General features: G+C 59.9%; 107 protein-coding genes and 1 riboswitch (1 of these 108 only partly in view). Of the genes, 46 read left to right on the top strand and 61 right to left on the bottom strand.

The features are described from left to right. Window positions 1-44: 44 nt before the first annotated feature. Window positions 45-1583, top strand: a complete 1539-nt coding sequence (locus tag ACI5GA_RS23430; RefSeq protein WP_421424433.1) for a sensor domain-containing diguanylate cyclase — start codon at window positions 45-47, stop codon at window positions 1581-1583. Window positions 1584-1586: 3 nt separating this feature from the next. On the opposite strand, the gene ACI5GA_RS23425 is transcribed toward ACI5GA_RS23430, so the two are convergent. After that, window positions 1587-2369, bottom strand: coding sequence for a DeoR/GlpR family DNA-binding transcription regulator (locus ACI5GA_RS23425; protein WP_404640048.1), 783 nt, complete (start codon window positions 2367-2369; stop codon window positions 1587-1589). Window positions 2370-3085: 716 nt separating this feature from the next. Continuing rightward, the gene (locus ACI5GA_RS23420; protein ID WP_421424432.1) at window positions 3086-4027 is read right to left on the bottom strand and encodes a sensor domain-containing diguanylate cyclase; all 942 of its coding nucleotides are present in this window, start codon (window positions 4025-4027) and stop codon (window positions 3086-3088) included. A gap of 39 nt (window positions 4028-4066) precedes the next feature. Here ACI5GA_RS23420 and ACI5GA_RS23415 point away from each other — a divergent pair, with 39 nt between their 5' ends. Beyond that, window positions 4067-4387, top strand: a complete 321-nt coding sequence (locus ACI5GA_RS23415) for a hypothetical protein (RefSeq protein WP_421424431.1) — start codon at window positions 4067-4069, stop codon at window positions 4385-4387. A 34-nt stretch (window positions 4388-4421) separates the two neighbouring features. Here ACI5GA_RS23415 and ACI5GA_RS23410 read toward each other — a convergent pair whose 3' ends face one another. After that, window positions 4422-5711 (bottom strand): serine/threonine transporter, encoded by a 1290-nt coding sequence (locus ACI5GA_RS23410; RefSeq protein ID WP_421424429.1) that lies wholly within the window; start codon window positions 5709-5711, stop codon window positions 4422-4424. Window positions 5712-5839: 128 nt separating this feature from the next. Beyond that, window positions 5840-6286, bottom strand: coding sequence for a hypothetical protein (locus ACI5GA_RS23405; protein ID WP_421424426.1), 447 nt, complete (start codon window positions 6284-6286; stop codon window positions 5840-5842). A 92-nt stretch (window positions 6287-6378) separates the two neighbouring features. Here ACI5GA_RS23405 and ACI5GA_RS23400 point away from each other — a divergent pair, with 92 nt between their 5' ends. Together ACI5GA_RS23400 and ACI5GA_RS23395 are read left to right on the top strand one after the other, a co-directional pair. After that, window positions 6379-6969, top strand: a complete 591-nt coding sequence (locus tag ACI5GA_RS23400) for a hypothetical protein (RefSeq protein ID WP_421424425.1) — start codon at window positions 6379-6381, stop codon at window positions 6967-6969. Between the two features lie 449 nt (window positions 6970-7418). Continuing rightward, on the top strand, window positions 7419-8981 hold the full coding sequence (locus ACI5GA_RS23395) for an AlkA N-terminal domain-containing protein (RefSeq protein WP_421424422.1): 1563 nt from the start codon (window positions 7419-7421) through the stop codon (window positions 8979-8981). Window positions 8982-9207: 226 nt separating this feature from the next. On the opposite strand, the gene ACI5GA_RS23390 is transcribed toward ACI5GA_RS23395, so the two are convergent. Both ACI5GA_RS23390 and ACI5GA_RS23385 read right to left on the bottom strand, forming a co-directional pair. Next, a complete protein-coding gene (locus ACI5GA_RS23390) occupies window positions 9208-10545 on the bottom strand; it encodes an ATP-binding protein (RefSeq protein WP_404640032.1) in 1338 nt (445 codons plus the stop codon). Then, window positions 10542-11225: a response regulator gene (locus tag ACI5GA_RS23385; RefSeq protein ID WP_421424421.1), complete on the bottom strand. Its 684-nt coding sequence runs from the start codon at window positions 11223-11225 to the stop codon at window positions 10542-10544. The genes ACI5GA_RS23390 and ACI5GA_RS23385 overlap by 4 nt, the downstream gene beginning before the upstream one ends. A 151-nt stretch (window positions 11226-11376) precedes the next feature. Here ACI5GA_RS23385 and dsbD point away from each other — a divergent pair, with 151 nt between their 5' ends. The 4 genes from dsbD to ACI5GA_RS23365 all read left to right on the top strand — a co-directional run bounded on the left by dsbD (window position 11377) and on the right by ACI5GA_RS23365 (window position 15470). Beyond that, a complete protein-coding gene (dsbD, locus tag ACI5GA_RS23380; protein WP_421424419.1) occupies window positions 11377-13110 on the top strand; it encodes a protein-disulfide reductase DsbD in 1734 nt (577 codons plus the stop codon). Continuing rightward, window positions 13110-13946 (top strand): TlpA family protein disulfide reductase, encoded by an 837-nt coding sequence (locus ACI5GA_RS23375; protein WP_404640026.1) that lies wholly within the window; start codon window positions 13110-13112, stop codon window positions 13944-13946. The genes dsbD and ACI5GA_RS23375 overlap by 1 nt, the downstream gene beginning before the upstream one ends. A 5-nt stretch (window positions 13947-13951) precedes the next feature. After that, on the top strand, window positions 13952-14710 hold the full coding sequence (gene dsbG / locus ACI5GA_RS23370; RefSeq protein WP_404640124.1) for a thiol:disulfide interchange protein DsbG: 759 nt from the start codon (window positions 13952-13954) through the stop codon (window positions 14708-14710). 193 nt (window positions 14711-14903) lie between these two features. Continuing rightward, a complete protein-coding gene (locus ACI5GA_RS23365; protein ID WP_404640024.1) occupies window positions 14904-15470 on the top strand; it encodes a TetR/AcrR family transcriptional regulator in 567 nt (188 codons plus the stop codon). Between the two features lie 51 nt (window positions 15471-15521). Here the strand turns inward: ACI5GA_RS23365 and fabF are convergent, their stop codons facing one another. The 18 genes from fabF to mtnA form a co-directional block, all read right to left on the bottom strand. Continuing rightward, a complete protein-coding gene (gene fabF / locus ACI5GA_RS23360) occupies window positions 15522-16796 on the bottom strand; it encodes a beta-ketoacyl-ACP synthase II (RefSeq protein ID WP_404640022.1) in 1275 nt (424 codons plus the stop codon). A 40-nt stretch (window positions 16797-16836) separates the two neighbouring features. Further along, window positions 16837-17643 (bottom strand): SDR family NAD(P)-dependent oxidoreductase, encoded by an 807-nt coding sequence (locus ACI5GA_RS23355; protein ID WP_421424417.1) that lies wholly within the window; start codon window positions 17641-17643, stop codon window positions 16837-16839. A 185-nt stretch (window positions 17644-17828) separates the two neighbouring features. Next, on the bottom strand, window positions 17829-18164 hold the full coding sequence (locus tag ACI5GA_RS23350; protein ID WP_404640018.1) for a ComEA family DNA-binding protein: 336 nt from the start codon (window positions 18162-18164) through the stop codon (window positions 17829-17831). 202 nt (window positions 18165-18366) lie between these two features. After that, window positions 18367-20361, bottom strand: a complete 1995-nt coding sequence (locus ACI5GA_RS23345) for a polysaccharide biosynthesis protein (RefSeq protein ID WP_421424416.1) — start codon at window positions 20359-20361, stop codon at window positions 18367-18369. Window positions 20362-20463: 102 nt separating this feature from the next. Further along, window positions 20464-21486 (bottom strand): MraY family glycosyltransferase, encoded by a 1023-nt coding sequence (locus ACI5GA_RS23340; RefSeq protein ID WP_404640014.1) that lies wholly within the window; start codon window positions 21484-21486, stop codon window positions 20464-20466. Continuing rightward, a complete protein-coding gene (locus ACI5GA_RS23335) occupies window positions 21483-22451 on the bottom strand; it encodes a UDP-glucose 4-epimerase family protein (protein WP_421424414.1) in 969 nt (322 codons plus the stop codon). Before ACI5GA_RS23335 ends, ACI5GA_RS23340 begins: the two co-directional genes overlap by 4 nt. 69 nt (window positions 22452-22520) lie before the next feature. Beyond that, window positions 22521-23894, bottom strand: a complete 1374-nt coding sequence (locus tag ACI5GA_RS23330) for a phosphomannomutase (protein ID WP_404640010.1) — start codon at window positions 23892-23894, stop codon at window positions 22521-22523. Between the two features lie 292 nt (window positions 23895-24186). Continuing rightward, window positions 24187-25626 carry an MBL fold metallo-hydrolase gene (locus ACI5GA_RS23325; protein ID WP_421424412.1) on the bottom strand — a complete coding sequence of 480 codons (1440 nt, stop codon included), beginning with the start codon at window positions 25624-25626 and terminating at the stop codon, window positions 24187-24189. A 155-nt stretch (window positions 25627-25781) separates the two neighbouring features. Next, window positions 25782-26021, bottom strand: a complete 240-nt coding sequence (locus ACI5GA_RS23320) for a lipopolysaccharide assembly protein LapA domain-containing protein (RefSeq protein WP_404640006.1) — start codon at window positions 26019-26021, stop codon at window positions 25782-25784. Between the two features lie 19 nt (window positions 26022-26040). Next, the gene (gene ihfB, locus ACI5GA_RS23315) at window positions 26041-26340 is read right to left on the bottom strand and encodes an integration host factor subunit beta (protein WP_108237235.1); all 300 of its coding nucleotides are present in this window, start codon (window positions 26338-26340) and stop codon (window positions 26041-26043) included. Window positions 26341-26585: 245 nt separating this feature from the next. Next, window positions 26586-28271: a 30S ribosomal protein S1 gene (gene rpsA / locus ACI5GA_RS23310; RefSeq protein WP_093460660.1), complete on the bottom strand. Its 1686-nt coding sequence runs from the start codon at window positions 28269-28271 to the stop codon at window positions 26586-26588. Between the two features lie 122 nt (window positions 28272-28393). Beyond that, the gene (cmk, locus tag ACI5GA_RS23305) at window positions 28394-29083 is read right to left on the bottom strand and encodes a (d)CMP kinase (RefSeq protein ID WP_404638681.1); all 690 of its coding nucleotides are present in this window, start codon (window positions 29081-29083) and stop codon (window positions 28394-28396) included. Further along, entirely contained in the window at window positions 29080-31287 is a 2208-nt protein-coding gene (locus ACI5GA_RS23300; RefSeq protein WP_421425524.1) for a bifunctional prephenate dehydrogenase/3-phosphoshikimate 1-carboxyvinyltransferase, read from the bottom strand. The genes cmk and ACI5GA_RS23300 overlap by 4 nt, the downstream gene beginning before the upstream one ends. 28 nt (window positions 31288-31315) lie before the next feature. Further along, window positions 31316-32428, bottom strand: coding sequence for a histidinol-phosphate transaminase (gene hisC / locus ACI5GA_RS23295; protein WP_421424409.1), 1113 nt, complete (start codon window positions 32426-32428; stop codon window positions 31316-31318). 170 nt (window positions 32429-32598) lie between these two features. Then, window positions 32599-33693: a prephenate dehydratase gene (gene pheA, locus ACI5GA_RS23290; protein ID WP_404638677.1), complete on the bottom strand. Its 1095-nt coding sequence runs from the start codon at window positions 33691-33693 to the stop codon at window positions 32599-32601. After that, on the bottom strand, window positions 33693-34778 hold the full coding sequence (serC, locus tag ACI5GA_RS23285) for a 3-phosphoserine/phosphohydroxythreonine transaminase (protein ID WP_404638675.1): 1086 nt from the start codon (window positions 34776-34778) through the stop codon (window positions 33693-33695). The genes pheA and serC overlap by 1 nt, the downstream gene beginning before the upstream one ends. A 118-nt stretch (window positions 34779-34896) precedes the next feature. Further along, a complete protein-coding gene (gyrA, locus tag ACI5GA_RS23280; RefSeq protein ID WP_404638673.1) occupies window positions 34897-37692 on the bottom strand; it encodes a DNA gyrase subunit A in 2796 nt (931 codons plus the stop codon). A 304-nt stretch (window positions 37693-37996) separates the two neighbouring features. Beyond that, entirely contained in the window at window positions 37997-39073 is a 1077-nt protein-coding gene (mtnA, locus tag ACI5GA_RS23275; protein WP_404638671.1) for an S-methyl-5-thioribose-1-phosphate isomerase, read from the bottom strand. 148 nt (window positions 39074-39221) lie between these two features. Here mtnA and ACI5GA_RS23270 point away from each other — a divergent pair, with 148 nt between their 5' ends. The 5 genes from ACI5GA_RS23270 to ACI5GA_RS23250 all read left to right on the top strand — a co-directional run bounded on the left by ACI5GA_RS23270 (window position 39222) and on the right by ACI5GA_RS23250 (window position 44115). Then, window positions 39222-40550: a TRZ/ATZ family hydrolase gene (locus tag ACI5GA_RS23270; RefSeq protein WP_404638669.1), complete on the top strand. Its 1329-nt coding sequence runs from the start codon at window positions 39222-39224 to the stop codon at window positions 40548-40550. A 67-nt stretch (window positions 40551-40617) separates the two neighbouring features. Next, on the top strand, window positions 40618-41316 hold the full coding sequence (ubiG, locus tag ACI5GA_RS23265; protein ID WP_404638667.1) for a bifunctional 2-polyprenyl-6-hydroxyphenol methylase/3-demethylubiquinol 3-O-methyltransferase UbiG: 699 nt from the start codon (window positions 40618-40620) through the stop codon (window positions 41314-41316). 3 nt (window positions 41317-41319) lie between these two features. Beyond that, the gene (gene mupP / locus ACI5GA_RS23260) at window positions 41320-41991 is read left to right on the top strand and encodes an N-acetylmuramic acid 6-phosphate phosphatase MupP (RefSeq protein WP_404638665.1); all 672 of its coding nucleotides are present in this window, start codon (window positions 41320-41322) and stop codon (window positions 41989-41991) included. 197 nt (window positions 41992-42188) lie between these two features. Beyond that, entirely contained in the window at window positions 42189-42938 is a 750-nt protein-coding gene (locus ACI5GA_RS23255; RefSeq protein WP_421424406.1) for a YciK family oxidoreductase, read from the top strand. A gap of 250 nt (window positions 42939-43188) precedes the next feature. Further along, window positions 43189-44115, top strand: a complete 927-nt coding sequence (locus ACI5GA_RS23250; protein ID WP_421424403.1) for a GGDEF domain-containing protein — start codon at window positions 43189-43191, stop codon at window positions 44113-44115. Window positions 44116-44121: 6 nt separating this feature from the next. Here ACI5GA_RS23250 and ACI5GA_RS23245 read toward each other — a convergent pair whose 3' ends face one another. From ACI5GA_RS23245 to ACI5GA_RS23215, 7 genes are all read right to left on the bottom strand, one after another. Beyond that, window positions 44122-44904 carry a TenA family transcriptional regulator gene (locus tag ACI5GA_RS23245; RefSeq protein WP_404638659.1) on the bottom strand — a complete coding sequence of 261 codons (783 nt, stop codon included), beginning with the start codon at window positions 44902-44904 and terminating at the stop codon, window positions 44122-44124. 35 nt (window positions 44905-44939) lie between these two features. Continuing rightward, complete coding sequence (locus tag ACI5GA_RS23240; protein ID WP_421424401.1) at window positions 44940-47411, bottom strand: EAL domain-containing protein; 2472 nt, start codon at window positions 47409-47411, stop codon at window positions 44940-44942. A 287-nt stretch (window positions 47412-47698) separates the two neighbouring features. Continuing rightward, window positions 47699-49522, bottom strand: coding sequence for an ABC transporter ATP-binding protein (locus ACI5GA_RS23235; protein ID WP_421425523.1), 1824 nt, complete (start codon window positions 49520-49522; stop codon window positions 47699-47701). 10 nt (window positions 49523-49532) lie between these two features. Further along, window positions 49533-50135 carry a DsbA family protein gene (locus tag ACI5GA_RS23230; protein ID WP_421425522.1) on the bottom strand — a complete coding sequence of 201 codons (603 nt, stop codon included), beginning with the start codon at window positions 50133-50135 and terminating at the stop codon, window positions 49533-49535. A gap of 36 nt (window positions 50136-50171) precedes the next feature. Next, entirely contained in the window at window positions 50172-51155 is a 984-nt protein-coding gene (locus tag ACI5GA_RS23225; RefSeq protein ID WP_421424400.1) for a rhodanese-related sulfurtransferase, read from the bottom strand. 345 nt (window positions 51156-51500) lie between these two features. Continuing rightward, a complete protein-coding gene (locus ACI5GA_RS23220; protein ID WP_404638653.1) occupies window positions 51501-51797 on the bottom strand; it encodes a BolA family protein in 297 nt (98 codons plus the stop codon). Window positions 51798-51809: 12 nt separating this feature from the next. Beyond that, complete coding sequence (locus ACI5GA_RS23215; RefSeq protein WP_404638651.1) at window positions 51810-52334, bottom strand: DUF2059 domain-containing protein; 525 nt, start codon at window positions 52332-52334, stop codon at window positions 51810-51812. Between the two features lie 238 nt (window positions 52335-52572). Between ACI5GA_RS23215 and ACI5GA_RS23210 the strand changes: the two genes are divergently transcribed. The 3 genes from ACI5GA_RS23210 to ACI5GA_RS23200 all read left to right on the top strand — a co-directional run bounded on the left by ACI5GA_RS23210 (window position 52573) and on the right by ACI5GA_RS23200 (window position 55093). Further along, window positions 52573-53967, top strand: a complete 1395-nt coding sequence (locus ACI5GA_RS23210) for a class II fumarate hydratase (RefSeq protein WP_404638649.1) — start codon at window positions 52573-52575, stop codon at window positions 53965-53967. Continuing rightward, window positions 53960-54574, top strand: coding sequence for an NAD(P)H-dependent oxidoreductase (locus ACI5GA_RS23205; RefSeq protein WP_421424398.1), 615 nt, complete (start codon window positions 53960-53962; stop codon window positions 54572-54574). The genes ACI5GA_RS23210 and ACI5GA_RS23205 overlap by 8 nt, the downstream gene beginning before the upstream one ends. Before the next feature lie 297 nt (window positions 54575-54871). Further along, a complete protein-coding gene (locus ACI5GA_RS23200) occupies window positions 54872-55093 on the top strand; it encodes a DUF6316 family protein (RefSeq protein ID WP_404638645.1) in 222 nt (73 codons plus the stop codon). Between the two features lie 3 nt (window positions 55094-55096). Here the strand turns inward: ACI5GA_RS23200 and ACI5GA_RS23195 are convergent, their stop codons facing one another. Together ACI5GA_RS23195 and ACI5GA_RS23190 are read right to left on the bottom strand one after the other, a co-directional pair. Continuing rightward, entirely contained in the window at window positions 55097-55687 is a 591-nt protein-coding gene (locus ACI5GA_RS23195) for a tRNA-uridine aminocarboxypropyltransferase (protein WP_421424396.1), read from the bottom strand. Window positions 55688-55700: 13 nt separating this feature from the next. After that, complete coding sequence (locus ACI5GA_RS23190) at window positions 55701-56594, bottom strand: LysR family transcriptional regulator (RefSeq protein ID WP_404638641.1); 894 nt, start codon at window positions 56592-56594, stop codon at window positions 55701-55703. 154 nt (window positions 56595-56748) lie between these two features. Between ACI5GA_RS23190 and speB the strand changes: the two genes are divergently transcribed. The 3 genes from speB (at window position 56749) to ACI5GA_RS23175 (ending at window position 59720) form a co-directional block, all read left to right on the top strand. Continuing rightward, a complete protein-coding gene (gene speB / locus ACI5GA_RS23185) occupies window positions 56749-57699 on the top strand; it encodes an agmatinase (RefSeq protein WP_421424394.1) in 951 nt (316 codons plus the stop codon). A gap of 116 nt (window positions 57700-57815) precedes the next feature. Then, entirely contained in the window at window positions 57816-59195 is a 1380-nt protein-coding gene (locus tag ACI5GA_RS23180; RefSeq protein WP_421424392.1) for a sodium:solute symporter, read from the top strand. A 240-nt stretch (window positions 59196-59435) separates the two neighbouring features. Then, window positions 59436-59720 carry a hypothetical protein gene (locus ACI5GA_RS23175; RefSeq protein WP_404638635.1) on the top strand — a complete coding sequence of 95 codons (285 nt, stop codon included), beginning with the start codon at window positions 59436-59438 and terminating at the stop codon, window positions 59718-59720. A 162-nt stretch (window positions 59721-59882) separates the two neighbouring features. On the opposite strand, the gene ACI5GA_RS23170 is transcribed toward ACI5GA_RS23175, so the two are convergent. The 3 genes from ACI5GA_RS23170 to rmuC form a co-directional block, all read right to left on the bottom strand. Continuing rightward, on the bottom strand, window positions 59883-60008 hold the full coding sequence (locus tag ACI5GA_RS23170; protein ID WP_256601618.1) for a PA1414 family protein: 126 nt from the start codon (window positions 60006-60008) through the stop codon (window positions 59883-59885). A gap of 204 nt (window positions 60009-60212) precedes the next feature. Beyond that, on the bottom strand, window positions 60213-61664 hold the full coding sequence (locus ACI5GA_RS23165) for an NCS1 family nucleobase:cation symporter-1 (protein ID WP_421424390.1): 1452 nt from the start codon (window positions 61662-61664) through the stop codon (window positions 60213-60215). 396 nt (window positions 61665-62060) lie between these two features. After that, the gene (rmuC, locus tag ACI5GA_RS23160; RefSeq protein WP_421425521.1) at window positions 62061-63425 is read right to left on the bottom strand and encodes a DNA recombination protein RmuC; all 1365 of its coding nucleotides are present in this window, start codon (window positions 63423-63425) and stop codon (window positions 62061-62063) included. Window positions 63426-64517: 1092 nt separating this feature from the next. Between rmuC and ACI5GA_RS23155 the strand changes: the two genes are divergently transcribed. The 3 genes from ACI5GA_RS23155 to ACI5GA_RS23145 all read left to right on the top strand — a co-directional run bounded on the left by ACI5GA_RS23155 (window position 64518) and on the right by ACI5GA_RS23145 (window position 66939). Further along, entirely contained in the window at window positions 64518-64742 is a 225-nt protein-coding gene (locus tag ACI5GA_RS23155; protein WP_404638631.1) for a hypothetical protein, read from the top strand. Window positions 64743-65019: 277 nt separating this feature from the next. Further along, complete coding sequence (locus tag ACI5GA_RS23150; protein WP_421424389.1) at window positions 65020-65529, top strand: hypothetical protein; 510 nt, start codon at window positions 65020-65022, stop codon at window positions 65527-65529. 123 nt (window positions 65530-65652) lie between these two features. Beyond that, on the top strand, window positions 65653-66939 hold the full coding sequence (locus tag ACI5GA_RS23145) for an OmpP1/FadL family transporter (RefSeq protein ID WP_404638627.1): 1287 nt from the start codon (window positions 65653-65655) through the stop codon (window positions 66937-66939). 212 nt (window positions 66940-67151) lie between these two features. Here the strand turns inward: ACI5GA_RS23145 and ACI5GA_RS23140 are convergent, their stop codons facing one another. The 17 genes from ACI5GA_RS23140 to ACI5GA_RS23060 form a co-directional block, all read right to left on the bottom strand. Continuing rightward, window positions 67152-68360: an MFS transporter gene (locus tag ACI5GA_RS23140; protein ID WP_421424388.1), complete on the bottom strand. Its 1209-nt coding sequence runs from the start codon at window positions 68358-68360 to the stop codon at window positions 67152-67154. Between the two features lie 105 nt (window positions 68361-68465). Continuing rightward, the gene (locus ACI5GA_RS23135) at window positions 68466-69197 is read right to left on the bottom strand and encodes an adenosylcobinamide-GDP ribazoletransferase (protein WP_421424387.1); all 732 of its coding nucleotides are present in this window, start codon (window positions 69195-69197) and stop codon (window positions 68466-68468) included. Further along, on the bottom strand, window positions 69198-69770 hold the full coding sequence (gene cobC / locus ACI5GA_RS23130; protein ID WP_421424386.1) for an alpha-ribazole phosphatase family protein: 573 nt from the start codon (window positions 69768-69770) through the stop codon (window positions 69198-69200). Next, the gene (gene cobT / locus ACI5GA_RS23125; protein ID WP_421424385.1) at window positions 69767-70819 is read right to left on the bottom strand and encodes a nicotinate-nucleotide--dimethylbenzimidazole phosphoribosyltransferase; all 1053 of its coding nucleotides are present in this window, start codon (window positions 70817-70819) and stop codon (window positions 69767-69769) included. Before cobT ends, cobC begins: the two co-directional genes overlap by 4 nt. Further along, window positions 70816-71337 (bottom strand): bifunctional adenosylcobinamide kinase/adenosylcobinamide-phosphate guanylyltransferase, encoded by a 522-nt coding sequence (cobU, locus tag ACI5GA_RS23120; RefSeq protein WP_421424383.1) that lies wholly within the window; start codon window positions 71335-71337, stop codon window positions 70816-70818. Before cobU ends, cobT begins: the two co-directional genes overlap by 4 nt. Further along, window positions 71337-72809, bottom strand: a complete 1473-nt coding sequence (locus ACI5GA_RS23115) for a cobyric acid synthase (protein WP_421425520.1) — start codon at window positions 72807-72809, stop codon at window positions 71337-71339. Before ACI5GA_RS23115 ends, cobU begins: the two co-directional genes overlap by 1 nt. 23 nt (window positions 72810-72832) lie before the next feature. Next, on the bottom strand, window positions 72833-73837 hold the full coding sequence (gene cobD / locus ACI5GA_RS23110) for a threonine-phosphate decarboxylase CobD (protein WP_421424381.1): 1005 nt from the start codon (window positions 73835-73837) through the stop codon (window positions 72833-72835). Further along, window positions 73830-74738 carry an adenosylcobinamide-phosphate synthase CbiB gene (gene cbiB / locus ACI5GA_RS23105; RefSeq protein WP_404638613.1) on the bottom strand — a complete coding sequence of 303 codons (909 nt, stop codon included), beginning with the start codon at window positions 74736-74738 and terminating at the stop codon, window positions 73830-73832. Before cbiB ends, cobD begins: the two co-directional genes overlap by 8 nt. Continuing rightward, window positions 74735-75385 (bottom strand): 5,6-dimethylbenzimidazole synthase, encoded by a 651-nt coding sequence (gene bluB / locus ACI5GA_RS23100; RefSeq protein ID WP_421424379.1) that lies wholly within the window; start codon window positions 75383-75385, stop codon window positions 74735-74737. Before bluB ends, cbiB begins: the two co-directional genes overlap by 4 nt. A 97-nt stretch (window positions 75386-75482) precedes the next feature. Further along, window positions 75483-76781, bottom strand: a complete 1299-nt coding sequence (locus tag ACI5GA_RS23095) for a cobyrinate a,c-diamide synthase (protein WP_404638609.1) — start codon at window positions 76779-76781, stop codon at window positions 75483-75485. Window positions 76782-76790: 9 nt separating this feature from the next. Continuing rightward, on the bottom strand, window positions 76791-77402 hold the full coding sequence (gene cobO / locus ACI5GA_RS23090) for a cob(I)yrinic acid a,c-diamide adenosyltransferase (protein ID WP_404638607.1): 612 nt from the start codon (window positions 77400-77402) through the stop codon (window positions 76791-76793). A 106-nt stretch (window positions 77403-77508) separates the two neighbouring features. Beyond that, a riboswitch (cobalamin riboswitch) is annotated at window positions 77509-77702 on the bottom strand. 92 nt (window positions 77703-77794) lie between these two features. Continuing rightward, complete coding sequence (locus ACI5GA_RS23085) at window positions 77795-78334, bottom strand: C40 family peptidase (RefSeq protein ID WP_404638605.1); 540 nt, start codon at window positions 78332-78334, stop codon at window positions 77795-77797. A 95-nt stretch (window positions 78335-78429) separates the two neighbouring features. Then, window positions 78430-79119, bottom strand: coding sequence for a C40 family peptidase (locus tag ACI5GA_RS23080; RefSeq protein ID WP_404638603.1), 690 nt, complete (start codon window positions 79117-79119; stop codon window positions 78430-78432). A gap of 66 nt (window positions 79120-79185) precedes the next feature. Then, complete coding sequence (locus tag ACI5GA_RS23075) at window positions 79186-79965, bottom strand: NAD-dependent deacylase (protein ID WP_404638697.1); 780 nt, start codon at window positions 79963-79965, stop codon at window positions 79186-79188. A 2-nt stretch (window positions 79966-79967) separates the two neighbouring features. Continuing rightward, complete coding sequence (gene hda, locus ACI5GA_RS23070; protein ID WP_108237280.1) at window positions 79968-80672, bottom strand: DnaA regulatory inactivator Hda; 705 nt, start codon at window positions 80670-80672, stop codon at window positions 79968-79970. 303 nt (window positions 80673-80975) lie between these two features. After that, window positions 80976-82049 carry an AI-2E family transporter gene (locus tag ACI5GA_RS23065; protein ID WP_421424378.1) on the bottom strand — a complete coding sequence of 358 codons (1074 nt, stop codon included), beginning with the start codon at window positions 82047-82049 and terminating at the stop codon, window positions 80976-80978. A 44-nt stretch (window positions 82050-82093) separates the two neighbouring features. Further along, window positions 82094-83155: a DUF2066 domain-containing protein gene (locus ACI5GA_RS23060; RefSeq protein WP_421424376.1), complete on the bottom strand. Its 1062-nt coding sequence runs from the start codon at window positions 83153-83155 to the stop codon at window positions 82094-82096. Between the two features lie 315 nt (window positions 83156-83470). Here ACI5GA_RS23060 and purM point away from each other — a divergent pair, with 315 nt between their 5' ends. The 6 genes from purM to ACI5GA_RS23030 all read left to right on the top strand — a co-directional run bounded on the left by purM (window position 83471) and on the right by ACI5GA_RS23030 (window position 89471). Further along, window positions 83471-84529 (top strand): phosphoribosylformylglycinamidine cyclo-ligase, encoded by a 1059-nt coding sequence (purM, locus tag ACI5GA_RS23055; RefSeq protein WP_404638597.1) that lies wholly within the window; start codon window positions 83471-83473, stop codon window positions 84527-84529. Window positions 84530-84552: 23 nt separating this feature from the next. Further along, the gene (gene purN / locus ACI5GA_RS23050) at window positions 84553-85206 is read left to right on the top strand and encodes a phosphoribosylglycinamide formyltransferase (RefSeq protein ID WP_421425519.1); all 654 of its coding nucleotides are present in this window, start codon (window positions 84553-84555) and stop codon (window positions 85204-85206) included. 32 nt (window positions 85207-85238) lie between these two features. Next, window positions 85239-85955: a DUF3108 domain-containing protein gene (locus ACI5GA_RS23045; protein WP_404638595.1), complete on the top strand. Its 717-nt coding sequence runs from the start codon at window positions 85239-85241 to the stop codon at window positions 85953-85955. 141 nt (window positions 85956-86096) lie between these two features. Further along, window positions 86097-87908 carry a di-heme-cytochrome C peroxidase gene (locus ACI5GA_RS23040; RefSeq protein WP_404638593.1) on the top strand — a complete coding sequence of 604 codons (1812 nt, stop codon included), beginning with the start codon at window positions 86097-86099 and terminating at the stop codon, window positions 87906-87908. Next, on the top strand, window positions 87905-89065 hold the full coding sequence (locus ACI5GA_RS23035) for a catalase family protein (RefSeq protein ID WP_404638591.1): 1161 nt from the start codon (window positions 87905-87907) through the stop codon (window positions 89063-89065). Before ACI5GA_RS23040 ends, ACI5GA_RS23035 begins: the two co-directional genes overlap by 4 nt. Before the next feature lie 214 nt (window positions 89066-89279). After that, window positions 89280-89471 (top strand): hypothetical protein, encoded by a 192-nt coding sequence (locus tag ACI5GA_RS23030; RefSeq protein ID WP_404638589.1) that lies wholly within the window; start codon window positions 89280-89282, stop codon window positions 89469-89471. Window positions 89472-89673: 202 nt separating this feature from the next. On the opposite strand, the gene ACI5GA_RS23025 is transcribed toward ACI5GA_RS23030, so the two are convergent. From ACI5GA_RS23025 to ACI5GA_RS22995, 7 genes are all read right to left on the bottom strand, one after another. Then, on the bottom strand, window positions 89674-90216 hold the full coding sequence (locus ACI5GA_RS23025) for a DUF2058 domain-containing protein (protein WP_404638587.1): 543 nt from the start codon (window positions 90214-90216) through the stop codon (window positions 89674-89676). A 39-nt stretch (window positions 90217-90255) separates the two neighbouring features. Then, window positions 90256-91089: a nucleoside triphosphate pyrophosphohydrolase gene (gene mazG, locus ACI5GA_RS23020; protein ID WP_421424373.1), complete on the bottom strand. Its 834-nt coding sequence runs from the start codon at window positions 91087-91089 to the stop codon at window positions 90256-90258. 130 nt (window positions 91090-91219) lie between these two features. Then, a complete protein-coding gene (gene relA, locus ACI5GA_RS23015; RefSeq protein ID WP_404638583.1) occupies window positions 91220-93463 on the bottom strand; it encodes a GTP diphosphokinase in 2244 nt (747 codons plus the stop codon). A gap of 161 nt (window positions 93464-93624) precedes the next feature. Beyond that, window positions 93625-94980, bottom strand: coding sequence for a 23S rRNA (uracil(1939)-C(5))-methyltransferase RlmD (gene rlmD, locus ACI5GA_RS23010; protein ID WP_421424371.1), 1356 nt, complete (start codon window positions 94978-94980; stop codon window positions 93625-93627). Further along, window positions 94980-95882: a cysteine synthase CysM gene (gene cysM, locus ACI5GA_RS23005; protein WP_404638579.1), complete on the bottom strand. Its 903-nt coding sequence runs from the start codon at window positions 95880-95882 to the stop codon at window positions 94980-94982. Before cysM ends, rlmD begins: the two co-directional genes overlap by 1 nt. Before the next feature lie 169 nt (window positions 95883-96051). Further along, on the bottom strand, window positions 96052-97479 hold the full coding sequence (locus tag ACI5GA_RS23000) for a histidine kinase sensor domain-containing protein (RefSeq protein ID WP_421424369.1): 1428 nt from the start codon (window positions 97477-97479) through the stop codon (window positions 96052-96054). After that, window positions 97472-98212, bottom strand: a complete 741-nt coding sequence (locus ACI5GA_RS22995) for a response regulator transcription factor (RefSeq protein WP_404638575.1) — start codon at window positions 98210-98212, stop codon at window positions 97472-97474. The genes ACI5GA_RS23000 and ACI5GA_RS22995 overlap by 8 nt, the downstream gene beginning before the upstream one ends. Before the next feature lie 239 nt (window positions 98213-98451). Between ACI5GA_RS22995 and ACI5GA_RS22990 the strand changes: the two genes are divergently transcribed. From ACI5GA_RS22990 to ACI5GA_RS22975, 4 genes are all read left to right on the top strand, one after another. Further along, on the top strand, window positions 98452-101205 hold the full coding sequence (locus ACI5GA_RS22990) for a response regulator (protein ID WP_404638573.1): 2754 nt from the start codon (window positions 98452-98454) through the stop codon (window positions 101203-101205). Between the two features lie 78 nt (window positions 101206-101283). Next, window positions 101284-102267 (top strand): 2-hydroxyacid dehydrogenase, encoded by a 984-nt coding sequence (locus tag ACI5GA_RS22985; protein ID WP_421424368.1) that lies wholly within the window; start codon window positions 101284-101286, stop codon window positions 102265-102267. A gap of 116 nt (window positions 102268-102383) precedes the next feature. After that, window positions 102384-102821 carry a hypothetical protein gene (locus tag ACI5GA_RS22980; RefSeq protein ID WP_404638693.1) on the top strand — a complete coding sequence of 146 codons (438 nt, stop codon included), beginning with the start codon at window positions 102384-102386 and terminating at the stop codon, window positions 102819-102821. Next, window positions 102818-103222, top strand: coding sequence for an META domain-containing protein (locus ACI5GA_RS22975; RefSeq protein ID WP_421424367.1), 405 nt, complete (start codon window positions 102818-102820; stop codon window positions 103220-103222). Before ACI5GA_RS22980 ends, ACI5GA_RS22975 begins: the two co-directional genes overlap by 4 nt. A 116-nt stretch (window positions 103223-103338) precedes the next feature. On the opposite strand, the gene ACI5GA_RS22970 is transcribed toward ACI5GA_RS22975, so the two are convergent. Beyond that, window positions 103339-103806, bottom strand: coding sequence for a TlpA family protein disulfide reductase (locus ACI5GA_RS22970; protein ID WP_421424365.1), 468 nt, complete (start codon window positions 103804-103806; stop codon window positions 103339-103341). A gap of 102 nt (window positions 103807-103908) precedes the next feature. Between ACI5GA_RS22970 and arsC the strand changes: the two genes are divergently transcribed. The 14 genes from arsC to ACI5GA_RS22900 form a co-directional block, all read left to right on the top strand. Then, the gene (gene arsC / locus ACI5GA_RS22965; protein ID WP_421424362.1) at window positions 103909-104262 is read left to right on the top strand and encodes an arsenate reductase (glutaredoxin); all 354 of its coding nucleotides are present in this window, start codon (window positions 103909-103911) and stop codon (window positions 104260-104262) included. Further along, a complete protein-coding gene (gene wrbA / locus ACI5GA_RS22960; protein WP_404638563.1) occupies window positions 104259-104864 on the top strand; it encodes an NAD(P)H:quinone oxidoreductase in 606 nt (201 codons plus the stop codon). The genes arsC and wrbA overlap by 4 nt, the downstream gene beginning before the upstream one ends. Continuing rightward, complete coding sequence (locus ACI5GA_RS22955; protein WP_421424360.1) at window positions 104857-105267, top strand: DUF2069 domain-containing protein; 411 nt, start codon at window positions 104857-104859, stop codon at window positions 105265-105267. Before wrbA ends, ACI5GA_RS22955 begins: the two co-directional genes overlap by 8 nt. 253 nt (window positions 105268-105520) lie before the next feature. Continuing rightward, entirely contained in the window at window positions 105521-106192 is a 672-nt protein-coding gene (locus ACI5GA_RS22950) for a DNA-3-methyladenine glycosylase I (protein WP_404638559.1), read from the top strand. A gap of 93 nt (window positions 106193-106285) precedes the next feature. Then, window positions 106286-106969 (top strand): GntR family transcriptional regulator, encoded by a 684-nt coding sequence (locus tag ACI5GA_RS22945; RefSeq protein ID WP_404638557.1) that lies wholly within the window; start codon window positions 106286-106288, stop codon window positions 106967-106969. Window positions 106970-107140: 171 nt separating this feature from the next. Further along, window positions 107141-108091 (top strand): 4-hydroxyproline epimerase, encoded by a 951-nt coding sequence (locus ACI5GA_RS22940; protein WP_404638555.1) that lies wholly within the window; start codon window positions 107141-107143, stop codon window positions 108089-108091. Then, the gene (locus ACI5GA_RS22935; RefSeq protein ID WP_421424359.1) at window positions 108088-109221 is read left to right on the top strand and encodes an NAD(P)/FAD-dependent oxidoreductase; all 1134 of its coding nucleotides are present in this window, start codon (window positions 108088-108090) and stop codon (window positions 109219-109221) included. Before ACI5GA_RS22940 ends, ACI5GA_RS22935 begins: the two co-directional genes overlap by 4 nt. Further along, complete coding sequence (locus ACI5GA_RS22930) at window positions 109214-109450, top strand: (2Fe-2S)-binding protein (RefSeq protein ID WP_404638551.1); 237 nt, start codon at window positions 109214-109216, stop codon at window positions 109448-109450. The genes ACI5GA_RS22935 and ACI5GA_RS22930 overlap by 8 nt, the downstream gene beginning before the upstream one ends. Next, window positions 109447-110709: an FAD-dependent oxidoreductase gene (locus ACI5GA_RS22925; RefSeq protein WP_421424356.1), complete on the top strand. Its 1263-nt coding sequence runs from the start codon at window positions 109447-109449 to the stop codon at window positions 110707-110709. The genes ACI5GA_RS22930 and ACI5GA_RS22925 overlap by 4 nt, the downstream gene beginning before the upstream one ends. Before the next feature lie 72 nt (window positions 110710-110781). Further along, window positions 110782-111531 (top strand): helix-turn-helix domain-containing protein, encoded by a 750-nt coding sequence (locus ACI5GA_RS22920; RefSeq protein ID WP_421425518.1) that lies wholly within the window; start codon window positions 110782-110784, stop codon window positions 111529-111531. 367 nt (window positions 111532-111898) lie between these two features. Next, window positions 111899-112678: a transporter substrate-binding domain-containing protein gene (locus ACI5GA_RS22915; protein ID WP_421425517.1), complete on the top strand. Its 780-nt coding sequence runs from the start codon at window positions 111899-111901 to the stop codon at window positions 112676-112678. Window positions 112679-112824: 146 nt separating this feature from the next. Beyond that, the gene (locus ACI5GA_RS22910; RefSeq protein ID WP_421424355.1) at window positions 112825-114594 is read left to right on the top strand and encodes an aconitase X; all 1770 of its coding nucleotides are present in this window, start codon (window positions 112825-112827) and stop codon (window positions 114592-114594) included. Next, window positions 114587-115252, top strand: a complete 666-nt coding sequence (locus ACI5GA_RS22905; protein ID WP_404638543.1) for an amino acid ABC transporter permease — start codon at window positions 114587-114589, stop codon at window positions 115250-115252. The genes ACI5GA_RS22910 and ACI5GA_RS22905 overlap by 8 nt, the downstream gene beginning before the upstream one ends. A gap of 25 nt (window positions 115253-115277) precedes the next feature. Further along, window positions 115278-115343: the 5' end (the start) of an amino acid ABC transporter permease gene (locus ACI5GA_RS22900; RefSeq protein ID WP_404638541.1), read on the top strand. The gene runs 585 nt beyond the window's last position; only the first 66 of its 651 coding nucleotides appear in the window; the start codon lies at window positions 115278-115280; its stop codon lies beyond the right edge, outside the window.

Below are 115343 nucleotides of genomic sequence, written 5' to 3'. Positions count from 1 at the left end.
TCCCCACGGCGGGTCTGAATCGTAGACGTCAGCGAGGGTTGGGCTTGAGACAAGTAGAAGCGACGGACTTCGACGCCAGGCATCGGCGCCTGAAGCGCATGCCTGTGCTGTGGCTGACGGGATTTTTTACCGTATTGGTGTGTTTTTCCATCACCAGCATCACCCTGTGGCAGTTGCGCCAGACACGCACCCACGAACTGGAAATTGCCGAAACCACTGCCGCCAACCTTTCGCGCTCGATGGCGCAGCAGGCCGACGACACCTTTGATCAGGCGGACATCCCCGTGGCAGGCATCGTCGAGCGGCTGTCTTATGACGGCTTCGGCGCGGCCCGCAGTTCGCGCATGCACGAATACCTGCGCGTCACGGCGGCCAGCGTCGAGCAGATTCAGGGCCTGTTCATTTATGACAAGGACGGCAATTGGGCCGCCACCTCGTTGAGCCATGCGCCGAGCAACGCCAACAACGCCGACCGCGAGTATTTTCAGTTTCACAAAGCCATCGACAGCACACTCCCCCACATTGGCCAGGCCATTCGCAGCCGCTCCACGGGTGACTGGATCATCCCCCTTTCACGACGGGTCAACGATTCGGCCGGTCATTTCGCAGGGGTCGTGCTGGCGACCATCGAACTGGCGTATTTCGACCGTTTTTTCGACCGCTTCGACATCGGTCAGCGAGGTGTCATCACTCTGGCCATGGCCGACGGCATCGTTCTCGCCCGCCGCCCCGCGCTGGAGAACGTCAGAGGTGCGTCGATTGCCGATGGCGAGCTGTTTCGCAAATACCTGAAAGAGCGTTACGAGGGCACCGCGACCGTGCGCTCCATTCTCGATCAGGAAATGCGTATTTATGGTTACAAGCGTCTGGACCGCTATCCTCTGGTGGTGCTGGCCGGGTTGTCAGAGCAGGAAGTGCTCGATGAATGGCGGCAATATGCGTGGCGCTCACTGGCCATTATTGTGTGCGTGGTGGTCGCCAATCTGCTGTTTGGGGTGCTGCTTTTTCAGCAGATCCGCTTCGGTCTGAACGCCGAATCCCAATTGCGCATCGCCAGCCATTCTCTGGAAAAACTCGCGTTGCAGGACGGCCTGACCGGGCTGGCCAACCGCCGTCATTTTCAGGAAATTCTGGGGCTGGAGTTTCCCAACGGCCTGCCCAACCTACACCCGTTGAGCCTGATCATGATCGATATCGACTTTTTCAAAAGCTACAACGACAACTATGGCCATGTAGCGGGCGACAAATGCATCGTTGCGGTGGCCGAATGCATTCGCGGCAATCTCAATCGCACGGGAGACCTGGCCGTCCGTTACGGTGGCGAGGAGATGGCGGTGTTCCTGCCCTACAGCGATGCCCAAGGGGCCTTTGCATTAGCTGAACGCATTCGCGTGGCGGTGCTGACGCGGGGCCTGGAGCATCAGGGCAACCCCAACGGCATCGTCAGCATCAGCCTGGGGGTTTATGGCTGTTCGGCGCAGGAGTGCCCGACCATGGAAGAGTTCGTCGAGCGGGCGGACGCCGCGCTCTACATGGCCAAACACGACGGCCGTAACCGCACGGCGCTCTGGCAAAGCGCCTGATGATCAGAGTCCGGCCTGAGCCTTGACGATCTGCGCCACTTTGCCCCTGAACAGCTCCAGCCGGTCCTGCGGCGCGTCGTGCTCCACCACCAGCGCGCCCACCTCCTCGCATGATGCCACCTGATAGTGGGCGATGCTCGCCAGCTTTTCATTGATCACCGCCACCACCACTTGCCCGCTGCGCGCTACCACCGCGCGCTTGAACTCGGCCACGTCCATGTCAAAAGCCGTCACCCCTTTGATGGCATCCAGCGCACAGGCGCCGAGAAAACACAGGTCGAAGTTGAAATGGGTCAGTTGCTGGATCGTGGTGAAACCGTAGGTGCTGCCCGCCACCGGGCTGAGTCGCCCGCCCAGCAGAATCACCTCCACCAAGGGCAACTTCATCAGCTCCACGGCAATGACAGGGGCGTTGGTGGTCACCGTCAACGCCATCTGCGGATCGATGGCCCGCGCAATGGCAAGGTTGGTCGAACCGCCGTCGATGAACACATGCTGCCCTGCGCTGATCAACCCCGCTCCCGCCACACCCAGCGTACGTTTGCGATTGGGTTCATGCTCGATACGGGCCGTGATCGGCCCGTCGGACGCCAGTGAAATCGCCCCGCCATACACCCGCTTGCACAGCCCGGCAGCGGCCAGCGCGCCAAGGTCGCGGCGAATGGAATGCTCGGAGACATTGAATTCGGCGGCCAGATCAGCCGCAATCACACGGCCATGGGCGGCCAGACGCTCGGTAATCAGACGCTGGCGCTCACCGGGAAACGCTTCGGGGTTGGCAGACATACAGCCCTCGACATCAAGCGGAGTCGATCAAAAACGAGCAGGATGATGGAGGCTGCGGTTGAACGATGTCAAACGGAACGTCGGTGACCAGGGGCCACACGCGTGACACCCCTGGCCTTTCTCGGCGGTATCAAGGTGCCTATTCCTCCTCTTCTTCCTCGTCGTCCACTAAGGTAAACCAGGGTTTCAGTTCGCTCAGCTCGAAATTGTCTGACTCCGCTCTGAATCTCCCGATGCGGGGAAAGTCAGTGGGTTTCTGTGACACGGACGAGTCCATGATGTCAGCGCTCGTCAATACAACGGATTTGTCAGCCATGTTTGAGCCTCCCTGTCCAAAGATGCGCGTCGCGATTCAACGCCGGTTCACTATAGACCAGCCCTGTGAACCGCTCGTCGATTCGAGACCCGTTGGTCATCTCCAGTTTTATCGAAGCCCGTTGCGTTTCAGACAGAAGGCCCACGGTTGGCTCGCGAGGGTCTGTGGGAGATTCTATGTTGTCTGGTCAACTGCATTCGTCGGAACGCCGCCCGCACCAAGGCGGCTTCCACAATAACCGCGCCGGACCCAGGCCGTTTGTTCGACGCCGAATCTGTGGGAGCCGGCTTGCTGGCGAATGCGACACATCAGTCACCTCATTCGGCAACTGACCCACTGCTTTCGCCAGCAAGCCGGCTCCCACAAGATCTGCGTCCTGCCGCCGGATAGCGAGCACACATCAGAACTCCCCATACTCCGCACGCATGCGCCCGTTGCGCTTGACGTGATAGAGCAGCCCGTCGACTTTCTCGATAAACGACACCGCGCTCTCCCCCACAGAGGGCACGAGGGTACCGACGCCCAGACTTAACGTCAGCAGCGGCGACACTTCGGATTTTTCATGGGGAATCTGCTGTTGACGCACCAGTTGCATGCACTTTTCCGCCACCCTGCGGGCCTTGTCCTGAGAGGTCTCGGGCAATAGCCAGACGAACTCCTCGCCGCCGATCCGCGCGATGAAATCAGCCGGATCGTTCGCCGCCTGAGACAGCGTCTTGGCCACCGTGCGCAACGCTTCGTCACCCTTGATGTGGCCGTAGTGGTCGTTGTACTGCTTGAAATAGTCGATATCCATCATGATCAACGACAACGGCTGGCGCGTCTCCTGTGCGCGGGCCCATTCACGATCCAGCACGGTGTCGAACATCCGCCGGTTGGCAATACCGGTCAGGCCATCCTGATAGGAGAACGCTTCGAGCTGCTTTTGCAGACGAACGAGGTGTTCTTCGGTCTTCTTGCGCTCGCTGATGTCGAACATGAAGCCGACCAGCGCCTCGACTTCGCCCTGCTTGCGCACCACGTGCACCACATCGCGAATCCAGACGTACTCACCATCCCTAGTCAGCGCGCGGTAGTCCGCTTCGTGGTCGACCCCGGCCTTGGACTGGGACACACAAAAATTGACCACGTAATCCCGGTCGTCGGGGTGCATCCGTTCGACCCAGTCATTGATCCCCACCCAACTGCCCTGCTCCCACCCCAGCAGTTCTTCAATCTGCGGCCCGATATAGCTGAACGTCATGGTCTGCCAGTCGATACGCCATGGAATGGCTTTGGTCGACTCGAGAAGCGTCTTGTACACATCGCTGTCAGTGCCGGACGGCAGAGATTCATCACTCATGGGCGACCACTTCTTACAGGAAAAGGAGGTGGCGACAGCATGTTGCCACTATCGACAGGGCGCAATGGTCAGACTCAGGAGAAAGGGGACTTTTCGGACGGTTGGTTGCCTGAAATACCTCAGCGCACCGCCCATTGGGTGCTGCAGCGCCCTGATCATGCGTTCAATCGTCTGGAGCGCTGGCTGCTCGCCTGCCCGATGTATCCGGCCCTGAATCGGGCCAACGTCACCCCACACACCGAACCGATCGCTCATCTGGACGAAACCGGTATTGTCGCCGCACGCGGGCAACATGACGGTGATCTTTCAGCGGTTCAGCTTCAATTACTACTGGCTGACCCGGTCACTGAAGCGCGGTGATCACGAACTGCGACCGTGATCACCGCCGCCAGGCTTACGCCAACAACGAATAGATCAGCGCCGAAATCGACACCAGCCCAACCACGACAACGAACACGTTGGACAGCTTGCCTGCGTACTGACGCATCGCAGGCACTTTACGCACGGCGTACATCGGCATGAGGAACAACAATGCCGCGATGACCGGGCCACCCAAGGTTTCGATCATGCCCAGAATGCTCGGGTTGAGCGTTGCCACCAGCCAGCAGACCACCAGCATGAAACCTGCGGTCAAACGGTCCAGCGCACGGGGCGACGGGCGTCGGCCGCTCTTGATCACCAGGCCTTTCAAGCCCTCGCTGGCGCCGATGTAGTGGCCAAGGAACGACTTGGTGATCGCCACAAAGGCAATCAGCGGTGCCGCGAACGCGATGGTCGGGTTGCTGAAATGGTTGGCCAGGTAGGACAGGATCGACAGGTTCTGCGACTTGGCTTCGGCCAGTTGTTCAGGCGACAGCGTCAACACGCAACTGAACACGAAGAAAAGCACCATCACGACCATCAGCAGGTGGGCGCGCGACAGAATCTGCGAGCTGCGCGCATCGGCCTGTTCGCCGTACTGGCGCTTTTGATCCACGGCGAACGCGGAAATGATCGGCGAATGGTTGAACGAGAACACCATCACCGGGATCGCCAGCCACAGGGTGTGCACCAATGCCGAAGGCGCGGGCACGCTGGTCGCGGTGATCAGGATGCCGCCGGTCCAGTGCGGAATCAGAAACACTGCCAGAAACAACAGCGCGGCAATGAACGGGTAAACCATCAGGCTCATCGCCTTGACGATCATCTGCTCGCCGCAACGCACCACGGTCAGCAGGCCGATGATCAGCACGAAGGCCAATAGGGCGCGCGGAGGTGGCTGTACGTGCAACTGGTGCTCAAGGAAGCTGCTCACGGTATTGGTCAGCGCCACGCTATAGATCAGCAGGATCGGAAACACTGCGAAGAAATACAGCAGGGTGATCAACGCACCGGCCTTCTTGCCGAAATGTTGCTCGACCACGTCGGTGATGTCGGCGCCTTCGCGACCGGACAGCACGAAACGGGTCAGCCCCCGGTGTGCATAGAACGTCATGGGGAACGCCAGCAATGCCAGAATCAGCAGCGGCCAGAAGCCGCCAATGCCTGCGTTGATCGGCAGAAACAGCGTGCCTGCGCCGATGGCGGTGCCAAAAAGGCCAAGCATCCAGGTGGTGTCCTGGCGCTGCCATTGGGTGATGTTCGGGGTCACGCTCGCGGGCGCGGCGTCGATGGGTTGCTCGACGCTGTTGGCCTGATCATTCATCCGGTCGATTTCTCCGTTGCCGGTGATAGCTACAAGGTCAAAAGCGCGTCGAAAAGCTCGGCAGTCAGCGCCCCTGACCGGTTCTCTACAGGGAAAGGGGCGCGATTGTCCGGGATTGGCGAGCAGAATCAAAGGGTTGTCGGAGAGATGGTCGTCGAATCAGCATTTTCCGACGAGCGAGTGCGGCACCAGATCGTGTAAGGAGGCGCTGGATTTGGCACAGCCGAGCGGTCTGTTTGACACCGACTCAAGCATAAAAAAGACCCCGAGATGCGAACCAAACAACGCATGGCCTGGATAAGGATTCGATCTTCAATGCGAGGCAGAGCCTGAGCCAAGATAGCAAGGTTAACGCCCTCATGTTTGAGCGCAAAAATGATGTGGGCGAGAAAATCGCCGGCCTCTGGGGCGACCGCCCGTGGCACTGCAAGCGCGCCGTTGAGCCGTTCAATGCGGGTAACCGGTTGAACGCGTGCGGGCTTCTTTACCCCAATCACCTTCAGCCCCATGGCATCGATCAAATGGGCATAACCCGCCAGGGTCGCGAGTTGATGTCCATCAGTAAACCCAGACATGTCAGCTGTCAGCAACGTCGTCTACGGAATGTCCTGGGAACCCAATCCAAGCCTGAGCCCACTCAAGGAAAAACATCTATAGGAGAAATACAATGCAAGCGTTATCCAAAATTACCGGCGGGATGATCCCATCGTCTTCTACCTACCGTCTTAATCATAAAGTCTCCGACGGTCCAGTGAGCGGGCAAGAGTTCAAAGCCAACTTACAGCCTCGCTTCGATAAACTTGCGGGCCGTGATCAGCAGCCTGACATCTGCTACCGCGCCGCGGTTCATGCCGCACGTGCCGGAAACGCGATCACTAAAGATGCGGAGAAAGCGCTTAATGAAGGGAAAAACTATCCCCCCAGTTACCTTAAGCTTATGGGGATAAGCGACCAGTCGAAGCGACTGGACTTTAATTCCACAGACATCCCGGAATCAGGCTTCTTAAACTTTCACAGCGCAACGGAAGGACGCTTGGTGCACACTGCATACGTTCATAGGGATCAGGACGGTCGTCTGTTATTAGCTCACAATAACGGGCTGTCGCTGGATCTAGAGCTCGGCATGCCTGAGAGAACTGGCGGTGTTAACGTGCACGACATTACAACAGGGCATGATGGCGACATCAACCGCTATCTCACCACAAACAAACTAAGTTTTCATTATTCTCCGGCGTCTGAGGTCAATGGAAGAGCTTAGTCTCAGCTTCACTCTGACGGCTCAAAACTCCCCCGACCTGATAAGTCCTCGTCTCCCCCACTCAGCATTAATTCCCTTGGATACTATCGGAGAGAATGTCTGAGTTATCGAATCTCAACTGGCTTGACCGACGCGTCGCCTGGGACAATTGACCGGTTCCCTAAGTCAATCAATGTCTGCACCGGAAGGATGTCCCGAACGCCTGTAATAGGGCCGTCAACTGAAGACGCTCAGGCGACGCACATCGTGCAGCTCAGAAACCTCTGACGCTGTCAGCTATCGGGCCAGAAGCGCACTGTGAACAGCTACCCATTCAGCGCCATACCCTGGCTACGGTAGCGCTATCTGTCCCCTGATATCATGAGTGTCGTTCCACGCAATAATGAAAACCTACGCAGATGTCCGAAAATGGCCAGTCGCAATGATCGGTCACCGGTATGATGCCTTTCATGCAAAACATCATCGCCTCCCCTGAAAGTGACGCCTGCTACCTGGCATTGAAAGCGCACGATGCGCGATTCGATGGGTCATTCTTTGCGGCCGTCACAAGCACTGGCATTTACTGCCGACCGGTGTGCCGCGTGAAAACCCCGCGGCGCGAGAACATTCATTTCTATCGTCATGCCGCCCAGGCAGAGGCGGCAGGGTTCAGGCCCTGTCTGCGATGCCGCCCGGAGCTGGCGCCGCACGCGGTGTCCTGGAGCACCGAGGATGCCTCCCGCATACTCGCGTTGCAGGCGGCCCGCATGATGGACGAGCCACAGGTCTGGAGCAGCACGTCATCCCCTGCGGATGGCGTTTCGATGCCCACAAGAGGCGGCCTGATGGCCCGCGTGGCGCAACGGCTCGGGGTAAGCGATCGGCATTTGCGCCGCATTTTCGAGGCCCACTTCGGTGTCTCGCCGCTTCAATATTTGCAGACTCGTCGCTTGCTGGCGGCCAAACAGCTGATTGCCGACACCCGCTTGCCCATGGCCCAGGTGGCCTTGTCTAGTGGCTTCTCCAGTGTGCGGCGCTTCAACGATGCGTTTTCGCAGCATTACGGCCTGAACCCCAGCGCCCTTCGACGTGCCAAGCAAGCACCTGACGGTCAAGGCGTCAGCGTCAAGCTGGGGTGGCGCCCCCCCTATGACGTGGCCGCGATGCTGAATTTCCTCCACTTTCGCGGCCTTGCCGGTGTCGAGTACGTAGAGGGTCAGGACTATTGGCGCACGCTGCACGTGATTCAGGATGGAAAAACCCGCCAAGGCTGGATACGTGTCCGCTTCGATGAGGCGTGTGCAATAGCGGTGGTCACCCTCAGCGACTCATTGGCGGCTGCCCTGCCTGCGCTGATCAACCGCGTGCGGGCCGCATTCGATCTGGACGCCGATCCGATTGCGATCAATGCCACGCTACATGACGACTTTCCCCTCTGTGACGGCTTGCGCGTGCCCGGCACACTGGACGGCTTCGAACTGGCGGTACGCGCGGTGCTGGGGCAACAAATCACGGTGGCCGCGGCCCGCACGCTCGGCGCGCGTCTGGTGTGCGCGTTCGGAGAACCTGTCGAGACGCCCGTTGCAGGGCTGAATCGGCTGTTTCCGACACCCGCCGCGCTGGCAGCGGCAAGCCCGGACGCATTGGGTCGACTGGGCATCACCCGGCAACGTCAGGCTGCACTGCATGGACTATCGGAAGCGGTACTCAGTGGACAACTGGTGTTGAGCCCCGGGGGCGATGTCGCGATGACGTGTGCCGATTTGCGCAAGCTGCCCGGCATCGGCGACTGGACGGCGCAATACATCGCCATGCGCGCTCTGCGCTGGCCCGATGCATTTCCCGCAGGCGACGTGGCGCTGCAAAAAGCTCTTAAGGTCGGCACGGCCAAAGCGGCCGAACAGGCTGCGCAACGCTGGCGCCCATGGCGAAGTTATGCGGTGCTGCGTGCCTGGCACAGCCTAGCCGACAGTCAACCACGTTCCACATCACATCACATCACAGCCCAGCACAGCTCATCCCGAGCACCGTGATCGGACGGGGTCATCTTTATTGAACGGAGCTTGCACCGCCCCATGAACTCACTGACTCACCCCCTTGGGCAGTTGCACGGCCAGAGCGACCCGTTTGGCGACAGCAAACCCGAGTTTGCCCTCGACACCTCTTTCCGCACGGCCAAACGTGTCGAGCTGGATGAGCACTCCTGGGTCGAAAATCGTGCCCGGCCAAGGTCAGTGGCAGCTTTCGGACGACACGGGGCTAGGCTTCAATCTGCGTTTGTCGCAACGGCACACTCAGCTCTACCCGCAAGCCGTCGCTGCGGCTGTCGAATTTCAGTGAGCAGGAGCAGCGCTGAACGATGGCCTGCACGATCGCCAGCCCCAACCCTGCGCCCGGACTCTTGCCATTGCGCCAGAAACGCTGGGTGAGTTTGTCCAGATCCGGCTCGGGAATCCCCGGCCCATAGTCCCGCACCCGAAAATGCGCCTGACCGTCGAATGTTTCCAGGCTCAATTCGACCCGCGCGCCTACTTGCGTGTGGCGCAACGCGTTGTCCAGCAAGTTGCGCAGCGCCGCCACTGCCAGCGCCGCAGGCATCTCGACGGGCGCGGTGGACAACTGCGACGGCAGGATCAACTCGATACGCTCATCGTCGCCGTGATTGGCATCGTGAATCGCCAACCGGGCCACCTTTTCGGCATCACATTGCACACCATCATCGAACGAAAGGCTGCCCTCGACTCGCGCCAGTAATAGCAACTGTTCAAGGGTCCGGTGCATCCGGTCGGCGCCCTCTTCCGCATGAGCCAGTGCCCTGTCGCGCTTGTCACCCTCGGTCATGCGCGCCACTTGCAGGTGAGTCTTGATGGCGGTCAGCGGGCTGCGCAACTCATGGGCCGCGTCGCCGGTGAGCCTGCGCTCGCGCTCAAGGGTCTGGGCAATGCGCTGGAATAGCTGGTTCTGGCTCTTTAACAATGGTTGCAATTCGCTGGGCAGGTTCGGAACGTCCAGCGGCTCGACCGAATCGGCGCTGTGTCTATTGAGCGCGTCACGCATTCGATTCAGCGGCGCCAGCCCTCGCCCAATGCCGAACCACACCAGAATCAAACTGCCGAACAACGCCACAAGTACCGGCACCGAGGCTGCCAGCAACACCGAGTGGCCCAGCACGTCCCGCTCAATCTGGCGGTCGGCCGTACTGACCCGCACACTGCCGTGCATCATGGTGTACACCCGCCAGTGCTCGCCGTTGATCATCTGGTCGACAAACCCGCTGGAATCCGCCTTCAAGGGTTCGGCGGGCGAGCTTTCGGTGCGCGCGAGTACTTGGCCGCGCAACGAACTGAGCTGGCAGGCCATGCCATTGGGAATGCCCAGATCTCCAGCACGCAGCGACTTGCCGTCACTGTCATTGGCAGGCATCTGCATTTGTTCAAGCAATCCGGCCACCATCCGCGCCGAAGCCTCCAGACGCTGGTCGAGGGATTGCATCATCTGTGTGCGCAGGTCACGCAGCATCCACGCAGCGGCCAACACCCAGATCACGATGAATGCCGAGCCCAGGGTCAGGCTCAAGCGGGTTCTGAGGCTCATCATCCCTGTGACTCCGACAGGTCACCCGCAGGCCCGAGCCGATAACCAAGGCCACGCACCGTTTCGATGATGCCGCCGCCGAGCTTGCGCCGCAGATGATGGATGTGAACGTTGAGGGCGTTGCTCTCCACTTCGTCGCCGAACCCGTACACGCAGTCCTTGAGTTGCTCGCTGGACAGCACCCGGCCGTGGTTATTGAGCAACGCTTGCAGCAGGGCCTGCTCACGTCGCGATAAATCAACCGGCTGCCCGCCAAGACGGGTTTCACGGCTGCTGGGGTCGTACGTCAGCGGACCGTGCTCGATCACATTAACGCTGCGCCCGGCCATGCGTCGCACCAGCGTGTGCAGACGCGCGCTGAGTTCGCGCAGGTCGAAGGGTTTGAGCAGATAATCATCAGCCCCGGCCTGCAGGCCGTCGACGCGATCAGTGACGGTGTCTCGCGCCGTCAGAATCAACACGGGAATGTCGCTGCCCTGCTGACGCAACTGACGCAGCAGCTTGAGTCCGTCCTCATCGGGCAATCCAAGGTCGAGCACCATGACGTCGAAATGTGCCGCCGACAGCATCGCTCGTGCGGCCGACGCCGTCGCCACCCGGTCCACGGTCAGCCCCTGGGCGTCCAGCCCGGCCACAATGCCACTGGCGATCAGGTCGTCGTCTTCACAAAGCAATACGTGCATGGGCGGCCTCGATAAAAAAGGCGATTGAATCAGGGCGGGATTAAGGGTGGATTATGCATGGACTCGGAACGCGGAGGTATTCGCAGGCCGTTAATAGCCCCTTAATCACCGCTCATCATCCTTGCGCCATTGATGTTGGGCCGAGGTTGGCATGCGTAAGTTGTGGGTGCTGTTATTGCTGTTTTTTCCGCTGTGGGCACAGGCGTTTACGGGCGGGGACTTGTTCAAAAAGCCCGACTTTCTGCCTGTCGAACAGGCCTTCATGTTCAGCTCGGAACGCTTGCCGACAGGCGAAACCCGCCTGTACTGGCAAATCGCGGATGGCTATTACCTGTATCAGAAGCGCCTCAAATTCGAAGGGCTTGGCGCCGACCGGCAACCTGTCTTGCCGGCTGGCGAAGACCACAACGACGAATATTTCGGCCAGCAGCAGGTGTATCGCCAAGGTCTGGAACTGGTGATTCCAGCCTCGGCCGGTGGCCAGGTCAAAGTCGGTTGGCAGGGCTGCGCTGACGCCGGCCTGTGCTATCCGCCCCAGAGCCAGATTGTTGACCTGGGCGGTGCCCACCCCACGATCATCGACGGTCAGGCGCAGGATCAGGCGTTGGCCAGCACGCTACAGGAGCGTTCGCTGGTCTGGAGCCTGCTGATCTTCTTCGGTTTGGGCCTGTTGCTGGCGTTCACCCCTTGCTCACTGCCGATGCTGCCGATCCTCGCAGGGGTCGTCGTCGGCAGCGGAGCGCGTCCACGACGAGGTTTCGCTCTGGCCAGCGCCTATGTGCTGAGCATGGCCTTGATCTATGCCGGGCTTGGTGTCGTCGCGGCCTTACTGGGCGGCAATCTGCAATCGACCCTGCAACAACCGTGGCTGCTGGGCAGTTTCGCCGGATTGTTCGTGCTGCTTTCGCTGCCGATGTTCGGTTTCTTCGAGCTGCAACTGCCAACGTTTGTAAGGGATCGTCTCGAAAGCGCCGGACGTCAGCGCCAGGGCGGCAGCCTGTTGAGCGCAAGTATTCTCGGTGCCCTGTCGGGACTGATGGTCGGCCCGTGCATGACCGCTCCGCTGGCAGGCGCGCTGCTTTATATCGCGCAGAGCGGGAACGCACTGCAGGGTGGCCTTGTACTGTTCGCGCTCGGCCTGGGGATCGGCCTTCCCCTGCTGCTGTTGGTGACGGTCGGCAACCGCTTTCTTCCCAAGCCTGGCGCGTGGATGGACATGGTCAAAGGCGTGTTTGGCTTTCTGCTGTTGGGCACCGCGCTGATCATGATCAGACCTTTGTTGGCTGAACCGCTGTGGCTGGCGCTGTTCGGTAGCCTGCTGTTGATCGTGGCGTTCAGCGTCGCACTGCAAACACGGGCAATGAAGCGCGTGGCATTGATTGGCGCGCCAGCCGGACTGATTCTCGGTTTGTGGGGCTCGATGATGCTGATAGGTGCGGCGGGTGGCGCGGACGATCCGTGGCAACCGCTGAAGGTCTACAGCGGCGCACGCTCTGGAACAAGCACCGAGCATTCAGATGCCTTCACCACGATCAAGGACCCCGCCGCGCTGGATCGAGAACTGGCGACCGCACAAGCAGCAGGCCAATGGGTGCTGATCGACTACTACGCTGACTGGTGCGTGTCCTGCAAGATCATGGAAAAAACCGTTTTCGGTAAACCCGACGTGATCCAGGCCTTGAACGGCGTGCGTTTGCTGCGCCTGGATGTCACCGCTGATAGAGACCTCAGCCGCGCGTTGCTGAAACGCTATCAAGTGCCCGGCCCTCCCACACTGCTCTGGCTGGGACCTGACGGCAGCGAACGCCGGGAGCGGCGGATCACAGGCGAAGTCGACGACGCAGGCTTTCTCCGGCAGTGGCAAACGACCCGGGAGCGAGGCTGATGCTGAGCGTTTCGGTCGGTCCGTTCGTGTTGGCGTTGAACCACGTGCTGTTGTTCGTCGCGCTGGCACTGGCCACGCTGGTGGGCTGGCTCAGCGGACGGCGGCGGAAGGTCAATCCCGAGCGGGCGCTGTTTGGTCTGTTCCTGTTGGGGCTGCTGTTCGCCAGACTCGCTTTCGTGCTCGCGTACTGGACGCAATATCAGCCTGCCCCCTTGAGCATCGCTGATATTCGCGACGGCGGATTTCTCATCTGGCCCGGTGTGATTGCGATATTGATCGGCGCCGTGACATACGGCTGGAACCACCCTGCGCAGCGAATGCCCATGGGCTTGGCGGTCGCCAGTGGACTGGTGTTCTGGGGCCTGAGCAATATCGGGCTGAACGCCCGGCAAGACGCCACTCAACTGCCGGACCTGATCCTGCGCAACGCCAACGGCGAGGCCGTTCACCTGCGCGATTATCGGGGCAAGCCACTGGTGATCAACCTCTGGGCAGCATGGTGTCCGCCGTGTCGTCGTGAAATGCCCGTTTTGGCAGCGGCTCAACAGGGCCATCCCGACGTGACGTTCCTGTTTGTGAATCAGGCTGAAAGTCCTCGGGAGGTCGCGACTTTTCTCGCCGGGCAAGGTCTGCATCTGGACAACGTTCTGTTCGACAGCAGCGCAACGCTGGCGCGACAGGTGGGGTCGTCCGGCCTGCCCACAACGCTTTTTTATGCCTCGAACGCTCGTCTGACCGGTAGCCACGTGGGCGAGCTGTCCGACGCCAGCCTGAAGCACGCGCTGAGCACATTCAGTGCCACAGAGGCGCCTTTACCTTCCAGGAGTACTCAATGAGTTTCATGCGTTTTTCCACCCTCGCGGTCGCGAGTTTGCTCGCCATGAACAGCAGCTTGTCACTGGCCGAAGAACTGCCCGAGCCGATCAAGGCACTGCAAGCCAAGGGCGCGACGATCAAAGGCGCATTCGATGCCCCCGGTGGACTCAAGGGTTATGCCGCCGAATACCAGCGTCAAGGCATGGCGCTGTATCTGACACCGGATGGCAAACATGTGCTGGCAGGCAACCTGTTCGATGAGAAGGGCGTGGACCTCAGCGAAGCGCCGCTGCAAAAACTCGTCTACGACCCGATGACCAAGGCCATGTGGAGCCAGATGGAAAACAGCACCTGGATCGCCGACGGTGCCAAGACCGCGCCCAAAGTGATCTACCTGTTCAGCGACGCCAACTGTCCCTACTGCAATATGTTCTGGGAACAGGCGCGCCCTTGGGTCAAATCCGGCAAAGTGCAATTGCGCCACATCATGGTCGGCGTCATTCGCGAAGACAGCGCCGCCAAGGCCGCGACATTGCTGGCCGACGCTAACCCCGAAGTGGCCCTGCAAAAGCATGAGCAGGCCGGCAAGAGCAGCACACTCAAGGCGATGGCAACGATCCCGAAAGATATTCAGGCCAAACTCGACGCCAACATGAAACTCATGGATGACATGGGGCTTTCGGCGACACCGTCGATTTTCTACAAGGACGAGAACGGCCAGGTGCAGCAACAACAGGGCGCGCCAAGGCCGGAGGTGCTGGCAAAGATGATGGGACCCAGATAACGCTGCCGGGCTGTGACGCTGAACTGTGAACCTGAGCTGTGACCCTGAGCTGTGACCTTCTGAGCTGTGACCTTCTGAGCTGTGACCTTCTGACCAATGGCAACCTGGCTCGAAAAGTGGATACTGCATCGGCATGCCAACCATGTAAAAATGTCGATCACCATTTCAAGAGCCAAGTCGGGAGGCTCGTTCAATGCGTTACGCCGAAGATCACAAAGCCCAGACCCATCAGCGCATCCTTCACGAAGCAGCCGCACGCTTTCGTCGTGACGGTATCGGCGCGACCGGTTTGCAGCCACTGATGAAGGCACTGGGCCTGACCCATGGCGGGTTCTATGCCCATTTCAAATCCAAGGATGACCTGGTCGAAAAGGCACTGCGTTGCGCAGTGGACCAACTGACTGAAGCCCAGACTGCTGCCGCGCCTGTGGCTCCGTCGGCTGAAGCATTCATTGAAAATTACCTGTCGGCGGAACATCGCTCGGCCCCTGAAAGTGGCTGCCCGTTGCCGACCATGTCGTCGGAACTGGGCCAGCGTGGCCAGCCGAGCGAAATCACCGACGAGTTGATTCAAAAGATGCTGGCGACACTGGAGGCGGGTCTGCCCGCCGATCAGCAAGACAGCGACAAGTGCGTGATGATCATGTCCAGTCTGGTGGGTGCTATCGTCCTTGCGCGCGGTGCCAAAGATCCACAACTGGCCGAACGCATCCTGAAAACCACCTGCGCACAACTCAAGCAGCAAGTGGCCTCTGCCTGAGTCGCTACCGCCTGAAATGAAAAAGCCCCTGACCTCAGGGGCTTTTCTGCATCAGGGCTGCCAGCGGCGGAACAACACGCTGGCGTTAACGCCACCAAATCCAAATCCGTTCGACAACGCGTAATCGATCTTCATGGGCCGGGCTTCACCCCGGATAAGGTCGATACCCTCTGCCGCTTCGTCCGGGTTCTCCAGATTGAGTGTCATCGGTGCGATCTGATCGCGAATCGCCAGGGCGGTGAAAATCGCCTCGATCCCGCCCGCTGCGCCCAGCAAATGCCCGGTCGCCGATTTGGTCGAGGTCACCGCAACGCCGTTCTGATCACCGAATACCGTTTTGATCGCTGCCATCTCCCCTTTGTCCCCTACCGGGGTGGAGGTGGCATGGGCATTGAGGTGCTGAATGTCCGACGGTTTGATGCCGGCCTGGCGAATAGCAGCCTGCATGGCCCGGCGAGCACCGCTGCCATCCTCCGGTCCGGCCGTGAGGTGGTAGGCATCAGCACTGGTGCCGTAACCCACCAGTTCGACGATGGGGGTCGCGCCTCGCGCCAACGCATGCTCCAGGGTTTCGATCACCACTATTCCGGCGCCCTCTCCCATGACAAAGCCGTCGCGGTCGCGATCAAACGGACGAGAGGCCCGCTCAGGGTTGTCATTGAAGCCACTGGACAACGCCCGGGCGGCCGCAAAACCGCCCAATGACACACGATCGACGCAGGCCTCGGCACCACCGCAAACGGCGATATCCACTTCGCCCGCAAGGATCATGCGGGCGGCGTCACCGATGGCCTGCACCCCGGCGGCACAAGCCGTGACCGGAGCGCCAAGCGGGCCCTTGAAACCATGCTGGATCGACACATGCCCGGCAGCCAGATTGACCAGAAAAGCGGGGACCGTAAACGGTGACAGCTTGCGAGGGCCACGGCTGTCAGTGGTGCGTACCGCTTCGGCGATGGTGACAAACCCACCGATCCCCGAACCAATGACGGTCGCCGTACGCTCACGCTCTTCATCGGTCGACGGCGCCCAACCCGCTTGCGTGATCGCCTGCTGAGCCGCCGCCAGCGCGAACAGAATGAAGCGGTCCATTTTCTTCTGCTCTTTCGGCGGTGCGGCCAAATCCGCATCGAAGCCCGCTTCAGCATCGTCGGCCAACAGCGGCACCAACCCGCCGACCTTCCCAGGCAGATCCGCCACGGTCTCTTCAGGCAACCGCACGATGCCGGAGCGGCCCTGCAACAAACGTTGCCAGACCGCTTCGACGCCAGTACCCAATGGCGTCACCAACCCCATCCCCGTCACTACGATGCGACGTTCGCTCATGCCTTCACCTTTTCACTTTCAGAACGGTCACGGACGCGAATCAAGCGCCAGTGGTCTTGTAACGGTCTGCCGCATGCTTCAAAGAAAGATTTGGCCCCAACGCCAGGCGCGCATTGACGAACGTCTGCCAATCGGCGGCGTTGGGCAGCGACGGGATGGTCACCAGTTCTTTCTGATCGAAACCGCTCAGCGCAGCGTCCACCATCTCGTTGACATCCATCACCATCTCGGCCGGAAAAGCATTGATGTCCAGACCCGAACGCTCCCAGATCTCGGTGCGCGTCGCTCCCGGCATCACCGCCTGAATCTGGACACCTTTCTCGCCAATCTCAGCGTTGAGCGATTGAGTCAGGCTCAACACATAGGCCTTGCTGGCCGCATACACCGCGTTGAAGCGCTCAGGGATCATGGGGACCACCGACGCAATATTGATGATCGCCCCCGCCCCTTTCGCAGCAAAAGCCCCCGCCGCCGCAGAGGACAGGTGGGTCAAGGCTACGATGTTCAACTGGATCAGACGATCCACCTCCCCCAGATTCGCTTGCGACAGCGGCGTGCTCAACGCCACACCCGCGTTGTTCAACAGTAGGGTGATCGATGCATCCTCGCGCAAGCGCTGCTCAAGCCCTGCAACGTCTGTGGCATCCGTCAAATCGGCCTTCAGCACCTCAACCTTGACCGAGGCCTTGGCGCGCAAATCGGACGCGATCGTTTCCAGACGTGCCTGATCGCGAGCAACCAGCAGCAAGTCAAAACCGCGTTTGGCCAGGCGGTCCGCGTATGTGGCGCCGATACCTGACGAGGCGCCAGTGATGAGGGCTGTACCGAGGGTGCTGTTGGTGCTCATGGGGCATTTCTCCGTGGGGATTGAGAGTAGCAACGGGCTGATATTACGCTCGTAATTTTGCGAATTATATGTCGCCCGACATTTTTTATGTCAAGAGCAGAAAACACAGAAGGAACACGCTTGACTGTAGACGTGCAAAAAAAAGACCGATCAGTTGATCGGTCTTTTTCGTGCTCGGCGCTACGTCAATCGAGGGAAAGCTTGTCCCGGTTTTTGTCCAGCAGCGCCTTGCCGATTCCCTTTACCTCAATCAGTTCATCTACGGACGTGAAGGCTCCATTCTCCTCACGATAGGCGACGATCGCCGATGCTTTAGCAGAACCAATGCCCGACAGCTCCTTCTGTAAGGTTTCTGCAGTCGCGTTGTTGATGTTGACCTTGTGCGACGATTCGGGCGATGGGACTTGAACGGAAATGGTTGAGGAAGGCGAAGGCGCGGAGGTTCCCGGCGCGGCATTGACGGCTACAGACGTACTGGCGAACAGGGCGAAGATGAGGGACGAGAGATAGGAAGTGCGCATTGAGTCATGCTCCATGTCATCGTTGGGTTGGAAAGCAGCATTCCTGAGCTGCTTTCCAAACGTAGATGACGAGGAGATCACGTCAACGCGGTGATCGGTTACCGATTATGTAGGACCGCGATCACGCAGTGATACGGGGCAGATCCCGACACAGACATCGCAAGAAACAGCGTAAACAAACATTTCACGAAGGATGAAGCGCCTAGGGCTCACGACGGCGCTGCTGATAAATCCAGTCAACGATGTCACCGTCTGGCGCATATCCGCTCACCGTGTCTCGAAGGATCTGACGAACTTTGTTGTAATCATCCTCATCCAGCGCCTTCAACAATAACGACAGGTTTTGTTTGAAAACATCCCACGACAGGTAGTCTTCTTGAGCGCTCATGATCATCGGGTGACGAGTCTCGGAAACGTTGTCACCGATCAGCAACTCTTCATAGAGTTTTTCACCCGGACGCAGCCCCGTGAACTCGATGGCAATGTCCCCTAGTGGGTTCTTTTCGGAGCGAATGCTCAAACCCGACAAGTGAACCATCTTTTCCGCCAGCTCGATAATCCGCACCGGTTCGCCCATATCGAGCACGAACACGTCGCCACCCTGCCCCATCGAACCCGCCTGAATGACCAGTTGCGCGGCCTCGGGGATGGTCATGAAATACCGGGTGATCTTGGGGTGCGTGACCGTCAACGGTCCGCCCGATTTGATCTGCTGGTGAAACAGCGGAATGACCGAGCCGGACGACCCCAGCACGTTACCGAAACGCACCATAATGAATCGGGTCTTGTTGACCTGATGCACATTGGCGCGGTCACCGAACATGACCGGTGCCGTTTCCCGACTCAGTGCTTGAAGCACCAATTCTGCGAGACGCTTGGTGCTGCCCATGACATTCGTGGGGCGTACGGCCTTGTCGGTGGAAATCAGCACAAAGTTAGCCACCCCCGCCTGTAGGGCCGCTTGCGCCGCATTCAGGGTCCCCACCACGTTATTGAGCACACCCTCCTCGATATTGTGCTCAACCATCGGCACATGCTTATACGCCGCAGCGTGATAAACCGTATCGACCTTCCAGGTTTTCATCAAGTCCAGCAACTTGCCGTGATTGCGCACCGAGCCGAGTATCGGCACAAGCGTGACCTTCAACGACTCGCGCTCGATCCGCCGCTCCAGCTCGGTCAAGATGGAGTAGAGATTGAATTCACTGTGATCGAGCAACAACAACGTCGTGGGTTTGAGCGCGATGATCTGCCGACACAGCTCAGAACCGATCGAACCGCCCGCTCCCGTCACCAACACGCACTGATTCTTGATGCAATGCTCCAACAGCTCATCTTGCGCCGGAACCGCATCGCGCCCTAGCAGATCCGCAATGTCCACTTCCTGAAGATCATCGACTCTCACCCGACCGGTGGCAAGATCGGAAAAATTCGGCACGCTGCGCACGTGCAGCGGAAAACCTTCGAGAAAACCCAGGATCTCCCGGCGACGCGCCCTGGCAGACGAGGGAATCGCCAAGAGAATTTCCTGTGCGCCCGTCACGTCGATCATCTGCTGAATATGCTTGGGTTTATAGACCTGAAGGCCCGAAATCACCCGATTCGAGATGGAGTCATCGTCATCGATAAAGGCGACCGGACGCATCGAGCGGCCCATTCGAAGCGCGGCCACCAGTTGGTTACCTGCGGCTCCTGCGCCATACACCGCCACCTTCGGCAGCCCGTCATCACGGGTGGTGAACGGCACGTGCTGGGCCGCCGAAAACCAGTCCCCGAGAAAATACTGGCGCATCGCAAGGCGCAGGCCACCGATCATCACCAGACTCAACCACCAATAGTTGAACATCACAGATCGGGGCACGACGTGCTGATGGTTACTGTACAGATAGACGACGACGCCCAGAATCAAAGCAGAAAGGCTGACGGCCTTGATAATGGCAATGAGCGCATCATTACCGAAGTAGCGCATGACCGCGCGGTACATACCAATCCGAATGAACAACGGAATCGCGACGATGGGGGCGCTGATGAACAGCCAGGTGTGGATTTGCAACGGATTGATGAGGTCGTCGATTCCAAGACGAACCACGAACGCCATCCACAAGGCGAACCACACCAGACATATGTCGGTGGCGACTTGTATGACACGTTTTCTGCGCCGGGGCAGCCCCAATAACGATGCGCGTAATCTATCCATGCTTCCCTCAAACACGCGTTCAAAACTCCCTCTTATCGACCCTTAAAGCGACTCTTGATTCCTGCTGGCCGCCTAAAACCGATTAGTCGCCCCAACTGACATTCACACGTCATGTCTTTCCAGCTTTCCTGCATTAAAACGTATGGCGAGAATCACAAGCGGGACATATGCAATCCCCACGCCTACAACGCCATCCAGCCCAAAACGGGTAACGCAGATGGCAACAGGCAAAAGCCAACACAGGTTGATTACACCGACTGCGGACGTCACTGGAAGATGCCGACCGAACCTGCGAGAGGCGTATTGGTAAGCATGGCTTCGGTGAGCCTCATAGACCTTGTCGCCTCGAACGAGTCGACGAATGAGGGTAACTGTAGCGTCTACGATGAAAACCCCTAGGAGAATAAGCCATGCCCAGAAGAACTGCGAGGAAATCCATGCAGCCTGAAGCGACAACCCCCCAAGGATGATGCCCAAGAAGCCACTGCCTGCATCCCCCATGAAGATCTTCGCAGGTGGAAAGTTCCAGATAAGAAAGCCTGCAACCGAACTGCCGAGCATCACCAGCAGCCAAACTGGCCCGAAGACTCCGCTCATTGCATACATCAACGCAGCGCCCGCGCAAACGCTGATGGCCTCGACACTGGCAATGCCATCAATGCCATCCATGAAGTTATAAAGATTGAGCAACCAAACGAGATAAAACGCCGCCAGCACATGGCCCGGGACGCCCAGGTCGAGCGATGCGCCCAGCACCGTAATCGCCGGAAACCCTCCCAGCCACAACAACACCCAGCCTGCAGCAAAAAAATGCCCCAACAGGCGCCAACGCGCGGCGATATGACCGTGATCATCCAGAAAACCCAGCGCCGCAATGAACGAGCCTGCGCCAAACAATGCCAGAAATTCGGGAAAGGCAAGAGTCCCAACTCCCAGCGACCCTGCCAGCGCCAGCAGAAAGACGATGACAATCGCTACTCCACCTCCCCGGGGCGTCGGGATCGTGTGTGAACTCCTGTCATTGGGGATATCAAGCAAACTTCTTTGCAACGCATACCGCCGGAGGTAATACGTGAGAACGAATGAAAACCCGACCAACGCTAAAACTAACGACCCATGATTCATTTTTGATCCGATGCTAGAAAGTGCTCTACGGTTTTTCTCAGGCCCTGATCGACGGATACCGGAGGTGACCACTGCAATAGCTCACGACTTTTCGCGATGTCCACGCGCAATGACCCCAATACCCGTTGCGCGGCAGCCCGCCGCCCAAACAACGTAGCCCCTAAATACAGTAAGGATTGCGGGACCGGTACCAACCAGCCCGATGTCGGCATGTGCGCTCTCAGCCCTTGGATCAATCCGGCGGTGGACAAATCATGTCCATCGCTGACCAGAAATATCTGGTTGGTCGCCGCGGGATGATCAATGCATACACGAATGAAGTCCACGAGATTGTCCAGTCCGACCAGGCTGCGCGCATTATTTATGCTGCCTAACGGAAGAGGAATACCTTTGTACACAAGCCGCATGAGATGCAGGAAATTGGCTTTGACTCCCGGCCCGTAAACGAGCACGGGACGAATGATCACGACGTCCATCTCACACTGTTCGGCAAGTGCCAGAAGCCCCTGCTCTGCTTCGTACTTGGAAATGGCGTAAGGATCGGAAGGTTTGGGGTTATCATCTGGGCGAAACGCCACGTCTTTCTCGGTGGACTCTCCGTTCACCTTGACCGAACTGATGAAGATGAAGCGCCGTACACCCGCTTGCGCCGCCTGCCTTGCAAGGTTGAGCGTCCCTGCTGTGTTAACCTCCCGAAAGAGCACAAGCGGGTCAGCAGCAGTATCGCGCATAACATGCACACGAGCGGCAGCGTGAATCACGCAGTCCACGTCCGCCAGGTGAGACTCCCATGGAGTTTGAGCGTCGATATTGCCGACATTCCGGTACTCCACGCCCGGCACGGCAGGGTGCTCACCGCCCCTCGAAACGGCGACGACGCCAGCTTCGGGAAGGCTCGCAAGCGTGCTGACCAACGCACGACCGACCAGCCCGGCGCTTCCTGTCACCAGGACCTTTCTGATCATATTCAATCATTCCGTTAAAACGCACACGAGCCTGGCGCAAGACTGCCCAGGCCCGTGGCTTGCAAACGATTACTTACTGCTAAGCAACGCCTCGATTTCCCTCACCTTCGACGCGACCAGTTCAGCGTTACGTCGACTCTCGACATTCAAACGTAACAACGGCTCAGTGTTTGAACCGCGCAAGTTAAAGCGCCAGTCGGCAAACTCAAGGCTGATGCCATCGGTCTTGTCGATGTGGGAGCACGAAGGCGAATAATGCTCCAGCACCTTGTTCAAGACGGTCTTGACGTCGTCGACTTTATAGTTGATTTCGCCACTGCAAGGGTAAGCGGCCATACGCTCATCCACTAGTTGGGAGAACGACTTGCCGGACACCGACATCAACGCGGTTACCAAAAGCCAAGGGATCATGCCACTGTCACAGTAGGCAAAATCACGGAAGTAATGGTGAGCACTCATCTCGCCGCCGTACACCGCATCTTCTTTGCGCATACGCTCTTTAATGAATGCGTGTCCGGTTTTGCACAATACCGGCGTACCGCCTGCCAGTTTGACTTGGTCGATCGTGTTCCAGGTCAGGCGCGGATCATGGATGATCCTTGAGCCCGGATGCTGCTTGAGAAGCATCTCGGCCAAAAGACCGACCAGATAATAGCCTTCGACAAACCGGCCCTTTTCATCAAAAAAGAAACAACGGTCAAAGTCGCCATCCCACGCCAGCCCCAGATCACAACCATGTTTGATTAGCGCATCCCGAGTGATGTTGCGATTTTCGGGCAACAGGGGGTTCGGAACACCATTAGGGAAGTTGCCATCAGGCACAGCATTAATTATGACCCATTCAAACGGCAGTCGCGATCTGATCGTATCCAAGGCAGGGCCGACAGCACCGTTTCCGGGATCGGCCAGAATTTTCAAAGGACGGAGGTCAGCATCTTTGACGTACCCCAGCAAGTGCTCGATGTACGCCGACTTGTCCGGAGCGTGCGTGACACCACCCTTCTGCGCAGCAACGCTGCCGAAATTCCCCGCATCGACGCGCTGCCTGATGGCATCCAACCCGGTGTCTCCACTGATCGGACGCGACTCGCGCTGAACCAGCTTCATGCCGTTATACCCTTTAGGGTTATGACTGGCGGTAACCATCACCCCACCGTCGGCGACATAGTGACTGGTGGCGAAATAAACTTCTTCGGTGCCACACAAGCCGATGTCGATGACATCGGCACCAGCATCCTGAATACCTCTGGTCAGCGCTAGAGCCAACGAAGGACTTTCAAGACGCATGTCCCGACCGACCACGATATTTTTGGCGCTCAGTTCAACAACCATCGCCCGACCAATGCGGTACGCGATGTCGGCATCCAGATCATTGGGGACCTGGCCACGGATATCGTAAGCCTTGAAGCAGCGTGTCTGAATAGCGGGATAGACGGAATTCATGTGTAAAAACCTATGCGACAAAAGAAGCCCATCGGCTTCTTGGCTCAGTATAAAACGGCCCGATCCTCAGGCCGCGCGCACCCTCGCTCAATGCTGAGGCGAGGGGTTAGGCACTTAAAACGAAGATTTGTTATCCACGCGACCATAAATTTCTTTGTAGCTGAGCGGAAGGAGATCCCTTTACCCTTGAATCACAGGGGCTGGATGATAGCAAAAAGGTAGTTCAATCTCTCAGCCGCCCGTTGAAATAGAGCGCTGCGGACTTTATCGCAAGACGACGGATTCATCCCGACTACCGAATCACAACCTGCCTGGATCGGGATGCATATTGCCGCTGCAGAACCTGTTCAAGCTTCTTCTTCGCCAGATCCTGCCCATGAACCAGGCGAATCTCGGAGGGCCAATCACTCATCCCCGTCACAAAGTCCACCAGTTCCCTCTGATCCGCGTGAGCGGAGTACCCGCCAAGAGATTCAACGCCAGCCTTGATTGCATAGCGCTCTTTATCGAGCGTCACGTAACCACCCACCGGGCCATGTTTCTGGATGGCAGCACCCGGAGTGCCTTTGGCCTGATACCCCACGAACACGACATTGTGTCGAGAATCCCCCAGCATGGCTTTCAGGTAATTGACGATGCGCCCACCTGCACACATGCCGTGACCTGCGATGACAATTGCGGGACGTCCCGTGCTTGCCAGGTAATTGACCGTCTGCAAATGCCTGGCGTGGGTATCGATCGTGATCAGTTGCTTGAAGCCCAAAGGTCTGCGCCCTTCCTTCAGTCGCTCGGTCGCCTCGTCGTCCCAAATGTCATCGAATGATCGATAGACCTGAGTCAAAAGCTCGGCCAGCGGCGAGTCCAGCAATACTGGTAGCTGCGGCCAGTTAACAGGAAGAGCTGCGTCACGTCCCTCATCAATCGCACAAGACAGCGACTTGCGATGGAGAATGTCTTCGATCTCGTACAACAACTCCTGGGCCCGGCCGATGCTGAATGCAGGAATGAGCACCGTGCCATGGTCAGCCAGGGCCTTATCGATGACCGCTTCAAGACGCGCCTGTCGCGTAGCGCGATCTTCATGCAACCGGTCCCCGTACGTACTTTCCAATACTAGAAGATCGGCTTTTTCGGGAGATTTTGGTTCAGGAAGAATGGGCACATGGGACGAGCCCAGGTCGCCGGAAAACACGATCCGCTGATTTTTTTGCGCTTGCGGATAGCCAACATCGCACTCGACATAAGCAGAACCCAGCACATGGCCAGCACGCTGCAAACGAATTCGACAGGAAGCTGTCGGCGTATCGAGCACACCCAGCCATGCGTCAAATGGAGCCGCGATGATTCTCTGCTGCACCTGCTTGAGGCATCGTTCGATCTGATGCTCATCGTACCCCGGCCCGACGCGGAGTGAGTCTTCAAGCATCAACGGCAACAGTTGGGCCGACGGCTCGCTGCACAGGATCGGCCCCTTGAACCCGGCCGATAGCAACTCAGGAATACGCCCGATGTGATCGGCATGGACGTGAGTAACGATCAACAACTTGAGATGGGAAACTTCAAAATCAATGCTGGAGGCTGTTTCGCCGAAACGCGCCATCAGCTCAGCTTCATCGCCCTGAAACAGTCCGCAGTCAACTAGAAGACCGAAGCCAGCGTCGACCCGCAGTTCGTGGCAAGACCCTGTTACACCCTCTCCAGCGCCGTGATGGATGATTTCTGGGTATTTCATGAGGCTCCCTCTCGCTTCACTACCTTGGAAAGCGGAGCAGCTTAACGGGACTGAACACCTTCTTCAGTCGTTAAGTTTTTCGAGAGTTTTCGGAAATACTCAGGAACACTTCCCTCAGGACACGAGAGGGAATTCGTGCCTTGAGAGCAGCTTGATCATGCGAAACGAGACGGTTTGGGCTTTTTGCGAAAGCGGGTCATCCAGGCCAGAACCGGTCCGATCGACATACCCACCAACAACGCCAGAATCACTGGCACCGCAACCGAAAGCTCAGGAGCAGACCAGCCAAAAAACACCAACGCCACAGGCTGCTGATTTTCCAGCATGAAGACCACCGTTGCCGCAACGATCAGCACGACAACGACGAAGAAAATCAGGCGTTTGAGATTTCGCATTCAGCGCTCCTTCAGAAAATCATTGGAGCCCGTGCTCCTCCTCTTCGTTCACTCGATCGCGCAGTTCTTTTCCGGGCTTGAAGTGAGGAACGAATTTTCCGTCGAGACTGACGGATTGACCGGTTTTTGGATTACGACCCACGCGTGGCGCGCGGTAGTGCAGCGAAAAGCTGCCAAAGCCCCGTATTTCAATACGGTCGCCTGTTGCGAGGCATTGCGACATCTGTTCAAGCATGGTCTTGATGGCCAGCTCCACATCCTTTGATGAGAGCAGTCCTTGATGGGTGACAATTCGTTCGATCAACTCCGACTTCGTCATATTTTTCCCTTCTTTTTCAAGCAGCTAGGTTAAGCGCTTTGAAGGTTTTAGCACGATCGAAAGTATTTGAACAGCCCGCACATGCACATATGTGAACCAAGAGTCCAGGCAGTAGGCCATTATTTTTTACAACCCTTGTCCACCGGGCCTTGTGGCGACTGAAAGACTCCCTCCAAGCTTGCGGAAAAACCAGCGCCCACAAAAAAGGGCGACCGAAGTCGCCCTTTTCAATGGTCAGACAGAACTCAGTTCTGCTTTTCCATTTGAGCACGCAGCAGGTCGCCCAGAGTGGTAGGACCTGTGTTCTCAGCGGTGTCAGGCTTGCTACGCAGGCTCTGAATCGCTTCTTTCTCGTCTTCAACGTCTTTCGACTTGATGGACAAGCTGATTACGCGGCTCTTACGGTCAACGCTGATGATCTTCGCTTCGATCTCTTCGCCTTCTTTCAGAACGTTACGCGCGTCTTCAACGCGGTCACGGCTGATTTCGGAAGCTTTCAGAGTCGCTTCGATGTCGTCTGCCAGCGTGATGATGGCGCCTTTGGCGTCAACTTCTTTAACGGTACCGCGAACGATAGCGCCTTTGTCATTGACAGTGACGTACTCGGAGAACGGATCGCTTTCCAGTTGCTTGATACCCAGCGAGATGCGCTCACGCTCTGGGTCAACCGACAGGATTACAGTGTCCAGCTCGTCGCCTTTCTTGAAGCGACGCACGGCTTCTTCGCCGACTTCGTTCCAGGAGATGTCCGACAGGTGAACCAGACCGTCGATGCCGCCGTCCAGACCAATGAAGATACCGAAATCGGTGATCGACTTAATGGTGCCGGAGATCTTGTCGCCCTTGTTGAACTGGCCAGAAAAGTCTTCCCATGGGTTCGACTTGCACTGTTTGATGCCCAAGGAGATACGACGACGCTCTTCGTCGATGTCCAGAACCATGACTTCCACTTCATCGCCAACCTGAACGACTTTCGATGGGTGGATGTTCTTGTTGGTCCAGTCCATTTCGGAAACGTGCACCAGACCTTCAACGCCTTCTTCCAGCTCAGCGAAGCAGCCGTAGTCGGTCAGGTTGGTAACGCGTGCAGTCACGCGAGTACCTTCTGGGTAACGTGCCTTGATAGCAACCCATGGGTCTTCGCCCAGTTGCTTCAGACCCAGGGAAACACGATTGCGCTCGCGATCGTACTTCAGAACCTTGACGTCGATTTCGTCACCAACGTTGACGATCTCGGAAGGATGCTTGATGCGCTTCCAGGCCATGTCGGTGATGTGCAGCAGGCCGTCTACGCCGCCCAGGTCCACGAATGCACCGTAGTCGGTGAGGTTCTTGACGATACCTTTGACTTGTTGGCCTTCCTGCAGGGATTCCAGCAGAGCTTCGCGCTCGGCGCTGTTCTCGGCTTCCAGGACGCTGCGACGGGAAACGACAACGTTGTTGCGCTTCTGGTCCAGTTTGATGACCTTGAATTCCAGCTCTTTGCCTTCCAGGTGCGTGGTGTCGCGCACTGGACGGACGTCAACCAGAGAACCTGGCAGGAACGCACGGATGCCGTTAACGTCGACAGTGAAGCCGCCTTTAACCTTACCGTTGATAACGCCCTTAACCACTTCTTCGGCTGCGAAGGCTGCTTCCAGAACGATCCAGCACTCGGCGCGCTTGGCTTTTTCGCGGGACAGTTTGGTTTCGCCAAAGCCGTCTTCGACCGCGTCCAGCGCAACGTGAACTTCGTCACCGACCTTGATGGTCAGCTCGCCAGCGTCGTTGTAGAACTGCTCGAGCGGGATGACGCCCTCGGACTTCAGGCCAGCGTGTACGGTAACCCAGTCGCCGTCGATGTCGACAACGATACCGGTGATGATGGCACCCGGCTGAAGATTGAGGGTTTTCAGGCTTTCTTCAAAGAGTTCTGCAAAGCTTTCGCTCATTTTAATTCCTGTTGATAAAGGCGAAGAATCCGCCTATCTGCCACGCTCCAGACAACGTGGGTTTCGTTCATATGAAAGAAAGCCTGCGGGACTTGGACTGGGTCTCCCACATGGCTTTCAGATCACCCAGCGAGATCGCGCAGTGCGACTTCACTCAGGATGCGTTCCAGCACCTGCTCGATGGACAATTCGGTGGAATCCAGCTGGATGGCGTCTTGCGCCGGTTTGAGCGGGGCTACCGCTCGCTGGGTGTCGCGTTCATCACGGACACGTATCTCATCTAGCAGACTCGACAGACTAACATCGTCACCCTTGGCCTTCAACTGCAAATATCGGCGACGCGCACGCTCTTCGGCGCTGGCGGTCAGAAAGATCTTCAACGGCGCGGATGGAAACACCACCGTTCCCATGTCACGGCCGTCGGCGATCAAGCCGGGAAACTCCTGAAACGCCCGCTGACGCTGCAACAGCGCTTCGCGCACGGCAGGCAACGAGGCGACTTGCGATGCGCCGCTGCCGATCCGCTCATTGCGGATGGCCATGGTCACTTCCTCGCCTTCGAGAATGATGCGCTGGCCGTGATCATCGGTTGCGGCTTCGAATTGCACATCCAGATGCGCGGCCAACAGCTTCAACGATTCTTCGTTGGTCAGGTCGACCCCATGATTACCCGCCGCGAATGCCAGCAGACGGTACAGCGCGCCGGAATCCAGCAGGCACCACCCCAGACGCTTGGCCAGCAAACCGGCTACCGTCCCCTTCCCGGAACCGCTTGGTCCGTCGATCGTAATGACCGGAGCTTGAACTTTCACGATTGCCCCTCTTGCGCTACACGAATACCCACCTGGCTGCACAGCGCCAGGAAATTGGGGAAAGAAGTCGCCACGTTGGCGCAGTCCCGAATGCGAATCGGGGCCGCCGCACGCAGCGACGCGATACTGAAAGCCATGGCAATGCGATGATCGCCGTGACCGTTGACTTCACCACCGCCGAGATTTCCGCCCTCAATAATGAGGCCATCAGCGGTCGGTTCAACCTTGATACCCAGGGTTGTCAGACCATCGGCCATGACCTGGATACGGTCGGACTCCTTGACCCGCAGCTCTTGCGCCCCACGCAGCACTGTCCGCCCTTCGGCGCACGCCGCAGCCACGAACAACACCGGGAACTCGTCTATGGCCAACGGCACCAGCGCCTCCGGGATGACGATGCCTTTAAGCTTCGCGTGACGAACACGCAAGTCTGCCACCGGCTCGCCTCCCACTTCGCGCAGGTTCTGCACCGAAATGTCCGCGCCCATCAAGCGCAGGATGTCGATCACCCCTGTGCGCGTCGGATTGACACCCACGTGCTCCAGCAACAGGTCCGAACCTTCGGCAATGGACGCGGCAACCAGAAAGAACGCCGCCGACGAGATGTCCGCCGGGACTTCGATGCGAGTGGCCTTCAATACACCTCCCGACTCAACCGACGCTGTCGCACCGTTGCCGGACACCGGATAACCAAACCCCCGCAGCATACGCTCGGTGTGATCGCGAGTCGGCGCAAGCTCGGTCACCGTCGTCGCACCGTGAGCATACATTCCCGCCAGCAGCAGACAGGATTTCACCTGAGCGCTGGCCACCGGCATGACATAACTGATGCCATGTAGCGGCTTGCCGCCGCGAATGGTGAGCGGCGGTCGACCGTCAGCGGCCGTTTCGATGACCGCGCCCATTTCCCGAAGCGGTTCGGCGACTCGCCCCATCGGGCGTTTTGACAGCGACGCATCCCCCGTCAGGACACTGTCGAAGCGCTGCGCCGCCAGCAAACCGGCCAGCAAACGCATGGAGGTCCCGGAGTTGCCGAGGTAAATCGGCCCAGGCGCAGGCTTCAACCCGTTAATGCCCACACCGTGAATGGTCAGACGGCCATGATGCGGGCCTTCAATGACCACGCCCATGTCACGAAACGCCTGCAAGGTCGCCAGCGCGTCTTCGCCTTCCAAAAAGCCTTCGACTTCGGTCGTGCCTTCTGCCAGTGAGCCCAGCATGATTGCCCGGTGCGAAATGGACTTGTCGCCGGGCACGCGAATCTGCCCGCCAACTCGGCCACCCGGCTGGGCAACAAACGTCAAATCGTCCGTCGCGGCCTTTTCGACGTAAGCGCGGCGGGCAAGGATTTTGCCGAAATGCTCACGGGCCACCCGTGCACGAGTGAAGACGCCCAGCAATTGGTGACCATCCCCCGCATCGACAGCGTCACGCAACGCATCAAGATCACTGCGGAACGTATCAAGGGTGCGCAACACCGCTTCGCGGTTGGCGAGGAAGATGTCGTGCCACATCACCGGGTCACTGCCTGCGATACGAGTGAAATCCCGGAAACCACCCGCTGCATAGCGGAAGATGTCCAGGTTTTCGTTGCGCTTGGCCAGCGAATCCACAAGACCGAATGCCAGCAAGTGCGGTAAATGGCTGGTCGCCGCCAGCACCTCGTCATGACGTTCGACCTCCATGTGTTCAACGTCAGCCCCCAACGCCGACCACATGCGATCAACCACTACCAGCGCATTCGGATCAGTCTCCGGCAACGGCGTGAGGATGACCTTATGGCGACGGAACAACTGAGCGTTGGACGCCTCGACGCCGCTTTGCTCGGAACCGGCAATGGGATGCCCGGGCACGAAGCGCGCAGGCATCGCACCGAAGACGTCCCGCGCGGCGCGCACAACGTTGCCTTTGGCGCTGCCCACGTCGGTCAGCACGGCATCACCGAGGTCGAGCTTCGCAAGCACGCCCAGCAGTTTTTCCATGGCCAGAATCGGCACGGCCAACTGAATGACGTCAGCACCGATGCAGGCTGCAGCAAGGTCTTCTTCACAACGGTCGACGACACCCAGTTCGACGGCCAGCTTGCGCGATTGCGGGTCGAGATCGACACCGATCACTTCACGACACAGGCCGCTTTCTTTCAAACCTTTGGCGAACGAGCCTCCGATCAAACCGAGACCGACCACCACCAGGCGGCCGATCATAGGCGCAACGGGTTGCACTGCTGTGACATCAACCACGCGCCAGAACCTTGCTCAAGGCTTCGAGGAAGCGAGTGTTTTCCGCAGGCAAGCCAATGCTGACACGCAGGTGACGAGGCATGCCGTAACCACCGACCGGGCGCACGATCACACCTTCGCGCAACAAGGCCTCGTAAACCGGTGCGGCGTCACCTCCGACGTCGACCGCGATGAAGTTGGCCTTCGACGGAATCCAGCTCAGCCCGAACGCACGCAAACCCTCTTCCAGTTGCTGCATGCCCGCTTCATTCAGACGGCGGCTCTCAGCCACGTAATCGGTATCGCTCAGCGCGGCGCACGCGGCTGCCAGTGCGAGGCTGTTGACGTTGAATGGCTGGCGCACGCGGTTCAGGACATCGGCCACCACAGGCGACGACAGCGCATACCCCACACGCAACGACGCCAGGCCGTAGGCCTTGGAGAACGTGCGCGAGACCAGCAGGTTCGGGTAATCGGCGAGGAAATTCAGACCATCTGGCAGCTCGACGCCTTCGGCGTACTCGATGTAAGCCTCGTCCAGCACGACCAGCACGTCTTTCGGCACATCGGCGAGGAAATCAGCCAGTGCCTGTGGGCCGAACCAGGTACCGGTCGGGTTGTTCGGGTTGGCGATGAATACCACACGGGTATTGCTGTCGATGGCCGCCAGCATCGCGGGCAGGTCATGCCCCCAATCCTTCGCTTTGGCCACTCGCGCATTGGCGCCAACGGCTTGAGTGACGATCGGGTAAATGGCGAACGCGTGCTCGCTAAAAACGGCATTCAGCCCCGGCGCCAGGTAGGCCCGAGCGACGATCTCCAAAATATCGTTGGAGCCGTTGCCCAGCGTCACCTGACTGGCTTGCACGCCACACCGCTCGGCCAGCGCCTGCTTGAGGTCGAAGCCATTGCCGTCGGGGTAGCGCGTCAGCTCAGCCAAGGCATCGCGAATGGCTTGCAAGGCCTTGGGGCTTGCGCCCATCGGGTTTTCGTTGCTAGCCAGTTTGATGATGTTCGCTGGGTCGATATTCAGCTCACGCGCCAATTCGTCCACGGGTTTGCCGGGAACGTAAGGCGAAAGTTTTTGCACGCCAGGCTGCGCCAGTGCGAGGAAGTCGCCGCTCATTTACCGCTTTACCTCTTATCAAACATGAAGTAGGCCACTCATCTAATTGCCGCCGCAAACCCTGTGGGAGCGAATTTATTCGCGAAAGCGTCGGATCAGGCGGCAAATCTCTGTCGACTAAAAGAACGCCTTCACGAATAAATTCGCTCCCACAGGGTCCATACTTGCTGCTACAACACGGCCTTCGGATAGGAACCCAACACCTTGAGGGCCACGGCTTCCTGGCTAATCCGCTCCAGCACCGCCTTGATCAGCGGGTCACGGTGATGGCCTACGAAATCGATGAAGAATACGTAGGTCCATTTACCGCTGCGCGAAGGACGCGTCTCGATGCGGGTCAGATCGATGCCATTTTCATGGAACGGCACCAGCAGTTCGTGCAGAGCACCCGGCTTGTTGCTCATCGATACGATGATCGATGTCTTGTCGTCACCGGTCGGAGGGACTTCCTGGTTGCCAATCATCAGGAAGCGCGTCGAGTTGTCCGGACGGTCTTCGATCTTCTCGGCAATGCGGGTCAGGCCGTAAAGGCTGGCCGACATGTCGCCCGCGATCGCCGCAGAGTTCCACTCGCCCTTGACCCGCTTGGCCGCCTCGGCATTGCTGGCCACCGCCACGCGCTCGACGTTCGGGTAGTGCGCGTCCAGCCATTTGCGGCACTGAGCCAGCGACTGAGCATGGGAGTAGATGCGCGTGATGCTGTCAGTCTTGGTGTTTTCGCCCACCAGCAGATGGTGGTGAATACGCAGCTCGACCTCGCCACAAATGACCATGTCGTGTTCGAGGAAGCTGTCCAGCGTGTGGTTGACCGCACCTTCGGTGGAGTTTTCCACCGGCACCACGCCGAAATTGACCGCGCCCGCAGCCACTTCGCGGAACACTTCGTCGATGGCCGCCATCGGCTTGCTGATCACTGCATGACCGAAGTGTTTCAGCGCGGCGGCCTGGGTGAAGGTGCCTTCAGGGCCGAGATAGGCAACCTTGAGCGGCTGCTCCAGCGCCAGGCACGAAGACATGATTTCGCGGAACAGACGCGCCATTTCCTCGTTGCTCAGCGGACCGCGGTTACGCTCCATGACACGCTTGAGCACCGCAGCTTCGCGCTCAGGGCGGTAGAACACTGGCTCCTCGCCTTCAGCAAGACCGGCCATCTTGACCCGCGCCACTTCCTGCGCACAGCGTGCACGTTCGCTGATCAGCTCCAGAACCTTTTCGTCCAGGCTGTCGATGCGTACGCGCAGCGCCTTGAGTTCTTGCTCGGACATCAACCGTGCTCCTTCTCGAATTCGGCCATGTAAGCCACCAGCGCCTCAACGGCATCCAGACCCAGCGCGTTGTAGATCGAGGCGCGCATGCCGCCCACCGAGCGGTGGCCTTTGAGGTTGAGCAAATCGCGGGCCTCGGCACCGGCCAGGAAGGCCTTGTCCAGACGCTCGTCCGCCAGACGGAACGGCACGTTCATCCACGAACGGGCATTGTGGCTGATCGGGTTGGTGTAGAACTCGCTGCTGTCGATGAAGCCGTACAGACGGTCTTTCTTCGCGCGGTTACGCTTTTCCATGGCGTCGACACCGCCCTGCTCCTTGAGCCACTCGAACACGAGACCCGAGAGGTACCAGGAATAGGTCGCCGGGGTGTTGTACATCGAGCCGTTGTCTGCCGAAACCTTGTAGTCCAGCATGGTCGGGCAACTGCTGCGCGCACGGCCCAACAGGTCTTCACGAACAATGACCACCACCAGGCCGCTTGGGCCGATGTTTTTTTGCGCACCGGCGTAGATCAGGCCGTACTGCGAAACGTCGATCGGGCGCGACAGAATGTCCGACGACATGTCGACGACCAGAGGGACGTCGCCCGTTTCAGGGACCCAGTCAAACTGCAGGCCGCCGATGGTTTCGTTGGACGCGTAATGAACATACGCAGCGTTCTTGGTCAGTTTCCATTCGTTCTGACCCGGAATCGCCAGGTAGTCGTAAGGCTTGGCGCTAGCCGCGACATTGATGTTGCCGAAGCGGCGACCTTCCTCGATGGCCTTCTTGGACCAGATACCGGTCTCGATGTAATCCGCCGTGCCGTTTTCCGGTAACAGGTTCAGCGGGATTTCAGCGAACTGCTGACTGGCGCCGCCTTGCAGAAACAGAATCTTGTAGTTGGACGGAACGGACAGCAGCTCGCGCAGATCCTGCTCGGCCTTCTCTGCGATGGCCGTGTAATCGTCGCTGCGATGACTCATCTCCATCACCGACAAGCCTTTGCCGTGCCAGTCCATGATCTCGGCCTGGGCGCGTTGCAGAACAGCGTCGGGAAGCGCGGCAGGACCGGCGCAGAAGTTAAAGGCTCGCTTGCTCATATCCACTCTCGTCAAATCGTTGAATTCGAAACAGCCGCAACCGGGCGTCCAAAGACGCGGTTGCAGTTCTGGCCAAAGCCAAGAGGGCCCACGAATGGGCCCTCAAATACAACGTCTATCAGTCCTGCGCTTCGTCTTCGTCGACGGCGCCATCGGCTTGCAGATCCCCGCCCGCCTCATCGGCATTGGACAGGTTGACCCCTTCGCCTTCCAGCGCGTCGTCGTCGACCCCTTCGCCATCCAGCTCGTCACCTTCGACTTCGGAAGGCTCCTGAACACGCTCCAGACCGACCAGCGTCTCGTCCTTGGCCAGTTTGATCAGGGTCACACCCTGAGTGTTACGGCCCAGGCTCGACACTTCGTCGACACGGGTCCGAACCAGAGTGCCCTGATCGGAAATCAGCATGATTTCCTCACCGTCCTGCACCTGAACCGCACCGACCAGACGGCCGTTACGCTCGTTGCTGACCATGGCGATAACGCCCTGACCGCCACGTTTGTATTCAGGGAATTCGGTGATCGAAGTGCGCTTGCCGTAGCCACGCTCAGACGCTGTAAGAATCTGGCTGCCTTCTTCCGGGATCAGCATGGAGATCAGTTTCTGACCCTCCTGCAGACGCATGCCACGCACACCGCGAGCGGTACGGCCCATGGCACGCACTTCGGATTCCTTGAAGCGCGTCACTTTGCCGCCGTCCGAGAACAGCATGATTTCCTGCTCGCCGTCAGTGATGGCAGCGGAAATCAGGATGTCGCCTTCGTCCAGTTCCAACGCAATCAGACCCGAGCTGCGCTGACGGCTGAAGGCCACCAGCGGGGTCTTCTTGACGGTGCCATTGGCAGTGGACATGAAGATGAACGGTGCCTTCTTCTTGTCAGCAGCCTTCAGACGCGCCTTGCGCTCTTCTTCGGTTTCGTTGGCGTTCTCGATGTCTTCGACATCGACTTCCACGCCTTCGGCTTCTTCCTCGTCAGCCCGCTTGCTCATGGCTTCGAGGTCGACCGGCAGCATGGTGGTGATGTACTCGCCTTCGGTCAGCGGCAGCAGGTTGACCAGCGGACGGCCACGGGCCGCACGCGATGCTTCTGGAATCTCGTAGGTCTTGAGCCAGTAAACCTTGCCCTTGCTGGAGAACATGAGGAGCGTGGTGTGGCTATTGGCGACCAGCAGGTGAGCGATGTAGTCCTCATCCTTGACGCCCGTCGCCGATTTGCCTTTACCGCCGCGACGCTGGGCCTGATAGACCGCCAGCGGCTGAGTCTTGGCATAACCACCGTGGGAGATGGTCACGACACGTTCTTCTTCCGGAATCATGTCGCCCAGGGTCAGGTCCAGGCGTGCATCGAGGATTTCGGTGCGGCGGGCATCGCCGTATTCGGCACGGATCAGTTCCAGCTCTTCACGAATGACTTCCATCAGGCGCACGGAGCTGTTGAGGATGCGGATCAGCTCGCCGATCTGGGTCAGGATTTCCTGATACTCGGTCAGCAGCTTTTCGTGTTCCAGACCGGTCAGGCGGTGCAGACGCAGCTCCAGAATCGCTTGAGCCTGCTCTGGCGACAGGAAGTATTTGCCGTCACGAAGGCCGTATTGTGGATCGAGGTTTTCCGGACGGGACGACTCGGCGCCCGCGCGCTCGATCATCTCGACCACAGCGCTCGATTCCCATGGCGTGTTGACCAGCCCTTCCTTCGCTTCGGCGGGGGTCGGCGAGGCTTTGATCAGCTCGATGACCGGGTCGATGTTGGACAGGGCAACGGCCTGACCTTCAAGGATGTGCGCACGTTCACGGGCCTTGCGCAGCTCGAACACGGTACGGCGGGTCACGACTTCGCGGCGGTGACGGATGAAGGCCTCCAGCAGATCCTTGAGATTGAGGATCCGTGGACGGCCATCGATCAGCGCAACGATGTTGATGCCGAAAACACTTTGCAGTTGGGTCTGGGCGTAGAGGTTGTTGAGGATGACCTCTGGCACTTCGCCGCGACGCAGCTCGATGACCACGCGCATGCCGTCTTTGTCGGACTCGTCGCGCAGCTCGGTGATGCCTTCGAGCTTTTTCTCTTTGACCAGTTCGGCGATCTTCTCGATCAGACGCGCCTTGTTCAACTGGTATGGCAGCTCGGTCACGACGATCTGCTGGCGACCGCCGACCTTGTCGATGTCCTCGACGATGGAGCGGGCGCGCATGTAAATGCGGCCACGACCGGTCTTGTAGGCTTCGACGATGCCCGCGCGGCCGTTGATGATGCCCGCTGTCGGGAAATCAGGGCCGGGGATGTACTGCATCAACTCGTCGACGGTCAGGTCGTTGTTGTCGATGAGGGCCAGACAGCCGTCGATGACTTCACCGAGGTTGTGCGGCGGGATGTTGGTCGCCATGCCCACGGCGATACCGCTGGAACCGTTGACCAGCAGGTTGGGAATACGGGTCGGCATGACCGCCGGGATCTGCTCGGTGCCATCGTAGTTCGGTACCCAGTCGACGGTTTCCTTGTGCAGGTCCGCCAGCAGTTCGTGGGCCAGTTTGGTCATGCGCACTTCGGTGTATCGCATGGCCGCAGCGTTGTCGCCGTCCACCGAACCGAAGTTGCCCTGGCCGTCTACCAGCAGGTAGCGCAGGGAGAAAGGCTGGGCCATACGTACGATGGTGTCGTAGACCGCGGTGTCGCCGTGAGGGTGGTACTTACCGATGACGTCACCGACCACACGGGCGGATTTCTTGTAAGGCTTGTTCCAGTCGTTGCCCAGTTCGCTCATTGCGTACAGGACACGCCGGTGCACGGGCTTCAAGCCGTCGCGCGCATCGGGCAGAGCACGTCCGACGATGACGCTCATCGCGTAGTCGAGGTAGGACTGCTTCAGCTCGTCTTCGATATTGACCGGGAGGATTTCTTTGGCCAGTTCGCCCATAAGAAGCCTGATTCCTTTTTCTGGTGAAACCCCGCACACCCATCCGGGATGAACGAAGCTCGCCGCTGCCGACGAGTGCCTGGCAGCGACTTACGACAAATCAGCGAGTTAAGCCATGGATTTGCGCAGTGAAGGGAGCCGCAACGCGCCCCCTTGGAAACCGCCGGATGTTACCACAATCGCGGTCAGGCACGAAGACTTTGAGCGTGCTGAAAGTGAGCCATTTCGCCAGCAGGGGCCTGTGAGGCGCTTACAGGGCCTGCCAGCACTTTCCCGGCACACCGTAGCGCCTGCAACAAAATGATCAATGGAGGCGTTTACGGCACATCAGCTGCGCCATTTTTGCCGTGTCAGGGCGTTCGACGACACCCTTCTCAGTCACGATGACATCGATCAGGTCGGCGGGCGTCACATCGAATACCGGGTTGATGACGTCCCCATCAGCCCCCAGACGTTGCCCACCCAACGACAGCAACTCCTCGCGGTCACGCTCTTCAAGGGGAATGTCTTCGCCACTGGCCAGGTTCATGTCGATGGTCGAACTGGGCGCCACGACCATGAAACGCACACCGTGATGCATCGCCGCGACCGCCAGTTGATAGGTGCCGATCTTGTTGGCCACGTCACCATTGGCCGTGATCCGATCGGCGCCGACGACAACCCAGGTGATGCCTTTGGTTTTCATCAAGTGCGCCGCAGCAGAATCCGCATTGACGGTCACCGGAATGCCTTCATTGGCCAGTTCCCAGGCGGTCAACCGCGAACCTTGCAGCCACGGGCGGGTTTCCCCCACGTAGACCCGCTCGATCATGCCTTCTATATAAGCAGCGCGGATCACCCCCAGCGCCGTACCGAACCCGCCCGTGGCCAGCGCCCCGGTATTGCAGTGGGTGAGCACGGTCTGCAAATTGCCCTGCTGCTTGCGAATCAGCTCGGCGCCCAGTTGCGCCATGGTCAGGTTGGCCTCACGGTCGCTTTCGTGGATGGCCATAGCCTCCGCTTCCATGACCGCAACCGGGTCCTCATTGTCCTTGATGCGGTATAAACGCTCACGCATGCGGTTTAACGCCCAAAACAGGTTGATCCCGGTGGGCCGCGCATTGACCAACAGATCGAAATCCTCTTCCAGCGCCATTTGCCAATCGCCGCCTTCGGCCAAACGGTCAATGACCGCCAGTACCAGGCCGTAGGCAGCACTGATACCGATGGCAGGCGCCCCGCGCACGACCATCGTTTGAATGGCGTTGGCCACACCAGCGGCACTGTCGTAGCGTTGCCAGGTTTCCTCGAAGGGCAGAACCCGCTGATCCAGCAGATACAACGCGCCGTCCCGCCAATCGATGGCTTTCACTTTCTCGGCAGCCAAGAGTCGATCGCGCATTGCACACCCCACTTGATGAAACAGGTTTTGCGCCAGCCAGTTTCAATTGGCCAGCACCTGAAAAAGCCGCCGATTATAGCGAGCCGCCCGTCGAGGTGCTCGGGTATACTTCGCCGTTCCTCGTATTGCGTCACTGGATGCCCACCCCATGCCCCACTCCGCCGCCTCGCTCGACCTACTGCTCCTGCCGGACTGGCTGGTTCCGGTCGAACCCGCGGGCGTTGTCTTGCAACAGCACGGGATCGGCATTCGCGATGGCCTTGTCGCCTATATCGGCCCCAGGGCCGAAGCCTTGCGACAAAACGCCCGCGAAGTTCGCGAATTGCCAGGCATGTTGCTCAGTCCCGGTTTGATCAATGCCCACGGTCACGCAGCGATGACACTGTTTCGCGGCCTGGCCGACGATCTGCCATTGATGACTTGGCTGCAAGACCATATCTGGCCCGCCGAAGGCAAATGGGTGGATGAAGATTTCGTTCGCGATGGCACCGACATCGCCATTGCCGAACAGCTCAAGGGCGGCATCACCTGCTTCTCTGACATGTATTTCTTTCCAAAGGTCGCCTGCGAACGGGTGCACAGCAGCGGCATTCGCGCACAAATCACCGTGCCGGTGCTGGATTTCCCGATACCCGGTGCGCGTAACGCCGACGAATCGCTGCACATTGGCATCGAACTGTTCAATGATCTGACCCATCACGACCGCATCAAGATCGCCATGGGGCCCCACGCACCGTACACCGTGAGCGACGAGAACCTGGAGAAGATCCGGACCATCGCCGATGAGCTGGACGCCGCGATTCACATGCACGTCCACGAAACGGCCTTCGAAGTGAACGAAGCTGTGAAGCAGCGGCAGGAAAGACCTCTTGCGCGCCTCAAGCGTCTGGGCCTGCTGGGGCCGCGCTTTCAGGCTGTGCACATGACCCAGATCAGCGATGACGATCTGGCGATGCTGGTAGAAAGCAACACCAGCGTGATTCACTGCCCCGAGTCAAACATGAAACTGGCCAGTGGCTTCTGCCCGGTCGAACGGCTGTGGCAGGCCGGGGTCAATGTCGCCATTGGCACCGATGGCGCCGCCAGCAACAACGACCTGGACCTGCTGGGAGAAACCCGCACGGCCGCCCTGTTGGCCAAGGCCGTTTCGGGTTCAGCCACGGCGCTGGATGCTCACCGTGCGCTGCGCATGGCGACGCTCAACGGCGCTCGGGCGCTGGGCATCGAAGACCACACCGGCTCGCTGGAAATCGGCAAGGCTGCGGACATGGTCGCCTTTGACCTGTCAGGCCTGGCCCAACAGCCGATCTACGATCCGGTTTCACAGCTTATCTACGCCAGCGGTCGCGACTGCGTGACTCACGTCTGGGTCGCTGGCAAGGCGCTGCTTCAAGGCAAACGGTTGACCCGAATGGACGAAGAAGCCCTGACCCGTACCGCCAAAGCCTGGGGCAATCGCATTGCCGACAAAGGCTGAACCGATTTTCAACGTCATGGCCCTGCCGTGACCTGACACCGAATTCAATGTTTTAGAGGGATCACACATGAGCAACGTCGACCACGCCGAAATCGCCAAATTCGAGGCATTGGCCCATCGCTGGTGGGATCGCAACAGCGAGTTCAAGCCATTGCACGACATCAACCCGCTGCGGGTGAACTGGATCGACGAGCGCGTCAGTCTGGCCGGTAAAAAGGTGCTCGACGTCGGTTGCGGCGGCGGCATTCTCAGCGAGGCCATGGCCTTGCGCGGCGCCACCGTGACCGGTATCGACATGGGCGAAGCGCCGCTGGCCGTGGCGCAGTTGCATCAGCTGGAGTCTGGCGTGAACGTCGAATACCGCCAGATCACCGCCGAAGCCTTGGCCGAAGAGATGCCGGAGCAGTTCGACGTGGTGACCTGCCTGGAGATGCTGGAGCACGTACCGGACCCGTCGTCGGTCATTCGCGCCTGCTACAAGATGGTCAAACCGGGCGGCCAGGTGTTTTTTTCCACGATCAACCGCAACCCGAAGGCGTATCTGTTCGCAATCATCGGCGCCGAATACATCATGAACCTGCTGCCACGCGGCACGCACGACTTCAAGAAATTCATCCGCCCGTCCGAGCTAGGCGCCTGGAGCCGCCAGGCAGGTCTTGAGGTCAAGGACATCATCGGCCTGACCTACAACCCGCTGACCAAGCACTACAAGCTAGCCTCCGACGTCGACGTCAATTACATGATCCAGACGTTGAAAGAGGACTGACCCATGCGCTTGAGAGCAGTTCTTTTCGACATGGACGGCACGCTGCTCGACACCGCGCCAGACTTCATTGCAATCTGCCAGGCCATGCTCGCCGAGCGGGGTTTTCCGGCGATTGACGACAAGTTGATTCGCGACGAAATCTCCGGCGGTGCCAAGGCTATGGTGTCTGCGGCGTTCGCGATGTCGCCCAATGAACCGGAATTCGAAGCGCTGCGCTTGGAGTTTCTGGAGCGCTATCAGCAGAACTGCGCCGTGCACAGCAAACTGTTCGACGGCATGGGGGAATTGCTCGAGGACATCGAGAAATCGAACCTGATCTGGGGCGTGGTGACCAACAAGCCGGTACGTTATGCCCAGCCGATCATGGAGCAACTGGGCCTCGATCAACGTTCGGCGGTATTGATCTGCCCGGACCATGTGACCAGGAGCAAGCCGGACCCCGAACCGCTGCTGCTGGCCTGCAAGATGCTCGACATCGACCCGGCCAGCGTATTGTTCGTGGGTGATGACCTGCGTGATATCGAATCGGGTCGCGACGCGGGCACCAAAACCGCTGCCGTGCGTTACGGCTATATTCATCCCCATGACAACCCGAATCACTGGGGCGCGGATGTGGTGGTCGATCATCCGCTGGAACTGCGCCGGGTGCTGGATAACGCTTTGTGTGGGTGTTGATACCTGCCATAAGTACACTGAAGAGCTGGTGACCGGTCTCGGTCCTGTGGGAGCCGGCTTGCTGGCGAATGCGTCGTGTCAGTCGCAGCCTCGTCAACTGACACACCGCCTTCGCCAGCAAGCCGGCTCCCACGCCCTTCGGGCAGAAGCGGTTTACGGCGCCCGCCTACTGAGCGACACATACAAAGAGAGCACTCATGTTCAACTACTCCGCCCGCCCCGACTTGCTCAAAGACCGCATCATTCTGGTCACCGGCGCTGGCCGTGGCATTGGCGCCACAGCGGCTCGTACCTATGCGGCCTATGGCGCGACCGTATTGTTGCTGGGCAAGACCGAAGCCAACCTGACCGCCGTGTACGACGAGATCGAAGCTGCCGGCCATCCGCAGCCAGTGGTCATCCCGTTCAATCTGGAAACCGCCCTGCCCCATCAATACGATGAACTGGCGGCGATGATCGAGACCGAGTTCGGGCGGTTGGACGGGTTGCTGCACAACGCGTCGATCATCGGTCCGCGCACCCCGATCGAACAACTGTCGGGTGAGCACTTCATGCGGGTGATGCAGGTCAACGTCAACGCGATGTTCATGCTGACCTCGACCCTGCTGCCACTGCTCAAACTGTCACAGGACGCCTCGGTGGTGTTCACGTCCAGCAGCGTCGGGCGTAAGGGCCGTGCCTATTGGGGCGCTTACGGGGTGTCCAAATTCGCCACCGAGGGCCTGATGCAAACCCTGGCCGATGAGCTGGAAGACGTCGCCTCGGTGCGCGCCAACAGCATCAACCCCGGAGGCACCCGCACCGACATGCGCGCCCAGGCGTACCCGGCGGAAAACCCGCTGAACAACCCGACGCCAGAAGAGATCATGCCGGTGTACCTGTACCTGATGGGGCCTGAGAGCAGGGGCATCAATGGTCAGGCGTTTGATGCGCAGAAGAAGAAATAACACCCCGCGCTCCTACAACTGCGAGTAAAGCACCACCACCTTCTATCCGTTCGGCGGTTTTCCGTCGCCTGTTTGTAGTCCCTTCGCCTGCAAACCGTTACGTTAGTCAACTCCAAGGCGCTGAGGGATAATCCGTCAGCACGCATCGACGCTAACCCTTTGATTCCTATGACGAAATTCGAAATCAGAAAAACTGGCACGACTTTCGCTCTGTCGACATCAAGCCCTACAGAGGCGCAGGAGCGAAAACATGAGTTTTCCCACACGAACCAACGCCATTGATTTTGACAGCGCTCGATTGCAGCGCCTGGGCCTTGCAGCGGCCAACAGCCCTACCCAGCCGCCGCTCGATGAGGAACAACTGCAACGCAAACTCGCGCTGCAACTGCAGAGCAGCCTGGAAGCGGACAAGATCCTGTCGATGTTTTTCGACAACGTGCAGCAGTTGATTCCGCTCAAATCCCTCAGTTACAAGCACTTGGGAACAGACCTGCGTCTGGAGTTCGGCGAACGGGCACGCCACAGCGCCAGCTATCGCATGAGCTATCAGGGCGAGCAGTTGGGTGAACTGGGGTTTCAGCGCGAACGCCGCTTCAACGAGGCCGAGCTTGCTCAGCTAGAATCCCTGCTGGGCAGCCTGTTGTATCCACTTCGCAACGCTTTGCTTTACCGAAATGCCAGCCTGAGCGCGTTGCGTGACCCCTTGACCGGCGCGGGTAACCGAATCGCCATGGAACAGTCGCTGACCCGGGAAATCGAAATCGCTCGCCGCCAGCAGCAACCGCTGTCGGTGCTGATGCTGGACATCGACCACTTCAAGAACATCAACGACACCCATGGCCATGCTACGGGCGATGCGGTGTTGAGGGCCGTCACGGACACGATCAAGGATCGCCTGCGCAACATCGATCAGGTATTCAGATTTGGTGGGGAAGAGTTCTTGATCGTGCTGACCAACACCGGTCGTGAGTCAGCCGCGCTGGTAGGCGAACGCCTGCGGCACGCGGCACTGCAACTCACGTATCCCGTGGAAGGAAGCCTAGTGGAACTGACCGTCAGCTTGGGCTGCTCGACGCTGCTGCCGGGAGAATCTCCCGACAGCCTGTTGCGTCGCGCCGACACTGCCCTGTACACGGCCAAGCGCCAAGGGCGTAACCGCCTGGAAATGGCGGGCTAAGCACGTTCAGGCACGAGCGAGCCGCCGCACGTTCGCTTCCTGAGGTCGTTCGAGCACCATGCAGCGCTCCAGAAACAAGTGCATGTACTCGTAACTTTTGCAGATCGCCATTCTCAGGTCTGCCTGCAATTGCTCGCTGGGGTTATTGCCCGCCAGCGTGCAAATGATCTCCAGGGCCTCCCAAGGGTGGGAATCGTCATACTGCGCATGCATTTTCAGCCATTTCATGGCGCGCTTGCGAATGTCCGGCGGGAACAAATCTGCGTATGTCTCTTGTGAACACACGACAGCAGACCACTCACCGGTGGCGCCTTCGATGGCGTAGTTGGTGGCTGCGATGGCAACGACCAGCGGCTCCGACGAACAACTGTGCCAGCACCAGTGATTGAGTGCGTGCAGCTCGGACGGAACCCGTTGCGCTTGCAGGTCTTGCAGCGTGACCCCATGGGCCGCGCTCCAGTTTACCCAGTAATCGGCATGATTGAGTTCAACCCGAATGTTGCGCATCAACCAGCGACGCGCCATGTCTTCACCCGGATGCCGGGCGAAACGGGTTTTGGTCAGGTTGTGGGCCATGTAGACCGCGAACTGTTCAACAACAGGCCATCCACCAATCAGGTACTGGCGCATGGTCCTTGAACTGAGCTGACCATCTCGCATACGTTGATAAAGTTCATGCCCTACCACGCGTGCCTTGGCTTCACTGCAATCCTGAATCAATTGCTGTGCCCAAGCGGGGTAACTGCTGGCATCCATCAGCGGACCGGTTCTAATGAACATATCGATCACTGTGTAGCTCCTTGTTTGATGTTGCATGGGGTCGTTCAGCGAAAAGTCCCGGGTGCGCTGAACAACATTGGGGTCTGCCTCGCGGGCCGTGCGTGCAGACATTCACAGGTGAATAATTGCGGCCGCTCAATCACATACCCCTGAGCGTAGTCCACCCCGATTTCCAATAACGCCTGCTCTATCTGGGGGCTCTCGACGAACTCGGCGATCGTCTGTTTGCCCATCACGTGCCCGATATGGTTGATCACTTCCACCATCGCCCGGTTGACCGGATCGTCGAGCATGTCTTTTACGAAACTGCCATCAATCTTCAGGAAATCCACAGGCAAATGTTTCAAGTAAGCGAATGACGACATGCCTGCACAGAAGTCATCCAGAGAAAAACGGCATCCCAGACTTTTAAGCTCGTTAATGAACCGAATGGCGCTGCCCAAATTGGCGATCGCACTGGTTTCGGTGATCTCGAAACAGATAAGTTCAGGAGGAATTGCGTAGATTTGGAACTGCTGTCGCAAATATTCAAGAAAAGCGTCGTCGCCAATGCTGGTGCCGGACAAATTGATGGCACACACCGCCAACGGGCCATCACGGTGATTGTCATTCAGGCAATCGGCGATGATCTTGAACACGTTCTGCACAACCCAACGGTCCAGCGTGGTCATCATGCCGTAGCGCTCGGCGGCGGGAATGAAACTGTCGGGCAGGATGATGCGACCGGACTCGTCGCGCAGCCGCAGGAGAATCTCTACATGGCCGCTGTCCTTGTGTCCGTCGCGGCCATCGCCCAGATAGGCGATCTCCTGTGAGTACAGGCAGAAACGGTTGTCTTCCAGCGCCATGTGCAAGCGCTGAATCCAGGCCATTTCGCCAAAGCGGGTGGACAGCTCCGAATCGTCGTCGTGATACACCTGCACCCGGTTTCGCCCCTTTTCCTTGGCCATGTAGCAGGCCATGTCGGCGGCGCGCAGCGAGGCTTCAAGGGTGGTCGGTGAATTGGACACATGCACCAGGCCGATACTGACAGTGGTCATGAACGGGCGGCCTTTCCAGACGAAGTGCAGGCTTTCCACGGTCTGACGCAGGCCTTCGGCGATCTTCTCGGCTGCGTCTGGCGCGCAATGCTCCAGCAGAATGCCGAATTCGTCGCCACCCAGCCGAGCCAGGGTATCGCCCTCGCGAATGCCTTGTTGCAACACCGCGCAGATGTGCCGCAACAACTCGTCCCCTGCCGCATGGCCGCTGGTGTCGTTGACCAGTTTGAACTGGTCCAGATCAAGGAACATCACTGCATGACGCCCTGTTTGGTGCGTCAGGCTGCTCAGCGCCAGTTCGAGCCGGTATTCGAACTCGCGACGGTTGGTCAGGCCGGTCAAGGCATCGTGGGTCGCCTGCCAGGACAGGTTGGCGATGTACTGCCGCTCTTGGGTCATGTCGTGCAGCACCAGCACTGCGCCGCTGACCTTGCCATCGGTGCGGATCGGCGACCCGACCAATGCGACGGAAACGGTGCTGCCGTCCAGCCGCTGAATCAGCTTGGAATTCTCGCTGCCCCCCGCCAGTTTGCCGCTCAGAATGTGCTCGATCAGCGCCGAGCTGTCTTTCTGGTCATTCTCGTCGAGCAGGTTGAACAGCGCCGCCAGAGGTAAACCGGTCGCCTGCTCGCTTTTCCAGTGGGCCATCTGTTCGGCGGCCGGGTTCATGTAGGTGATCGCACCGCTGACGTCCGTGGTAATGACACCGTCGCCGATGGATTCCAGGGTGACCTGCGCCCGCTCCTTCTCTATCTGCAACGCGGTGGCGAATGCATGGCGTTGCTCCAGCAATTTGTGGGTACGCAGCAGCGCCAGAATGATCAGGAACACGGCCGTGGTCAGGTTGACCACCACCAGAATCCGCAGAATGACCCGCGACCCTTCGCCCAGCGCATCACTGAAGGCCATGGCCGCCGGGGTAACGCCTTCGTTGATCGCGTTGATCCGGTGTCGCCACGTCAGCACGTCAGCATCGGTGGCACTGCCATCCACGATTCGCCCATGCATCTCGCGGGCGACTTCATCCAATTGCACCAGGTAGTTGTCACCGATCTTCCACAGATCGATGGCCTTCTCCAGATAGCTGAAATGGCGGAAATTGAGGTACAGCCAGATAATGCCGGGGGCATCATCGGGATGGTTACCACCCTGCAGAATGCCTGCATTGGCGCGCGCGATGTCGGGAACCGGTTGATCCATGGCCTCCCGCAGATCGTGATCACCTTTGGGAATGGCAATGGCTTGCTGGTACTTCAGATAGTCGATTTCACTGCGGCTGTTGGCATAGAGATTCAGGTAATAAATAGCGTCCTTCTGCCCTTTGGACCAAAGGCTCTCACCACCGACGTAACTGCGCACAGCCGACATCATGTACAGGCTGACGCAACCGAGCAGTGCCTGTAATAGCACGACCGCGATAAATGGCCAAACGATGCCCAGAAGACGGGGCTTCTCGAGAATCCGCTTTTGCTTCATGGTGTCCCTTTCATCAGCACTGCCAGATACTCACTTCCCCGGTTCAGGCAACCTTCCTGACGTACGTGCCTGTAATTCAGAGGACTCGGCTAATTTCCACGATGCAGCGGGTTGCGTCTCACACCCATCCAAACGACCGAATGGGTTAACTCAATGAAGTGGAGACGTAAATATGACGCTTTTCACACTTTTATTGAACACACGGCTCAAGCATAGCCCAAGAATTGACGTGTTCCACTGGCGAAACGCCATTTGAGAGAAGGAATGGAAAAAACCGACAGGCTGTATCAGACCTGTTGCAGATGACCATAAAGGCGGGCGTAAAGGCCCCCTTCGGCGATGAGTTGCTGATGATCGCCGTCCTCGGCAATCCGACCGCCGTCGAACACCAGCACGCGGTCGGCCTGTTTCACCGCAGAAAGGCGGTGGGCGATGATCAACGTCGTGCGGCCACTGAGAAAGCGGTTCAGCGCTTGATGCAAGTTGTATTCGGTGGCGGCATCCAGCGCCGAGGTGGCTTCGTCGAGAATCACCACTTTGGGATCCGCGAGCACCATGCGCGCGATGGCCAGCCGCTGGCGCTGACCGCCCGACAGACGCACACCGGAACGCCCCACCACGCTGTCCAGCCCTTGCGGCAGCGCACGAATCGTCGCGTCCAGTTGGGCAATCTCCAGCGCCTGCCAGCAGGCTTCGTCGCTGCGCTCGCGGCCCATCGACAGGTTTGCCCGCACCGTGTCGTTGAACAGCGCCGGATGTTGCAGCACCACCGCAACATGTTCGCGGACAGTCTCCAGGCCAATGTCTTCCAGACTCGCGCCCCCAAAGCGAATGCTTCCGGCACGGGCGCTGTACAACCCGAGCAGCAGTTGCACCAACGTGCTTTTGCCGCCGCCACTGGCCCCCACGATGGCGACTTTTTCGCCCGGTGGAATGGTCAGGTCAAGGTGATCAAGCACCGGATCTTCGTTGTAACCGAAGCACAGCCCGCGCACGTCGATGCTGACCGTCTCACGCCCGATGAACGGATTGACCTGCGCCGGGTATTGCGGCTCGTCGGCACGGGCCAGCAATTCGTTGATACGGGTCAACGCACCGCCAGCGGCGTAGAAGGCATATTGCAGGTTCAGTAATTGCTCCACCGGGCCAATCATGAACCACAGGTAGCTGAAGACCGCCAGCATGTGGCCGATGGACAGGTCGGAAAACAGCACGGTGAGCATCGCCGCCGCGCGAAAAATGTCGATGCCGAACTGGAACAGCAAGCCACTGGCCCGCCCTGAGGCGTCGCTTTTCCACTGCGAGGACACGGCATAATCCCGCACCTCTTTTGCCCGCCCACCCAACAGACCCAGGAAATAACCTTGCCGGTTACCGGCGCGGATTTCCTGAATCGCGTCGAGGGTCTCGGTCAGCGCCTGAGTGAAGCGCGAGGTGCTGTCGTTCTCCAACTTCTTGAGGTGTTTGACGCGCTTGCCCAGCTTGACCGTGGCGTAGATCACCAGCGGGTTGAACAGCAGAATCAGCAGCGCCAGTTGCCAGTGCATCCACACCAGAATCGCGGCGGTGCCGGTCAACGTGAGCATGGCCACCAGGAACTTGCTCAAGGTCTCGCCGACGAACTTGTCCAGCGTGTCCAGATCGGTGACCAGATGCGCCGTCACCGTGCCACTGCCCAGGCTTTCGTACTCGCCCAGAGAAATGCGCTTGAGACGCTCGATCAACCGAATGCGAATCCGATAGACGATGTCCTTGGACAGCCCGGCGAACAGGCGCGCCTGGATCACGTTGAACAACAGCGCCCCCAGCCGCAGGCACAGCGTGGCCAGCAGCATCAAGACGATGTAACCCACCGGCTTGTGCAGGCTTGGCGGGAGAAAGTGATTCATGAACAGCAGTGCGGCATCGCCCTTGCCCAGCAGCACTTCGTCGACAAGCAACGGCAACAGCAAGGGAATTGGCACCGAGCACAGCACGGCCAGTACGGCAACGCCATTGGCCATCCACAAGGCTTTTTTATGGGTCAGGGCCAGACGCCGGATTTGCGCCCATTCGAGGCGCTCCACCCGCGCGAGCGGGTCTTGTGCAGCGGGTTCGTTCGAGGATTCGATATCGAGGGAGTCACGCACAGGCGGCGCGCTCCAGCCAACGGCTGAGCAACGGCGCCAGTTCGTCCAGAGGTTGATAGCCGTTGGTCAACAGCGCCAGTTGCCCCTTGCGCTCGGCCAGCAGGGTCGGGAAACCGGCGATACCCAGGTCCTGAACCCAGGAAAAGTCGGATGCCGTGGCGGCGTGCTGCTCCGCACTGTCGAACGCCGCGGCGAACTCGATGCGTGGCAGCCCGGCCCTTTCAGCCAGTTCCGCCAGCACCGAAGCCTGGGTCGTGTCGCGGCCCTCAAGGTAGAACGCCCGTTGGATTTCGCCCACCAGCTTCCAGGCGATGTCCGGTGCCAGACTGCGCGCAGCCACGATGGCGCGGCAGGCCGGCTCGGTGTCGTAGACAAAACCGTCAGGCAATGCGTCGTCGAACTTGAACGACTGCCCCGTGGTGTTCTGCACCGCGTGCCAGTGTTCGAGGATGTAACGTCGGGTCGCAGGCTCCAGCGCCGCCCCACTGCCGGTACGCAGGCCGCCCACCACCAGATGCAACGGCAAACCCGCCGCGCTCGCCTGCTCGACCAATGCGTCAGCGACGGGCGCAAAGCCCCAGCACCACGAACACATCGGGTCCATTACATAAAGCAGGCGGGCGTGCATGGTTCAGGCCTCGTGGGTTTGGGTGTCTTCAGGCTTAGCGTTCGCCACACCCTCCAGCAGCCGATAGTTGCGCCCGATCGGGTGCGGCTGGTTACGCGACTTGGCCAGTTCGATCTGCTTCTGCCGGTCGATGGCGCTGCGGCGGGTCTTCTCGCTCAGCGTGTCCCAGCAATGCGGGCAACTGACGCCTGGCGAATAGTGCTCGCTGGCACGGTCTTCGGCACTGATCGGTGTGCGGCATGCATGACATTGATCGTAGTCGCCTTCGCTCAAATCGTGGCGCACGGTGACGCGATTGTCGAACACGAAGCAGTCACCGCGCCAGGCGCTTTCTTCCTGCGGGACTTCTTCAAGGTATTTGAGGATGCCGCCCTTGAGGTGATAAACCTCTTCAAAGCCCTCGCCGAGCATATAGCTGGAGGCCTTCTCGCAGCGGATACCGCCCGTGCAGAACATCGCGACCTTCTTGTGTATCGCGGGATCGAAGTTGGCCTTGATGTAGTCCGGGAACTCGCGAAAGGTCGTGGTCTTCGGATCGATGGCACCTTCGAACGTGCCGATGGACACTTCGTAGTCATTGCGGGTGTCGATCAACAGCACTTCAGGATCGGCAATCAGTGCGTTCCAGTCCTGTGGTTCGACATAGGTGCCCACGGCCTTGTTCGGGTCGACACCGGGAACGCCCAGGGTGACGATCTCTTTTTTCAGCTTGACCTTGGTACGGTAGAACGGCTGCTCGTCGCAGTACGACTCTTTGTGGTCGACGTCGACCAGGCGCGGGTCTTTGCGCAGCCAGGCCAGCAGGCCGTCAATGCCTTCGCGGGTGGCGGAAACAGTGCCGTTGATGCCTTCTTCGGCGATCAGCAGGGTGCCTTTGACGCCGTTGTCGTTCATGGTTTTGAGCAGCGGCTCGCGCATCTCGACATAGTCCGACAGGGTGACGAATTTGTACAACGCCGCGACGACGATGGGTGCGGTTTGGGTCATGTTGCATCTCCAGGTGGCGACCCTCGCAAAGGGCCTACCGGATGAAAATTTCAAGTAAACGCGTGCCGACCAGGCAACGCGGCGCGGATTCTAGCAAAAATCGGCGGCGAGCAGACAGGGTGGTTGATAGGTGGGAGATTGATGTGGGTCAAGAAACGGGAGAACACCGCACTGTAGGAGCGCGCTTGCCCTGGGCGGCATTCCGACGAGTGCGCCGGATCAGTCAACACGGATGTGTTTGATAAATCGCCATCGCGAGCAAGCTCACTCCTACAGGGACGTGCGCATACCTGTAGGAGTGAGCTTGCTCGCGATCAACGCAGCGTCAATTCCCGAAAAGGAAATTCAGTCATGCCCCCCGGCACAGGTCGGCGACGCAGGCGCGGCGCCCAGTTTCGCCCATTCTTCCGGGGTGTAGGTGTGCAGCGCCAGCGCATGAAACTCACCCATCAGGCCACCGAGCAGGCCGTAGACCTTCTGGTGGCGCTTGACGGCGTTGAGGCCAGCGAACTGCTCGCTGACCACCACGGCCTTGTAGTGAGTGTCGGTGCCACGGCTATGCATATGGCTTTCATTGAGCACCTGAAGGTACTCGGGCTGAAAGACCGCCAACGCAGATTCGATACGCTGTTGCATGCTCATGTCAGGCTTCGCTTATGGCTTCTTGGCAGGTGCAGCTTTGGTCGCAGCCGGGGTCAGTTCCTTGGTCATGGACTCCAGCAGACCGGTGACCACAGGCACCGCCGGTTGCAGCTTTTCCTGAGTCATCTGGAACGATTGCTGGCTGATCTGCGGCATCTTGGCCTGGACTTTCTTGCCCAGCGGCGACTCGTAGAACGCCACCAGGTCTTTCAGCTCCTGCTCGGTGAAGTTGTCGGTGTACAGCTTGACCATGTCAGGTTGCAGCTTGTCCCAGCCAATGGCCTTGTCCAGCGCGGCATTGGCTTGAGCCTGGTACTTCTCCAGAACGGCTTTCTTGGAGTCCGGAGCTTTGGTTTCGGCGAAGCGCTGAGCGAACATTTGCTGCGCTTGCATGTAGATCGGCGCACCCAACTGGTCGGCGTGAGCCAGTTTGAGGAACGCTACGGCACTGGCCTCATGGCTGGCGGTGGCAGCAAGCGCCTGGCCGCTGGCACATACCAGAGCGACCGCAGCACAGAGAGCGCGAAGACGGGTCATCGAGTTTCCTTATCTAGCAAGCGAGGCTGAACCCCAAGGGCCGACATTTTGCGCCCCTTTTCGTCTCGCGCTCAACCCCCGCCGCTACGAGCGGTCATGACAGTGCTTGATCTTCAAGGTTTCACACCACCTGATTCGAAAATTTGCGCACACTCGTACTACTGCGCAGCCGCCAACGGGAACCGAAGTGGTCTGCGGGGTACTAAACTGCGCTATTCGATCTTAAGGAGTGAGTCCAGTGAGCCGTACCGAAACCGATAGCATAGGTCCAATCGAAGTCCCCGAAGACGCTTACTGGGGGGCTCAGACCCAACGTTCCCTGATCAACTTCGCCATCGGTCAGGAGCATATGCCCCTGCCGGTGCTGCATGCACTGGCGCTGATCAAAAAAGCCGCCGCGCGGGTCAACAATCGCAACGGCGACTTGCCCGCCGACATCGCGCGCCTGATCGAGCAGTCCGCCGACGAAGTCCTCAGCGGCAAGCTTAACGACCAGTTTCCGCTGGTGGTGTGGCAGACCGGCAGCGGCACCCAGAGCAACATGAACGTCAACGAGGTCATCGCCGGACGCGCCAACGAACTGTCGGGCAAAGGCCGGGGCGGCAAGTCGCCGGTTCACCCCAATGATCACGTCAACCGCTCGCAAAGCTCCAACGACTGCTTCCCGACCGCAATGCACATCGCCGCTGCGCAGGCGGTCAAAGAACAGCTGCTACCTGCCATCGCCGAACTGTCCGCCGGGATCGCCGAGCAGTCGTCGCGCCACATGAAGCTGGTGAAAACCGGCCGCACCCACATGATGGATGCCACGCCGATCACCTTCGGTCAGGAGCTGTCCGCGTTCGTCGCTCAACTGGATTACGCCGAAAAGAGCATTCGCGCGGCGCTACCTGCGGTCTGTGAACTGGCTCAGGGTGGCACCGCCGTGGGTACGGGCTTGAATTCACCCCACGGTTTTGCCGAAGCAGTCGCTGCCGAACTGGCCGCGCTGTCGGGTCTGCCCTTCGTGACGGCACCGAACAAATTCGCGGCGCTGGCAGGCCATGAGCCGCTGACGGCGCTGTCCGGGGCCTTGAAAACCCTGGCCGTGACGCTGATGAAGATCGCCAACGACCTGCGTCTGCTGGGTTCAGGCCCCCGTGCCGGTCTGGCGGAAGTCAAACTGCCTGCCAACGAGCCGGGCAGTTCGATCATGCCGGGCAAGGTCAACCCGACCCAGTGTGAAGCGCTGTCGATGCTCGCCTGTCAGGTCATGGGCAACGACACCACGATCTCGTTCGCCGCCAGTCAGGGCCATCTGCAATTGAACGTGTTCAAGCCGGTGATCATCCACAACCTGCTGCAATCGATCCGCCTGCTGGGGGACGGCTGCCGCAACTTCAACGAACACTGCATCGCGGGCATGGAGCCGGACGCCGGGAAAATGGCCGAACACCTGGAGCGCGGGCTGATGCTGGTGACCGCGCTGAACCCGCACATCGGCTATGACAAGTCGGCGCAAATCGCCAAGAAGGCCTACAACGAAGGCCTGACCCTGCGCGAAGCAGCGCTGCAACTGGGCTTTTTGACCGATGCCGAGTTCGACGCATGGGTACGACCGGAGAAAATGCTTGAGGCGGGCAGCAATGGCTGAGCCGATCAGCGGCGCCACCCCGCTTGAGGGGTACGGCAAACGCATTCTGATGGTCATCGGTTCGCCAAAGACCATCAGCCTCTGCCACGCTCTGGGCGACGCATACGCCCAGGGCGCGCGCAGTCAGGGGCATGTGGTGCGGGTGCTGAAACTGGAAGCGCTGGAATTCGAGCCGACGCTGCACAACGGCTATGAATCGAGCCAGACGCTGGAACATGACCTGCTGCAAGCCCAGCGCGAGATTCACTGGGCGCAACATCTGGTGTTTGTCTATCCGGTTTGGTGGGGCGGGCTGCCGAGCTTGCTCAGCGGGTTCTTCGAGCGCGTCCTGATGCCCGGCTTCGCGTTCAAGGCCCATGGTCGTCATCACCCCGCCAATGAACTGCTCAAAGGCCGCACAGCCGAAATGCTGGTCACGCTGGACACCCCTTCACGCTATTTCCGTTGGGTGTTCAAGGCACCTGCCCACCGGCAGATCAAAAACGCGATTCTTGAGTTTTGCGGGATCAAGACCACGCGCCTGACAGAATTCTCCCCGGTGCGCACCTCGACCGAAGAGCAACGTCAGCAGTGGATTCATCAAGCTGAGGAATTGGGTAAGCGCTGAAGTGGTTTAGCGTTGACTGAACGGCGCCTTCGCCACCACGGCGGCTCCCACAGAATCCAGGCCAGTCTTGAGTTCATCGCTCGACGCAAAACAGTGTGGGAGCCGGCTTGCTGGCGAAAGCAGCGGACCTGATGCAACTTCAGCCAGTGGCTACCTCAGCCCGCAGCGTTTGGAGTAGAGTGGCACTCAACCAGCCAGGCATTCCGTATCACGCTGTGGAACGCTCATTGCGCTGAACTCCTTTCAGGTTTAGCCGTCCTGATTGACAGACCCAACGCCCCTCACCCGGAGCAGGCCATGTTGAGCAAGCGTGAGAAAGACCCCGAGACCGCCGTGCACTTTCGCAGCGACCGCGTCTCCCGCGTCAACGGCATGTATTTTTTCAGCACCCGTGAAAACACCCTCGAAGGGCCTTTCTTCACCAAGGAAGACGCCGAACGGGAAACCGACGCCTACATTCGTCGCATGCTGGCGGGCAAGGTGGCGTCGCCTGAGCCTCCTTTGCCACTCAATGGCTAGCGCTCAGGAATGATTGCGGCGAAAGGTCTCCTCACCCATCGCTGCAATCTGCCCCTCGATCAACGCCTCGAAAGGACGCAGCAACGGCTCGAACGAACGCTGCGGCTCAAGCGTGTGCAACGCGTGAACGATGGCTTCCAGCGTCGACAACGCGTCAGGACCGGGCGCCTTGCGCAATCGGTACCGCGTCGCCGGAGCGTTGCTCAAGGTCACCCTCGGCAATGCGGCCAGCAGCGGGTTGAGGTGTAACAACTTGCGCGCCTTGCGCCAGGTGCCGTCCGGAACCACCAACAGCAGTGGCGTATCGGTTGACGATTCAGCTTCAAGTGCTGTCGCCCCGCCCCCCGGAAACAGCAACCGCGCCTGATACCCGGGCACGTTCAGCAACTCAGCGAGATTATCGAACACCTCCCCGACCACCCACTGCGCATTGGTCAGGCCCAAGGCCGCCAGACGCGCCGTATTCAGCGCATGATTGACCTCGCTCGGGTGCTGCAGAATCAACACCCGAGTGCGACTGTCCAGTTGCGGAATCAGCGCACAAAGGCAATGGTTTTCAGGGCGATGGCAACGCTCGCAACGAACACGGGGCATGGTCGCACCCTCCTTAAAGCGGGTTGAGCTGCGCTTTGAGCAGGTCGCGGAAGGTCTGGATCAGCGGCTCTCGACTGCGCCCACGCCGCAGGATCATCGAGAATGGCGCCTGATAGCCGAACGTCGCAGGCAGCAACACCCGCAAATGCCCGGAATCGACCCACGATTGCGCATAGTGCTCCGGCAGATAACCAATGTAGGCACCCGACAACACCAGAATCAGCTGCGCCTCCATACTTTCCACGGTGGCCGCGCTGTGTTTGAAGCCATGCCGCGCCAGCTCCGCCTGACTCCAGTAGCCGCGCCCCACCATACGTTGCTGGGTGATGACCGGCTCGGGAATGCGCCGCTCGTTGAACAGCGGGTGGCGATTACTGCAATACAGCCAGTGCTGCTCACGGTACAGCGGTTGATAGAGCAGGCCGTTCATCCGGGTGGAGAACGAGCCGATGGCCAGATCGAGCCGGTTGTCCAGCACGCCCAACTGCAATTCGTAAGGACTCATGACCGACAGGTGCAAGTGCACCGCCGGGTGTTCCTCGCTGTAGGCACCGATGACTTCGGCAAACGGCAGTGCCCGATCGCTGACCGTAGAGTCCAGAACACCCAGATTCAGAGTGCCACGCAGTTCGCCCTTGAGCGCCGCTGCGTACAATTCGAAACCTTCCAGCTCGCCCAACAAACGCAGCGTTTCCTGGTGAAACAGCTCGCCCTTGCTGGTCAAGCTGAACCCGCCCCGCCCGCGATGGCACAGCACAATGCCCAGCGTGGATTCGAGCTGGCTCATGTAGGTGCTGATTGCTGAGGTCGACAGGTTCAATTCTTGCTGGGCACTCGCGAAGCCCTGATGGCGGACGACGCAGGTGAAGATACGCAGCAGTTTCAGATCGGGTAATGCGCTGGCCATGATGCTTCCAGGTGTCGAAGAATGATCAGCTTACCCGATAGTTCAGAAATCTCTGAACTAAGTATTTTGCCTGAGCGATTGTTCGCAGCCCGTCGGGTTCGCAGAATCCGCCCAGCCCTTACAACTATTAATAACCCACCGATGAGGCAATCCCGTGGACAAGATTTTTCACCAACCACTGGGCGGCAACGAAATGCCGCGCTTCGCCGGCATCGCAACCATGATGCGTCTGCCACACCTGCAAACCGCCGCTGGCCTGGATGCCGCCTTCATTGGCGTGCCACTGGACATCGGCACCTCGCTGCGGTCTGGCACCCGTTTCGGGCCTCGCGAAATCCGCGCCGAATCGGTGATGATTCGCCCCTACAACATGGCCACGGGCGCTGCGCCCTTCGACTCATTGTCGGTCGCTGACATCGGCGACGTTGCCATCAACACATTCAACATGCACGAAGCCGTGCGCATCATCGAAGAAGCCTACGACGGCTACCTCGAACACGGCATCATCCCGCTGACCCTGGGCGGTGATCACACCATTACCCTGCCGATCCTGCGCGCCATTCACAAAAAGCACGGCAAGGTCGGCCTGGTGCACATCGACGCCCACGCAGACGTCAACGATCACATGTTCGGCGAGAAGATCGCCCACGGCACCACCTTCCGCCGCGCCGTGGAAGAAGGCCTGCTCGATTGCGACCGTGTGGTGCAGATTGGTCTGCGCGCTCAGGGCTACACCGCCGAAGACTTCAACTGGAGCCGCAAACAGGGCTTCCGCGTTGTACAGGCTGAAGAGTGCTGGCACAAATCGCTGGTGCCATTGATGGCTGAAGTACGCGAAAAAGTCGGCAATGGCCCGGTTTACCTGAGCTTCGACATCGACGGCATCGACCCGGCCTGGGCGCCGGGTACCGGCACCCCTGAAATCGGTGGCCTGACCACCATTCAAGCCATCGAAATCATTCGTGGTTGCCAGGGTCTGGACCTGATCGGCTGCGACCTGGTGGAGGTCTCGCCACCGTACGACACCACTGGCAACACCTCGCTGCTGGGCGCCAACCTGCTGTACGAGATGCTGTGCGTGCTGCCGGGTGTGACACACCGCTAATCGACACTGAACCTGTAGGAGCGCGTTTACAACACGATGATTTCACCGCTGACTGCCTGCGTGACGTCAGCCGGATGACTGCGTTTCACTATAAAAACAATGATTGGAGACACTCCATGGCTTTAGATATTTTCGTCGTGCTGATCTACGCAGCCGGGATGCTGGTGCTGGGCTGGTACGGCATGCGCAAGGCCAAGACCCACGAAGACTACCTCGTCGCCGGACGCAACCTCGGGCCGAGCCTGTACATGGGCACGATGGCGGCCACCGTGCTGGGTGGCGCATCGACCGTCGGCACCGTGCGGCTGGGCTACGTGCACGGCATTTCCGGTTTCTGGCTCTGCGCCGCGCTGGGCGTGGGCATCATTGCGCTGAACCTGTTCCTCGCCAAACCGTTGCTCAAGCTGCGCATCTTCACCGTTACCCAGATCCTCGAAAAACGCTACAACCCCATGGCCCGTCAGGCCAGCGCGGTGATCATGCTCGCCTACGCGCTGATGATCGGCGTGACCTCGATCCTGGCCATCGGCACCGTCATGCAAGTGCTGTTCGACCTGCCGTTCTGGGTTTCGGTGGTCTTGGGCGGTGGCGTGGTCGTGGTGTACTCGACCATCGGCGGCATGTGGTCGCTGACCCTGACCGACATCGTGCAGTTCATCATCAAGACCGTCGGCCTGATGTTCATCCTGTTGCCAATCTGCCTGTACCGCGTCGGCGGCTGGGACGATCTGGTAGCCAAGCTGCCTGCATCGAGCTTTAGCTGGACCACCATCGGCTGGGACACCATCATCACCTACTTCCTGATCTACTTCTTCGGCATCCTGATCGGCCAGGACATCTGGCAACGCGTGTTCACCGCGCGCACCGAAAAAGTGGCCCAGTACGCAGGTTCGATCGCAGGCGTTTACTGCATCCTTTATGGCCTGGCATGTGCCCTGATCGGCATGGCCGCTCACGTGTTGCTGCCGGATCTGGCCAACGTCAACACCGCCTTCGCTGCCATCGTCAAAGCCTCGCTGCCGGACGGCATTCGCGGGCTGGTGATCGCCGCCGCGCTGGCAGCCATGATGTCCACGGCCAGTGCAGGCCTGCTGGCCGCCTCCACCACCGTGACTGAAGACCTGCTGCCAAAACTGCGCGGCGGCAAGCAATCGAGCCTGGGCATCAACCGCCTGTTCACCGCCCTGACCGGGCTGGTGGTGCTGGGGATTGCATTGGTGGTGAACGACGTAATCAGCGCACTGACGCTGGCGTACAACCTTCTGGTAGGTGGCATGCTGATTCCGCTGATCGGTGCGATCTACTGGAAACGCGCGACCACCGCAGCGGCCATCACCAGCATGAGCCTGGGCTTCATCACCGCTCTGGTGTTCATGTTCAAGGACGGCCTGGACGCCAACACCCCGATTTACTACAGCCTGGCCGTGGGCCTGGTGAGTTTCGTGGTGGTCAGCCTGGTGTCGCCACGCCGCGTCGCGATGACGAGCGCAGCCTGATACAGGCGTAACAGCGCTGAAACAGATCAAGGGCGCCTTCGGGCGTCCTTTTTTATGCGCGGTTACAAAAATTCATCAAGAGCAGGACGATCCGACACACAAAACTTGGACTAGCCTTAATCGTGACAGCGCGTCGGAACGGTGTGATTTCAAGGAGCGAAGCGATATTCGGCTGTCCGGCGACAACCCTCTGTTGTGAAGTCGGGGTGATTTTCGAGCACGTCAACGCAGAGGCTCTCCATGGACCGTCGCGAAATCCAGCAGCATGTTTTCGATACACTCGGGATCATTCTGGTCGACAAAGACCCGATCCAGGACGACGCCCTGCTCGCCGATCTGGAACTGGACGAAGAAGACTTCGCCGAGTTTTTCAGCCATCTCCAGGCCGAATTCGGCATCGTGATGCCGGGCAAGGTCAAATCGCAAATCTCTCATCTGCCGGAACACTCCCCTTACCGCCAACTGACGCTGCAAGGACTGGTGGATTTGATCCTGGTGCAGATGAAGGGCAGAAAATCCCATTGATTGAACGCAGATGCGTTCGATTTCCAGTCACACGCTAGCTGAGGGAAGGAAGTACGCGCGTCATCTGGCGGGCGCCAGGCGCGTCAAACGGTATTTAACGCACGAAGCGGGCTATCAGGCGATAGCGCCGCTGTCATGGTCACCGAGATGATTGAACAGGACTTAACGGCGTGGGCGACGGCGCTCGTCATCGTCAGTCCGAACGGGAATGGGTTGCAGTTTCGGGCGCTCGATCAGGCCCAATGCAACACCCACATCGTGAAGCCACTCTTGCAATTTGCTGTTCATATTACGCCCCCCTTAGGGAATGCCGGCAGCTAACTTTTCGTAAAACCCTGGTCCGCATAAGGCAGATCATAGTGCCTTGTCACACTTTACGCCTGCTACGGAGTGTCGCGGCAGGAAATTTTCCCTACCTTTACGTTTTAACGTCGTCATCCGACAAACCCTGAATTTCAGACGACCAGCGGCAACGCCACTGGTCGCTTGGCTCTAACCCGCAGTAGCTGGGGCCAACGTTGCGCTTTCATGGGCTTGGCTACGGCGCGCGAAGAGGAAAAACAGCGCGCCGCCAAGGAAACATCCTGTAAACCATGCGAAGTTGGCCATCGGCTGCAACGCAGGGACGAAGGTGATCGCGATGCCCGCCAGGGTCGCCAGAACCAGCGCCTTGACCGCCGTGTAGTTCACCCCGCCGCTGTACCAGTAACGGCCTGTCGGACCGTCATTGAACAGCGCATCGACATCGATTTGCTGCTTCTTGATCACGTAGTAGTCCACCAGCAGGATACCGAACAGCGGCCCGATGAACGCCGCCAGCACATCCAGGGTGTAGTGGATCACCTGCGGGTTGTTGAACAGGTTCCACGGCGTGATGAAGATCGACGCCACAGCGGCGATCATCCCGCCCACTCGCCAGCTGATTTTGCTCGGTGCGACGTTGGCGAAATCGAACGCCGGAGACACGAAGTTGGCGACGATGTTGATGCCGATGGTGGCGGTCACGAACGCGAACGCCCCCAGCAGCACCGCCACATCATTGTCGATGCGCGCCACGGTGGCGATCGGGTCGTGGAGCATTTCGCCAAACACGGGCAGGGTTCCCGAGACGATGACCACGGTCACCAGCGAAAAGGCCAGAAAGTTGACCGGCAAGCCCCAGAAATTGCCACGGCGTACTTCGGACATGCTCCGGCAATAGCGGCTGAAGTCACCGAAGTTGAGCGTAGGACCGGAGAAGTACGACACCACCAGCGCTGTCGCCATGATCACTTGAGACACCGCTTCCCAACCGCTCAGAGACTTTTCCGACAGGGTAAAGCTGATATTCGCCCAACCGGCTTTCCAGACGATCCAGCCCGCCAGCAAAAACATCACCGCATACACGACCGGTCCAGCCCAGTCGATAAAGCGACGAATCGAATCCATGCCGGTCCAGAACACAGCGGCCTGCACCAACCAGAGCACCAGGAAGCCAAACCAGCCCAGGTAGGACAAACCTGCAAAATGAGGCTCCGCATAGACCGACATCTGTGGGAAGAAGCGCAGCACCACGATGATCAGCGCACTGGACGCCAGATAGGTCTGCACGCCGTACCACGCGACCGCGATCAACCCACGAATGACCGCCGGAATATTCGCACCGAACACACCGAAAGCAAGGCGGCAGATCACAGGATAGGGCACAGCCGCTTGCTGACTGGGTTTGGCCAGCAAGTTGGCGATCACCTGGATGATGCAAATCCCCACCAGCAGCGCGATCAGCACCTGCCAGCTCGCCAGGCCCAGTGCGAACAGGCTGGCCGCGAACACATAGCCACCAACGCTGTGCACATCACTCATCCAGAACGCAAAAATGTTGTACCAGGTCCACTTCTGCGGCAGTGGCCCCAGGTCCTGGTTATAGAGGCGTGGGCTATAGCCCTTGAGCATTGGCTCGGTCATCGCATGTCTCCCTGAAAGGACGAACAGGCTCCCGAAGCATACCGGCTGAACACACTGCGTACGGGAGCGAGCGTTTGTTGTATACGAAGTGACAGGCAGAATGCGTGCCATCGTTATTTTCAAGTCGGCAAATGTGCGCTGAACAGCGGTGTTACAAGAGGTTCATGGCGAGGCGGAAGGTGCAGCGGGTGAGTCGCCTTATCAGCCTATACGCCCACTGACGGTGCAGCGATGCATGATCGAGGTGCATTTCCGGCAAGCTCGGGATCAAGAAGATTTTATGTATACACATTTACATGAAATTGTTAGAAGACCCGGTAGCAGTCCGGCTTGCCGACTGCAGCGATACCACATACGCCAACGTCGGCAAGCCGTGGTGCTAGAACGTCAACGGCATTACTCCGGCAATTGCACCAGCCCGTCTTCATCGGTCAGCGCACGTTCCAGCAGGTCGGCAGGCAGATTCTTGCTCGCTCTGGCGCCCAGCAATTTGAGCTGCTCACTGCGGCTGACCAGATTGCCCCGCCCTTCCACCAGCTTGTTGCGCGCCGCGCCATAGGCCTTGTCGAGTTGTTGCAGGCGGTTGCCCACTTCGTCCAGATCCTGAATGAACAACACGAATTTGTCGTACAGCCACCCCGCCCGCTCGGCGATTTCCCGGGCGTTCTGGCTTTGACGCTCCTGCTTCCATAGGCTGTCGATGACGCGCAACGTGGCCAACAACGTTGTCGGGCTGACGATCACGATATTGCGATCGAACGCGTCCTGGAACAGGGTGGGTTCGGCTTGCAACGCCGCCGAAAAAGCCGCCTCGATCGGCACGAAAAGCAACACGAAATCCAGGCTATGAAGACCTTCGAGGCGCTTGTAATCCTTACCTGACAGCCCCTTAACGTGGTTGCGCAACGACTGCACATGCTGCTTCAACGCCACCTGTGCGATCACCTGATCCTCGGCCGAAACGAATTGCTGATAGGCCGTGAGACTGACCTTGGCGTCGACCACGACCTGCTTGTCACCGGGCAACATGATCAAGACGTCAGGCTGAAAACGCTCGCCGTCCGGGCCTTTGAGGCTCACCTGAGTCTGATACTCACGCCCCTTCTCCAGCCCGGCATGTTCCAGCACCCGCTCCAGGATCAACTCGCCCCAATTGCCTTGCGTCTTCTGCCCCTTCAACGCACGGGTCAGGTTGGTGGCCTCGTCACTCAGTCGCTGGTTGAGCTGTTGCAGCCGCTCCAGTTCCTTGCCCAGCGAGAACCGTTCACGCGCCTCCTGCTGATAGCTTTCTTCGACGCGCTTTTCGAACGACTGAATGCGCTCCTTCAACGGATTGAGCAGTTGCCCCAGTTGTTGCTGGCTGGTCTCGGCAAAGCGCTGCTCGCGCTCATCGAAAATCTTCCCGGCCAGCTCGGCAAACTGCGCGCGCAATTCGTCCCGTGAACCTTGCAGGTCATTCAAACGCTGCTGATGGCTGTCCTGCTGCTCCTTGAGTTCTGCACTGAGCGATGCGCATTGCGCGCTCAGACGACGCAGTTCACTTTCCTTGTCATCACGCTCTTGCGCCCAGTCCTCCTGCGCCTGGCGCGCCGCATCGTGTTGCTGACGCAGCAGTTCGACTTCTCGGCGCAGCGCAGCCAGATCGGCCTGTTTGATAGCATTGGCCTGGCTTAGATCGCTGATCTCATCGCGGCTGGCATCGAGCTGCGCGCTCAAGCCATCCTGCGCCATCTGGGCATTGATCAAACGCTCATCCGCCAGCAGTGAATCCGCCTCACGTTGCGCCACCTTGCGCTGCAACTGCCACGCCAGCGCCAGCAACGGCAATGCCGCCGCCCCCAATCCCAGCAACAGGCTGGTGAGGTCAAAAGCCATAAACATTTCCCAACTCCACAATCGTGCTGGCGGCATTATGCGCAGAAGCTGCGCCGACGTCAGATTCCGATGAGCACTGAAAAAAGGAAGATGGAAAGCGTAGTGCAATCTGGCAAAGGTGCGCGCTAGAGCAAGCGCGCGGGACAATCCACAGATCCTGTGGATAACTCAGTGGACAACACCCCTCCATCCCCCGCAAACGCAGGCAGAATGGGGCCTGCGTTCAAACTGACGATTTTTTCACCAACGAAAAAAAGCGAAGATTTTCATTGACTTAATAATTCGCCAACTGAAATCAAACTGTTAGGAGGGAATGTGACAGTGAGATGGCAGCTAACCGTTTTAATGTGCACAAGTCAATTTCCAATCGCTATAAGCCGCCGTTTGTAAAGCGTCACAACGTACTTAATGCAGGAAAAAACGGCCATCTCCTATCTCAAAGCGGTCACCCGCGCTGTTAATGTGCGCTGCGCAGGCTGAACGAGTGCTGAACCGCGTATTTCTCCCGCAATTCTATCGAGCGCTTGCATGTGGGCCGAACGTCAGGTATTCTTCGCGCCGTTAGTACCAAGCTGAAAATCAATTCCGATCGACTTTAGCCCTTGATTCTGATTTGCCAAACGCGTCAGAAGCTGAGTAAGGGACCGATCGCCTCGATGGTTTATCCGTCATGAATGTCCGATCTGCCGACTGTTTGCAGACTCGATGAAGCCTTCATGACCTGACCGAACCAACCTGCAAATTGATCAGGATCTTCACCCCGAGCATCGAACCTTTGCTCCTGTTGTGTCGCCTGCCCTCCGAAGTACCTACCAGTCAGCCCGGCGCCACACGATAACCGCGCTTCATCTGGCTGCCCTGTTCCAGACAGGTTCTGCGCCCTGCCCTGACTCGCTTTCGAGCATCGGCCCGCGTTTACTGGAACGTTTTTAGTTTGCACGCTTCTGATAGCGTGTCGATTCAGGAAACACCTTTAACATGACTACTCATATCCAGGCTCAGGAAGCCATCCGTACCCTCACCCATGCCTTCGCACCCATGGACTGCCTGATCATGGCTGCCCGCAAAGGCTGCTTCAGCTTCACCCTCGTCAACGAACACGGCATTGCCCGACACAGCGAACGTCTGTACCCCGACCAGTATTCCAGCCCTGAGCCGCTGCAAGCTGTCATCAATCGCACCCGTCTGGCACTGGCAGCCTGATACCGTTCGTCGGTAAAAATATTCGTTTGCCCAGCCCCACCCTCAAACGGTGGGGCTTTTTTGTGCCTGTTTTTCATATGAAAAATTCTTCACGCTAATCGCCAGACGCAATATGCGCGCGCCTGCAAAGCGGGAAATATTTTAAAAACAGCCCTTTACGCAGCAAATATGAGACTACGCTTCAACTTAAGCGGTCTGAGCCGCTTCCGGTGGACCCGGATTCCATTCCGCTGCCAAGCGTCGGGGTCCACCGGCTCATTCACTTCCCGAGGGTGTTATGGGAATCGCTGCCAGTGAACTGCGCCGATACGTGATCCGCCCCACGCTGATCTACCTCGGTCGCCACCAACCCTGCGCGGAGTCGTTTCTCCTCGCGGTCGCCGCCAGCCAGTCGGCGCTGGGCTTCGAACTCGACAGCCAGCGCGGGCACGGGCTTTACGGGATTTCCGACACGTTGCACTACAAACTCTGGGATGGCTATCTGGCAAAGGACCCTGACCTTGCCAGTCTGGTCAGAGGGCTGGCCAGCCAACATGCGTTTCTCACGGGGCCGGATCTGGAACTGACCGTGAACCTGCGCTATGCCACGGCCATTGCCTGGATGATGGTCGAAGCCAGCCGATTCGCCCTGCCCGCCGAAGAGGACGTCATGGGCATGGCGCGCATTTGGCGCAGGATATTTCAACCTCATGGCCGCCTGCAGGATTTCGAGACAGCCTGGCAAACCTCGGTTCGCCCCCCTGTTTCAGGCCGAACCAGCCATTTCGTGACTCATCGGTTTCGATGAAGATCGCAATAATTTTCGCAAGATTGTCCTACAAAAACTGCTCTAAATCGGGTGATCCAGCCTATAGCGCGTTATGAAAAATGTTGGTAATTTCCGCGCGGTGATCAACAAGGAGTTCTAACAATGAAAAAAACAATGATCAGATCCAGCCTCAGTCTCGCCGTTACACTTGCCTCTACCCAACTTTTTGCATCCGGCTTTGCTCTGAACGAACAAAGCATCAGCGGGATGGGAACCGGTTTTGCGGGCCGTTCCTCCTCTGCCGATGATGCAAGTACCGTTTATGGCAACCCGGCTGGCATGTCGCGCCTCAAACGCCAACAAGTGACTGTGGGCGTGGCCGCGATCGATGCCAAGACTGACATCTCTGACGCCAGCGGTAGCCGCACCGGTACCAACAAAGGCGACATGGTTCCATTCACTGCCGTTCCGATGGGCTTCTACGTCAACCCCGTCGATGACCACTGGGCCTTCGGTCTGGGTGTTTATGCGCCTTATGGTCTGATCACCGACTATGAAAGCAGCTTTCAGGGCCAGAACTTCGGCAGCAAGAGTATCGTGAAGGTCGTGACCTTCCAGCCGACCGTCAGCTACGCCTTCAATGACAAGGTTTCGATCGGCTTCGGTCCAACCATCAACCGCATTTCCGGCGCGCTGGAATCGACGCTGAACACACCAATTCCTGGTACCGGCAACGGTCGCGTTCAAGTCAAAGGGGATGACGTCGGTTATGGCTTCAACGTCGGCTTGCTGGTTCAGGCCACAGACACCACCAGCCTCGGTCTGACTTACCATTCCAAGGTTACGTACAAACTCGACGGGCACACCGAGGTGCGCGCCGGCGCAGGCAACCCGCCGACTCTTCTGCGCAGCGCTCGCTACGACGCCAAGCTGGATCTGGACCTGCCAGAGTCCGTTGACTTCTCTGCCACTCAAAAGCTGACTGACGACTGGAAACTCTATGCGGGTGCCACCTGGACGCGCTGGAGCCGCCTGCAAGACATTACCGTGCAAAACTCTGGCGTCACCGCAGCAGCAGGCGGCGCGCTGTCTCCGGCACTGGTCGGCACCATCACCGAAGAGCAGAACTGGCATGACACCTGGGCTTACGCCATCGGCACCTCTTACCAGTTGAACAAGCAGTGGGTACTGCGCACCGGTCTGACGTTCGACCAGTCGCCAACCAACAACACTGATCGTTCGCCACGCATCCCGACCGGCGACCGCACCATCTTCAGCATCGGCGCTGGTTACAGCCCGACTGACGACATCACCATCGACGTCGCCTACTCCTATCTGGATGAAGAAACCGTCAAGGTGAACCGCTCCAACGCTCTGGGCCAGCGCTACTCGTCCAAATACGACAACAGCGCCAACGGTTTCGGCCTGGGCCTGACCTACCGCTTCTGATGCAGTGGGCGGGACCGGCCATCACCGGTCCGCCATACAGAAAACCCCGCAGCCAGCGATGGATGCGGGGTTTTTCGTTAAAGGGTCAACAACGCTTCAGCAGGTCATGCCGAGCTGCAAGGCACCCAGGCCGACGCTCTGCCAGCCCCACCAGGTCAATGCCAGCAGCACCGTCACGATGACGACGCCTGCCACCCAGGGCATCAACCGTGTCACAGCGCCACCGGTTGCACTCGCAAGCGCACCACCGGTCGTTCCCGCACCGGCCAGTTCAGCGCTGCCGCCATAAAGCTCAAGGCAATCGAAACGTGCCAGATCATGTCGTAACTGCCGGTGTGGTCATAGACCACACCGCCCAGCCAGCCGCCGAGGAAGGCACCCAACTGGTGAAAAAGGAAGACGATGCCGCCCAGCATCGACAAATTGCGCACGCCAAACAGCGTGGCGACGGTGCCGTTGGTCAATGGCACCGTCGACAGCCAGAGCAGGCCCATGGAAATACCGAACAGATAAGCCGTAGTCTGCGTCAGCGGCACCCAGAGGAACAGCACAATCACCGCGGCCCGCAATAAATAGAGGCCCGTCAGCAGACGCGGCTTGGACATTCGTCCACCGAGCCAGCCGGCGATGTAGGTGCCAAACACGTTGAACAAACCGATCAGCGCCAGAACAGTCGTGCCAACGGTCGCGGGCAGATGCTGGTCCACCAGATACGCGGGAAGGTGAACGCCGATGAACACCACCTGAAAACCACAGACAAAAAAGCCGAACGCCAGCAGCCAGAATCCTGAGTGGCTGCATGCCTCATGCAGCGCTTCACGCAACGTCTGCTCCCCGGCAGCCACTGGGACCGGCTTGTCCTTGAGCATCGCCACCAGGGGCAGGATGAACGCCACCAGAAAGCCGAGTGCGACCAGCGCCATGGACCAGCCCAGCCAGCCAATCAGGCCCAGCGTGCCTGGCAACATGGCGAACTGACCGAACGACCCCGCCGCACTGGCCAGCCCCATGCCCATGCTGCGCTTTTCGGGCGGCAGTGCGCGCCCAACCGCGCCCAGAATGATCGAGAACGTGGTGCCGGAAAGCCCAATGCCAATCAAAAGACCGGCGCTCAAGGACAGCGTGGCGGGCGAATCGGCCGTGCTCATCAGAGCCAGACCCGCAGCGTAGAGAATGCCGCCAACGAACACCACTTTTGCGGCCCCGAAGCGGTCTGCCAATGCACCGGTAAAGGGTTGCGCAAGCCCCCAGATCAGGTTCTGCAAGGCAATGGCGAAGGCAAATACCTCCCGCCCCCAGCCAAATTGCGCGCTCATCGGCGGCAGAAACAACCCGAAGCCGTGTCGCGTCCCCAGCGACAAGGCCAGAATCAGCGCGCTACCCAATAGAACCCAGCCGCTGGTACGCCAGACCGATGTCATTATTGTTCTCCTGTGGCCATGGGGACAGAGTTAGATGTAAACCGACATATTTGCGTCAGCGAAGCTACGCCGGGGGTCGAAGGGTGTCAATCGATGCCACAGGAATCAACCCAGCGCCAATGCGACCAGCACCAGCACTTCCAGCAGCTCCAGCATCGCCCCGGCCGTGTCCCCGGTGGTGCCGCCCAAACGCCGTATCATTAGCCGTCGCAAACTGAAGAACCCGGCGGTGGTGATGAGAATGGCAACCACCGCCGCTCCGCCTGCCACTAACACGCAGCCGATCACCGTGGCGATCAAGACCTGAACGCCCAGCGTACGCGGCAAATGATCCGCTAACGCCTGCCCCAACCCGCCTGAGCGCACATAAGGTGTATTGAGAAACAGCCCAAGCATTGCGGCGCGGCCAATCACTGCCGCCAGTAACAAGCCGGATTCATGATGGCTGTCGACCAACGCCAGAATCGCCGTGAACTTCAGCAGTAACACCACTACCAGCGTGACCACCGCAATCGGCCCGCTGCGAGGGTCTTTCATGATCGTCAGGGTGCGCTCGCGATCACCAAACCCACCGAGCCAGGCATCGGCACTGTCGGCCAGACCATCCAGATGCAGCCCGCCGCTGAGCAGCACCCATGCCGCCAGCAGCAACGCGGCATGCAGAAACACGGGCGAGCCGCTCAACAGCGCGTTCAGCCCTATCAGGATCGAACCGAACAGCACCCCCACCAAGGGATAGAACAGGAGTGAGCGTCCCAGTTGTTGCGGCGTTGGCATGCCCGGCAAACGAATCGGCAGGCTGCTGAGAAATTGTAAGGCGATCCAGAACGGCAGCATTCAGGCCTCTGTCAGCACGCCAATGGCGTCAACATTAATAGAAAAGCGTTCACCGTGACCGACGACCACTTGCAGCAATTGCTCCCGAGGCAGACCGCGCGCCTGTGCCAGCAGCAGACGCATCACCCCGCCGTGGCAGACAAGCAGCACCCGTTCGCCCTCATGCGCCGCTTGAAGACGTCGGACAGCATCTAGAACGCGTTCGGAAAAAGCCACCACCGGCTCACCATTCGGTGGCGTGAAGGTGTAAGGGTTTTCCCAAAACCTCCCAAGCCCTTCGGCGTCGGTCTCCATCAACAGGGCTGTGTTGACGCCCTCCCAGTCACCGAAATGCAGCTCTTGCACGCCCGGCTCCAGATGCATCGGCAGGCTTAAACGCATCGCCAATTCTTCCGCGAAACGCGCGCAGCGCTGCAACGGCGAACTGACGATGCGATCCCAGGCGTGAGGCCTAGCCACTGCGTCGCGCATTTGCTGCCAGCCCAGCGGGGTCAATGCATCGTCCAGACTCCCGCGCAAACCACCACCGTGCTCGGTTTCGCCGTGGCGCAACAGGTCCAGACGCAAGGTCATGCCGGCCGATCCGCCACGGCCGCTTCGGCAAAGGTCGCCATGCCGTTGTGCAGTTCGCACGCCAGACGCAGCAACGGCACCGCCAACGCAGCGCCGCTGCCCTCGCCCAGACGCAGGCCCAGTTCCAGCAATGGCTCGGCCTGCAAACTTTCCAGCACGTGGCGATGGCCCGGCTCAGCACCGCGATGACCGAAGAACAACCATTCCCGGCACGACGGGTTCAGACGCACGGCCACCAGTGCCGCGACGGTACAAATAAAGCCGTCCACCAGCACTGCAACGCCTTCCTGCGCGCAGGCCAGGTAGGCGCCGACCAGCGCCGCCACTTCAAAGCCGCCCACCGCACGCAGGCTGCCCAACGCATTGCCCGATTCAGCGGCGTGCAGTTGTAACGCACGCTCGATGACCTGTGCCTTGTGGTTGACGCCCTGGGCGTCCAGCCCCGTCCCCGGCCCCACCAGCAACGACGCCGGGCAGTTCAGCAACGAGCACGCCACCGCACTCGCTGCCGTGGTGTTGCCAATGCCCATCTCGCCGCCGATAAACAGCTCGGCGCCCGCCGATTTGGCGCGCAGCACGCTGTCGCGGCCGCCTTCAAGCGCGCCTTCCAGTTGCGCCTGAGTCATCGCCTCACCCTTGGCGAAGTTGGCCGTACCCGCACCGAGGTTCAAATGCCGCACGCCTGGCAGATTCAACGAGGACACAGTGCCCAAGTCCACCACATCCAGCTGCGCCGACAGCTGTTTGGCCAGCACGCTGATCGCGGCGCCTCCCATGATGAAGTTGTGCAGCATTTGCCCGGTCACTTCTTGCGGGTACGCCGAAACGCCTTCGGCCACAACGCCGTGATCCCCGGCAAAAATGCTGATCCAGACCTTGTCGAGCGCCGGTTTGACCCGGCCCTGCAAACCGGCGAGTTGCACCGCGACGGCTTCAAGTTGGCCCAATGACCCGGCAGGCTTGGTCAATTGCTGCTGTCGGGCCAGCGCTTGCTCGCGGCTGTCCTGATTGATTTCACGGGCGGGGGCAAGCCACCAGGCATTACTCATAGTGCGGATCCTTTCAGGGTCATGGGCAGCCCGGCGACGGTGAACACCACGCGCTGGCACCGCTCGGCCAGCGCCTGATGCAGCCACCCGGCTTCATCGACATAACGACGGGTCAGCTCGCCGAGGGGCACCACGCCCAGCCCGGTTTCGTTGCTGACGAAAATGATGTCACCGGGCACATCGGCCAGGCCATCAAGTAACGCTTCGCGCTCCTGCGCCAGTCGCTGCGGATCGTCCAGCATCAGCAGATTGGTCAGCCACAGGGTCAGGCAGTCCACCAACAGGCAGCGCCCTTGCCCTGCGTTTTCCTTTATTACACGGGCCAGTTCGAGCGGTTCCTCGACCAGCCCCCAATGCGCAGGACGACGCTGACGGTGCAACATCACCCGCTCATTCATTTCACCGTCCAGCGGCTGGCTGGTGGCGATGTAGATAACGTCGCGCCCGCTGTCACTGGCGAGCTTTTCCGCCAGTCGGCTTTTGCCGGAACGGGCGCCGCCCAAAATCAATTGCAGCATCAAACAGCCTCCAGGCCGCAGAGTTCGCGCAGCAGCTTGCCGTCCAGATGCGTCTCCACCAGATCCGCCAAACGCTCAATGTCGCGCTCGCGCAGCCCGTGGTAGTCGACTTGTTGAACATCCTGCAAACCGGCCCAGCGCAGCAAGGCACTGCTCGACGCCGGATGCTCGAACAGCCCATGCAAATACGTGCCGAGCACTTGGCCGTCCTCACTCATAGCGCCGTCGCAACGGCCATCGCTGAGCTGCACCAACGGGCGGTCCAGCGCCGGGCCGCTGGTCACGCCCGCGTGAATCTCGTAGCCGATCACGTCAGCGTCTTCGAGGGTCAGACGCCCACTGACGTTACGCAGCTGTTTTTCGTTCTCCAGCACTGTGCTCATGGCCAGCAAACCCAGACCAGAACTCGATCCAGCAGCCCCCTCCAGGCCCAGCGGGTCGTGCAACGCCTCGCCCAGCATCTGCAACCCTCCACAAATCCCCAACACTTTGCCGCCGTAGCGCAGATGGCGGGTGATCGCGGTGTCCCAACCGTTGTTACGCAGGTAGGTCAGGTCGCTGCGCACGCTCTTGGAGCCTGGCAGGATGATCAGGTCGGCGGGGGGAATCGGCTGACCCGGCCCAACAAATTGCAGATTGACCTGCGGATGCAGGCGCAACGGGTCGAAATCGGTGTGGTTGCTGATGCGCGGTAGCACCGGCACCACGACATTGATGACCTGCTCGGTCTTGTCGATCTGACGCTGATCGAGGCCGTCTTCGGCCTCCAAATGCAGGTCCATCACGTAAGGCAGGACGCCGACCACCGGCTTGCGGGTGCGCTGTTCCAGCCAGTCGAGGCCCGGTTGCAGCAAGGCGATATCGCCGCGAAAACGATTGATGATGAAGCCCTTCACCCGCGCCTGCTCGCTGGGTGACAGCAATTCCAGAGTACCCACCAAATGCGCGAAGACACCGCCGCGATTGATGTCCGCCACCAACAACACCGGGCAATCGACCGCTTCGGCAAACCCCATGTTGGCGATGTCACCCGCACGCAAGTTGATTTCCGCAGGCGACCCCGCGCCTTCCACCATCACCACCGACCAACCCGCCCTCAACCGCTGATGGGAGGCGAGCACCGCCTGCATGGCAATAGCCTTGTAATCGTGATAGGCGACGGCGTTCATGGTGGTGACGGCACGGCCGTGGATGATCACCTGCGCGCCGGTGTCGCTGTTGGGCTTGAGCAACACCGGGTTCATGTCGGTGTGGGGTTCAAGGCCGCAGGCCTGAGCCTGCACGGCTTGCGCTCGGCCAATCTCGCCACCGTCAGCGGTTACGGCACTGTTGAGCGCCATGTTCTGCGGTTTGAAGGGCACCGTACGCACGCCTTGCCGAGTCAACCAACGGCACAGCGCGGTCACCAGCGTGCTCTTGCCAGCGTCCGACGTAGTGCCTTGCACCATCAGAGTCGCGCCTTGCTCCCTCAGGGTTTTGCCCAGCTCTGGCGGGTTCATGCACGCTCCTCGGAAAAGGCTTTTAACGCTTGTTCCAGACGCAGCCAGTCGGCGTTATCACGGGGCAGACCAAAACGCAGGCTGCTGTTATGCGGTCCTTCGTTCAAGAAGATGCGCAGGAGGATTCCCCGTTGTGCGCAGAATTCGTACAGCTCGGCGGCCAGCGGCGTGATCAGCCACTGAAACAGCGCGCAGCCCCCTTGCGGGGCAAAACCGAAACGACTCAAGAGGTCCACCAGCCGCCGCGACGCTTTTTCCGTACGCTCGCGCTGCAATCGATGGCCTTCGACATCCTCAAGACAGACTTGGCCGAGGATCCGCGTAGGACCACTCACCGACCAAGGGCCGATCTGTCTGGCGAGCACTTTGAGAAAACGCGACTCGGCCAGTACGAAACCCAAACGAACCCCCGCAAGACCGAAGAACTTGCCAAACGAGCGCAAGACGATCAGGCCGGGGCGTTGGGTTTCGGCGGCCAGACTCAACGGCGGCGTGTTGTCCATGAACGCTTCGTCCACCACCAGCCAGCCACCGCGCTGTGCCAGCCGCGCGTGCCATTCCAGCAGGCGCGCCGGGGTCAGGCTCAGCCCCGTGGGGTTGTTCGGATTGACCACCACCAATACGTCGAGGACGTCGATGAAGCGGTCGATTTCATGCTCCAGCACCTCACGCACCAGAAAGCCGTTGCTGCGCCATGCCTCGGCGTGCTCGGCATAACACGGCGACAGCACGCCCACCTTGCCTGTTTGCCGCAGACGCGGCAGCGCTTGAATAGCGGCCTGAGAACCGGCCACTGGCAGCACGTCCGGGGCGCCGTAATAAACCCGGGCGGCGTTCTCCAGCCCATCGTCGGTTTCCGGCAAACGCGCCCAGGCCGCTTCGGGGATCGGCGGGATCGGCCAGGACCAAGGCGAAATGCCGCTGGACAGGTCGAGCCAGTCCGCCTGTTCGATGCCGTACTTCGCCACCGCCCCGCGCAAGCGCCCGCCGTGCTCAAGCATAGATTTCAGTCCCCAGACAGAGAATCAGCAACCACAGCCAGACCCCGCGCTGCACCAGTTGCCAACCCCGATCGATGGAATTCGCGTCGGCGGGAGCGCCGTCGCCCAGTTGCGGCCGCTGATGCAGCTCGCCGTGATAAATCGCTGCGCCGCCCAGTTCAACACCCAGCGCCCCCGCTCCAGAGGCCATGACAGGCCCGGCATTCGGGCTGTCCCATTTCGGCGCCTGTGTCCGCCAACAACGAAGCGCGAGCCGGGTCTTGCCCAGCAGCGCGTAGGTCAGTGCCACTAGACGCGCAGGAATGTAGTTGAGCAAGTCGTCGATTTTCGCTGCGGCCCAGCCGAAGCGCTCGAAACGTTCATTGCGGTAGCCCCACATGGCGTCCAGCGTATTGCTCAAGCGATAGAGCACCACGCCCGGCGCGCCGAGCACGGCGAACCAGAAGATCGCGGCAAACACCGCATCGCTGCCGTTTTCCAGCACCGACTCGGTGGCCGCGCGGGCGACTTCAGTGGCGTCCAGCGCCGAGGTCTGACGGCTGACGAGATACCCCACGCGACGGCGCGCTTCTTCGATGTTATCCCCGCGCAACGCCTGCGCCACCGGTTCGACGTGCTCGCCCAGACTGCGCAAACCCAGGGCGCAATACAGGGCGAGCACCTCCACCAGCCAGCCAACATAGGGCAACCAACTGAGGAAAGTGGCCAACAACGTCAGAGGAATGACCGCGATGAACCAAGCGGTGACGCCATGGCTGCGCCAACCGCGACCGCCCGAGTTGAAGCGCTGTTCGATGCGCTCGGCACACCGGCCAAACGCGACCAGCGGGTGGTTTTGTTTTGGCTCACCCAGCAGCGCATCCAGCGCAACCCCGGCGACGCTCAATAACGCCACGCTCATGACTTCACTCCCCATGTGTTATCAAAGACCAACTCTTGCAGCGGACGCGCCTGCGCCCAGCCTTCCAATACCAGCATCGGCGCCGGGTAGAATTCCTTGACCGGTCCCAGGCACAGGATCGCCAAGGGTTTTGAACCACTTGGCATCTTCAGCAAATCGGCCAGCGCCTGAGGATCGAACAGCGACACCCAGCCCATGCCCAGCCCTTCGGCGCGGGCGGCGAGCCACAGGTTCTGGATCGCGCAGGACAGCGAGGCCATGTCCATTTCCGGCAAGGTGCGACGGCCAAAAATGTGTTTTTCGCGATCGTCCATCAACGCCGCGACCAGCACCTCAGCACAGTCATTGATGCCTTCGACCTTCAGCTTCATGAAATCATCGGAGCGCTCGCCCAGCGCTTCGGCGGTGCGGATGCGCTCTTCTTCGACCTGCGCCTGAATCTGCTCGCGCACCGAGCGATCGCTGATGCGAATGAACCGCCAAGGCTGCATCAGGCCGACACTCGGCGCGTGGTGGGCGGCTTCCAGCAAGCGTGCAAGAAGCTCCGGGGCAATCGAACCACCGCTGAAGTGCCGCATGTCCCGGCGTTCGGCAATGGCCCGGTAAACGGCGGCGCGCTCCTCGTCGCTGAAGGCGTGGTCAGTCATGGCGCACCTGCGGAGTCACTTCTTGCGCTCCCACAAGGGAATGTGTTCCAACAACGGAAGTGAGCCATGATTCCAGGAGCGGCGGGTGAAAGGCTATTCATGGCAAAAACAGCGCCGCCATCGCCTGTGGGTTTGACGGGAAGTAGAAATGCACGTACGAAGCAGTCATTCGCCCGTCGCGATACACCGCTTCGGCGCCACGCCCGCCATTGGGGCTGATGCCACGGGCGATCGGGGTCAGGCCGGTGCTGGTCAGCGAATGATGATAGGTGTGCCCGCGCAACGTGCCTTCCGGCAACGCCACTGACTGCAACGCCAATGCAGCGAGGCGCTTTTGCATGACGGCCTCACCGTCGAGCAAACCCACCAGTTCGGCGCGCCGACCGTCTACATCCGTCAAGGCGTTCAACAGATAGAGCATGCCGCCGCACTCGGCCAGCAGCGGCTTGCCCGCCGCGTGGTGAGTACGAATGGCCTGGACCATCGAATGGTTCTGCCCCAAAGCCAGATGATGCAACTCGGGGTAGCCACCGGGCAGGTAGAGGCTATCGGCTTGCGGCAACGCGCTATCGCGGATCGGGGAGAAAAACAGCAATTCAGCGCCCATTGCACGCAGCAGATCGAGGCTGGCGCCGTAGGTGAACGCAAAGGCCTCGTCGCGGGCGACGGCAATGCGCACGCCCGCCAACAAAGGTTCGGCTGCCACGATGTCGGGCGCTTCGAACGTCACAGCGGGAGGCAGCGCAGAATCGCAGGTACTGGCCAACGCTTCAGCGGCAGCATCGAGACGCGCGTCCAGATCGTTCAACTCACTGGCTTGTACCAGTCCCAGATGACGGCTCGGCAATTCGATGCCGGTCTCCCGCGAGAGCGCCCCGTACCAGCGCAACCCTTCGGTCAGGCTGCCTTCGAGTAATTGCGCATGACGCACCGTGCCCACTCGGTTGGCCAGCACGCCTGCGAACGGCAAATCCGGCTGATAACGTGCAAGACCCAGCGCCAGAGCGCCGAAGGTTTGCGCCATGGCCGTGCCATCAATCACCCCCAGCACCGGCACACCGAAACGCCGGGCCAGATCGGCACTGGATGGCGTGCCATCGAACAGGCCCATCACACCTTCGATCAAAATCAGATCGGCTTCAGCCGCCGCTTCCCACAGCAAACGACGACTTTCCGCCTCGCCGACCATCCACATGTCCAGTTGGTACACCGGGTTGCCACTGGCGCGTTCGAGAATCATCGGGTCGAGAAAATCCGGCCCGCATTTGAACACGCGCACGTTACGCCCCTGATTGCGATGCAAACGTGCGAGGGCGGCGGTGACAGTGGTCTTGCCCTGACCCGACGCAGGTGCGGCGATCAGGACGGCGGGGCATTGGCGAGCGGCTTCATTCATAGGTGCAGCTCACAGCTCGATGCCCTTCTGCGCCTTGATACCGGCCTGAAACGCGTGCTTGACCACACCGATCTCGGAGACGGTGTCGGACAGGTCGATCAATTCCTGTTTGGCGCCACGCCCGGTAATGACCACATGCTGCATCGGTGGACGGCCTTGCAAGTCGCTGAGCACCTGGTCCAGATCAAGGTAGCCGTGCTTGAGGGCGATGTTCAGTTCGTCGAGGATCACCAGGCCAATCGAAGAATCACGCAGCAGTTCCTGAGTCACCGCCCAGGCGGCTTGCGCGGCGGCGATGTCGCGCTGGCGGTCCTGAGTTTCCCAGGTAAAGCCTTCGCCCATGACGTGGTAACGCACTTGCTCGGGGAAACGGCGGAAGAACAGCTCTTCGCCCGTGGCGTTGCGGCCTTTGATGAATTGCACCACGCCGCACTGCATGCCATGGCCCATGGCCCGCGCCAGCATGCCAAATGCCGAGCTGCTTTTGCCTTTACCGTTACCGGTCAGTACGAGTACCAGGCCGCACTCATTGGGGGCGCTGGCAATGCGTTCGTCCATCACCGCCTTTTTGCGCTGCATGCGCGCCAGGTGGCGTTCGTCACGTTCGAGGGATTCGCTCATCTCAGCTCTCCGCTTGAGGGCAGGTGTGGCAAACGGAGGGCGCAGACAAGGACTGACAGCAGGCATCGAAACACGTCGAGCCTGCGCAGAGCATCGCCCTCCGTGATGCTGTTGGATGGATCAGGCCGGTCTCCGGACTCATGAAAAGCCGCGCGCCTTCCCATGTTCATCGAACACAGTGGCATCGTGCGGGCCTTGGCTCATTTACCGTTGCGGAGGCAGTGCCGGGATGGATCGCAACGCGTTCGCACCGGCTTCCCTGTTTCACCCTTTGCGGGCACCTGAAACAATCGGCGAAGGTTAGAGGGTTGACTGGCGAGCGTCAATCTAAGAGACGTGGGTCATTGGCTGCTGGCCGGGAAACAGCAAACAGACAAAACGCTCTTAAGAAGTCAGTTACTGCGCGCCAGATTGGAAGGCTGAATCACTCGCTTGGCGTTCAACCAGGCTTTCTGCCAATACGGTTTATCGAGGCTGTCCAACTTGACCGTGCCACCGGTGGCAGGCGCATGAACGAAACGTCCTTCGCCGACGTAGATCCCGGCATGGCTGACATTCGAACCGCCACCCGTGGCGAAGAACACCAGATCACCAGTCTGCAACTGGCTGCGGTCGATGTCCGGACCGCGCAAGGTGATCATTTCGCGGGTCGAGCGCGGCAGCGTGATGCCTGCAGCATCGCGGTAAACGTAGCCAATCAGGCCACTGCAATCGAATCCGGAATCCGGCGTGTTGCCACCCCACCGATAAGGCGTACCCACCAGCCCGATGGCACGCAACAGCACGTCATCGGCGACAGGCGAAGAAAATTGAGGGGGAGCGGAAATGACAGGCCTGGAAACGACCTTGGGCGGGGATGGCGGAGGATTGCTGGAACAAGCGGCCAGCAATGCAGCCAGTGAAGCAACAGCCAGGCGAACCGTGTACGACATAAACACAACAACCTTTTTAGGATGCGGCTTACTCTGCCGGGAGCCGGGGCTGGGTGCAATCGGGGTTTCCCCGGTTGCACCCCCGGTAAAAACGGTTACTTACGATGTTGGCGCTTGAGTGTAGTCGAGGTCATAGCAGTCGTCGTTTCCGGGACCTTGGAAGGTGCCATGGCCAACGCGCGCTTGGCTTCGATGAAGGTACGGGCCCAGTAAGCGTCATCGAGACTGTCGACGCGCACGCCACCACTGCGACGGCTGCTGGAATGGATGAACTGGTCATCACCCAAATAGATGCCGGCGTGACTCACACGACCACGGCCCGCCGTGCTGAAGAACAGCAGATCGCCCGGCTTGAGATCATTACGCTTGACCAGCGGGGCATCGATATTGATCATCTCGCGGGAAGAACGCGGCAGGCTCATGCCCGCTTCTTCACGGAACAGGTAGCCGATGAAGCCACTGCAATCGAAACCGGACGTTGTGGAGGTGCCGCCGAAACGATAGCGAGTGCCGATCAACGACTTGCCACGTTCCAGAATGCTGTCAGCCAGCACTGGCAACTGGTAAGGCTTGTTGTCAGCGAACTGGGAAAGTTCGTCTTCGGTGGCGATTTCGTCGTCCAGAACGGAAGTCGAATAACCGGCACGGTTAGCGGATTGTGCAGTGGCAGAGTCCTTGAACTGTGGATTCTGCGCCTGTTGTTGCGACGCTGGCATCTGGGCCGCACAGCCGAACAGCAGGGTAACGAGTGCGAGAGGCACGAGGGGTGCGAAGCGATTTAGCATGGGCACGACCGTGGCTAATGTGTAAAGAAGCCGAGACTATGCCCTCTATCGTCATCATTTGCAAATTCAATCGACACAAATGTGACTTACCAGTGACTCCATGACATCTAAGGCTCGGCATTTCATAAATGCGTCCATATGCCTGGAGTGATCGGTCGGCGACGGATTGATCTCAGCAGTAAAGCCTCCCGTGACCCGCGTGCGCAGCATCGGCTCGTGAATATACGGGAAGCTGGCGGTGGTTCCAATGCTGAGCACAGCATCAAAGCCTTTCGCCATCTCTTCACACAGCATATTCAATGCCAGCTCAGGCAACATTTCCTCGAACAAGACGACCGGCGGTCTCAGTACGCCATGGCACTGCGCGCACAACGGTGGAAGCGGCCGTAGCAGGTGAGCGCTCAGATGTGGGTCTTGCGCGCTGCAAGACTGACAGTAGAGCGGCGCCATCTGCCCATGAATCTCGATCAGACGCTCCGGCGGACTGCCCGCCGCACGATGATAGCCGTCGACATTTTGCGTCAGCACCCAACATTCCGGCTTGTATCGCTGCAACTGCGCGATCGCATAATGCGCCGCATTGGGCTGCCCGCCGAGGCAAGCGCTGCCTAATTGGGCAATGTACTTCCAGCACAGAGCAGGATCGCGACGCAACATCGGACCGGACAATGCCATCTCGATGGGCAACCCATCGTCAGTCTGGCCGTTATACAGGCCGCCCACGCCGCGATAGGTCGGCAAGCCCGAATCCGCCGAAAGCCCGGCGCCGGTAATGATCAGAATGCGTTGAGCGCGGCGCAAGGCTGCGGCCGTCTGCAGGATCACTGCCGGATCGACCGCTGCCAGGCTCACCAGCCAAGCGTCTCTTTAAGGAAGGGGATCGTCAGCTTGCGCTGGGCCTGCAATGAGGCCTGATCGAGCTGTTCGAGCAGATCGAACAATGCGCTCATGCTGCGCTTGCCACGGGTCAGGATGAAATGCCCGACCTCGTCCGTCAGGTGCAAACCCCGACGGGAAGCACGCAATTGCAAGGCGCGCAGTTTTTCTTCATCGGACAACAGGCGCATCTGGAACACCAGCGCCATGGTCAGTCGGGATTTGAGATCCGCCAGCTTGACCGGCAGCTCACGGGGCGAGCAGGACGCGGCAATCAACAGGCGACGCCCGCTGTCACGCAGGCGATTGAACAGGTGGAACAGTGCCTCTTCCCACTCAGGCTTGCCCGCCACGACCTGTAAATCATCGAGGCAGACCAGTTCGTATTGCTCAAGGTGGTCGAACAGCTCGACACCCTCTTCAAGCAGCTCGGCCATGGGCAGGTAAACGGCGGGTTCGCCCAATTGCTTGAAGCGCAGGCAGGCAGCCTGCAGAAGATGCGTGCGCCCTACCCCATTCTTGCCCCAGAGGTAGATGAGGCTTTCCGTCCACCCGGCGTCGGCTTCGCACAGGCGCTCGACATAGCCAAGTGCCGCAGCATTGGCGCCGGGGTAGTAATTGATGAAGGTGGCGTCGTCACGCAGACGCACACTCAGGGGCAGCTGAACGGGTTTCATGCTGGCTGAACGGTTCAATGATGAACCGCCAAGGGGCCTCTGTGTAAAGTGTGCAAAGTTTATACCCGCCAAGCGAGCCGCACAATCCGCCAGACAGCCTGCAAAATCAAAGGGTTGCGTCTAGCTGGGAGTCAGACCTTGGAATATGGAGCATGGCAAGACACGACAACGCTGGACGAACGCAACCCCGTGGGAGCGAATTGATTCGCGATTGGCCGGTACAAACGATAGAGATTCTTCGTCTGCAAGTCCGAATCGCGAATGAATTCGCTCCCACAGGTCACTCATCAACCAGACTACGGATCACAAGTCCGGATCTTCCGCCCCGCCGTAGATATCCGAATCCTTGTACAGATCGTGCACATGGCGCACCAGGACCATGATCACCGCTGCCACCGGCAACGCCAAAAGGATGCCGGTGAAGCCGAACAGCTCACCGCCCGCCAGAATGGCGAAGATCACCGCCACCGGGTGCAGACCGATGCGATCGCCCACCAGCAACGGCGTCAGCACCATGCCTTCCAGCGCCTGACCGACCATGAACACCGCAACGATGCCGAGCATCGGGTACAGATCACCGCCAAACTGGAAGAAGCCCGCCAGAATCGCCGAACCAATACCGATCACAAAGCCCATATAAGGCACGATTGCCGCCAGCCCCGCGATCACGCCGATCAACAGCCCCAGCTCCAGACCGACCAGCATCAGGCCCGCTGCGTAAATCACGCCCAGCGCGACCATCACCAGCAACTGCCCGCGAATGAACGCGCCGAGCACTTCGTGACACTCATCGGCCAGCGCAACAATCTTCTTCTCGCGATGACGCGGCAACAGGCTGCGGACCTTGGCCATCATCACGTCCCAATCCCGCAGCAGGTAGAAGCAGACCACCGGGATCAGCACCAGATTGGTCAGCCAGCCGATCAACGCCAGCGTCGATGTGGTGGCCTGGGCCAGCACGATCCCGACGATATCGCCGGTCTGGCCCATATGCTCGGAAATGGCCGCCTTGATCTTGTCGAACTTCCAGAAGCCGTCAGCCAACCCCAACTTCGCCTGAACCCACGGCAATGCGGTGTGCTGCAACCAGTCGAGCATCTGCGGCGCCAGCTCATACAACCGGTAAAGCTGCTTGGCCAGCATCGGCACCAGCACCAGCAACAGGCCCATGAAGATCAGGGTGAACAGCAAAAACACGGTCACAACCGCCCACGTGCGGGACATTTTGAGCTTTTCCAGCCGATCGGCCAGCGGATCGCCCATGTACGCCAGCAACAACGCCACCAGAAATGGCGTGAGAATGGCGTGCAGCAACCAGACAAACAGGCACAGCAGGAGAACCCCACCTGCCCAGAACCAACGACGCGTATCAGTCATTACTGCCCCTTAAATCCATTCATGCGATATCCCTCTGAGCGTTATCACCAGCGAAAGTGCAGTGTCTGCGCAGCGGCTGGAGCGGGAGCAGGGACCGGCGCAGTTCCGGCAACCGGCACTTGCCCGGCATCGACCGGCGCACTGGCGACTTCACTCGCAGGCACTTCCTGCAACTTGGCCAGCGACAATTGCGAACGCAGTTGATCCGGGCTGCCGCTGACATCGAACACGACTTTGTCGGCATCCGCCGATTTCAGACGACCGCCAAACGGCTCCAGCAAACGCCCCAGTTGCGCATAACGTTCCAGCGTCATGCCCTGTACTTCCAGCGCCATGCTCGACGACGCCCCCGGCTTGACCACAAAGCGTGGAGCCAGACGCTGACTCACGGCCAGCAACACCGCGTCGGCCAGGTCGGCGGAACTGGCGCCGGACGCACTGCCCTGCTCCATTTTGTCGCCCAGCCACAGGTGCCATTTGCCCTGCCACTGCTCGCCATTCTGTTGGGCGTGGACAGCCAGAATCGCATCGGAGCCATAGCGCTCGGAGGCCTGCTTCAATGGCGTGACATCACTACCATCCAGCGTCTTGGCGGTGCCGATGCCCTGCTCGCCCAAGTCAGCCAACGGCAGACGCAACGGCAAGCCACGGTGCTGAGCGGCGCGACGCAGAGGCTCAGCCGTCGCCTGACCATCGCCCACCAGATTGGCGCCATCGGTAGCGTCGTTCAGCCACCAGGCCATGATCACCGGGCGGTTGGAACCCCAGAGCGACAGCCCCGCCTGACGCAAGGCGCGTTCGGTGCTGGCCGGGTCGAAATCCACTTGCAGAGATTCGGGCGGACCGGCGTCGTAGCCGAATTGACTGATGATCTGTTGCGGATCCTTGCGCACGTCGGCCAGGCCCGGCCCTTGGGCGGCCTTTGGATCGCCGGTCAGGCGCATGACCAGCGTTTCCAGCGCCGCCTGAGTGGCGCGGGTTTTCTCGTCAGGGGTCTGACCGCTCACCGGCTCACGCACCTGATACAGATTGTTCACCGTCTCGGCCAGCGCCGGGAGGCTCATGAGGGACAGACAACCCACCAACAGGCAGTTTTTCAGGCGCATAAAAATTCCCAGAAAACGAAAAACGCAGCTTATAAATAGCTGCATGAAAAAATGACTGGCTCGACTCAGACCGCAGCGCTGCCCGAATCGCTCACACTGAAGAGGAACTTACACCTTTTACAGTGACCGACGAACGGCTGAAGCCTGAACAGACGCGTTATTTTTTCTTCATCATGGCCCTGCCCGTCGGCCCAAGGATGGCCGCTTGAGCCCAACCCTGATAAAATCGCGCGCCTTCGCAGACCGGCGATGACACAGCCACGAGCCGTCCGCTTCCCGGTCGTTACTCCGAATTCCCCCCTATAGGCCTGGATAATGAGCAAGCAACCCTCCCTGAGCTACAAAGACGCCGGTGTAGACATCGACGCCGGTGAAGCATTGGTCGAACGCATCAAGGGCGTTGCCAAGCGCACCAAGCGCCCGGAAGTGATGGGCGGCCTGGGCGGGTTCGGCGCACTGTGCGAAATTCCGGCAGGCTACAAACAACCGGTTCTGGTTTCCGGCACCGACGGCGTGGGCACCAAGCTGCGCCTGGCACTGAACCTGAACAAGCACGACAGCATCGGCATCGACCTGGTGGCCATGTGCGTGAACGACCTGGTGGTCTGTGGCGCCGAGCCGCTGTTCTTCCTGGACTACTACGCCACCGGCAAACTGAACGTCGACACCGCCGCTCAGGTCGTGACCGGCATCGGCGCAGGCTGCGAACTGGCGGGCTGCTCGCTGGTCGGCGGCGAAACCGCTGAAATGCCTGGCATGTACGAAGGCGAAGACTACGACCTGGCCGGTTTCTGCGTCGGCGTCGTTGAAAAGGCCGAGATCATCGACGGCTCGAAAGTCGCGACCGGTGACGCCCTGATCGCCCTGCCATCGTCCGGTCCACACTCCAACGGTTACTCGCTGATCCGCAAGATCATCGAAGTGGCCGGTGCCGACATCGAAAACATCCAGCTGGACGGCAAGCCTCTGACCGACCTGCTGATGGCGCCGACCCGCATCTACGTCAAGCCGCTGCTCAAGCTGATCAAGGAAACCGGCGCGGTGAAGGCCATGGCCCACATCACCGGCGGCGGTCTGCTGGACAACATCCCGCGCGTACTGCCGGAAGGCGCTCAGGCCGTGATCGACGTGGCGAGCTGGACCCGCCCGGCCGTATTCGACTGGCTGCAAGAGAAAGGCAACGTTGACGAGCACGAAATGCACCGCGTCCTGAACTGCGGCGTCGGCATGGTCATCTGCGTCGCTCAGGAGCACGTCGAGGCTTCTCTGAAGGTGCTGCGTGATGCCGGCGAGCAACCTTGGGTCATCGGTCAGATCGGCGTTGCTGCCGAAGGCGCTGCACAGGTCGAGCTGAAAAACGTCAAGGCGCACTGATGCCGGATGCGTTGAAGCCTGACATGCCCCAATCCTGCGATGTAGTGGTGCTGCTGTCCGGCACTGGCGGTAACCTGCAAGCGATGATCGACAGCTTTCAGGACGGTTCGAGCCCGGCTCGCATTCGCGCGGTGATTTCCAACCGCGCCGATGCCTACGGGCTGGAACGGGCGAAGAACGCGGGCATCGAGACCCGCGTTCTCGATCACACGGCCTATGAAGGTCGCGAAGCCTTCGATGCCGCGTTGATCGAACTGATCGACTCCTTTTCGCCGAAGCTGGTGGTCCTTGCCGGTTTCATGCGCATCCTCACCCCCGGCTTCGTGCGTCATTACCACGCACGCCTGCTGAACATACATCCGTCATTGCTTCCGCGTTATAAAGGCTTGCACACCCATCAACGGGTGCTGGAAGCCGGCGATGCCGAGCACGGCTGTAGCGTGCATTTCGTCACGGAGGAACTCGATGGGGGGCCTCTGGTCGTACAAGCTGTTATTTCGGTACAGTTGCACGACACGCCTGCCACGCTGGCGCAAAGGGTTCACACCCAGGAGCACCTGATATACCCGCTGGCGATTCGCTGGTTCGCCGAAGGCCGTCTGACCCTCGACGAACAAGGTGCCTCGCTGAACAGCCAGCCACTGGGGCCAAGCGGCCATGTGATTCGAGCCGTTTAAACCGGCTCTTCTATTCAAAGACAGGAGATACCATGCGTCGCGCTTTGCTCTTCGCTTTCGCACTGCTCGCACTCCCTGCGGTCAACGCGGCAGACCTTCAACCGTTCTCCGCAAGCTACACCGCCGACTTCAAACAACTGCCTGTCGGTGGCGGCAGCGCCACCCGCAGCCTGGAAAAGAACGCCAACGGCACCTGGACCCTAAGCTTCAAGGCATCGATGATGATCGCCAGCCTGACCGAAGTCAGCACCCTCAAGGCCGACAAGAGCACGCTGACGCCACAGACCTACCACTTCGAACGCGGCGGTCTGGGCAAGAGCAAAACCGTTGATCTGGTGTTCGACTGGTCCACCAAGTTCATCACTGGCACTGATCGCAACGATGCGATCAAGATCCCGCTGAACACCGGCATCCTCGATAAATCCACTTACCAACTGGCCCTGCAAAACGACGTGGCCGCTGGCAAGAAGACCATGAGCTATCAGGTGGTCGATGGCGACGAGGTCGACACCTATGACTTCCGCGTGCTGGGCACCGAAAAGGTCGACACCAAAGTCGGCTCGGTCGATGCCATCAAGGTCGAACGCGTCCGTGATCCGACACAGAACAAGCGCATCACCGTAATGTGGTTCGCCAAGGATTACGACTACCTGCTGGTTCGACTGCAGCAGGTTGAAACCGACGGCAAGGAATACAACATCATGTTGCAGGACGGCACGGTGAACGGTAAGTCGGTCAAAGGTAGCTGATTTACGGCTGGCCAATAACAAGACCCCGTTTCCACGGGGTTTTGTTTTTACCAATGAACTCGCTCCCACAGGGGGCCGGTGCTTGCCGCTCGGGGAGAAATGATGTCATAAGGACAGCCGTACTCGACAAGGATGGCTATCTTGCGCATTTTCTACCGTGTGTTACTCCTGATCCTGGCGATAGCTGCAACGCTCATCGCCGTCATCATCTACTACACCATCAACCCCAAACTCCCCGAATACTCGCCTGTCGAGCGGGTGAATTATCAGGATCAGTGGAGCGACAGCGACCGCCAGATCTATTACTTCACCCCGCAGGGCACACAAGTCAAAGGGCTTCGCTACAACTGGTTCACCGCCCTGGAGATGCCATTTTCCGAAACGCGGTTCGCAACCCCGGAACACCTTGCGCGCTTCGGTTTTCTGATCGACCCCAACCAACTGCCGACTGCGACGAACCCCGGCAACCTGCCCGTGGGCTTCGCGCGCCATCAGAATGCGGAACACACCGCCGAATACCTGGACATCACCTGCGCCGCCTGCCACACCGGCGAACTGCATTTCAAAGGGCAGGCCCTGCGTATCGACGGAGGGACCGCGCAGCACGTGCTGCCCTCCAGCGTACCCACCGTGCGGGGTGGCAGTTTTGGACAGGCGCTGGTAGCCAGTCTCGCAGCCACCTATTACAACCCCTGGAAATTCGAGCGCTTCGCGCGTCGCGTGCTGGGCGATCGCTACGATGCGTCACACGATCAGTTGCGCAGCGAGTTCAAACAGTCGCTGGACACCTTCGTCAGAACTGCATGGAACGATACTCATCGTGGTCTTTACCCCACCGAAGAAGGGCCGGGCCGGACCGACGCGTTTGGTCGCATCGCCAACGCAACGTTCGGTGACGCCATCACCCCCGATAACTACCGCGTCGCCAACGCCCCGGTGGACTATCCGCAACTGTGGGACATCTGGACCTTTGACTGGGTGCAATGGAACGGCTCGGCCAAACAGCCCATGGCGCGCAACGTCGGAGAATCCCTCGGCGTGGGCGCCACATTGACGTTCTTCAATGGCGCAGGCCAACCCCTCAAAGGCGAGGATCGCTACCCATCCAGCGTGCGAGTGCGCGATCTGGACGTGATCGAGCAAGCCCTGCGGCGCCTGAAACCTCCCGTTTGGCCAGAACAACTGTTCGGCCCGATCAACAAACCACTGGCGGCCAAGGGACGCGCCCTGTTCGCTGAAAACTGCGCGGGCTGCCACGTTCCGCCCCATAGCGTCGTCGACGGTCGTACCGTGCAATACCTGAACATGATCCCTGTGTCGGAGATCGGCACCGATCCCAATACCGCCACCAACATCGCCGACAATCGCTATGACGTCAGCAGCCTGCAATGGACCCAGGCGGAACTGGACCGACTGACCAACGTCAAGCTGTATCCCCCACCAACCGCCCCGCTGGACACCCACAGCGTCTCAGTGGCCAAGGCGCTGGCATACATCACCGCCTACGTCGAAGACAACGCGTACCGGGCGGCGAACGTGCCAGTCGCCGAGCGGCCTGCCATGGACGGTTTTGGCCTGCCCATCGCCGTACAGGAGCTGCGCGCCTACAAGGCCCGACCTCTGGACGGGGTCTGGGCCACGCCGCCGTTTCTGCACAACGGTTCGGTGCCGACGCTCTATCAGCTGCTTTCACCTCAGGACGAACGCAGTACCACGTTCTACAAAGGCACGTTCAACTACGACCCTCTACACGTGGGCTATGAAACCACCGCCTTCAAAAATGCCTTTCTGTTCGACACCCGCGTGTCCGGCAACCACAACAGCGGGCACGAATTCCGCGACGGCCAACGGGGCAACGGCGTGATTGGACGAGGCCTGTTGCCCGATGAGCGCTGGGCCTTGGTGGAATACCTGAAAGTGCTGGGCGGGCCGCTGGAGCAACAATTGCCATGATCACTCGAAACAACAACCTGTCTCCACTCGCTCGACTCTGGCTGCGCATTGGCGCCTGGCTCGGCAAAACCCTGCTGTGGCTGATCGCACTGGGCCTGCTGGGCTGGCTGGCCGCCACCGCCTGGTTTGCCTGGCACTACAGCGGTCCCGTTTCCCCGGACGAACAGATTCCGCCGGGGGAAGCCGCCATGACCCAAGGCATCATCCAGACCGCAGTGCGTATCGTCGATCAGCACCGCGAAAGCACTCGCTACCTGCGCGACGCCCACGCCAAGGCCCATGGCTGCGTGAAAGCCGAGGTCAGCGTGCTGTCCGATCTCGATCCCGCGCTGCGCCAAGGCGTGTTCGCCCAACCCGGCAAGGTCTGGCAGGCGCTGATCAGGCTGTCCAACGGCAACGCCTATCCGCAATTCGACAGCATCCGTGATGCGCGGGGCATGGCGCTCAAGCTGTTCGACGTGCCGGGCAAACAGTTGCTGGCGGACCAACAAAGCCGGACCGAGCAGGATTTCGTGATGTTCAGCCATCCGAATTTCTTCGTCAGCGACGTGGCGGAGTACGCACAGAACATTGGCGCTCAGGCCAATGGGCAGAAAGTCCTCGCGTTCTTCCCCGGTCTTGATCCACGCAGTTGGCAGATACGCCATCTGTTCATCGCCCTGGCCACCCTGTCACCCGCTCCGCTCAGTCCGACGCAGGCCACGTACTACTCGGTCTCGCCCTATAAGTTCGGCACCGCCAATGCCAAATTCCGCGTTCTGCCGGACCCACAAAGCTGCCCGCAATACGAGCTGCCGAAACAGAACCACGACCTGCCGAATTTCCTGCGCAGCGCACTGAATCAACAATTGTCCACCGACCGGGCGCCTGCCTGTTTCGTGTTGCAAATCCAGCGGCAAAACCCGCAGAAATACATGCCGATCGAAGACACCAGCATCGAATGGAAGGAAAGCGACGCACCGTTCGAAACCGTGGCCAGGGTCAGAGTCCCGGCTCAGGATTTCGACACACCGACGCAGAATCTGGCGTGTGATAACCAGTCGTTCAACCCTTGGTTCGGCGTGGCCGAGCATCGCCCCATTGGCGGGATCAACCGCCTGCGCAAAGCGGTGTACGAGGCCGTCAGCGCTTACCGCCACGACCGTAATGGGCAGTAAACCGCCCTTGGCGCAAAGATGAAACTTTCTTCACGCCCGGGAACAAGGTGCGACAACACGTCGCACCCCTTGTAAAACAGGCATTTAGAGACTGTTACGAAATCGGAAAAAAACCCTTGCAGAAATCGATGATTTACTAAGCAAGCTACGCAAATTTATAAAGAAACCACTGCGACGTCCTGCCGCAGATATCAAAGAGTCAGGAGTTTTCAAGATGACGGTAACTGTTACTGAACGCGATGAGTCCCATCAGTCCCACGAAAGCATTGCCGCTGGTATTCAGATGTGGGATGTCCGCCAACAAGATCAGTTAGTGGGCGTGTTTCACCAGGAGGCGGACGCCAAGCGTTACGCAGCAGAGCTCGCGGAACTGGAAGCCAAGAAGGCAGCGGGCAACCCGCAATAACGGAATTGCAGCAAAACAAAACCCGCCGAGGCGGGTTTTGTGTTTTCACTGGGTCACTCTCTGCGACCGCCTCCGATGGGCCCCTGTGGGAGCGAATTCATTGGCGATGGCGTCAGCATCCGCGACATCAACGTCGACTGACACTCCGCTTTCGCCAATGAATTCGCTCCCACATGACCAGGCATCAGCTACGTGAGCCGAGTTACCACATCAGATCATCAGGGATCTTGTAGGCCGCGTACGGATCATCGGCATCCGGCTCCTCAGTCGGCTCGCTGAGCATCACGATACGACGTGGATCGCGCTCTTGAACTTTCAGTGCGGCCTCACGGGGAATGACCTCGTACCCGCCGCCGTGGTGCACGATCGCCAGCGAACCGTTGCTCAGCTTGCTGCGCATCAGGGCGTTGACCGACAGGCGCTTGACCTTCTTGTCGTCGACGAAGTTGTAGTAGTCCTCGGTGGTCAGCTTCGGCAGGCGGGTCGCTTCGATCAATTGCTTGACCTGTGCTGCACGGGCTTTTTGCTCGGCCTTTTCCTGCTGCTGGCGGTTCAGCTCCTGATCGCGTTTGGCCTTTTCAGCCATCGCTTCCTGAGCGGCGCGCTGGCTCGTGTCGTCAGCCACCGCCTGACCTTTGTGAACGAGGCGCTGTTCTTTCTGCTTGCTCTTGGCGACCTGTTTGGCCTGTTTCTCGTTGACCAGACCTGCCTTGAGCAACTGGTCACGAAGGGAAATACCCGCCATTGATCTTCTCTCTCTGACTTTTCTTGCTAAATCGTCCACTCAACCGCAGTGAGACGAGTGCTTTTCCTGACGCTTGGCTTCGCCCCAGAGCGTATCCATCTCTTCGAGGCTGCAATCTTCGATGGGACGACCCGCTTCGCGCAAGGCTGTTTCGATAAAACGGAAGCGCCGCTCGAACTTACCGTTGGCGGCGCGCAAGGCCGTTTCCGGATCGACCTTCAGGTGTCGGGCCAGATTGACCACCACGAACAGCAAGTCACCGATCTCTTCCCTGACGCCGTCGCCGTCGTTATCGGCCATGGCTTCGAGGACCTCATCGAGTTCTTCGCGCACTTTGTCGATCACCGGCAGCGCTTCGGGCCAGTCAAAGCCCACTTGCGCTGCGCGTTTCTGCAACTTGGCGGCACGCGACAGGGCAGGCAACACGGTGGGTACGTCATCGAGTAACGACAGTTGCTCCGGCACGTGCGCCTTTTCGGCGCGCTCTTCGGCCTTGATCTCTTCCCAGCGATGCTTGACCTGCTCTTCGCTCAGGCGCGGCGTTTCCAGTGGGGCATACAGATCGCCGGTGGGGAAAACGTGAGGATGACGACGAATCAGCTTGCGGGTGATGCCATCGACCACACCCTCGAACTCGAAACGCCCTTCTTCCCTGGCCAACTGACAGTAATACACCACTTGAAACAGCAGATCGCCCAGCTCACCACGCAGGTCATCGAAGTCGCCGCGCTCGATGGCGTCGGCGACCTCGTAAGCCTCTTCGAGGGTGTGCGGGACGATGGTCGCGTAATTCTGCTTCACGTCCCACGGGCAGCCGTATCGCGGATCGCGCAGGCGAGCCATGAGGTTGATGAGGTCTTGAAGTGTGTACATGGCATTCCAATTCAGATTTGCGGCAATTGCGCTGAAGCCATCGCGAGCAAGCTCACTCCTACAGAGAGAACGCGGTCATCTGTAGGAGTGAGCTTGCTCGCGAAAGCGTCAGCGCAGACACCACACGACATCAAGGCGTACGGTTACGCCGCGTCTCGATGATGTTCGGCAATTGCGAAATGCGCCCCAACAAGCGCCCCAGCGCGTCCAGCCCCGGGATCTCGATGGTCAGCGACATCAGCGCGGTGTTGTCTTCCTTGTTCGAGCGGGTATTGACCGCCAGCACGTTGATGCGCTCGTTGAGCAGCACCTGAGACACGTCACGCAACAGCCCCGAGCGGTCGTAGGCGCGGATGATGATGTCCACCGGATAGGTGAGCACCGGCACCGGCCCCCAACTGACCTGAATGATCCGCTCCGGTTCGCGTCCGGCCAGTTGCAGCACCGAAGCACAGTCCTGACGGTGAATGCTCACGCCGCGCCCCTGGGTGATGTAACCAACGATGGCATCACCCGGCAGCGGCTGGCAGCAGCCCGCCATCTGCGTCATCAAGTTGCCCACACCCTGAATCTGAATGTCGCCACGCTTGCCCGGCTTGTAGCCCGTAGCCTTGCGCGGAATCAGTTCCAATTGCTCGTTGCCACGCTCCGGCTCGACCAGTTGCTGCGCCAGGTTGACGAGTTGCGCCAGACGCAAATCGCCCGCGCCCAAGGACGCGAACATGTCTTCGGCGGTCTTCATGTTGGCCTTTTCCGCCAACCGCTCGAAATCCACTTGCGGCAATGCCAGACGCAACAGTTCGCGCTCCAGCAACACCTTGCCCGCCGCGACGTTCTGGTCGCGCGCCTGCAACTTGAACCAGTGAACGATCTTCGCCCGCGCTCGCGAGGTGGTGATGTAACCCAGGTTCGAGTTCAGCCAGTCGCGGCTCGGCACGCCGTGCTTGCTGGTGATGATCTCGACCTGCTCACCGGTCTGCAGGCTGTAGTTGAGCGGTACGATGCGGCCGTTGATCTTCGCGCCCCGGCAGTTGTGACCGATTTCGGTGTGCACACGGTAGGCGAAGTCCAGTGGCGTCGCGCCTTTGGGCAAGTCGATGGCGTGGCCGTCTGGCGTGAAGACGTAGACCCGGTCAGGCTCGATGTCGACACGCAGTTGTTCGGCCAGGCCGCCAATGTCACCCAGCTCTTCGTGCCATTCCAGCACCTGACGCAGCCAGGAGATTTTCTCTTCGTAATGGTTGGAACTGGATTTGACGTCCGTCCCTTTATATCGCCAGTGGGCGCAGACGCCGAGTTCGGCCTCTTCGTGCATGGCGTGGGTGCGGATCTGCACCTCCAGCACTTTGCCCTCAGGACCGATCACCGCCGTGTGCAACGAGCGATAGCCGTTTTCCTTGGGGTTGGCGATGTAGTCGTCAAACTCTTTGGGAATATGGCGCCACAGGGTGTGGACGATCCCCAGCGCGGTGTAGCAATCGCGCATTTCCGGGACCAGCACGCGCACCGCACGCACGTCGTAGATCTGGCTGAACTCCAGACCCTTGCGCTGCATTTTGCGCCAGATCGAGTAGATGTGCTTGGCCCGGCCACTGATGTCGGCCTTGACGCCGGTGGCGAGCAACTCGTTTTCCAGTTGCGACATGACGTCGGTGATGAAGCGCTCGCGATCAAGACGGCGCTCATGCAGCAACTTGGCGATCTGCTTGTACTGCTCCGGCTCCAGGTAGCGGAAGGACAGGTCCTCCAGCTCCCATTTGATGTGCCCGATACCAAGACGATGGGCCAATGGCGCATAGATGTCGAAGACTTCCCGGGCGACACGGTTGCGCTTCTCGTCACTGGCATTTTTTACGGCGCGAATGGCGCACGTACGTTCGGCCAGCTTGATCAGGGCGACGCGCACGTCATCGACCATCGCCACCAGCATCTTGCGCAGGTTCTCGACCTGGGCCTGACTGCCCAGCACCAATGACTGGCGCGGGCTGAGACTGGCACTGATCGCCGCCATGCGCAGCACGCCGTCGATCAGCTTGGTCACCGTCGGGCCGAAGCGCTGACTGACATCAGGCAGCGAAATCTTGTTTTCGCGCACGCCGCGGTAAATCACGGCGGCGATCAGCGAGTCCTGATCGAGTTTGAGGTCGGCCAGGATTTCAGCGATTTCCAGGCCCGTCTGAAAGCTCGACGTGCCTTCCGCCCAGAGGTTCTTGGCGGCGTTGTCCTGTTGCTCGGCCAACCGGGCAAATTCACAGGCCTCTTTGAGCGCCTGTCGGTCCACTGCGAGGTCGACGCTGACCACATGATCGAGCCATGCGTCGAGGTTGATACTGCCGTCGGTGTTTATCGGCTGGTGTGCTCTCACCTGTACCATGTTGCTTACCTTCCCTACGGCGCGATGAAATGCGCCATCAGTCGCCGGCCTTCTCGGCGCATGCTCCTTGCGGGCCTTGCAAGGTCTGGCATGCGCGGGCCAGTCGGATTAAACGAGACTCCCTGTAAGGCGCTGGCTCGATTCCTGGAGCCCTGCTTGCCTCACTTACTCGCTTCAAATAACGCCATCGCCTCGACATGCGCTGTCTGCGGAAACATATCGAGGATTCCGGCACGTTTTAATCGGTAGCCCTGCCTGATCAGTTCGACCGTGTCCCGCGCCAAAGTTGCCGGGTTGCAAGACACATAAACCAACCGTTCGGCGCCCAGTTTCCTGAGCTTGCCCACCACCTCGAACGCCCCGTCACGGGGCGGATCGAGCAGCACGGCGGAAAAACCTTCCGCCGCCCAGGCTGCCTTATCCAGCGGCTGCGAAAGATCCGCCTGATAAAACTTCACATTGTGCAAATCGTTACTGACCGCATTACCGGCAGCCCGTCGAACCATCACCTCGACGCCCTCCACCGCCACCACTTCGCGCGTGATCTGCGCCAGCGGTAGAGCGAAGTTACCAAGCCCGCAGAACAAGTCCAGTACTCGTTCGTCCGGATGGGGCGCAAGCCACGAAAGTGCCTGTTCGATCATCGCAGTATTGACCTGTGCGTTGACCTGCACGAAGTCACCGGGACGATACGCCAACGCAAGATTCCACGGTTCCAAGTGATAACCCAGTTGTGCGTCAGCCTCCACTGGCTGCGGCTCACCCTCCCCGTGCAACCAGAGTTGCGCGTGATGGGTTTCGCAGAAGACCTTGAGGATGTCCAGGTCCTTGTCGGCCAGTGGCGCGGTATGACGCAACAGCACGGCATTGGCAGAACCGCTGAACAATTCCACATGGCCCAGGGCCTGAGGCTTGCTCAGTGTTTTCAGCATGGCCGGTAACGCCGTCATGATCGGTTGCAAGGCCTGTACCAGCACCGGGCATTGATCGATGACAACGATGTCCTGACTCGACGCTGCGCGAAACCCGACCTCCAGTCGTTTGGCCTTGGCATCCCAGCGAACGGCGATGCGCGCGCGTCGACGGTAGGCGTATTCATCACCAGTCAGCGGCGCCGCCCACTCTTGCGGCTCGACACCCGCCACGCGGCTCAACTGCTCGGCGAGCATGCGCTGTTTCAGGGCAAGCTGCTCGTCATGGGGCATCTGTTGCACGCTGCAACCGCCGCAGCGACCGAAGTGCTGACACGGCGCCGGACGCCGCGACGGGCTGGCTTGGAACACACGCTCGGTGCGCGCTTCAACCACTTTGCCATGGGCGCCCAGCACGCGGGCTTCGACTTCTTCGCCCGCCAGACTGCCCGCGACGAACCAGGTGCGGCCGTCGACGAAAGCGATGCCACGGCCGTCGTTCGACAGACGTTCAATGGTCAGACGCTGCTTTTTACCGGTAGGGACCTGCGCTGTCCGAGTGCCACCACTGGGCTGGAAACGCAGGCCTGAGTCACGCTTGGCCATCAGTTGGGCGCATCGTAGACACCGGTCGACAGATAACGGTCGCCACGGTCACAAATGATCGCGACCATCACCGCGTTCTCGACTTCCTGCGACAAGCGCAACATGCCCGCCACAGCACCGCCCGACGACACACCACAGAAAATACCTTCTTCACGGGCCAGACGACGCATCACGTCTTCGGCTTCGCTCTGGGCCATGTCCATGATCCGGTCGACGCGGTCAGCCTGATAGATCTTCGGCAGGTATTCACGGGGCCAGCGGCGGATGCCCGGAATGGCCGAACCGTCCATGGGCTGCAAGCCGACGATCTGGATGTTCGGGTTCTGTTCCTTGAGGTAACGCGAGGTGCCCATGATGGTTCCGGTGGTGCCCATGGAACTGACGAAATGGGTAATGGTGCCGTCGGTCTGTCGCCAGATTTCCGGACCGGTGCCCACGTAGTGAGCCTCAGGGTTGTCGCCATTGGCGAACTGGTCCAGCACCTTGCCACGGCCGTCGGCCTGCATGCGCTCAGCCAGATCGCGGGCGCCTTCCATGCCCTCTTCCTTGCTGACCAGAATCAGCTCGGCGCCGTAGGCGGTCATGGCCGCCTTCCGTTCGGCACTGGAGTTGTCCGGCATGATCAGGATCATGCGATACCCCTTGATGGCGGCTGCCATGGCCAAGGCGATGCCGGTGTTGCCGGAGGTCGCTTCGATCAGGGTGTCGCCCTGATGAATCTGGCCGCGCAGTTCGGCACGGGTGATCATCGACAGCGCCGGGCGATCCTTCACGGAACCGGCCGGGTTATTGCCTTCAAGCTTGAGCAGCAACGTGTTGCTGGTGTTCCCGGCCATGCGTTGCAGACGCACCAGCGGGGTGTTGCCGACGCAATCGGCGATGGTTTGATACTGCAGGGTCATGGCGTGTTCGCGATCCAGACATGCGGGGGTCGCCTATCATACCGGCAATCGTCTAAAGCCCATATCACGCAAAGTGAGTTCGATAGGACGAAAAGGAATAAAGAAGAATTGCACTGTTATCTGTGGGGGATTCTGCGGCTCCCACAAGAGTCGCGTCGAATCCAAATCTTCAGTTCAACGCCGAACCTGTGGGAGCCGGCTTGCTGGCGAAAACGGCAGGCAGCGAAGCCGCGACTTCCCGGGCCGGCAATCGCATGGTCATGCGCAGTCCGTCAGGTGTGTTCTCCGCCCACATATCGCCCCCCTGCAATCGCAGCGAGTTGCGCGCGATGCTCAGGCCCAGGCCGAATCCGCCGTCCCCAGGCCGGGCGCCATCAAGGCGAATGAACGGAGCGAAGATGCGCTCCAGATCGTTATCGTCAACGCCGCCGCCCTGATCTTCCAGCCAGATCAGCCAGTCCTCGCCATCCCGACGACCGCCCAGACGTACCAGCCCTTCAGGGGGCGAATGCCGGATCGCATTGCGCAGGATATTCTCCAGCGCCTGAGCCAAGGTGTTGAGGTGCCCGCGAACCCAGCATTCGCTGTCCAGATCGCAGATCAACTGGCGATACGGCCAACAGCTCTCGAAACAAGCGTCGTCGACCAGCATGTCCCACAGCGCCAACACCTGGATGTCTTCGTTAGGCAGTTTTTCCCGTTCGGCATCGAGCCAGGCCAGGTGCAAGGTGTCATCGACCAGTCTTCGCATGCCATCGACCTCACGACTGAGGCGCTCACGCAACTCCGGAAGACTCTGCTCGCTGTCGCACGCCACGCGCAGACGGCTCAGCGGCGTGCGTAATTCATGAGACAAGTCACGCAACAACTGCTGCTGGATCTGCACGGTAGATTGCAGCCTGGCGGCCATATGGTCGAAAGCGCGATTGAGTTCCCCCAACTCGTCCTGTCGCGAGGTCATCTGCGGCGAGAGCCGGTTGGACAAACGATCGGCCCGCCAGGCATTGGCCTGCTCGCGCAACTGGTTGAGGGGGCGAATCAGTAGCCGGTAAAGGCCAACGCACAACAACAGCGTGAACAGCGCGGGTATGACTGCATTGGTCAACATTTGCCAGAACAGCGCGTGGCGCCCGGGCTTGAAGCGCTCGGGCAGCTCGATGACCAGACTGCCCGCCGCAGGCCGTTCAGGAAACGGGATCTTCAGCCAGGGCGCGGTTTTCTGACGCCCACTCATGGGCCAGTCAACGCCGCGCATGAAGGTCAGGCGCTGCACTTGTGCGTCATCCAGCGGTACGCTGCTCAGGGACTGCAGGTCGTGCCCGATAACCCCCACCCAGCCTTGCTCATGGCGACGCACTTCTCGCAGCCAGGTATCGACGCCTTGCTGACGCCCGACAGTCCATGCCTGCTCGGCCTCGGCGGCGTAGCCGTTGAGCACACGACGGGACTCGGGAGACAGGAAGGCGTTCTGCGTTTCAAGGTATCGACCCCAATACCAACTGAGCCAGATCATCAACAAGCAGAAACCCACCAGCAGAACGGCCAGTTTCCAGAACAGGGAGTGCCTGCCGGGCAGGCGGCAACGGCGCTCACGCATCGAATTCGGCTGCCGTCAGCACATACCCTTTGCCCCACACGGTGCGCAACTGATGACCTTCATAGCCGATGGCCTTGAGTTTGCGACGGATCTGGCTGATGTGCATGTCCAGGCTGCGATCATGCTGCGAGTACCCTCGCTGTAGCACATGCTGATAAAGGAAGGGCTTGCTGAGCACTTCTTCGGGACTTCGCCACAGGGTTTCCAGCAGGCGGTATTCGCTGCGAGTCAGCTGCGCAGCCTTACGCGCGAAACGTACATCGCACAAGCCTTCGTCGAAGGTCAGTTCGTCGATGTCGGGCGCCGCAGTGACGGGAGGGACAACCAGTTGCGCGTTAACACGCCGCTCCAGTTCCACCCGACGCAGGATCGCCTCGATGCGCACGCGCAACTCATCGACGCTGAAGGGTTTGGGCAGGTAATCGTCCGCGCCGTTGCGAAAACCGCTGATGCGATCGGCCTCCGCCCCCAGCGCCGACATCAGGATGATGGGCATCGTGTGACGCCGACGCAGGTGCACCAAAATGTCCAGGCCGTTCATGCCCGGCAGCAGAATGTCCATCAATACCAAATCGAATGGCTGGCTCTGCGCACGCTCAAGGCCTTCGGCGCCGTTCCGGCACCAGGTGACGTGAAAGCCACAACGGTCCAGTTGCTCATGAACGAACGCGCCGAGCACGGGGTCGTCCTCGATGGCGAGTATGCTGGGGCGGTGGATGCTGGCGGGAGTCATTGGCGTCTGCAATTGATTCTCAAGGGCACAATTATTCAAGATTGCTGAAGGGCGAGCAATGGCGACTGATCGGAGAACGTTGTAGGAGTGTTCGCTGATCACCCATTTAGCCGCCAATCCCCGCGCACATGTGGCTACACTGCGCAAACGACCGAAGGGCTGTACTCAAAAGATCAAGGCACGCTGGCACAGGACTTGCCACGCAACGACAGACGATCAGACGTGCCGGAGAGAACGATGTGCTGAACAGACTGGGCATAAAAGGCCGCGTTTTACTGCTGACCCTGCTGCCGACCTGCCTGATGGCGGCGCTGCTGGGCGGCTATTTCACCTGGATGCAACTGTCGGAATTGCAGGTCCAGTTGCTCAAGCGCGGCGAAATGATCGCCAACGAACTGGCGCCGCTGTCGGCATCGGCGCTGGCCAGCAGCGACAAAGCAATGCTCGACCGCATCGCAGGTCAAGTGCTGGAACAGGCCGATGTGCGCGCGGTGTCGTTTCTCGACGCCGACCGCAACCCCCTGGCCCACGCCGGGCCGACCATGATCAATCAGGCGCCGATCGGCAATGGCATGCACCTATTGCAGCGCTCGGAAAACGACGCGACGCGTTACCTGATGCCGGTGTTCGGCCGCAATCGTCACCTCACAGGCGAAGTGGTCCCCGAAGAGGCCGACCGTCTGCTGGGCTGGGTCGAACTGGAACTGTCCCACAGCGGCACCCTGCTGCGCGGGTATCGCAGTCTGTTCGCCAGCCTGCTGTTGATCGCTGCCGGACTGGGCCTGACTGCCATGCTGGCGTTGCGCATGAGCCGCACCATCAATGGGCCGATCAGCCAGATCAAACACGTGGTCGCGCAATTGAAGGAAGGCAATCTGGAGGCGCGACTGCCGCCGATGGGCAGCAACGAACTGGATGAGCTCGGTTCGGGCATCAACCGCATGGCCGCGACCCTGCAGAACGCACAGGAAGAGTTGCAGCACAACATCGAACAGGCCACCGAGGACGTCCGCCAGAATCTGGAAACCATCGAGATCCAGAACATCGAGCTGGATCTGGCTCGTAAAGAAGCGCTGGAAGCGAGCCGGATCAAATCCGAATTTCTGGCCAACATGAGCCACGAAATCCGCACGCCCCTCAACGGCATTCTCGGCTTCACCCACCTGTTGCAGAAAAGTGAACTGACGCCGCGCCAGCACGATTATCTGGGCACGATCGAAAAATCCGCCGACAACCTGTTGAGCATCATCAACGAAATCCTCGACTTCTCGAAGATCGAAGCGGGCAAGCTGGTGCTCGACGCCATTCCGTTCAACCTGCGCGACTTGCTGCAAGACACCCTGACCATCCTCGCCCCCGCCGCACACGCCAAACAACTGGAGCTGGTGAGTCTGGTGTATCGGGACACGCCGCTGTCGCTGGTGGGCGACCCGCTGCGGCTGAAACAGATCCTGACCAACCTGGTCAGCAACGCCATCAAGTTCACCCGCGAAGGCACCATCGTCGCGCGGGCGATGCTTGAGGATGAAGAGGACGACAAGGTGCAGTTGCGCATCAGCGTGCAGGACACCGGCATCGGCCTGTCGAGTCAGGACGTGCGCGCGCTGTTTCAGGCCTTCAGTCAGGCGGACAACTCGCTGTCGCGCCATTCCGGTGGCACCGGACTGGGGCTGGTGATCTCCAAGCGTCTGATCGAACAGATGGGCGGTGAAATCGGCGTGGAGAGCACCCCCGGCGAAGGCTCGGAGTTCTGGATCAGCCTGACCCTGCCCAAAACCCGCGACGACATCGAAGACCTGCCCGCCCCGCCACTGCTGGGCCGTCGGGTTGCGGTGCTGGAACACCACGATCTGGCGCGTCAGGCGCTGGAGCATCAACTGGAAGACTGCGGTTTGCAGCCGATGGTCTTCAACAATCTGGAAAACCTCATCAACGGTGTGACCGTGGTGCACCAGACGCCCCACGCCATCGACATGGCGGTGCTCGGCGTGACCGCTCACGAATTGCCCCCCGAGCGCCTGCGCCAGCAAATCTGGGACCTGGAAAACCTCGACTGCAAGGTGCTGGTGCTCTGCCCGACCACTGAACAGGCGCTGTATCAGGCGTCCGTGCCCGACGCTTACACCCAGCTTCAGGCCAAACCGGCGTGTACCCGCAAGCTACGTCGTGCTCTGTCTGAACTGATCAACCCCAAACAGTTGCGCACCGAGCTGCCCGAGCCGGTGTCCAGCCGCCCGCCGCGAATTCTGTGCGTGGACGACAACCCGGCCAACCTGCTGCTGGTGCAAACGCTGCTGGAAGACATGGGCGCCAAAGTGATGGCCGTCGACAGCGGTTATGCGGCGGTTCAGGCGGTGCAGGAAGAAGCATTCGATCTGGTGCTGATGGACGTGCAGATGCCTGGCATGGACGGGCGCCAGGCCACCGAAGCCATTCGCGGCTGGGAAACCGAACGCCAGATCACCTCGCTGCCGATTGTCGCGCTCACCGCCCACGCCATGGCCAACGAGAAACGCGCGCTGCTGCAAAGTGGCATGGACGACTACCTGACCAAGCCGATCAGTGAGCGGCAACTGGCGCAAGTGGTGCTGAAATGGACAGGCCTGGCCTTGCGCAATCAGGCCCCCGAACGCCATCACGAAGTCAGCCACGGTGGTGCCAATCTGCAAGTGCTCGATCACGAAGAAGGCTTGCGCCTGGCCGCGGGCAAGGCGGATCTGGCGGCGGACATGCTGGCCATGCTGCTGGCCTCGCTGGAGACTGACCGTCAGGCCATCCAGGCAGCGCGGGAAGAAAACGATCATGTGGCGCTGATCGAGCGGGTTCATCGCCTGCATGGCGCCACCCGTTATTGCGGCGTCCCGCAGCTGCGCGCCGCCTGCCAACGCAGCGAAACCCTGCTCAAACAGGAATCGCCAGACAGCGACAAGGCGCTGGACGATCTGGAAAAGGCCATTACCCGGTTGGAGGCTGAGGCGCGAGTGAGTGCTTGATGCGGGTCAGTGCGCTCATCTGCACCTCCATGTCATGTTCCTACAGGTCTATCAGCGTTCATGTCATAAGGAGCCCCCATGCGCACCCTCCTCTACAGCAGCCAGACCTACGACCGAGACAGCTTCCTCGCTGCCCAACCCCCGGCAGGCATCGAGCTGCATTTCCAGCCTGCGCGCCTGACGCTGGACACCGTTGCGCTGGCCGATGGCTATCCGGTGGTCTGCGCGTTCATCAATGACGATTTGAGTGGGCCGGTTCTGGAACGCCTTGCCGCAGGAGGGACTAAGCTGATCGCCCTGCGTTCGGCGGGTTTCAACCATGTCGACCTGCCGACCGCCCAACGCCTGGGGCTTGGCGTGGTCCGGGTCCCGGCCTACTCGCCCCACGCCGTGGCCGAACACGCCGTGGCGTTGATTCTCTCGCTCAATCGTCACTTGCACCGCGCCTACAACAGAACCCGCGACGGTGATTTCACGCTGCACGGCCTGACCGGCTTCGATCTGGTGGGCAAGACCGTCGGCGTGGTCGGCACCGGGCAAATCGGTGCAGCCTTCGCCAACATCATGGCCGGGTTCGGCTGCAAACTCCTCGCGTACGATCCTTTCCCCAACCCTGACGTTGAAGCCCTCGGTGCGCGTTATCTGCCATTGGAACAGGTGTGGGCGCAAGCGCAGGTCATCAGCCTGCATTGCCCGCTCAACGAACACACACGGCACCTGGTCAATGCCGGTTCGCTGTCGCGAATGCAGCGCGGGGCGATGTTGATCAACACCGGACGCGGCGCACTGGTCGACACCCCGGCGCTGATCGACGCGCTGAAGAGCGGCCAGTTGGGCTATCTGGGGCTGGATGTGTATGAAGAGGAGGCGCAACTGTTCTTCGAAGACCGCTCCGACCTGCCGTTGCAGGACGATGTGCTGGCGCGACTGCTGACCTTTCCCAACGTGGTGATTACTGCGCATCAGGCGTTTTTGACCAAAGAAGCATTGGGCGCGATTGCGCAGACGACGCTGGATAACATCGGGCAGTGGGCGGCGGGATCCCCACAAAATCAGGTGTAAATACCGGAGCCCCCTGTGGGAAGGCATCACAATGCTCCGAACCGTCCCCTGCCGCCGACCGGCATCGGGCAATCTCGATCTAAAGTGTTAGCATGCGCGCCTATTTGGAGACCCCCATGGCCGAACACGATTTCCGTTACAGCATGCTCACCCCGCAACACACCCTGATCGAGTGCCGCAGCCTGGCCGTCGGGCGTTATCAAGTGACCGGCAACGGTGGCTCGATCAAGCACGACGACGTTCTGCTGGTGACCGTCAAAGGCAGTAAAGACTTGTACATGCGCCTGAACGTGGAAAAGGTCCGTCACCTGATCAATCCGCCGGGCCAGTGGGTTGCAGTGGCCAACGGCCCGGCCTTCACGGAGCTGGCGATTCATCAGTGGAAGGTCAACTGCAACGGCTGCGGCAAAGAGCAGGACATCGAATTCATGGTCGACGGCAAGGAAGGCAAGAAAGCCCTGAAGCCAGCTGCAACGGCACGCATTGCCGAACTGGGCTGGAAAACCGTCGGTGAAAACCATCTGTGCCCGACTTGCGCGAAGAACGCCGCATGAAAACCCTCGGCCTGACCTTGATCGCCGCTGCATTGCTGGCCGGTTGCGCAAGCGACACCGACGCCCTCAAGCGTGATCACGGCTATGTGCTGGAGTGGGTCGGGGAGCGCCCGCTGATCGACAACAGCCACCTGACCATGACCCTCGGCAAAGATGGCCGGGCGTACGGCAGTGGCGGTTGTAATCACTGGTTCGCGTCCTATCGGCTGGACGGCGATGCGATCAGCTTCGGGCCGGTGGGCAGCACCCGAAAACTCTGCGCCCCGGCGCTGATGGAGCAGGAGCGGCGTTTCTTCGATGCGCTGAGCAAGGTTCAGCACTGGGATGTGTCGGAAGTGGAACAGCTTGAACTCTGGCCTGCCGACGGATTGCCGTTGCGATTCTGGCTGGAAGAAGGTTAGCGCTTCAATTGTAGGAGTGAGATTGCTCGCGATACCGGTGTATCAGCCGCCGCATTCATCAAAGAGAAATCGCTATCGCGAGCAAGCTCACTCCTACAGATGATCCGTAGTAGCGATCAGCCCTTCCCTTTCAACTCTGCCAGTTTCTGCGCCACACCCGCCGCCGTCTGCTCGCCCATCAACTGCTCACGCACTTTGCCCTTGTCGTCGATGATGTAGGTCACCGGCAGCGCTTCGCTCTTGGGCAGGTCGTATTGCTCGGCCGGATCCTGAGCCAGAACCGTGAATTTGATGCCCAGCGCGTTGGCCGCGGTTTTCAGGTCTTCACCCTGCAAGTTGTCGAAGTTGACGCCAAACACGCTGACTTTCTGCCCGCTCAACTGTTCGGACAGTTTGTTCAGTTCCGGAATTTCCGTACGGCACGGGCCGCACCATTCGGCCCAGTAGTTGACCACCAGCCAGTGTTTGTCGACCCGGTCACTAGTCACTTTCTGACCATTCTGATCAGTGCCCAGGTCCACGCCGCATCCACTGAGCAACATACTGCCTAAAAGCGCTACCGCCGCTGCCCACCGCCTTGCCATGATGCTTGTTCCTTTTAGAGAAATCGCGACGCCCACCGACACTTGGTGTTTGTCGTCACGGCTGTAGAATAGCGCCCACCTCACGAAAGATGCGACCCGCAAATGACCGATCTGACGCTTTATCACAACCCGCGCTGCTCCAAATCACGTGGCGCGCTGGAATTGCTCGAAGCGCGAGGCCTCGCGCCGACCATCGTCCGCTATCTGGAAACCCCGCCGACCGCCGCACAACTGCGCGACCTGCTCGGCAAACTGGGCATCGGCGCCCGCGCACTGCTGCGCACTGGCGAGGACGAGTACAAAGCCCTGAATCTGGCCGACACAAGCCTCAGCGATGACGCCTTGATCGACGCCATGGCCGCCCACCCCAAGCTGATCGAGCGTCCGATTCTGATCGCAGGCGATAAAGCGGTGATCGGTCGTCCGCCCGAGAAGGTGCTGGAGATCCTGCCTTGAGCGCGCCCTACATTCTGGTGCTGTTTTACAGCCGCAACGGCTCGACCAGTGAAATGGCCCGGCAGATCGCCCGAGGCATCGAGATGGGCGGCATGGAAGCGCGGCTGCGTACCGTTCCGGCTGTCTCCAGCGAATGCGAAGCCGTGGCGCCGAGCATTCCGGACACCGGCGCGCTGTACGCGACGTTGGATGACCTGAAGAACTGCTCGGGTCTGGCACTGGGCAGCCCGACACGCTTCGGTAACATGGCCGCGCCGCTGAAATACTTCCTCGACGGCACCAGCAACCTGTGGCTGACCGGCGCACTGGTGGGCAAACCGGCCAGCGTGTTCACCTCCACCGCCAGCCTGCACGGCGGCCAGGAGACCACGCTGATGTCGATGCTTCTGCCACTGCTGCACCATGGCATGTTGGTGACCGGTTTGCCCTACAGCGAAGCGGCGCTGATCGAAACCAGCGGCGGCGGTACGCCCTATGGCGCCAGCCATCACGCAGGCGCCGACGGCAAACGTCCGCTGGATCAGCATGAAACCACCCTGTGTCGCGCCCTCGGCCAGCGTCTGGCGAAGACTGCGCTGTTGCTGGAACCTTCCCGTGGTTAAAACGCCCAAGGTGCTGCCCGCGCTGGAATGGCTGGAACCTCGGGTTCGCTGGAGCCGCGTGGCTGCCTTGTTGTGCTTTTTCGGGTTGATCGCGCTGCTGTGCGTTTATTACCTCGCACTCGCGGACCTGCATGGGGCGCGGCCCTGGGTGATTCTGTCAATCGAACTGGTGCCGTTATTGCTGCTGGCGCCGGGCATGCTAATGGGCAGCCCGCGCGGGCACGCCTGGACCTGTTTCGTGGTGAACCTGTATTTCATCAAGGGTGCGCTGGCCGCGTTCGACGCCAGCCGCGCGCTGTTTGGGGTGCTGGAAATGCTCGCCAGCCTGGCTGTTTTCATCAGTGCGCTGCTGTATGTGCGTTGGCGGTTTCAGTACAACCGCCAAGTCTCCACCATCCCGTAGGAGCGCGCTTGGTCTGGGCCGCATTCGGACGATGGCGGTATGTCAGTCGTCAGCGATGCGTCCGAACCGACGCCTTCGCCAGCAAGCCGGCTCCCACAAGGATGGTGTCGAACAAAACGGCTGGCTCCGACGCAATCATTGTGGAAGCCGCCTTGGTGCGGGCGGCGTTCCGACGAAAACGGTATGTCAGCCAGCATCGTCAGAAAGTCGACCACAAAGGTCGCGTGAACATACATTCTGTTTTGGAGAGGGCATGCAAGACTACAAATGGCTCAATGAATACTGCCTCAACCGCTTTGGTTCCGCCGCCGCGCTCGAAGCGCATCTGCCGACATGCGCCACCCCCAAACAACTCAAGGCCATCAGTGACGACCGTTACCTGTCCACCCTGGCCCTGCGGGTGTTTCGCGCCGGGTTGAAGCACAGCGTAGTGGACGCCAAGTGGCCCGCCTTCGAACAGGTATTCTTTGGCTTCGATCCTGAAAAAGTCACGCTGATGGGTGCCGATCATCTGGAGCGCCTGATGCAGGACGAACGCATCATTCGCCATCTGGGCAAACTGAAAAGCGTGCCGCGCAACGCCCAGATGATGCTCGACATCGCCAAGGAACACGGCAGTTTCGGCAATTTCATCGCCAACTGGCCGGTGACCGATATCGTCGGCCTGTGGCGTTATCTGGCCAAACATGGCAACCAGATGGGAGGACTGTCGGCGCCACGCTTCTTGCGCATGGTGGGCAAGGACACCTTCATTCCCAGCGACGACGTCGTGGCCGCGCTCAATGCCCAGAACATCGTCGACAAAGTGCCGACCAGCCAGCGCGATCAAGCCATCGTGCAGGAGGCGTTCAACCAGTGGCACGCCGAAAGTGGCCGCCCGCTGTGCCAACTTTCGATGATGCTGGCCTACACGGTTAACCACTGATCTTTTTTTCGCTCGGGGCACACCGACACAGCGCGTAACAAATCGGAGGTCGTATACAATATCCGACATTCGTCCACAGCATGAGTCACGCGCGTGCCCTTTCTCCTTCCTGACGCCCCCAACCTCGGTGTCGCGCCTTCGGCGTCCGAGGTCATCGCCAAGTTCTTGCGCGAGTCGATCATTTCCGGCCAGGTCGCCGAAGATGAGCCGATCCGGCAGGACGACATCGCCCGCGTATTCAATGTCAGCAAGATCCCGGTTCGTGAGGCGCTGAAGCGACTGGAAGCAGAAGGCCTGGTGCAATTTCAGCGCAACAAGGGCGCGGTGGTCACACGAATTTCCGAGCCGGAGCTGGCTCAGATCTTCGAAGTTCGGGTGCTGCTGGAGGTTCAGGCGATCCGCCTTGCCGTACCGCGTCTGACCCAGGCGCAGATCGACCGGGCCACGGCGATCTGTGACGAGTTCGTCGGCGACGATGACATCGGACGCTGGGCGGAGCTGAACTGGGCGTTCCACACCTGCCTGTACGAAGCGGCACAACGGCCGTTTCTGCTGAACATGATCCGCTCGATTCACGACAAGGTTGAACGCTACCTGCGCGTGCAAATGAGCTTCGACGAAGGCAAGGAGCGCGCCGACCGCGAACACCGGGAAATCCTCAAGGCCTGTGCTGAACGAGACGTGGAGAAAGCCGCCGAACTGATCGAGCATCACATCATCGGCGTCTGCCGAGCGCTCTACGCGCACCTGCCCAACGCGGAACTCAGCGAAATCTGATTCGCGCCTCACTGTGCCGATTTCGTCATTTTCAGAGGCGAAATCGGTCAAGACCCCTGCCCCCTGTTTTCGCCACTCTGACCGGTAACGAACTCGGCACCTGACTCAATCTGTGGGATTAGCGTATGCCGAGAGATCAGCGCGATGTTTGGCAACCAGGGGAGCACACACATGAAACGCATCCAGATCCTCGACTCCCACACCGGCGGCGAGCCTACGCGGCTGGTGCTGGATGGTTTTCCCGACCTGGGCCACGGCAGCATGGCGCAGCGTCGTCAGTTGCTGGCCGATGAATTCGACGACTGGCGTGCGGCCACGGTACTCGAACCTCGCGGCAGCGATGTGTTGGTCGGCGCACTGTTGTGCGAGCCGGTTGACCCCGACGCTTGTGCCGGGGTGATTTTTTTCAACAACACCGGCTATCTCGGCATGTGCGGCCACGGCACCATCGGGCTGGTGGTGTCGCTGGCCCATCTGGGCAAAATCAAACCGGGGGTGCATCGCATCGAGACCCCGGTCGGCACCGTTCAGGCAACCCTGCACGACGACGGCTCGGTCAGCGTCAACAACGTCCCCTCTTATCGCTATCGCAAGAATTTCATTGTCGACGTGCCGGGCATTGGCAACGTGACCGGCGACATCGCCTGGGGCGGCAACTGGTTTTTCCTGATTGCCGACCACGGCCTGAGCGTGTCTGGCGATAACCTCGACGCACTCACCGACTACACCTGGAAAGTTCGTCAGGCGCTGGACAGCCAAGGCATTCGGGGCGAAGACGGCGGCATCATCGACCACATCGAGCTGTTCGCCGATGACGACCAGGCCGACAGCCGCAACTTCGTGTTGTGCCCTGGCAAAGCCTACGACCGCTCGCCTTGCGGCACCGGCACCAGCGCCAAACTGGCGTGCCTGGCGGCAGACGGCAAGCTGGAGCCCGGCGCGCTCTGGCAGCAGGCGAGCGTGATCGGCAGCCAGTTCGAAGGCAGCTTTCAATGGCAACACGGTGAGCGGCAAATGGGCGACCGCATCGTCCCGACCATTCGTGGCCGCGCTTACATCAGCGCCGAAGCAACGCTGCTACTGGACGACGCCGACCCCTTCGCCTGGGGTATCCGCCCTTGACCGAGGGCAACGCCGCAGACGTGATCATCATCGGCGGCGGCATTATCGGTGCCGCCTGCGCGGATGAGCTGGCCCGCCACGGTTTGAACATTCTGGTGCTCGACTGTCAGCGTCCCGCTGCGACCGCCGCAGGTATGGGTCACTTGGTGGTGCTGGATCACAGTCCGGCGGAACTGGCGCTGGGCGAGTATTCCGTCAGGCTATGGCGCGAACTGGCGCCACACATGCCGGACAACTGCGCCATGCGCAACAACGGCTCGCTGTGGCTGGCCTGCAACGAAGAAGAGATGGCCGAAGCCGAGCGCAAACACGCGGCGTTGAGCGCGTTCGGCCTTGAATGCGAGCTGATGACTGGCGCAGCGCTGGCAGAGGCTGAACCCGCGTTGCGACCAGGCCTGCTGGGCGCCTTGAAAGTCACCGGCGACGGTATTCTCTACGCGCCCAACGCCGCGCGCTGGCTGTTGCAGTGCCGGTCTAGTCAAGTACGCCAGCAGCGCGCCGAGGTCGTGGAGGTCCAAGGACCGCGTGTGCGACTGGCGGACGGCCAATGGTTGAAGGCCGATGCGGTGATTCTCGCCAACGGTATCCACGCCAAAGACCTGTGCCCGGAACTGCCGTTGCAGGCGAAAAAAGGCCATCTGCTGATCACCGATCGCTACCCCGTACAGATCAGCCACACGCTGGTGGAACTGGGATACGTCACCAGCGCGCACAAAGGCAACGGCCCCTCGGTTGCGTTCAATGTGCAGCAGCGTCCGACTGGGCAGTTGTTCGTCGGCTCATCGCGCCAGTTCGACAACCATGACCCGGCCATCGACGCCCAAATGCTGGGCCGCATGTTGCGCAGGGCGATGGAGTTCTTACCGGATCTGGGCCAGATGAACGGCATCCGCAGTTGGACCGGCTTTCGCTCGGCCAGCCCCGATGGGCAACCCTTGGTTGGCGAACACCCTCATCAGCCCGGCCTCTGGCTGGCCGTGGGGCATGAAGGCTTGGGCGTGACCACCGCAATCGGCACCGCAAAGCTGCTGGCAGCGCAACTGCTGCAAACGCCTATTCCCTCAGCGCTGACCCCGCATCTGGACGCCTTCTTGCCGCAACGCTTCAATGGAGCCTACGCCCATGCCTGAATTGAGCATCGACGGTCAGCCATTTCGCTTCGCCCAAGGCACGACCGTGGCCGCCGCGCTGATGTCCTGCGGCGACCACTGCGCGCGCACTTCAGTCACTGGCCAGCGACGTGCGCCGTTATGCGGCATGGGCATTTGTCAGGAGTGTCGGGTGAACATCGACGGCCTGCGCCGCTTGGCCTGTCAAACCCTGTGCCGTGAAGGCATGCAGGTGGAGACGCACCCATGAACCCACACGTCAATCTGCTGATCATCGGCGCAGGCCCGGCCGGGATGGCGGCAGCGCTGGCGGCCGCGCCAACCGGCATGCGCATCGCGATCCTCGACGATAATCCGCAGCCAGGCGGCCAGATTTGGCGCGATGGCCCGCAATCGGAACTGCCCGCCCAAGCCAGCGAAATGCGGGCGCAGCTCGAGCAATACGCCAATATTCAGGTCCACAGTGGCACGAAAGTCGTGGCGTTGGCGGGTCCGAAACGGTTGCTGCTCGAAGACGCCGAGCATGGCTGGACGCTGGGGTACGACGCACTGATTCTCTGCACTGGCGCCCGCGAACGACTGCTGCCCTTTCCCGGCTGGACGCTGCCTGGCGTAACCGGCGCAGGCGGCTTGCAGGCCCTGATCAAAGGTGGCTTGCCAGTGAACGGCGAGCGCATCGTGATCGCCGGAACCGGGCCGTTGTTGCTGGCCTCGGCAGCGACGGCGAAGAAGAACGGTGCAGACGTGGTGCGCATTGCCGAGCAGGCTTCGTGGGGGGCGGTCAGCGGTTTCGCTATGGGGCTGTGGCGTTGGCCAAACAAGGTGGCTCAGGCGTTTACGCTGGCCAATGGCACTTATCGGGCAGCCTCTCATGTGGTGGCAGCCTTGGGCACTGACCGGCTCGAAGCGGTGCGGATCAAGACCGGGCAACGCATCGAGGAAATCCCTTGTGATCGTCTGGCTTGCGGCTTCAGCCTGGTGCCGAATGTCGAGGTCGCCTCGGCGCTGGGTTGCCGGATCGAGAAGCAGGCTGTCGCGGTAGATGAGTGGCAGGCCAGCAGTGTGACCGACCTCTATGCAGCCGGCGAATGCACCGGTTTTGGTGGCAGCGAACTGGCATTGATCGAAGGTCGGATTGCCGGGTTGGTTGCCAGCGGTCAGCAGGACAAAGCACGACAGTGGCGGGCTGAACGCCAGCGTTGGCAGCGCTTTGCCGACGCCTTGAATCGCGCCTTCGCCCTCTCGCCTACCGTGAAGCAACTGGCGACGGCAGACACACTGGTCTGTCGCTGTGAAGACGTGCCCTACGCGGACCTTGCATCCCACAGCAACTGGACCGCCGCCAAACTCAATACCCGCTGCGGCATGGGCGCTTGCCAAGGCCGTATCTGCGCCACCGCTGCGCAGACGCTGTTTGGCTGGGAACCACCGCCATTGCGCCCACCCTTCAGCCCCGCTCGGGTGGCGACGTTGGCGTGTCTGGATGAGGCGGGCGCACCGGGCTCTTGATTCTGCTAGGCGCAAAACATCAGATACCGCATCATCGACCGCATCCTTCACTGCGGTCTCTGCCTCGTGAACATGATCGACCTGATCCCCGCCTCGCCTCTGCACAACCTCGACCAACTGCTGGCCAGCCTCGACCAGGTGGCGCCGTTGTTCGATGCCATTCCCGGCGTGGTGTTTTTCGTCAAAGACGCGCAAGCGCGCTATGCGCTGGTCAATCAGACGCTGGTGCAACGCTGCGGCTGCAAGGAGAAAAACCAGTTGGTCGGTCGCACCGCCGAGGACGTTTTTCCCGCGCGCTTCGGACCGCTGTACACCGCGCAAGATCGCCGTGTGCTGGCCGATGGCAGGCAACTGAGCGATCAACTGGAGCTGCACCTTTATTACGGCAATCAGCCCATCTGGTGCCTGACCCACAAGATCGCCCTACGCGATGATCAGGGCGCGATCATCGGTCTGGCCGGTATTTCGCGAGACCTGCAAATCCTGCAGTCACACCCGGCCTATCAAAAACTGGCCGAAGTCGACGCCTATATCCGTGAGCATTTTGCACAGCCCATTACGCTGGATGAATTGACCGCCATCGCCGGCCTGTCCATCGCGCAACTGGAGCGGCACTGCAAGAAGATCTTCCAGCTCACGCCACGGCAGATGATTCACAAGGCGCGTTTGGGCGAAGCGTCGCGCTTGCTGCGTGAAGACCTGTCGATCACTGAAGTCGCGTTGCGTTGCGGGTACACCGATCACAGTGCGTTCAGTCGGCAGTTCCGCACGCTGACCGGGGTGTCGCCGAGTGAGTATCGCGACTCGCAAAGCAGCTCATGATGCTGAAGTTATCCTGTGGGAGCCGACTTGCTGGCGAATGCTGTACATCAGATACACATCTGATGGCTGACACACTGCATTCGCCAGCAAGCCGGCTCCCACAGTGCCCAGACAGTCTCAGCAACGTGCATCTATGAAGCACTGCCCTGCTTTTTGCTCCTTTATGTAACACCCCCGCCCCTCTCCGTTTTCTGAGCAAAACCCGTAACCCACTGATCCCAAACCCGCATTGGCGTGAGTGCAAAACGGGCACGTACCGTGCATATAAAATATCGTATACGAAATTACTTATCCGGCCGTTTCTTTACTTGCATCCATCGAGGCATCTATGAAAAAGCATGCTGTTGCAGTAACCCTCCTCGCCGTCATGAGTTCGTCCTTCATCAACGCCGCCTTTGCCGACAAGCTCGATGACATCATCGACTCCGGCAAACTACGCTGCGCCGTGACACTGGACTTCCCGCCCATGGGCTCGCGCGATGACAAGAACAACCCGGTCGGATTCGACGTCGATTACTGCAACGACCTGGCGAAAGTGCTGGGCGTCACTGCCGAAATCGTGGAAACCCCCTTCCCGGACCGGATTCCGGCGTTGGTCTCGGGGCGCGCTGACGTGATCGTCGCCTCGACGTCCGACACTCTGGAACGCGCCAAGACCGTGGCGATGACCATTCCTTACTTTGCCTTCCAGATGGTCGTGCTGACCCGCGACAACACCGGCATTACCAAGTACGAAGACCTCAAGGGCAAGAACGTCGGCAACACCAGCGGCACTTACGAAGCCATCGCGCTGGAGAAAGACCAGAAGGCGTGGGGCACCGGCAGCTTCCGCGCTTACCAGACCCAGAACGACACCATCCTCGCCGTCGCGCAGGGCCATATCGACGCCACTGTGGTCACCAACACCGTCGCGGCGGCTACGCTCAAATCCGGCAAATACAAAGGCCTGAAAGTCGCCGGGAATGCGCCGTATGTCATCGACTACGTGTCACTGGCGGCCAAGCGCAGTGAGTACGGGCTGATTCATTACCTGAACCTGTTCGTGAACCAACAGGTGCGCACCGGGCGTTATGACGAGCTGTGGAAGAAGTGGGTGGGTGATGAGATCAAGCCTGCGAATTTGCAGGTACCGGGGGTTTATTACTAACCCGATCTGACCACGGTGTTGGCGGCCCGGGCGCAATTTCTGCTTCGGACGCCTGACCTGTGGGAGCCGGCTTGCTGGCTCCCACAGGGGTTTGGCGTGAAACCAATGTGCGTCGAATGGCCCAAGGCCTCAATCAGGAGCCCACGATGTCTGAAGTGTCTTTAAGCGGGCGATGTCTGGTCGCAGGCCGTGCCCAGGGCGAGTTGCTGTACGCCGACATCGGCCTGAGTTTCTGGGGCGGGGTCGAGCCGTTCACCGGCGAAGTGATCGACCGCCACCACCCCCTCAGCGGCCAGATCATCACCGGCAAGGTGCTCGCAATCCCCAGCGGACGCGGCTCATGCACCGGCAGCAGCGTGTTACTGGAACTGATCCTCAATGGCCATGCCCCCGCCGCGCTAGTGTTCGAACGGGTCGAAGACATCCTGACCCTCGGCGTGCTGGTGGCCGAGCAAATGTTCGGTCATTCGATCCCGGTGATCAGCCTCGGTGAAGCGGGTTTCGCCGCGCTGCGAGAAGTGAAATTTCTGCGGGTCGACGACAACCGCGTCACCGCATTCGACAGCGCGCCGCCTGTCCTGGCCTCACGCTCGCCTCTGCGAAAAACCGCGCTGCACAACAGCATCATCCTGACCGAAATGGATCAGGGTTTCCTGGACGGCGCCTATGGCAAAGCCGCGCAAGTGGCGATGGGCATCATCCTGCGCATGGCCGAACTGCAAGGCGCAACCGAGTTGCTGGACATCTCTCAGGCGCACATCGACGGCTGCATTTATACCGGCCCCGCGAGCCTGCGTTTCGCCCGGCAACTGGTGGACTGGGACGCCAAGGTGCACGTACCCACCACCCTCAACTCGATTTCAGTGGACAAACGCCGCTGGCGCGAACTGGGTGTCGACCCGGCCTTGGGCGAGCCGTCCAGTCAGTTGGGCGATGCCTATCTGGACATGGGTGCGCGGGTCAGCTTCACCTGTGCGCCGTACCTGCTGGACAGTGCGCCGGAGCTGGGCGAGCAGATCGTCTGGGCCGAATCCAACGCGGTGGTCTATGCCAATAGCGTGATCGGCGCGCGCACGCTGAAATATCCGGATTACCTCGACATCTGCATCGCCCTCACGGGTCGTGCACCAAAGATTGGCTGTCACCTGAGCCAGCAGCGTCTGGCGACATTGCGCGTCGAAGTGCCCGAGGTCGGCGTGCTGGACGACAGCTTTTACCCGCTGCTGGGCTATCACGTCGGGCTGCTGTGCGGCGCCGACATTCCCGTGGTCTGCGGCCTGGAACATAAAGCGCCCACCCTCGACGACCTCAAGGCGTTTGGCGCGGCATTCGCCACCACGTCCGCTGCGCCGATGTTTCATATCGCAGGCGTGACACCTGAAGCAACCACCGCCGAATTGGCCCTTGGCGGACATCCGCCAGACAAGACCTTGAACATTTCCCCCCTCGACCTGCTGCACAGCTGGCGAGAACTGAACAGCGCACAAAGCCCTGAAGTGGACGCCGTGACGCTGGGCAATCCGCATTTTTCCCTGAGCGAGTGCGCCACCCTCGCCCGCCTCTGCCATGGCCTGCGCAAACTCGATCGAGTGGCCATGGTCATCACCTGCGGCCGGGCCACCTTCGAACGGGCGCAACTGGCGGGCCACGTGGCCACGCTGGAAGACTTCGGCGTGCAGTTCGTCACTGACACCTGCTGGTGCATGCTCGGCGAGCCGGTCATTCCACCGACAGCGCGCAACCTGATGACCAACTCTGGAAAGTACGCCCATTACGCGCCAGGTCTGGTGGGGCGTCGCGTGCACTTCGCCAGTCTCGCCGAATGCGTCGACAGCGCCTGCACGGGCCTGGCCAGCGGACGCTTGCCGGTGTGGTTGCAGGCCGCTGCACGGGCGGAGGCCCTGACCCATGTTTGATTACAACTTCCACTGGCGCGCCGCGTTCAAGGCCCTGCCGGACATGCTCAACGGCGCCGTCGTGACCTTCCAGACCGCGGCGCTGTCGATGATCCTCGGGGTGATCATCGCGCTGTTTCTGGTGTTCATGCGCCAAGGCAAGAACCCGATTCTGCGCGGCTTCGCGGCGACCTGGATTTCGATTGCGCGCAACACCCCGTCGCTGTTTCAGGTGTACATCCTCTACTTCGGTTTAGGCTCGTTCGGTTTGCACGTCAGTTCGTGGGTTGCGCTGTTGGCGGGGATCACCATCAACAACGCGGGCTATCTGGCGGAGAACTTTCGCGGCGGCCTCAAGGCCGTGCCCGACACCCAATTGCGCGCCGCCCGCTCGCTGGGCATGAGTGCGCCGCAGGCTTATCGGCTGATCGTCATTCCACAGTTGCTGCGCATCGTGTTCTACCCGCTGACCAATCAGATGGTCTGGGCCGTGCTGATGACGTCGATGGGTGTCATCGTCGGCCTGAACAACGACCTCACCGGCGTGACCCAGGACTACAACGTCAAGACGTTCCGCACCTTCGAATTCTTCGCCATCGCGGCGGTGCTCTATTACCTGATCGCCAAACTGATCGTGGCCGTGGCGCGGCTGCTGTCGTGGCGCCTGTTTCGATACTGAAGAGCCACGGTACTGAGGACTGAACATGTTCAACAGCACATTCAGTTGGAACGACATGCAGTTCATGCTTCAGGGGGCCTGGGTCACGATC

This window comes from Pseudomonas sp. Pseu.R1 (genome assembly GCF_045764065.1).
Taxonomy (GTDB): domain Bacteria; phylum Pseudomonadota; class Gammaproteobacteria; order Pseudomonadales; family Pseudomonadaceae; genus Aquipseudomonas.
The sequence above is the reverse complement of the archived record's forward strand: the minus strand, read 5'-3'. Positions and strand labels throughout refer to the sequence as shown.

Bases quoted from the DNA above. Each gene is read 5' to 3' on its own strand.
- ACI5GA_RS23425 (WP_404640048.1), bottom strand. From the start codon at position 2,369: ATGTCTGCCAACCCCGAAGCGTTTCCCGGTGAGCGCCAGCGTCTGATT.
- ACI5GA_RS23420 (WP_421424432.1), bottom strand. From the start codon at position 4,027: ATGAGTGATGAATCTCTGCCGTCCGGCACTGACAGCGATGTGTACAAG.
- ACI5GA_RS23415 (WP_421424431.1), top strand. From the start codon at position 4,067: ATGTTGCCACTATCGACAGGGCGCAATGGTCAGACTCAGGAGAAAGGG.
- ACI5GA_RS23410 (WP_421424429.1), bottom strand. From the start codon at position 5,711: ATGAATGATCAGGCCAACAGCGTCGAGCAACCCATCGACGCCGCGCCC.
- ACI5GA_RS23405 (WP_421424426.1), bottom strand. From the start codon at position 6,286: ATGTCTGGGTTTACTGATGGACATCAACTCGCGACCCTGGCGGGTTAT.
- ACI5GA_RS23400 (WP_421424425.1), top strand. From the start codon at position 6,379: ATGCAAGCGTTATCCAAAATTACCGGCGGGATGATCCCATCGTCTTCT.
- ACI5GA_RS23395 (WP_421424422.1), top strand. From the start codon at position 7,419: ATGCAAAACATCATCGCCTCCCCTGAAAGTGACGCCTGCTACCTGGCA.
- ACI5GA_RS23390 (WP_404640032.1), bottom strand. From the start codon at position 10,545: ATGATGAGCCTCAGAACCCGCTTGAGCCTGACCCTGGGCTCGGCATTC.
- ACI5GA_RS23385 (WP_421424421.1), bottom strand. From the start codon at position 11,225: ATGCACGTATTGCTTTGTGAAGACGACGACCTGATCGCCAGTGGCATT.
- dsbD (WP_421424419.1), top strand. From the start codon at position 11,377: ATGCGTAAGTTGTGGGTGCTGTTATTGCTGTTTTTTCCGCTGTGGGCA.
- ACI5GA_RS23375 (WP_404640026.1), top strand. From the start codon at position 13,110: ATGCTGAGCGTTTCGGTCGGTCCGTTCGTGTTGGCGTTGAACCACGTG.
- dsbG (WP_404640124.1), top strand. From the start codon at position 13,952: ATGCGTTTTTCCACCCTCGCGGTCGCGAGTTTGCTCGCCATGAACAGC.
- ACI5GA_RS23365 (WP_404640024.1), top strand. From the start codon at position 14,904: ATGCGTTACGCCGAAGATCACAAAGCCCAGACCCATCAGCGCATCCTT.
- fabF (WP_404640022.1), bottom strand. From the start codon at position 16,796: ATGAGCGAACGTCGCATCGTAGTGACGGGGATGGGGTTGGTGACGCCA.
- ACI5GA_RS23355 (WP_421424417.1), bottom strand. From the start codon at position 17,643: ATGAGCACCAACAGCACCCTCGGTACAGCCCTCATCACTGGCGCCTCG.
- ACI5GA_RS23350 (WP_404640018.1), bottom strand. From the start codon at position 18,164: ATGCGCACTTCCTATCTCTCGTCCCTCATCTTCGCCCTGTTCGCCAGT.
- ACI5GA_RS23345 (WP_421424416.1), bottom strand. From the start codon at position 20,361: ATGGATAGATTACGCGCATCGTTATTGGGGCTGCCCCGGCGCAGAAAA.
- ACI5GA_RS23340 (WP_404640014.1), bottom strand. From the start codon at position 21,486: ATGAATCATGGGTCGTTAGTTTTAGCGTTGGTCGGGTTTTCATTCGTT.
- ACI5GA_RS23335 (WP_421424414.1), bottom strand. From the start codon at position 22,451: ATGATCAGAAAGGTCCTGGTGACAGGAAGCGCCGGGCTGGTCGGTCGT.
- ACI5GA_RS23330 (WP_404640010.1), bottom strand. From the start codon at position 23,894: ATGAATTCCGTCTATCCCGCTATTCAGACACGCTGCTTCAAGGCTTAC.
- ACI5GA_RS23325 (WP_421424412.1), bottom strand. From the start codon at position 25,626: ATGAAATACCCAGAAATCATCCATCACGGCGCTGGAGAGGGTGTAACA.
- ACI5GA_RS23320 (WP_404640006.1), bottom strand. From the start codon at position 26,021: ATGCGAAATCTCAAACGCCTGATTTTCTTCGTCGTTGTCGTGCTGATC.
- ihfB (WP_108237235.1), bottom strand. From the start codon at position 26,340: ATGACGAAGTCGGAGTTGATCGAACGAATTGTCACCCATCAAGGACTG.
- rpsA (WP_093460660.1), bottom strand. From the start codon at position 28,271: ATGAGCGAAAGCTTTGCAGAACTCTTTGAAGAAAGCCTGAAAACCCTC.
- ACI5GA_RS23300 (WP_421425524.1), bottom strand. From the start codon at position 31,287: ATGATCGGCCGCCTGGTGGTGGTCGGTCTCGGTTTGATCGGAGGCTCG.
- hisC (WP_421424409.1), bottom strand. From the start codon at position 32,428: ATGAGCGGCGACTTCCTCGCACTGGCGCAGCCTGGCGTGCAAAAACTT.
- pheA (WP_404638677.1), bottom strand. From the start codon at position 33,693: ATGTCCGAGCAAGAACTCAAGGCGCTGCGCGTACGCATCGACAGCCTG.
- serC (WP_404638675.1), bottom strand. From the start codon at position 34,778: ATGAGCAAGCGAGCCTTTAACTTCTGCGCCGGTCCTGCCGCGCTTCCC.
- gyrA (WP_404638673.1), bottom strand. From the start codon at position 37,692: ATGGGCGAACTGGCCAAAGAAATCCTCCCGGTCAATATCGAAGACGAG.
- mtnA (WP_404638671.1), bottom strand. From the start codon at position 39,073: ATGCGCGATCGACTCTTGGCTGCCGAGAAAGTGAAAGCCATCGATTGG.
- ACI5GA_RS23270 (WP_404638669.1), top strand. From the start codon at position 39,222: ATGCCCCACTCCGCCGCCTCGCTCGACCTACTGCTCCTGCCGGACTGG.
- ubiG (WP_404638667.1), top strand. From the start codon at position 40,618: ATGAGCAACGTCGACCACGCCGAAATCGCCAAATTCGAGGCATTGGCC.
- mupP (WP_404638665.1), top strand. From the start codon at position 41,320: ATGCGCTTGAGAGCAGTTCTTTTCGACATGGACGGCACGCTGCTCGAC.
- ACI5GA_RS23255 (WP_421424406.1), top strand. From the start codon at position 42,189: ATGTTCAACTACTCCGCCCGCCCCGACTTGCTCAAAGACCGCATCATT.
- ACI5GA_RS23250 (WP_421424403.1), top strand. From the start codon at position 43,189: ATGAGTTTTCCCACACGAACCAACGCCATTGATTTTGACAGCGCTCGA.
- ACI5GA_RS23240 (WP_421424401.1), bottom strand. From the start codon at position 47,411: ATGAAGCAAAAGCGGATTCTCGAGAAGCCCCGTCTTCTGGGCATCGTT.
- ACI5GA_RS23230 (WP_421425522.1), bottom strand. From the start codon at position 50,135: ATGTGTTCGTGGTGCTGGGGCTTTGCGCCCGTCGCTGACGCATTGGTC.
- ACI5GA_RS23225 (WP_421424400.1), bottom strand. From the start codon at position 51,155: ATGACCCAAACCGCACCCATCGTCGTCGCGGCGTTGTACAAATTCGTC.
- ACI5GA_RS23220 (WP_404638653.1), bottom strand. From the start codon at position 51,797: ATGAGCATGCAACAGCGTATCGAATCTGCGTTGGCGGTCTTTCAGCCC.
- ACI5GA_RS23215 (WP_404638651.1), bottom strand. From the start codon at position 52,334: ATGACCCGTCTTCGCGCTCTCTGTGCTGCGGTCGCTCTGGTATGTGCC.
- ACI5GA_RS23205 (WP_421424398.1), top strand. From the start codon at position 53,960: ATGGCTGAGCCGATCAGCGGCGCCACCCCGCTTGAGGGGTACGGCAAA.
- ACI5GA_RS23200 (WP_404638645.1), top strand. From the start codon at position 54,872: ATGTTGAGCAAGCGTGAGAAAGACCCCGAGACCGCCGTGCACTTTCGC.
- ACI5GA_RS23195 (WP_421424396.1), bottom strand. From the start codon at position 55,687: ATGCCCCGTGTTCGTTGCGAGCGTTGCCATCGCCCTGAAAACCATTGC.
- ACI5GA_RS23190 (WP_404638641.1), bottom strand. From the start codon at position 56,594: ATGGCCAGCGCATTACCCGATCTGAAACTGCTGCGTATCTTCACCTGC.
- ACI5GA_RS23180 (WP_421424392.1), top strand. From the start codon at position 57,816: ATGGCTTTAGATATTTTCGTCGTGCTGATCTACGCAGCCGGGATGCTG.
- ACI5GA_RS23175 (WP_404638635.1), top strand. From the start codon at position 59,436: ATGGACCGTCGCGAAATCCAGCAGCATGTTTTCGATACACTCGGGATC.
- ACI5GA_RS23170 (WP_256601618.1), bottom strand. From the start codon at position 60,008: ATGAACAGCAAATTGCAAGAGTGGCTTCACGATGTGGGTGTTGCATTG.
- ACI5GA_RS23165 (WP_421424390.1), bottom strand. From the start codon at position 61,664: ATGACCGAGCCAATGCTCAAGGGCTATAGCCCACGCCTCTATAACCAG.
- ACI5GA_RS23155 (WP_404638631.1), top strand. From the start codon at position 64,518: ATGACTACTCATATCCAGGCTCAGGAAGCCATCCGTACCCTCACCCAT.
- ACI5GA_RS23150 (WP_421424389.1), top strand. From the start codon at position 65,020: ATGGGAATCGCTGCCAGTGAACTGCGCCGATACGTGATCCGCCCCACG.
- ACI5GA_RS23145 (WP_404638627.1), top strand. From the start codon at position 65,653: ATGAAAAAAACAATGATCAGATCCAGCCTCAGTCTCGCCGTTACACTT.
- ACI5GA_RS23140 (WP_421424388.1), bottom strand. From the start codon at position 68,360: ATGACATCGGTCTGGCGTACCAGCGGCTGGGTTCTATTGGGTAGCGCG.
- ACI5GA_RS23135 (WP_421424387.1), bottom strand. From the start codon at position 69,197: ATGCTGCCGTTCTGGATCGCCTTACAATTTCTCAGCAGCCTGCCGATT.
- cobC (WP_421424386.1), bottom strand. From the start codon at position 69,770: ATGACCTTGCGTCTGGACCTGTTGCGCCACGGCGAAACCGAGCACGGT.
- cobT (WP_421424385.1), bottom strand. From the start codon at position 70,819: ATGAGTAATGCCTGGTGGCTTGCCCCCGCCCGTGAAATCAATCAGGAC.
- cobU (WP_421424383.1), bottom strand. From the start codon at position 71,337: ATGCTGCAATTGATTTTGGGCGGCGCCCGTTCCGGCAAAAGCCGACTG.
- cobD (WP_421424381.1), bottom strand. From the start codon at position 73,837: ATGCTTGAGCACGGCGGGCGCTTGCGCGGGGCGGTGGCGAAGTACGGC.
- cbiB (WP_404638613.1), bottom strand. From the start codon at position 74,738: ATGAGCGTGGCGTTATTGAGCGTCGCCGGGGTTGCGCTGGATGCGCTG.
- bluB (WP_421424379.1), bottom strand. From the start codon at position 75,385: ATGACTGACCACGCCTTCAGCGACGAGGAGCGCGCCGCCGTTTACCGG.
- ACI5GA_RS23095 (WP_404638609.1), bottom strand. From the start codon at position 76,781: ATGAATGAAGCCGCTCGCCAATGCCCCGCCGTCCTGATCGCCGCACCT.
- cobO (WP_404638607.1), bottom strand. From the start codon at position 77,402: ATGAGCGAATCCCTCGAACGTGACGAACGCCACCTGGCGCGCATGCAG.
- ACI5GA_RS23085 (WP_404638605.1), bottom strand. From the start codon at position 78,334: ATGTCGTACACGGTTCGCCTGGCTGTTGCTTCACTGGCTGCATTGCTG.
- ACI5GA_RS23080 (WP_404638603.1), bottom strand. From the start codon at position 79,119: ATGCTAAATCGCTTCGCACCCCTCGTGCCTCTCGCACTCGTTACCCTG.
- hda (WP_108237280.1), bottom strand. From the start codon at position 80,672: ATGAAACCCGTTCAGCTGCCCCTGAGTGTGCGTCTGCGTGACGACGCC.
- ACI5GA_RS23065 (WP_421424378.1), bottom strand. From the start codon at position 82,049: ATGACTGATACGCGTCGTTGGTTCTGGGCAGGTGGGGTTCTCCTGCTG.
- ACI5GA_RS23060 (WP_421424376.1), bottom strand. From the start codon at position 83,155: ATGCGCCTGAAAAACTGCCTGTTGGTGGGTTGTCTGTCCCTCATGAGC.
- purM (WP_404638597.1), top strand. From the start codon at position 83,471: ATGAGCAAGCAACCCTCCCTGAGCTACAAAGACGCCGGTGTAGACATC.
- purN (WP_421425519.1), top strand. From the start codon at position 84,553: ATGCCCCAATCCTGCGATGTAGTGGTGCTGCTGTCCGGCACTGGCGGT.
- ACI5GA_RS23045 (WP_404638595.1), top strand. From the start codon at position 85,239: ATGCGTCGCGCTTTGCTCTTCGCTTTCGCACTGCTCGCACTCCCTGCG.
- ACI5GA_RS23035 (WP_404638591.1), top strand. From the start codon at position 87,905: ATGATCACTCGAAACAACAACCTGTCTCCACTCGCTCGACTCTGGCTG.
- ACI5GA_RS23030 (WP_404638589.1), top strand. From the start codon at position 89,280: ATGACGGTAACTGTTACTGAACGCGATGAGTCCCATCAGTCCCACGAA.
- ACI5GA_RS23025 (WP_404638587.1), bottom strand. From the start codon at position 90,216: ATGGCGGGTATTTCCCTTCGTGACCAGTTGCTCAAGGCAGGTCTGGTC.
- mazG (WP_421424373.1), bottom strand. From the start codon at position 91,089: ATGTACACACTTCAAGACCTCATCAACCTCATGGCTCGCCTGCGCGAT.
- relA (WP_404638583.1), bottom strand. From the start codon at position 93,463: ATGGTACAGGTGAGAGCACACCAGCCGATAAACACCGACGGCAGTATC.
- rlmD (WP_421424371.1), bottom strand. From the start codon at position 94,980: ATGGCCAAGCGTGACTCAGGCCTGCGTTTCCAGCCCAGTGGTGGCACT.
- cysM (WP_404638579.1), bottom strand. From the start codon at position 95,882: ATGACCCTGCAGTATCAAACCATCGCCGATTGCGTCGGCAACACCCCG.
- ACI5GA_RS23000 (WP_421424369.1), bottom strand. From the start codon at position 97,479: ATGCGTGAGCGCCGTTGCCGCCTGCCCGGCAGGCACTCCCTGTTCTGG.
- ACI5GA_RS22995 (WP_404638575.1), bottom strand. From the start codon at position 98,212: ATGACTCCCGCCAGCATCCACCGCCCCAGCATACTCGCCATCGAGGAC.
- ACI5GA_RS22985 (WP_421424368.1), top strand. From the start codon at position 101,284: ATGCGCACCCTCCTCTACAGCAGCCAGACCTACGACCGAGACAGCTTC.
- ACI5GA_RS22980 (WP_404638693.1), top strand. From the start codon at position 102,384: ATGGCCGAACACGATTTCCGTTACAGCATGCTCACCCCGCAACACACC.
- ACI5GA_RS22975 (WP_421424367.1), top strand. From the start codon at position 102,818: ATGAAAACCCTCGGCCTGACCTTGATCGCCGCTGCATTGCTGGCCGGT.
- ACI5GA_RS22970 (WP_421424365.1), bottom strand. From the start codon at position 103,806: ATGGCAAGGCGGTGGGCAGCGGCGGTAGCGCTTTTAGGCAGTATGTTG.
- arsC (WP_421424362.1), top strand. From the start codon at position 103,909: ATGACCGATCTGACGCTTTATCACAACCCGCGCTGCTCCAAATCACGT.
- ACI5GA_RS22950 (WP_404638559.1), top strand. From the start codon at position 105,521: ATGCAAGACTACAAATGGCTCAATGAATACTGCCTCAACCGCTTTGGT.
- ACI5GA_RS22940 (WP_404638555.1), top strand. From the start codon at position 107,141: ATGAAACGCATCCAGATCCTCGACTCCCACACCGGCGGCGAGCCTACG.
- ACI5GA_RS22930 (WP_404638551.1), top strand. From the start codon at position 109,214: ATGCCTGAATTGAGCATCGACGGTCAGCCATTTCGCTTCGCCCAAGGC.
- ACI5GA_RS22925 (WP_421424356.1), top strand. From the start codon at position 109,447: ATGAACCCACACGTCAATCTGCTGATCATCGGCGCAGGCCCGGCCGGG.
- ACI5GA_RS22920 (WP_421425518.1), top strand. From the start codon at position 110,782: ATGATCGACCTGATCCCCGCCTCGCCTCTGCACAACCTCGACCAACTG.
- ACI5GA_RS22915 (WP_421425517.1), top strand. From the start codon at position 111,899: ATGAGTTCGTCCTTCATCAACGCCGCCTTTGCCGACAAGCTCGATGAC.
- ACI5GA_RS22910 (WP_421424355.1), top strand. From the start codon at position 112,825: ATGTCTGAAGTGTCTTTAAGCGGGCGATGTCTGGTCGCAGGCCGTGCC.
- ACI5GA_RS22905 (WP_404638543.1), top strand. From the start codon at position 114,587: ATGTTTGATTACAACTTCCACTGGCGCGCCGCGTTCAAGGCCCTGCCG.